The sequence below is a fragment of the Marinobacter sp. DSM 26671 genome (assembly GCF_900112835.1).
GTDB lineage: Bacteria > Pseudomonadota > Gammaproteobacteria > Pseudomonadales > Oleiphilaceae > Marinobacter > Marinobacter flavimaris.
Window position 1 is genome coordinate 1 of the sequence record NZ_FONF01000011.1, and the last position, 115,343, is coordinate 115,343.

Sequence of the window (115,343 nt, forward strand, 5' to 3'; positions counted from 1 at the left end):
AAGCTGAGCGCAGAGAATCGGCGAGACTTGCTGGAGGTCCTGGAAGACCGGCATGGCAGGCGCTCCACCATCGCCACCAGCCAATTACCCATCGAAGAATGGCATGGCGTAATCGGTGACGCCACTCTGGCCGACGCCATCCTGGACCGGCTCGTACACAACGCCTACAAGATCAATCTGCGAGGGGAATCCATGCGAAAACAGCAGGCAAGGTTGACGGGCACTGAGACTTCGGAGTAAGAAGAGAAACCCCGCGTCGCTACGCTCCGATGGGTGGCAGTCTTGCTCCGGTCCGGGTGGCAGGCTTCACGTGGAATGGGTGGCAACCTTCAGCGGTTTATGCAAGGACGTAATGAAAAATAAGAAAGCGTAAAATTTCCCGACGTATATTGTAAGCTTTGCTTTACGAAATGCCGAATCATTCGTAGCAGTGTTCGTACTGTTCCACCATCTGTTTGGCCGAAAATCGTTCCTCAAAACGCCTTCTAGCGTGTTGCGACATTCTGGAAAGGGCGTTTGGGTCTTGCAGCAACTCCTGGATGGCCCGTGTAAAGGCGGGAAGATCGTCGCTCTCAACCAGTTTTCCTGTTTCGCCATCGGCGACGATTTCGGGTGTTCCGCCAACACGAGTGGCGACTGTCGGAATTCCCAGGCTCATGGCTTCCAGAAGCGTCATGGATGTGCCTTCGGTAAAGGAGGGCAGCAGGAATATATCCATCAGGCTCAGGTAGTCAGCCGGCTCTGATTGAAAGCCTGTAAAAATAACTGACTCTCCCAGGTTTAATTCAGCTGCAAGCTTTTCCAGGTTGTCGCGTTCCGGGCCGTCGCCCACCAGGAGCAGCCTTACAGGGACGTCTTGATCGAGCAGAGTTCGCGTCGCCTTCAGCATCAGTGCCTGGTTTTTCACCGCGTCCAGTCGGGCAACGGTACCAATGACAGTTTCTTCTGCTTTTATTCCCAACTGATCTTTCAATGCAGAGCGTTTTTTCTCGGTAACTTCTAGTGGTGCAATGCCGTTATAGATGACGCTGATTCTGTCTCTGGGGAAGTATTCGTATTCCACCAGAGCGTCGCGCGTCGCGGAGGAGATTGCGACAAGTTTGTGGGAGGTCCGGGCTATGAAAGGATTGATGAACCTTGCTTTTTTTCGGTGGTGGTCCGGATGAAAGCGCCCATGCTCTGTGAAAACCACCTTTGCTCCCGTGCCCCAGTGTGCAAACCAGCCATAGGCGTAAGGTGAGTATTGGTGGCAATGGACAATATCGAATTTGCCGGACTTGATCAGTTGCCTCAGCCAGAGAATGGTTTTTATATCAAAGCCGGAGGCTCGTTGGCGCGCGTGGTGTTTTATACCGCACTCGGTTTCCAGTGCCTGGCCAATGGCGCCAACTTCCCCATCAATACAGGCAATTTCGTTGTGGAACCGGTCTTTGTCCAGGTTGGTGACTAATTGCCGGATGACTTGTTCGGTGCCGCCGAAGCCCATGTTGAAGGTGACATGGAGAATGCGAACGGGTGTTTTCGTTATTTCCATGGGGTAGGAGCCGATAATTTTGGGGTCGTGAGGCCTGAGTATATCGGGTTCTTGTTCACACAGTGAATGATGTCTGGAACAAAGAAAAGCCAGCTATCTAGCTGGCTTTCGTTGGTAACTGGGCTGAAATCAGGAGAGCTTTTTGCGGCGAACTGCCACAAGGCTCAGAATGCCCAGGCCAAACAGGGCCAGAGTACCCGGTTCTGGCACGAGCGATACGTTGTCCAGCATGATGCCAATGTTGTCGCCACCGCGATGTTCGAAAATGAGCTTGCTGGTGGTCTGGCTGGTCAGGGTGATATCGCGCACGATGGTCTGCCAGGGATCGTTTGCAGACAAAGTGAAAGTTTCGCTCAGGAACCCGTCCAGACCAACGACTACGGAGTCGCTGGTGCTGTTTCTTTGATTACCGGAAATATCAAAGCTCAGCGTGTAGGTGCCTGGGTCCAGTGTCAGCGAAATGCTTTCGAGAGTGCCGGCGTTTCGATTGGAGCCATCCAGGTCCACACACTTACCAGTGCCACCGGCACAGGTAAGGCCCCATTTATTCGGGGTGGAAATAAGATCGACAGTGCCATCGGTGACGTCCCAATTCTGGAAGTCATCATAGTTCGTTTGCGATCCGCCGTTCGGAAGCTCCGAGTCAAAATCGTCTTGAAAAATTACGCCTGCGTTGACAGACAGACTGAAAAGTGTGGCGGAGAGGAGTGCGGCTAACCGTTTATACATCATATTGGTACTTCCCAAATTAAACCAATGCGTTAATGCAGCCTACGTTTTAATCAGCAGGATTGGTGCCAATAATTAAGCATTTGATTTAATGAGCTTTTATCGTTGGTAGGTTAGGAGAGTGTAAAGAAAGTCGACGGGAATTCTGATCCATGTGTCAATTAATTTACAGCTGGGCTTCCACCATGGTTTTGGTGCGCTCGAGTCGGGATAATTCGTCACTGCAATCCCTGTCTTTGCAGGGCACCTGAATGGTAACGAGAGCGAACCGGCTCTCACCGGACAGAGTGGCGGGGATCTGAAGAAGTTTGGCCTGGCGGTAGTTCAGGCTAGTTCTGCTTCCCACCTGATACCACTGGGCCATAATGACACGGTCCCGGGTGAGGATGTTTCGATAGAGCAAAACGCCCGGTGCAAGTCGCTCTTCTATTTGCCAGGAGGACTTGTCGAACATCTGCGGCAGGTAGGGCACAAGTTTTTCGTCGGATTTGGTTTTCTGGCTTTGGGCCAGAGATACCCAGCTATTCCTGGTGCTTAGAATCGTTTGGTCGAGCGCCGAAGGCAGGCTGATTGGCAATGGCAGCTCAGCGCTTGCCTGCCTTGGCTGGAAGCCTTCAAGCTGTAATGCCCAGGGGGGCTGCTGGCCTGCGCTTGTTTGTGCCAGCGTCAGTGCAACCGGTCCCAAAAGCACCGCAACGATGATCGCTGGAATGCCGCCTTTAGTGATTTTCAGCTTGCCTGTCTCGGGATCGTCGTTGGATGTGCTTCTCTTGCGAACGGGAGAGAAGTACAGAGCTGGAAGAATAAAGGCCCCAAAAACAATCCAGCCCATGGTTTCGTGGTCGGTGAGCAGATCGCTCTCCATGTTGGTTTCATAGGCAACGAACACCAGGATGGTAATGCGAACCCAGTTTGCGACCAGGCCGATCAACATGGCTACAACTACGGTGATCAACCAGCCTTTCCAGCGGTAATCATTGAGAATGGAGGTCATCATGGCCAGCAGAATGGAAATGGCAAAATAACGAATGCCGGAACAGCCATCGGCAATCAGGAGTCGGCCGTACGGCAGGGTAATGCTGTTTCCCTCAATCAAAGCTGTCATCCCGAACAATCGAACCCAGCTGCCCACAACAACACTGGCAAGTGATACCAGCGGCGGCACCAGATCTGCCCAGAACGGCAGTGAGAGTGAGAGCAGGGCAAGGTAGGGCAGAAAGCAGAGCGACCTTTGCAGGCCGAGGAGTGTCCACGATACAGCCATTACACCCGCTGGCAGCATCAGGTAGGCGAGGGTATCAATGCGCACCAGCTCTAGCAGGAGCCACACGAGAGTAACACCGATGAGCGCGATGCCGCCGAGCAAGTGGTATGGCTTTTGGCTCAAGCTACTCGTGCTGCTCGCGGGTTTGGGCGGATGAATCAGGACCAGGCCCAGAAAGATGATGGCGGTAGCAAGGCCATGTGCAAGAACTTGTTCAAATTCCAGCCAGATTCCAGTGAGCCGGTACCAGGTAGGGAAGAAGATGACAAGAGCGACGCCTGTCACCATTAGGTAAGGCAGGGCGTGGGGGAAATTGTCTAATGTCTTCCTTAACATTTTGATCCGCCTGACTTCTCTTTACCAGGAAGCTTATAGTGTCTCTCGTTTACCGAAAATACAAACCTGCACCCATAAAAAAAGCCAGCCGAAGCTGGCTTTCTTTAAAACCCTGCCGAAAATCAGGCTTTCTGACGACGGCGGGCTGCACCAAGGCCGGCGAGTCCAAGACCGAGAAGGGCGAGAGTGCCCGGCTCAGGAACTGGTGTGACAGATTCAACCATCACTACGAAGTCCGTGTAGTCAAAGTCGGAAAGCTGGCCGTTTTCGCTCTTAAATACCAAGTCTTCCCACGCCAGGATAAATTCATTAGCACCAAACGGTGCACCGCTGCCGCCAAGGCCGAAGGTGTCAATATTTTTTGTGCCATCTCCTTCGTATGCGACCATGTGGTCGTCTGCAATGCCGTCGCCGTCGGTATCGCCATTTCTCGAGGACTCAGAGAAAAATACGCCGCCACGATCATAGTACGAAGAGTCTAGATAGTACCCGAAGGTTGTGCTGGCAAATGTCTGTTGAAAGCTGCTCACCTCTACACCAAATTGATTTTCAGTCTTCGCTTGGAAAGTGGTAGGTGAGATAAAAGGGAGGAGCTTTAGCGTACTGGTATAGCCTGTGTCGGCGCTGCCATCGAACAGCTCTAGCCTTTTGGAGGAGTCTGTGATGTCGTAAATACCAAAGGTCGTATTAGGTTTGAAGCCGGCAAAGCGGAACATCAGGCTGTTTGCTGATTGCGTTGAAGCGTTTATTTGCCATTGCTCATCGGGACTGTATTGGTCGTTGTTGACGTCATAAAAGTCGCCATTAGTCGTTCTTGCGTCTAGCTCGTTTTGAAGTGCGTTGCCTTGAATCGCAGTAGCACTTGCAGTGCTGGCAAAGACAATAAGGCTAGAAGCCAAAATGCTATGCTTAAGTTTCATGGGTATTCTCCGGTTGTTTAGCTCTAAATCCCTGTAGTCTGCTTTGCAACCAGGCTGTCTCTTATTGTTCTAGAGATCCTTGGCTTTCCGTCCCATCCTCGCGAATGGTTTGGCTTCCGACCGGGTACTACCCCGATCCTCACCCTAGAACAAGCGAGAAGCGTGCCATTAATCTATAGTTCTGAAATCCTTGAAAAAAATCCCGGTATTTAAATAAGGGCTGTAAAAAAATTCGACATTGAAACGAAGAAGGCCGGAGATACGGTAGTCTCCGGCCTCACTGTCTGGCTTGATTTGCGGGCTTTGTCGATCTTCTTTACATGGCCTGCTTAACGGTTTCGAGGTGAGCGCGGATTTCAGCGTTATCCGGAGCAAGAGCCACGGCCCTTTCAATCACTTCTTTCGCTTCGGCATGTTTGCCCGCGAGGTGCAGGATCCAGCCATAGGTATCCAGTACGGCCGCATTGTCGGGGGCAAGGTCCCGGGCGCGACCAGCCAGTTCCATGGCACGGGCAGAGTCATCTTCGCGCAACAGCCAGGCCAGGTTGTTCAGGGCAGCAATGTTGTTGGGTTGGCGGGAAATAACCTGCTCATAGTGGTTGGCGGCCACAATTTCCTGCTTGTTGGCCATCAGCCAATCTGCTCTAGCCATGTGGGCGGTACTGCTGTTTGGCGCAACACTGAGCCAACTGTCCGTCAGTTCGTCCTCTGCCTCGGGCGCTTCTGTTTTTGCCAGGCCAAGAAGAGAGGGCATCAGGCCGACATCCTGTGATGTCTGCCATTGCTCAAGAAGGTAGTTGAAGGCCGGCTTGTTACCTTCTTTTTGCCTGAGCAGTGCTGCACGCGAAAGAACCACGGGTCGCTCCGTGCCAAACGTGTCTTCAACGGCATCCAATGCATTCAGCGCCTCGTTCAATTTGCCTTCCATCTGGTAAATACCCACGGGGAGAAGCGCGTATCCCAGGTTTTCCGGCTCTAGGGCGATGGCTTCGGCGGCTTTTGCGCGGGCAGTGGCGTAATCCTCGTTGGCTGCTGCTGTCTGGGCCTCGGCTCGCAACAGTTGTCCGGTCGCACGGTTGACGGCCTCGGAGTCGGAGGTCTGCCATTCATCGAGTAGTGCCCGTGCCTCGGCCAGCCTGCCCTGGCGAATGTTGATCAGGGCCGCCAGGGTGTCGGCATTCATTTGGAGCTCGGGATGTTCCTTGCCAACGTTACCAAGCCATTGTTGAACCTCCTCTGGTGAATGGTTCTGGGCGTAGACCTGTCCGGCTCGCTGGAGCGGTTGAATCGCATCGGGCGTTATCTTTGCGGCATCTATAAACGTCCGCACAGCATCTGCCGGCTGACCTGTCTGGTTATAGAGCATAGCCAGGGCAACCTTCGGAGCTTGTAGCTGAGGGCTTTCCTTAACCAGGGTTTCCAGTCTGGTTTTGGCAGCCTCGGTATTGCCCAGTTGGGCATCTGCCATGCTTGCGAGCAATACGGCTGAAGGTTGGTCACCGTAACCATTCAGTAGTGAATCACGGATTTCCGTTGCTTCTTCGGTTTCGCCTTGCTGGATGAGCAGGTTTAGGTAGGTGGCGGTGGTATTCCACTCGGATGGATTTGAGGTGAATGCCATCCTTAGCTGGCCCAGGGCCTGCTCGGGTTGATCATTGCGAATGTGGTATTGAGCAAGGGCCAGCCTGAGCCGAACACGGTTCGGCTCGTTGCTGATGGCCTTGCTCAGGCTGGCGACGCCGGCGTCCTGGTACTCAGGCAGGCTGAGGGCGAGGATTCCGTGCATTGCCAGCAGTTCGTTATCGTTAGGGCGCGCCTTTATAGCGCGGTCGAGAGTTTTTAACGCTTCTTCCCTGTCACCGGCATCAATCTGAGCCATGGTGGCGGCGCGTATGTACTGGGTAGGCGTGGTTTCCGGATCGAGGTTTTCCGTTAGTAGGCGGGTGCCTTCGTCCAGTTCGCCGGTTCCTGCAGATAAAGCCCCAAGCATCAGGGCGACTTGTTCGTTATCCGGGTCGAGCTTGAGCATATCTCGCAGGATGGTTTTGGCCTCGTCAATGTTGCCATCTTTGATGGCTGCGATGGCTGCTTCGCCCTGTTCTCGGGCTCCGGTGTTGAGGTTTTCTGCGAGAATTCGGTTGTAAACCTGGGCTTCCGTGATCCTGCCTTGTTCAGTGAGTACTCGGGAGAGGGAAGAGAGAATGTCCCGGCGGATGGGCAGGAACACATCGGAAGTGGGCAGCACCCCTACAGCATCAGTTAGGGTCGCAGACGCTGCTTCGAGCTGGTTCTCACGATATTGCGCAACGCCTTTCCAATAGAGCACTTCTGGCTCCTGTCCGTTGCGATTTGTCCACTCTTCAAGCGCCTGAATGGCCTGTGAAGACTGATTGAGGTCTAGGTGGCTCCTGGCCACCCCAACGATTGCGTTGATGTTTGCGGCGTTGCTGGCTGTCAGGTTCTGAAAAAGTGCCAGCGCCTCAGTTTTTTCGCCGGCCAGCCTAAGGGCTTCTGCGCGAATCAGCGATGCCTGCAGCTGGGCTTCCGGCGAATCTGCTGAAAAGGCTTCCAGGGTTTCCAGGGCCGAGAGTTGCTTGCCCTGCTCCACATAGGCCCGCGCGAGTGGCAGTGCCACATCGCTCGCATGGTTGCTCAGCCATGGCTCCAGCAGGTCAGATGCCTGTTCATAGGCGCCTATGGATTGGTAAATCTCGGCCAGGCGCACGATATGAGACACATTGTTTGGGTCTGCCTGGATGGCATTTCTTACTTCGACAAGCGCAGAGCGGTATTGGCCCTGTTCGGCATAGGTGTCCGCCCGCGAAATGTGTGACATGGCTTCAGAGCTGTCTGGTTGATTATTGCAGCCAACCAGAAGCGGCAGTGGGCTCAGCAAGGCGCTGACCAAGAACAGGCGTGGCAGAGCTCGCAATGTCTGGTTCCTTGTTTTCATTTTTTTACTCCTTGAATCAGGCCCGGATTAAAAACCAGAGCCTGATAAATCATACTTCAGAGATTTCCGCGGATGTGTCTATTTTGTATTTGTCGGTCAGGTTATAGAGAGTAGGCCGGGTAACGCCCAGCAACCTCGCTGCCTGAGCCATGTTGTAGCCAGTGGTCTGCAGAGCCTGGCAAATCGCCTGCCGTTCTGCCTGTTCCCGCACTTGCCGCAAATTAATATGGCTCGGTGTGGCTGAGTCACTCACATTGAGTTCAAGATCCTCCGCAGTAACACGTTTGCCATCGGCCATGATGATTGCCCGTTTAATCTTGTTGATCATCTCTCGCACGTTGCCGGGCCACGGATAACTGTTAATCCCACTTATGGCATCTTCGGTAAAAGCCAGATTGGGGCGGTCCATCTGTTTGCCCAGTGATTTGAGGAGCGATTGGGCAATAACCAGGGCATCACCATCACGCTCGCGTACGGGTGGTACGTCCAGCGTAATTTCACTGATGCGGTAGTAAAGGTCTTCCCGAAATTCTCCGTTATCGATGAGTTGCCTTACATCACGGTGGGTGGCGCAAACAACTCGTACATCAACTGGAATCGGGTTGACAGACCCGACCCGGTCAACAACCCGTTCCTGAAGAAACCGGAGAAGCTTGGCCTGTAAAGCCATCGGCATGTCTCCAATCTCATCGAGGAATAAAGTCCCGCCGTTGGCATTTTCAATTTTGCCCTTTTTGGTTTGATTGGCGCCGGTAAACGACCCCTTTTCAAACCCGAACAGTTCGCTTTCAAGAAGGTTTTCCGGAATGGCAGCGCAGTTGATTGCTGCAAATGGTTTGCAAGAACGCGGGCTAAGGTCGTGGATTGCCCTTGCCAGAAGTTCCTTACCCGTGCCCGTTTCACCTGTGATCAGTGTCGTTACATCGGTAGGAGCGACTTTTTCCAGGGTACGGCATATGGCAAGCATTTGCGGGCTCGCCGCCACAATACCCTTGATATTGGTCCCGTTTCGCTGGCGAGCCAGGTCGCGGTTCTCGCGCTCAAGCTCAGCAAGTCGGAACGCGCGATTGACAACAAACGTCAGGATGTCTGCATCGAGAGGCTTCTGGTAAAAATCGGAGGCACCCATGCCAATTGCTTTGACCGAATTTTCCTTGTCTTCCCGTCCGGTAACCACAATCACCTTGGTCATCGGCGCAAGGCGTAGAATTTCCTCCAGAAGACCAAAGCCTTCTGTTGCTCCGCCAGGGTCGGGGGGGAGGCCAAGATCCAGTGTGATTACGTCGGGTTCTTCACGCCTTAAAGCGGCAAGCGCCGATTCGCGGTCAGAGGCAACAGCCACCTCCAGATCCTCGCTGAAACACCAGCGCATCTGGCTCTGGAGTCCCGGATCATCCTCAACTATCAGGAGTCGTCTAGTCACAACAGCACTAAGTCCTTTTTTTACGGAGTTTCCTTAACCTGATTCTTAACTGAACATTGACACTTTGCAATGATGGTTTGAAGTGATGTTTGGTTTCGGCAATTAATTGGCGCTTTGGGTCGTTTCATAGCTGTCGGAAATTAGTCGCTCTGTTTGTTCGGTCTCGCTCCTCTGATCTGTATCAGCTACCGGAATTCTCACCGAGAAACAGGAGCCGAGACCTGGTTCGCTGGTTACATCAATATTGCCGCCCAGTTTTTGAATGTATTCTCTGGCCTGGTAGGCACCGATTCCCATGCCGGTAAGGCCCTTCGTGCTGGCAAAGGGCTTGAAGAGTTGGCCGCTGATAAACTCCTCTGTCATACCAGAGCCTGTATCCTGGATAAAAAGCACGACGTTGCCTCTGGCAATTTTGAGGGTAAGGGTAATTTCGCCGTCGGGAGGAGTGGCATCCTGGGCGTTTTGAATCAGGTGGCCAAGAACGCTGCGGAGTTGTTCTTTGTCTGCTTTGACCATGGCGTCCAGCGGCTCTCCGTCAAGATGTGGAGCGGGTAGGCGGTGCTGGTGATGGTTAATCAATTGCTGAACCAACTGGGTAAGGTTGATGGAGGTAAGATTGCTGTCCTCTTCTGTCGCAGGTTTGCGGATGTGATCAACCAGGTTCGACATTTTGCGAACGGCATGCTCAGTGGTATTGATCATGTCATCAATGAAAGCCGGGTTGTTACGGTGTTTCGGAGCATTTTTTACAAGCAGCGACAGCTGGGCGATGACGGTTTTCAGGTCATGAACCATAAATGCCGAGGCTTTACTGACCGCCTCGAACTGCATGGCACGTGATAGGCGATTCTGGGCATCAGCCTGGGCCAGAAGGTTGGTGGATTGCCGAGCAACCACCTTAATCAGGTCGAAATTCTCCCAATTCAACTCCACCCGGGCATAGGGGGTACCTACCAGAGCCATACCATAGAGCTCGTTGCCCAGGTAAAGTGGAATAATCAGCCAGCCCTCAGGCGTTTTGGCGATTGCGTCCGGTATTTCAAGCAGGTTGTAGCTGACGGGATCTGCCTTGTACTCATGAAGATCGACAATCCACTCGCGATCCTTAAAAAAGCGCACCAGTTCGGAATCACTGTCAATCATGGTGTGCTTGGGCGTTGTGAGGTTTACAGCCGCCTTGAGGATGTAAGCATCCTGTTCACCTATCAGCCAGATGGCACCTGCATTACTCTCAACCAGACCACCCAGCATACGGATCACCCTTTCCGGCAGCGGTGGGTCGTCACTGAGGTCTGCCAGTTCCCGGGTCATGTTCAGCCACTCTTCCCGGTAATCGTATTTGTAGTCGAAGAAATTCTGGCTGATCAGTACCATCAGCTTCGAGCGGATGCGCCGGGAAAGCAGGAGTGTTGCGAGAAACACTAGCGAGATTGTAAAGAACAGAACTTGTAGGGCATCTCCCCAATCACCCCCAACGACTCGAACGTAGTAACCGCCAAGTGCGAGGAACAGGAGATAACCCCCGGCAAATACAAGCGTGCCGGCGTGAAACACCGCTGATCGGGATAACTGGAAGTCCACCGGTTGTTTACGGGTGTTAATAACGTTGACGGCGAACAGCGGGGTGAGCAGGGCGTTGACAAACCCGCGGGCGTTCCAGAATGAATCGGCGACCTGGCCAAACAACAGGGCATCGGCGTACATAAAGAAATCAAAGGCAAAGATGGTCGCAACGCCGATGCAGATATACTTGATGCTTGAGCGTCCGAAGCTGGGTGAGTTGCGCCAGATTTGCTCCACCAGCGACAATCCCAACAGGGAGAGACCGATCTGGCCAAGGAGTTTGACTTTGCCGGTCGCTACGTTGAGGTCGGCAAAATGTTCCGCAAGGCCTATGCCCAGAAGAACAACAAGCAAGGTCGCTGCGCTTGCACCAAGAACCTGCTTCACCTTGCCCGTCAGCTTGTTTTCGCTGAGGCCGTCCTTGAGTAGTGCAAACAGAAGGTAAATCCAGGCTGCGTCCCGCAGAAGTTCAATAAGATAACGGAGGTTGAACCTGGGAAAGCCCCACAGGCTTTGGCTGACAAGTGAAGCTGCCCAGATTGCTGTTACAGTGGCTGCCAGCGCGAGCGCCCGATCGACACCACGGCGCAAATAGCGAGTGGCCACCAGCACCGCTAGTAGTCCGAACGTAATCGCTGCCAGCGAGTAGCTGAGTACGTCCATGTTGCTAAACATGCCTTGGCACCCCGAAAGAAGTAATCCCTGCCTACAGAATAGTCTTGTTTACACTTCAGCGTAACTTATGTAGCCGCCGGGGACCTAAACCGGCCTCTTATTCTCCCGATAAAACCGGAAAATCTCCTTCAGCGGCCGCTTCGGCTCAAACCCGAACTCGTTAGCAAACGCCCGCCCGTCAATCACCACCGGATACTTGAAGAATGCCATCAGGTAGGACGGAAAGCTCTTCAACTTCAGGGTGCCGAGTATGATCTTCGGAACCATCGGTGGGATGGAGGGCACCTGAATCCGTTTGCAGCCACAGAGCTTCAGGGCGTGCTGGTAGGCCACCCAGTCCTGCGGCGCCACGTTGTACACGCCACGTGTCGGTTTTTTATACGCCAGTACAATGGCATCGGCCATGTCGTCGATATGGATAAACTGCATCATCGGCGAAAAGCCCGCCAGCACCGGCGCGCGTTCGCTGGCCAGCAGAGTACTGATGGTGTTGCGCACGCCCGGGCCCACGATGTTGCAGGGGCGCAGGATGGTGATGTTCAGCTCCGGGTAGCGCCACAGGTAGATGTTGGCGAGATTCTCAAGCTCCACGGAATCAATCAGATCGGCGCTGAGCCCAGCGCTCTTGAGCGGTGCTGCTTCATCAATGAGTGCGGGGTTATAGGCCACGGCTCCGTATACGTGGAACGTGGAGAGCACCACCACCCGCTTGATGCCGTATTTGTGGCTCAGGTCCAGCAGTTTCTGGGTGCCCAGCACATTGGCGTTGTAGCGCCGCATGCGGGTTAGCTGGCTGGACATGATCCGGCCCATGTGGATTACGCCATCAAACTGGTAGCGCCGGAACAGATCTTCGAACACCCGCTTGTTGAAATCGATGCAGTAGCTTGGGATGTCGTCGCCCAGGTAGACCTGTTCCCGGAAATCCACGGCGACCAGGTCGCAGGTATCCCGGAGTTGTTCGATGACCTGTTGGGCGAGGGCGCCGGCGGCGCCGGTAATCAGAATGTGCGGTCTGCGTTGTTCGGTCATCAGAAAAGCCTTTTTCTTTCGCTCAGTCCCTTGTCGATCAGCCGGCTGATTTCGGCTTTCACCTTCTCCACGCGTTCGGTGACCTGTTCTTCGGGGATTTCCAGATCGTCAAAGTACATCGGGGCTCCGAAGTTCAGGTGTACCTTTGCCGGCAACACCACGGGCATGGCGACCGGAGCGTAGGGGATGCCCAGGGCCTTTGCCAGGGGCTTGATGTTGGCGATGGCCGGGATGGTCTCCTCGCAGCCCACCACGCCGACGGGCACGATCGGCGCCTTGTACTTCATAGCCAGGTGCATGAAGCCATTGCCAAAACGTTTGAGCTGGTAGCGGTCCTGGTAGAGTTTTCCGGAGCCGCGCACACCCTCGGGGAACACAATGACGGCTTCGTTGTTGGCGAGCATTTTGGCGCAGTTTACCGGGTCGCCCAGCACAGCCCCGACTTCATTGAGCAGGTTCCCCAGCCAGGGCACGGTCGGAAAAAAGCGCTCAATCATTGCCCTTGGAATGCGGGGATCTTTTTCCCGGGAGGCGAGGGCGTAGCCAATCAGCAGGCCGTCGATAGGAAGCTGGCCACTGTGATTGGCAATAATGAGCACTGGCCCCTCGGCGGGAATGTTTTCCACCCCGTGCGCTTGTACCCGGAAGTACTTTTCGTAAATCTGTTTGGTGAGCGAAAGCCCGTACTTCATGGCTTCGTTGTTATAGCCCCAGGGGTCGTAGCCCAGGCTCCCGATGGGTTTGCGGATGCGGTTGATATGTTGATCCAGTTCCGCGGGAACGAGTCGGGATTTCAGAAACGATGCCAGGCTCATGATTTCCTTCCAATGAATACGCCTAATGTGTGGCTTTGCCCGTTATTAAGCACCCGATAATCGCTGGCTGCATTGGCGGTTTCGACGCACAGCATGGACTGCCAGGCCGACTCGGGAAAATCCGATAGCTTGGCCGCCTTGGCCGGACCGGGGTTCCAGACCACAGTTGAGTCACTGCCTACGGCCGAGAGCTTGCGGCCAGTTCGGGGTGTCACGATCGTCAGGGTTTCGCCGCTCTCGTAGATGCGGTCCGTTTCGCCGTCGAAATACACAGGGCCTTCCTGGTTGCGGTATTCCCAGTTATCCAGGGTGTCGATGTACTGGCTGTTTCCGAGGCCCAGCACTCGAGTGCGGGTTATGTCGCTGGTCGGCAAATAAGTATGGAGCGCCTGGGTAAAGGCCAGCGGATCGTTACCCAGGTTTGTGGTTGTCAAAGCCAGTTGGCATCCGCGGATGGAGAAACTGAAGGTGAGCAGGGCGAGCGCATGCCCGATCCAGACATCACTGAAATCTTCATTGGCATCCAGGGACAGGCTGATTTCCACTTCGTGGGCGTTCTCCCGGACATCTTCCAGTTTCCAGAGCGCGGTACGGGCAAACCCGTGGGCTTGGTCGGTCTGGATGCGTTTCCGCACTTCCGGCGCGTTGCGGGCCGGATCGCCAAACCAGGGCCAGCACACGGGGATGCCGCCGCGGATGGCTCGACCGGGTTCGTACCGGGCCGCTGGGCTCATCCAGAGCCAGTCAGATTCATCCTGAGGTTTGAAGCTTGCCAGGTGAGCGCCCTGAATAAACACAGTGGCCTGGAACAAAGGATGGTGGACCTCAAGAGCTTCCAGTTGCCCGATTGTTTTCCAGCGCGTGAAGGACCACTGGCCCGGCGAAAGTGAGAGCGGTGGCCTGTTACTGCTTTCTGACATGGTTAGCTACTGAGTGAAACCGGTTAAGTGTATTTGCCTACACAGAGAGTAAATTAAAACTGCCGCTGCGGCGAGAATTGCGCCTAAAATACGCTCAAATTCAGTACGAGGCCTGCCGATGGAAACGCCGGTAATCATTCCGATCCATGATCCCCTTATCACACCTTTGCATAGCGCCGAGGATGCGGTGGCAGGTAGTGATGTCCAGCTGATGGGCCTTGCGCCGGATCAACGAGAGGCCTTGTCTGAGGACTGGCTGGATGAGCTGGCTTCGGGGCTGAGCGAGCACGGCTGGATGTCGGTCGACGCGCGGTCATGGCTTGGAACCAACCTGTTGGCTGCATTGAAACAGGAAGTGCAGATTCTCGACCGTACCGATGCCATGAAAAAAGCCGGCATCGGGCGCGGGAGTGATCTGGTGCGAGACCGGTCGGTGCGGCGCGACAAGATTGCCTGGCTGCAAGGCATTACAGCTCCTCAGGCCGCGCTGTTCGAGTTTTTCGAGTCCATTCGCCAGGGTCTGAATCAAAGGTTGTTTCTCGGGCTGAAGCGTTTCGAGACCCATTACGCTACCTACCACTCCGGTGATTTCTACAAGCAGCACCTGGACAGTTTTAAGGGCAGGGCGTCTCGAGTGGTGAGCCTGGTGCTTTACCTCAATGAAGAGTGGCAGGCAGCCGACGGTGGGGCCCTTCAGGTGTTCAATCGGGACAACGACAATGAAGTGTGCGGAACCGTGTTGCCCGAGGCAGGGCGCATGGCGTTGTTCATGAGCGAAGAAATTCCTCACGAGGTGTTGCCGGCAAACCGCACCCGTTACAGCCTGGCCTGCTGGTTCCGCCAGGATGAGGTGCCGCTGCCTTTATAGCGCCGATGCCGGCGGCGTGCGGATTTGTCATTGTAGTGTGCAAACCCTTTTGCTAATATGCGCGCCGCTTTCAGGGAATTGTCCCGGAACGCCGTTATGGTGGCTCCATTGGTGCCTCCGCAACATGAAACCGTGAACCCGGTCAGGCCCGGAAGGGAGCAGCCGCAGCGGTGGAATTGTGTGCCGGGGTGTCGCTGATGGAGTCACCCCCAGTTTTCTCCCCTCGCTTGTTTTTTCCTTCTGATTATCCTTGATAGCCATGAACTTATGTGCGGCACTGGTGTGTGCGTTTCCGGGATCAAGTCTGCTTCTTATAGATCTTTGTCCGTGCTAAGGTTAGAGCCGTTTTTAACTGCAGTTGGCGGAACATGAGCTACCAGGTACTTGCCCGTAAATGGCGCCCACGCACCTTCGAGGATATGGTGGGCCAGGAACACGTGCTCCAGGCGTTGATTCACGCCCTGGAAAGCCAGCGTCTTCATCACGCCTATCTGTTCACGGGGACCCGTGGGGTAGGCAAGACCACCATTGGCCGGCTTCTCGCCCGCTGCCTGAACTGCGAAACCGGCGTTACGCCCAACCCCTGCGGCGAATGCTCCAGCTGCCAGGAGATCCAGGAAGGCCGGTTTGTGGATCTGATTGAGATTGACGCCGCGTCCAGGACGGGCGTCGATGATATGCGTGAACTGACCGATAACGTCCAGTATTCGCCCACCCGTGGCCGCTACAAGGTGTACCTCATTGACGAGGTGCATATGCTGACCAATCAGTCGTTCAATGCCTTCCTGAAGACTCTTGAAGAGCCGCCGGAACACGTCAAGTTCCTGCTGGCCACCACCGACCCCCAGAAGTTGCCGGTCACCGTGCTGTCACGATGCCTGCAGTTTAACCTCAAACGGATGACTCCTGAGCACATCGCTGGTCACCTGCGGCACGTGCTGGGTGCGGAGGAGATTCCGTTCGAGGAACCGGCCCTGTGGCTTCTGGCCCGGGCTGCCGACGGCAGTATGCGCGATGCCCTGAGCCTGACCGATCAGGCCATCGCCTTTGGCAACCAGAAGCTCTCCGCCAGTGATGTCAGCAATATGCTGGGCACTATTGATCAGCGGGATATTGAACGCATCGTGAATGCACTCGTTGAAGGTGACGGCCCGGCCTTGCTGGCGGAAATCAGCCGGATTTCGGACTTTGCGCCGGATTACAGTGTGATCCTTGCCGATCTGCTGTCGCTCTTTCACCGGGTAACCATGGAGCAGGTGGTTCCGGGCAGTGCCGACAACGCTCTTGGTGATGCCGAGCAGGTCCAGGCCCTGGCCCGCAAGCTCAGTGCCGAAGACGCCCAGCTTTTCTATCAGTCTGCGCTGATCGGCCGGAAAGACCTTACTATTACGCCTGATGCCCGGATGGGGTTCGAAATGACCCTGCTCCGGATGCTTGCTTTTCGCCCCGGGGCTGACCGGCGGGAGCCGCCCGCCATAAGTTCCGGCGGTCAGTCTGCGGCCTCCGAGCCACGGGATGAGCCCGACCCGGCGCCGACTCCGCCACAGGAGCGGGCTCCGCAAGTAGAGCCGAAACAGCCCGAACCCCAGCCGCAACGCTTTGAGCCGGCACCGGACGTAGTTGTGGAGCAGGCTCAAGGAGCCAGCGAAGTTCCCGTACAGCCACAACCGGAACCTCAGCCTGAGCCTCAGGAAGCTCCGCCGGTGGCGGAAGAAGATGCATCCTGGTTGGCCAGTCTGGATGCCCAGGCTGAGGCGACTGGAGAGTATGAAGAAAGCTATCCTCTAAGTGATGAAGCTCCTGTTACAGAAGAGCCAGCACTTGAGGTTGCCGCCGAGCCAGCTGTTCAGCCTGCGCCGGCTCCGGAACCCGCTTTCGCAGAGCCTGAGCCTGAGTCAGCGGCCGAAGCTGCCCCTGAGCGTGAGGGCGAGTTCGTTTGGCACCGCGATTTCCGGAGTCTTGGCATTGTTGGTATGCCCGGTAACCTCGCCAGTCACGGCGCCATGTCGCGGGATGGCGATGTGATTATCCTGACCATTGATGAGGGCCACGCCAGGCTGTTGAACAGCCGGCATGAGGAAAAAATTTTGACTGCCTTGAGAAACCGCTTTGGCGACTCCATTCAGTTACGTACAGAGCAGGGCGATCCGGGGCCTCATACCCCGGCGGCTTATGAGGAACGCCAGCGAAAGGCGCGTCAGAAAGCGGCGGAGGCGTCCATTCACCAGGATCCGGTCGTAAAGTCTATCGTTGAACGATTCGAGGCGCGGGTAGTGGAAGACAGTATCCGGCCGGCCGAGACAAGCAGGAGATAAGATATGATGAACAATATGGGCGACATGATGAAAAAAGCCCAGAAAATGCAGGAAGAGATGCAGAAGGCCCAGGAAGAGATCGCCAAGGCAGAAGTGACTGGCGAAGCCGGTGCCGGACTGGTCAAAGTCACCATGAATGGCCGCCACGATGTTCGCAAAGTGGACATCGACTCATCTCTGATGTCTGAGGAAAAGGACATCCTGGAAGACCTTCTTGCCGCTGCGGTAAACGATGCCGTTCGGCGTGTTGAGGAAAATCAGAAGGAGAAGATGTCCGGTATGATGTCGGGCATGGGTCTGCCGCCCGGTTTCAAGATGCCGTTCTGAATTTCATCCTGCAGTCGTTTGAGGACCTTTCATGGCGTTCAGCCCGCTGGTTGATGAGCTTGTAGAATCCCTTCGTTGCCTGCCTGGAGTTGGTCAGAAAACTGCCCAGCGCATGGCTTTCCATTTGCTGGAACGTGGCCGTTCCGGCGGCACCCGGCTTTCCGAGGCGCTGAGCCAGGCCATGAACGGTGTCCGTCGCTGCGAAAGCTGCCAGAACTTTGCCGACACCGAAATCTGCGGCATCTGTGACAATCCCCAGAGGCGTACCGGTACCCTGTGCGTGGTGGAAAGTCCCTCGGATCTTCTGGCCATTGAGCAGGCTGGTGACTACCGTGGCGATTATTTCGTCCTGATGGGGCACCTGTCACCCATTGATGGCGTGGGGCCGGAAGAAATTGGCATTGAACGCCTGCTGAAGCGGATCCGCGATGAAGGCGTCACGGAACTGATCCTGGCGACCAACCCGACCGTGGAAGGCGAGGCTACCGCCCACTACATAGCCGACCGTCTTGATGGCCAGGGGATCCTGATTACCCGGCTGGCCCATGGCATTCCGGTTGGTGGCGAGCTGGGCTATGTTGATGGGTTTACCCTGACTCACGCATTCCGCGGCCGCAAGCCGCTCTCCGATTGAACCAGACCGAATAACCCTACCAGGCACATTTATGGATATTTCTGCCCAGGCCGCTGCGGCTGTTGACGTTCCCCCGGCTCCGGCCAGCATTCATTGGGTCCGGGAGCCGGAGGCGCTGGACCAATGGCTGGACCGCGCACCGGGCAAGCCTCTGGCGCTGGACACGGAATTCGAGCGGGTTAACACCTTTTATCCCATACCGGGTCTGGTTCAGCTGGGTCTCGACGGCGAGTTCTGCCTGGTGGATCCTTCCGTTGCCGAACAATCCCGACGTTTTCGAGAAATGCTGGCGGATCCCAATACCCCAAAACTCCTGTACGCCATGAGCGAAGACCTGGAACTGTTTCGTCAGTGGCTCAATATTCAGCCTGCCGGTGTGATTGACCTTCAAATCGGTGCCGCGATGGCTGGCGCCGGATTTTCCCTGGGTTACGCGAGGCTGGTGGAAACTCTGTTCGGCGAAACCCTGGACAAGTCCGCCACCCGCTCTGACTGGCTTGCAAGACCGCTAAGCGAAGCCCAGCAACGCTACGCGATTGACGATATCCGTTTTCTGGAGCCGATGTACCAGTGGGTCAGCACGTTATTGCGCGATCGTGGACTGGAGGCGGCCCTGGTTGAGGAATCGGCTCGCTTTGCCGATGAGCTGGCGGGGCAGGAAGATCCGGATAACCATTATTTGAAACTGCGAGGTGGCTGGACGCTTTCGGCTCAGCAACAGGGGGTGCTCAGGGAACTGGTTCGTTGGCGTGAACTGGAATGTCAGCGGCGGGACCGGCCCAGGAACCGAGTGTTGGCGGATGCGTTATTGATTGCCATTGCGGAAAGGCTGCCAGGCTCCCTGAAGGAGCTCTCCAATATTCAGGGTGTACCCTCCGGCGCAGTCCGTCGGTATGGCGATATCCTTATTGAACTTGTTAGCCGGGGATCGACCGCGGATAATTCGTCCCTTGAGAGGATCGCGCCACCCTTGTCGCGGGATCAGCAGGGATTCTTCAAGCAGTTAAAGCGCCTTTTCAGAAAAGCGGCGGAAGATTCTGATATTCCAATGGAATTGCTGGCGCCCAGAAAGCGTCTTGAGAAGGTGGTGCAGCACCCCGATCTGGCGCAACACGAATTTTTTCAGGGTTGGCGGGCGCAGATTCTCGCGCCGGTTCGCGCTGATATCGAGGAATTACTGAAGTCATGAAAGAGCGTGAATTTGTCTCTGTTTTCCGGAGCAGCAAGAAGAACGACACCTATCTTTTTGTTCGCCGCGGACAGAAATGGGAAGAACTCCCCGAGAGCCTCCGGGGTATCTTCGGGCAGCCGGTCCATTCCATGGATCTGGTGCTGACACCGGACCGCAAGCTGGCAAGAACCACCGGCAAGCAGGTTCTGGACGCGATCGGCGAGAAGGACTTCTTTCTCCAGATGCCGGAAGAACAGGAGGGCTACGTGGTGGACTTCAAACGTAAGCTGGACCAGCGCAATCCATGATTGCCCAGGTGCCGTTCTGGCAGCGTAAACGCCTGCACGAGATGACGCCTGAGGAATGGGAGTCTCTCTGCGACGGTTGCGGTAAATGTTGCCTGAACAAACTGGAAGACGAAGACACTGGTGAGGTTTACCACACCGACCTGGTGTGTCGCTATATGGACGAGGAAACCTGCCAATGCACCGTCTATGAAGAACGGCTGAAAAAAGTGCCGGGCTGCACAGTGCTGACACCGGATACCGTCAGCGACTACCATTGGTTGCCGTATACCTGCGCCTACCGGACGTTGGCTGAAGACCGGCCATTGGCCGACTGGCATCCTCTTCGAAGTGGGGATCCGGGTTCGGTGCACGAGGCCGGCGTTTCGATCCGTCACAAGGTGATGTCAGAGGACCGCGTGCCGGAAGAAGACTGGGAAGAACACATCATTCACTGGATCCTGTAATGATTGATACTGATGCACAACTGGCCTACGGGATTTTCTGGGCCGCCTACGCCATCGCCTTTGTCGTGTTTTTTTACATGATGAAGAGCCTGGTCCGTTTCCTTCCATTTTACGGGGTGCGTACGCTGATTCTTGCAGCCCTGGTGGCTTTGCTTCTTACCCCGGTTGAATCGCCGGATCTGGCCGGTTGGTGGATTCCGGCCTGGCTGTTTGGCGGTTATGAAATGATTCTCGGCGACGCCGATGCTTCAGGCCGGGCCCTGTTCAATCTTGGTCTGGCCGGATTGGTGATGCTGCTGGTCTGGGTCCTGGATCTGGTTCGCTACCGTCTTGTCCGCAAGTAACGCAGAAAAACAAAAGAAGAAAAGGATGGATGCCTTGAGAGAGATGACATCGAGATGGCTTGGTCTGTTTGCGGTTTTCCTCGCGCTCAGCCTGCCTGCCGGGCTTAACGCCCAGGAAAGTGATGACGTTCAACTGCCAGAGCAGTCGGACGTGCGGATCATTGTCGACATCTCGGGGTCCATGAAAGACACCGATCCGGAAAACCTGCGTCAGCCTGCCGTTCGACTGCTCGCCCGGCTGTTGCCGGAGGGTGCCACCGCCGGTGTCTGGACCTTCGGGCAATACGTCAACATGCTGGTGCCGCATCGTGAAGTGACCGACGCGTGGCGCGACATGGCCATTCAGCGCTCTGCGCAGATCAATTCGGTCGCCCTCAGGACCAACCTTGGAGCGGCGATCGAGACGGCAAGCGATGACTATTTCACTGACGGCGATCTGAGCCGTACCCACTTTATCCTGCTGACTGACGGCAAGGTCGATATCTCCGACGATCCGGCGGCCAATACAGCAGAGGAAAACCGGATATTGGACACAATTGTTGCGGACCTCATAGAGCGGGGCGCCACGTTTCATCCGGTCGCCCTTTCAGAGGCTGCCGATACCGACTTTCTGAAAGCCCTGGCGACGGAATCCGGCGGCCGGTTCCAGGTGGCCGATACCGCGGATGCGCTGAACCTGGCGTTCCTGCAGGCCCTGAATACGGCGGTCCCTCAGGAGCAGATTCCGATTGAGGGCAACGGTTTCACCGTGGATGAGGGCGTTCGTGAATTTACCGCCCTGATTTTCTGGGGAGAGTCCGAGACCCCGGCAACACGGGAGCTTGCACTGGTTCGCCCGGACGAACAGACCGTGAATCTCTCCGAATTCCCCGATAATGTCCGTTGGGCAAGGGAAGCCGGCTATGACCTGATCACGGTCAATGAGCCGTTGGCCGGGCAGTGGCGTATCAATGGCGAGCTGGGCGAGGGTAGCCGGGTAACCGTGGTCAGCGACCTCAGGATGGTCGTTAATCCACTTCCACCGTCGTTTACAGCGGACGACCCACTCAACATCCGGGTTGGCTTTTTCGAAGAAGGGGCAAAAATCACCAATCCTGATTTTCTGGGTGTGATTGAAGTCAGCCTCAGTATCACTTCGGAAGATGGCAGAAGCGGAACCAAGGTATTAAGCGGTGAGCAGCCGCCGGAAGACGGCACCTATCGGGATACCGTGAGTCGATTGCCAGCTGCGGGCCTCTACACCTTTGATGTGGTCGCCGACGGCCAGACCTTCAGCCGCAAGTTCAGTGCTACCGTCGGGTTCACGGTGCCTGAAGGGGCAGAGCCTGCCGATCAGCCAGTTGAGCAGGTGGAGCCTGAGGTGTCAGAACCGGCGCCCGCCACCGAGCAGCCTGAGCCGGAGCCGCCAGTAGCCGAGCCGGAGCAACCCGAGCCTGAACCAGCGATTGCTTCGCCCATCGACGTTAGCCAGGCAGAGGAGCCGATAACGCCGGCGGCCCAGGAGCCTGAACCAGCACCCGTGCAGCCGGAAGAAAAGGAAACCGCCTTTGCCATACCTTTGTGGATGGTTGGTGCAGCAGCCGGTGGCCTGGTAGTGATTGGCGGCCTGGTGTGGTTTGCACTTCGCCGGCGGAAACAACGCCAGCAGGAGCAGGCTGAGGCGGCCGCTGAGCGCGAAACGCTTGAGGATCTTCAGGAGGAGCCGGAACCAGAGCCGGCCACGGCGCCTGTCGTAGAATCAGACGAAACTGCGGAGCCCGAACCGGATGAGATTCCGGAGGTCACAGAGGAAGCGCCAGAGGATGATATGTCCGAACTGGAAGCCGTGATCGATGAGCATGAGGCCACTCTGAAGGCGGAAGATGAAGCGCTTTCGGAACCCGAAGTGGAACCGGCCGATGAGCTGGAAGAGGACATCCCGGTGGCCGATACGCCGGTGGAGGAAGAGCCTGCGGATATGGACGAGGATATCCCGGAGCTGGAAGATGTCGCCGATGCTTCCGACGCCGATACGCCGGAAGAAGATGACGAGGAAGAGTTCGGGCTGGAGGATTTCGATCTGTCCGAATTTGACGATTTACCCGATTATGATCAGGACGAGTCCGGATTACCCGAAGATGATCCGAAAAAGAAGCCTGATCAGAAAGACCAGAAAAAGTAACCAACAGGAACCAGAGCATGAAGTTTACCGGCACCGAGAAGTACGTAGCCACCGATGACCTGCAAATGGCCGTCAACGCAGCAATTGCGCTTCAGCGCCCGCTGTTGATCAAGGGCGAGCCGGGCACCGGGAAAACCCTGCTGGCGGAGGAAATGGCCGCTGGTCTGGGTATGAGGCTGATTCCGTGGCACATCAAATCCACCACCAAGGCCCAGCAGGGGCTTTATGAATACGATGCGGTTTCCCGTCTGAGGGACTCCCAGTTAGGTGATGAGAAGGTCAAGGACATCAGCAACTATATCGTCAAGGGCAAGCTTTGGGAGGCCTTCGAGGCGGACGAGCAGGTGGTTCTGCTGATCGATGAGATCGACAAGGCGGATATCGAATTCCCCAACGACCTTTTGCTGGAACTCGACCGGATGGAGTTCTTTGTCTACGAGACCCAGAAGTTGGTTAAGGCAAAGAAACGCCCGATCGTGGTGATCACCAGTAACAACGAGAAGGAACTGCCGGATGCGTTCCTGCGTCGCTGTTTCTTCCACTACATCAGCTTCCCGGATCATGACACCATGCAGAATATCGTGGATGTGCATTTCCCGGGCCTGCAGCAGCAAATCGTTCGCGATGCCCTGGAAGTCTTCTTCGATGTGCGCAAGGTCCCGGGGCTGAAGAAGAAGCCCTCTACCTCGGAGCTGATTGACTGGCTGAAACTGCTGATGGCCGACGAGCTGTCGGCAAAAATGTTGCAGGAGAAGGATACCAGCTCGGCGTTGCCGCCTCTGTACGGTGCCCTGGTGAAGAACGAGCAGGATGTGCACCTGTTGCAGAAGCTCGCCTTCATGGCCCGTCGCCGCAGCTGATTCTCGGCAAGATCATTGGCAAGAGTCACGTTTTATGTTGATTGAATTTTTTCTTGAAGTCCGGCGCGCACGGGTGCCTGCCAGTCTGAGGGAATTTCTGGACCTTCTGGAAGCCCTGCAGAAGCGGCTCGCCTTTGCGGACATGGAGGAATTCTATTACCTGTCCCGTCTTTGCCTGGTGAAGGACGAGCGCCACTTCGACAAGTTTGACCGTGCCTTCCAGGCCTATTTTGAAGGTATCGAGAATCTCGACGACCTGCTGGAAGCCCTGATTCCGGACGACTGGTTGCGGGCAGAATTCGAGAAGCACCTGTCGGAGGAAGAGAAGGCGAAGATCGATTCTCTGGGCGGCCTGGAGGAGCTGATCGAAACCTTCAAGAAACGGATGGAAGAGCAGGAGGAGCGCCACGCCGGCGGCAACAAGTGGATCGGCACTGGGGGCACCTCGCCATTCGGGGCAAACGGCTACAACCCGGAAGGCTTCCGGATTGGCCAGAAAAAAGGCCGCCACGGCAGGGCCGTGAAAGTCTGGGAAAAGCGCGAGTTCAAGGATCTGGACGACAGCGTGACCCTCGGCATCCGCAACATCAAGGTGGCGCTGCGCCGCCTGCGGAAGTTTGCCCGCCAGGGCGCGGCGGACCAACTGGACATGGACGACACGATCCGTTCCACGGCTCGCAATGCCGGATACCTGGACCTGAAGATGGTGCCCGAACGGCATAACGCGGTAAAAGTGCTGATCTTCTTCGATGTTGGCGGGTCCATGGACCCTCACGTTCGTGTCTGCGAGGAGCTGTTCTCGGCCGCGCGGCTTGAGTTCAAGCACATGGAATATTTTTACTTCCACAATTTCATCTATGAGAGTGTCTGGAAGAACAATATCCGCCGGATGAACGAAACCACCAGCACCTGGGACATTCTTCACAAGTACACGCCCGACTACAAAGTGATCTTTGTCGGCGACGCGACCATGGCACCCTATGAAATTTCCCATCCCGGTGGCTCGATTGAGCACTGGAACGAGGAAGCCGGCGCCACCTGGTTCCAGCGAATTACCGAGCACTTCCGTAAGGTCGTCTGGATCAATCCGCTCCCGGAGAGTTACTGGGGTAGCGGTGGTTCGTTGGGTATGACCAGGCAACTCGTTAACGATCACATGTACCCGTTAACCGTTGAAGGCCTTGAATCGGCCATGAAGCAGCTGAGTAAATAAAAAAAGCCGATGCGGTTGAGGGCATCGGCAAAACTCGGCATATCAAGCGGGGTTGCCTGAAGGCACTCCCGCCGCTTTCCAGTGAGCAAATACAGGGCCACTTGACTTAAAAGCTGCTAAAACAGTTGTTTAAAATTCAACTTATCCGCTGAATCTTCCCGGCCCCCCGATATCCCTCCTGACTCTGTCAAATAACTCGACACTCTTCCCACTCTTCCGACCGCTTAAGCTTTCGCTGTGCGTTTTCCATTTGGTGATCTGTATACCGTTCTTGGCGGTTACCAAGTGTTACGCTTCCTGCCGATCTGTTACAGAAGTTTGCATGAGTTACAGAGGCTACAAAGGCGGGAGGCTTATGTTCGGCTCACAACAATCACAAAGGCGCCGGATAGAACACCAAAGGTTAGTCCGCATCGGGGCACTGGTTCTGGCATTGCTGGCTGCCTCGGCTGCAGCCGCCGACGGGCTTGACGAGGAACTCGAACGCCTGAATGCTGAAATCGCCAGCCATTCCGAGCGCGTCTTCGCCCTTGAGCAGAAGGTCCTGCATCCGGCCAATACCCGACTGGCAGTTTTTCTGACACTTCAGAGCCGGGATGCCCTCGATCTTGATTCCGTCGAACTCTTCGTGAATGGCCAACCTGTCGCTTCCCACCTGTATTCCGATAGAGAGCGGACATCGCTTGAACGCGGCGGAATCCAGCAGTTGTTTACCGGGAACCTGGAAAACGGCGAGCATGAGTTGAAAACGGTGATTACCGCTCGCTCCGCCGATGATGATTTCGTGCGGCGGGAATCCATCCATAGGTTCAGAAAACGCCCCGGCGTGCTTCGTTTGCAGATTAGTCTGGAAGCCCGGGCGCCCGATTACGAACCTCGGGTTTCTTTCCTAGAGTGGGAGTAGGGCGCCATGATGCTCCGGGTCCTCCTGTTTGTGTTACCTCTGACTGTTTCCAACTTTTCCGGGGCGGCCACGCCGGCAATGCCGGATGATGTCCTTTCTGGTCTCAAGCAATTCCGGCAGGCGGGAGAAGTCGGCGTGGATCTTGGGGACAGACGACAGCAAGCGCTCTATGAAGACGCTGAGAAGGCACGAGCCGAAGGCCGCACAGATGAGGCCGGGCGCATCCTGGCCGGTATGAAAGAGGGCTACTGGGCGGCTCTGGGATACCTCAATCTTGCCAGTGATTACGCGAAATCCGATCTTAACCCGGCCAGAGCGCTGGTTGCTCTGCGGGTTGCGTTAGCCATGTCCGATGGTGACGCCGATTCCGAGCGTAGCCAGCATCTGGAGAATAATCTGTTGGTACGTGCGGGCTACCTTGCCTACCAGCACGGCGAATTCGATAAAGCGATCGGCTTTCTGGAGAAGGTCGATCTCGACAGTTTCAACACGCCGTGGGCCCTTTACCTTCACGGCTTGGCGCTGACAGAAAAAGGCAATCACCGGGCCGCTATGCAGAGCTGGCATCGAGCCAGGAAATATCCTTTGGCCTACCCGGGAGTTGCCGACGCATGGATAGGGATGGGGCGCGGCTACGATCTCTCCGGCTATCTCGGGCAGGCTGGAGAAGCCTACCTTGCGGCCAACGCTGCGTTCGAGAGTGAACGGGTCACGCTTCGTAAACTTGCCGGCAAGATTCGCGAACAGGGCGCCTACAAAACCCTGGTGGAAGATGCCAGGGAGACCGGAGTTGACTGGTTTCTTGCCGACAGCCGCACCTTGACTCAACCGCGAATGGCCTATCTGTTGGGCTTCATGGAGGGTCCGGAGGCGCAGAGGGCGGCGGGGCGAGTCGTGGCCCTTCGCACCATGGCGGCAAAGCTGGATCGCCACGGTCATGATCTGCAGGTGTTCGGGGGAGCGCTTGAAGACAAACTCGCCGGCATGCAGAACCCGTTCGCCGATCAAAGCAAAATGGATCTCTCCGCGCGGGGCAAGGATCTGAGTGCCAGCCTGGAGAGTTTGGCCAATCAAGCCGATCCCGACCAGCAAGCCCGTATTCGCTCCCTTCATAAAACGCTGGCCGACACACAGGCCAGACTGGAACAGGTCCAGGCCAGGGGATCCCGGCAGCCGGAAACGCTGGATCGATTGCGTCGTGAAGCCCTTGCGCTGGAAAGGCGAAACGAGGTGTTGTTATCGGCTGTTCGTCAGTTGCTTGATAGGTGCGAGTCGGCGCTGGACAAACTGGCACTTGAGTATGTCGAAGCCAGAGATCAGCAGATGGCCTTTGCGCTGGACAAAACCGAACAGCAAATTGCGCATCTTTACGAATATCTCGCCCTTCAGAGCCTGGAGGAGACGCAGCCATGATGAAACCAGTTGCGGGCTTGTTCCTCTGCTTGATATTGGTGGTGCCGGCTGCAGCCCAGGAAGCCTTTCGTGTAGAGCTTGGGCGGGACGGAGAGACGATCGGGGACATGCGACCGGTGTTTCTTACTTTTGAAAGCAGGCCGATGCCGGCGATCTCGCCTTCGGAAGTGGCCCGGCGCTACCATCGCCTGTTCAGGACATCGGACGAGCCTGAGGTTCGGATCGATGCCCTCAACCGGCTGAGCAACATCAGGGATCGGTCAGGATCAGACGTTGGCTTGTCGGCGTCTGAAGAAGAACAGGTCTACAGCGAGGCCATCAGCAGCTATGAGTCTATTCTCGAGCGAGGTTCCTATGGCGGGAGGCTTGACGAGCTGCTGTACCAGATGGCCAAGGCCCATGCTCTGACGGGGCAGCAGGATGCTTCAATCCAGAGGTTGAAACAGCTGGTCGGGTTATATCCGAAATCCCCTCTTGTGCCAGAGGCCAGGTTCCGATTGGCTGAATCCGCCTTCGCAGCCGGACGCTACACAGAAGCGGAAACCGGCTATCTGCACCTCGTTAATTCAGACGCTGGTGGAGAGCTGGGCATCAAGGCCAGATACATGCTCGGTTGGAGCCAGTTCAAACAGGGGCCGTCTGCGTGGAGCAGGGCCGCAGCGACCTTTATCAGAGTTCTGGATGAGTTCCTGCCGAGCGCACAGAGCCTGGGGTCAGTCAGCGATTCGAGCGTTGATACCATCGATGACACGTTTCGGGTGCTTGCCCTGATGGCTGCCCGAAACAGCGGTACGGACACCCTTATTGCCTGGCTGGATGGGAGCCGGCCCCACCACTGGGAACATCTCCTGTTCGATCGGCTGGCCGATTACTACGCGGTGAAGGGCGAGACCATCGCAAGTGTTGCTGCCAATCAGGCCTTTATTGACTATTCGCCCAGTCACCGTGCTGTGCCTGCCTTCCGGTTACAGATAGTGGATGTGTGGCAAGCGGCTGGTGATCCGGAGCAGGTTCGCAATGCCCGTGCGGAGTTCGTCGCCAGCTACAGCCAGGATTCCGCTTACGCCGCTCTGACTGGTGAACAGAAGAATAAATGGCTGAGTTTCAGCAAACGGTTGGCGGATTACCACTATGACCTGGCCACACGATTGGTGGAACAGGGCCGGGTGGCGAAGGCTGAATCCACTTTTGCTGAGGCAGCGGTTTATTACGCACACCTGGCTCCGAGGATTGATCAGAGCGGCGAAATGCTTCGCCTTGCTGGTGATGCCTGGTTGCAGGCGAGGGATTTTCCGAAAGCGTTGACGAATTTTCGCAGAGCAGCCTATGAGTCGCCCGGTTACAGCGAGGCTGCCGATGCTGCCTGGGCCGCTGTTGCTCTGTTGAGAAACAGTCTTGACCAGCCGACCACTGTGTCTGCCTTTCAACCCGAACTGAAGGATGTTTCCAATGAGGCCAACCGCTTTAGTGGACGTTTCGAAGGGGATAGCCGGATTTCCGGCCTGATGGCAGATCTCGCCGCCCGGTGGCTGGCCGCCGGCGACCATCAGCTGGCGTTGGATTATGGTTCGCGAGTATTGACTGCGCCCACTGCGTCTCCGGCAGAGCGATACGCAGCATGGCAGGTTATGGCCCGGATACGCCAGGAAGAGGGCGACTATGGTCTGGCGGAGCGTGCCTGGGGCCAGGCGCTGAATCTTGCCGAAAGTGAACGGCTCGCAAACGTGACCGAAGAGCAGGTCTCAGCCATTCGGAAGCAACTGGCGACGTCCGTCTATCGCCAGGCAGAGCTCGCGGTATCCAGTGGCAGGCTCGGAGAGGCCGTTGGGCACTTCCGACGGGTTGATTCGGTTCTACCAGGTTCGGACGTTGCCATCCGTGCGCGCTACGACGCGGCAAACACCTTGCTCAAAGCATCAGAGTGGAGCGCTGCCGTCGGCGACCTGCAGAGTTTTCGCGCCGATTTTCCCCAGCACGAGCTTACTGCCGGCATCAGCGAAAAGCTGGTACATGCCTGGATTCAGTCTGATGAACCCACCCGCGCGGCGTCAGAATTATTGCAGGCCGCCGACAATCACGCTAACCCATGGAGCCTGAAGTTGCGGGCTGCGGAATTGTTGAATCAAGCCGGGAATGTAGCGGAACGAAATGCCCTTTACAGGGATTACCTTGCAACGGCTCCGAAGGCAGAGAGCGGGGCCGAATATGAACAGCTCCAGACATTCCGGCATCGCCTGGTAGAAACCGGCGACAATCCCGATGCCTGGAGGGAAGTACTGGTCCAGTCAGAGCTGGACAGCACCTGGCACACCGCCGACACCCTTGAGTGGGCCTCCCGGGCGTCACTGGTGCTCGGTGCCCGTGCGGCTGCAGTGTTTACCAGCATCAGACTGAGCCAGCCGCTGGAACAATCTCTGGCGCGCAAGCAAAAGGCGCTGGAATCGGCTCGACAGAGATTCCTGGATGCCGAAGCTCTGGGCGGCGAGCGAGTTCTGTCTGAATCGCTGTTCCGACGGGCCGAACTCTATCGTGGTCTGGCCAAAGACCTGATGGCATCCACGGTTCCAGCGGATTTGAATGAACTGGAGGCGATGCAGTATCAGATGTTACTGGAGGAAGAAGCTTTCCCATTCGAAGACAAAGCCATTCAACTGCATACGGAGAACCATCGCCGGATTACGGCCGAGGGGTATGACCCCTGGATAGGACGCAGCCTTGGCGTTCTTGCGGAGCTGCACCCGGGACGTTACGAGCGGAGCGTTAAGTGGCTTGGCTGGACTATGGAGATCAGGGATGGCGTGTAATTCAACGGGGAAAACGGGCCTGCCACTGGCGGCGCTTCTGGTGTTGCTCGTCGGCTGCGCCGGGCAGGAAGTCCGGCAGCCGGAGAAGCCCATCGGAAAGGATCCGGAACTGGCAGCAAGTTATGAACAGGAGGGGCGGGTGGCCTTCGAAGAAGGTCGCAAAGGCGCGGCTGTGGATGCATGGCAAAAAGCCGTGGAGCTGGATCCGACCAGGGCGGTGACAGTCAACAACCTGGCGCTCGTTCTAAAGGACCAGTACCGATTCGCCGAAGCGGCCAGGCTACTGGAACTGGGCATCAGCCATTCGCCGGATGTGGCCGAGCTGCATTTTAATCTGGCGGTGATTGCCGAGCTCTATTTGCTGGATCTTCAGACTGCCCTTGAGCATTACAACCGCTACCGGCAGCTGACGGATAAAGAAGACCAGCAGGTGGCTGGCTGGATAGCAGATCTGGAACGGAGGCTGCAATAAATGGCTGATATCCGCAAAACTGCCAAAGTCGTCTTACGCTTACTTGCGCTGGTTGGCCTGCAGTTAATGCTCCTCATCCCGGCGCAGGCGGATCAGGAAGAAGCGAACCGGCTGGCTGTTGAAGGTATATCCGCCAGCCTGGGCGAAGATGAGCCACGTGTACTCTACATACTGCCCTGGCAAGCCCCAAGCCTGCCAAAACGACCAAGGGCGGACCTGAATGACGAGGCGCCGGAACTGGTCCGGCCGGTAGATCCAGTCGTCCTGGAGCGTCACCGTCTGTTTCGTGAAAACCTTAATCCTCTCATCCTGAGCCCAGTTGGAGACTCAGGCCTGGCCGAGCAATAACCGGAGAACAATCATGCTGGACACGATCGTACGTTTTTTCCAGGAAGGTGGACCCTTCATGTACCCCATCGCCACTGTCCTGGCATTGGGGTTGGCGATTACTCTGGAGCGGTTCTTCTATCTCTCTGCGGTGCGGCGGCGAAACCGGATTGCCTTTGAGCGGGGCATCCTGCCGCTGCTGCGGAAGCGGGACTATCAGCGGGCCATGAAAGCTGCCACAAACTCAGACAGTGCGATTGCCTCAATCATGGGGGCAGGCATCGGCCGTCTGCTGAGCAACAGCCGTAGGGAGGATATTGAGTACGCCATGGAAGAAGGCTTGATGGAAGTGCTGCCGCGCCTCGAAAAGCGTACCCAATATCTGGCAACCCTGGCCAACATCGCCACGTTGCTCGGCCTGCTGGGAACCATTATTGGTCTGATTGCTGCGTTTACTGCGGTGGCGGCGGCAGATCCTTCCCAGAAGGCCAGTCTGTTGTCCGAAAGTATTTCCGTGGCCATGAATACCACGGCTTTCGGCCTGATGTCGGCCATTCCGTTGCTCATGTTTCATGCGGTACTACAGACCCGAACCAATGAGATTGTCGACAGCTTTGAAATGGCCGGCGTGAAGTTGCTGAACATTGTGTCTGAAGCATGAGACGCCGTCATCGCAGGTTAAGCATATTGCCGGAGCTGGATATTACCGCCTTTCTCAATCTGATGATTGTGCTGGTACCTGTCTTGTTGCTGGGCATGGTATTCAGTCAGGTTCGAATGATCGAGCTGAATTTTCCGGGTATGGACGCCGGGGAAGCGCCGGCGCCCGAAGAGATCCGTCTCGTGGTTACTTTGATTCCGGAGGGTATTGAAATCGCCGACAGTGATCGCGGCTTGATCCGTGTGTTGCCGGCAGAGGAGGCAGCTCAAGACTTCGAAGGCCTGCGTCAGGTACTTCGGCAGATAAAAAACCGGGTTCCGGAGAAGACCGATGTGGTTCTGGAAGTCGGGCCAGACATTGATTACCAGACACTGATCACGGCCATGGATACGGTCCGTTCTTATCCGGCTGTGGTTGCGGCCAGCCTGGTTGAGGGAGAGCTGTTTCCTGATGTCTCACTGATGGATGCGCCCGCAGACCGAAAGCTTGCGGCGAATGCCAGGCTTGAATCCGGGGAGGGCGTATGAAGACCTCGCGTAAGGCCAAAAGAATTCGTCGACATTACGGCCGTATGAAGAAGCCTGGGGGCCTGAACCTGGTGTCCCTGATGGACATCTTCACGATCCTGGTTTTCTTCCTGATGGTGAATTCGTCGGATGTGAAAGTGATGCAGAACACCGCGGACGTGCCACTGCCAAAGTCCACGGCGCAACAGGAGGCCGTTGAGAGCCTGACAGTCCAGATAACGGGCAATGCCATTCTCGTTCAGGGCAGCGAAGTTGCAAGACTGGAGGGTATCGAGATTGGTGATACCTATATCGCTGGGCTTTCGGAAGAGCTTTCCTGGCGTCGCAGTCGCTGGTCTGAAATTCCCGAGGGGGGGCTTGACGTAACCATCATGGCGGGTCGCGACACCGACTACCGATTGCTTCGCAAGGTCATGCAGACCTGTGTTGATGAGCAGTACCGGCAGGTGCGGCTCGCTGTGGAACGGGAGGTCCGAAATGGCTGACAGCGGATGGTCTCGAATGGGCGATTCAGGGCTGCCATGGAGTCGTGATCAGGCCGAGAGTCGACGATTTACGGGCATCGTCTTGTTGGTGACGGCGCTGTTTTTGCCGCCCGCGTTGCTAATTCCCATTCAGGATGTGCCGGAGATCGAGCGCAGCGAAGCCGAGACGATTCCCCCAAGGCTGGCTCGCCTGGTGGAGAAGCCGCAACCGGTGGTGACACCGGAGCCGGTGAAGCCCGAGGCGGAACCCGAGCCCGAGCCGAAACCAGAAGTGCAGCCTGAAAAGCCTGAAAAGCCGGAGCCGGAAGTTGCCGAGGTTGAACCTGCTCCGGAACCAGAGGTAAAACCTCAGGTAGCCTCGGAGCCAAAGCCGAAGCCAACGCAGACCAACGAGCAGGCGAGGGAGAAAGCGTCGAGATCGGGGCTGCTGTCGATGAGGGATAAGTTGGCTTCCCTAAGGTCCCCCGAACCAGCGCCGGCTCGCAAATTTTCGGTCAACACGGAAGGCAGCGCCCCGGGTCGAACCCGAGAGAATGAGGCATCGACGGAAGTCCTCGCTGGCAGTGGCGGAGTTGAAGATACGGTTGCTCCTGAAACAACCGTCGCTGTGGCTGAGCACGAGGTCAAAACAGTTGCGGCCCCCGTTGAAGAAACCAGGCAAGTGGTTGCTAAACCTGCCGAGACAGCCCCGTCCGCTGGTGAGCGGGCAATGAGCAATATTCGGAAAGTCTTCGATGCCCAGAAAACGGCACTCTATTCCATGTATCGGAGGGAACTCCGCCAGGACCCGACCCTGGAGGGCAAAGTCTTGCTGGAGCTGGTCATAGAGCCGGATGGTTCGGTTTCCGCCTGCGAGGTAGTCAGTTCGGAGCTTGGGCATGCCACCCTTGAGCAACGGATTGCCATGCGGGTACGGCTCTTCAATTTCGGGGCCGACAATGTTGAGCCCCGCAAGGTCAGGTTCCCGATTGATTTCCTGCCCGGGTGAATCTTGCGATCGGGCGGCCATAAAAATGGCTGCCCGATTTCGAGTTCTCAGTGTTCGATGGCGATTTTCGGCAGTCGCGGTTTGTGCAGAGACACCTTTTCCGTCGGGGCGATCACCTTCGCTTCACCGATGACCACCTTCTGTTCGTTCTGATTGCGCACGTCGCACTCCACCACAACCCGGCCTTTCGGCTCCTTGCGAAGGACTTTGAGATGAACGGTCAGGGTGTCGTCCAGTTTAACCGGCCGCTTGAACGAAAGACTCTGCTCCAGGTAAATGGTCCCAGGGCCTGGCATCACTGTTGCCAGGGCCGCCGAAATCAGCGAGCCGCTCCACATACCGTGGGCGATGCGTTCCTTGAACATGGAGCCTGCGGCAAATTCAGAGTCCAGGTGTACCGGGTTTACATCGCCGGAGACCGCTGCAAACAGCACGAGTTCGTCCTCGGTAAGGGTGCGCGTGAAGGTCGCGGTATCGCCCTCGTTCAGCTCGTCGTAGGTGATATTTTCCAGGGTATCAAGGGTATCGCTCATCGCGTGCTCCGCACTGTTGTCATTTGAGTACAGGTGTTCTGGTTGGTGTTCGGGTAAGAGTTTCGAAAACTACCTCATCGGTTACAAAACTGCTATTCTCTCCCCACTTTTTTGAGGCTGATACTTTTGTAGGGTTGATTTTTTGAGCAACCTGACATCGGTAAATCATTACAATCAAAAGCGCCAAACAGGAGATGGTGATGGATTTTGAGCAGTTCTATCAGGATAAATACCCCGCCGGCGTACCCCGCGAGGTGGACCTGAACAAGTACAAAAGCATGGTGGATGTGTTCGAACAGTCGGTCAAAAAATTTGCCGACCGTCCAGCTTTCAGTGCTGTTGGTGCAACTCTCACTTACCGTGACCTCGACACCCAGAGCCGCAACTTTGCAGCCTGGCTGCAAAACAAGACAGATCTGAAACCTGGCGACCGCATCGCGGTGCAGATGCCAAACGTCAGCCAGTACCCGGTCGTTGTGTTTGGCGCAATGCGAGCTGGCCTGATTGTAGTGAATACCAACCCGCTTTATACCACGCGGGAAATGGAACATCAGTTCAACGATTCCGGAGCCAAGGCGCTGGTGGTTCTGGCGAACATGGCCGAGAATGCCGAGAAGGTGTTGCCGCACACTGGCATTGAGCACGTGATTGTTACCGAAATCGCGGATATGCACTCGCCAATCAAGCGCACGCTGATGAATGCCGTGGTCAAGCATGTCAAAAAGATGGTGCCGCCGTTCAATCTGCCTCAGGCCCACAAGCTGCCTGCTGTTCTGAGTGCCGGCGCCCGTGAAAAATTCACCCCGGTAGAGTGCAAGCAGGACGACATTGCCGTGCTTCAGTACACCGGCGGAACGACCGGTGTGGCGAAAGGCGCGATGCTGACTCACGGCAACCTGGTAGCCAATCTGCTGCAGACCCGTCCTATGATGGAAGACATGGTGGTTGAAGGTCAGGAGGTTGTTATCGCGCCGCTGCCGCTCTACCACATTTATTCCTTTACCCTGAACTGCGGCATCATGCTTGAGGCCGGCGCGCACAACGTGCTGATTCCGAACCCGCGTGATATCCCGGGCTTTGTGAAAGAGCTGAAGAACCACAAGTTCACCGCTTTTCTGGGACTGAACACGCTCTTTGTCGCGCTTTGCAACAACGAAGACTTTCAGGATCTGGACTTCAGCAGCCTGAAGCTGACGTCCTCGGGCGGCATGGCGCTGACAAGCGACACTGCCAAGATGTGGGAACGGGTCACCGGATGTGAGATCTGCGAAGGGTTCGGTATGACCGAAACCTCCCCGGTTGTGACCTTCAACCCCCACAGCGCCATTCAGATCGGCACCATCGGCCTTCCGATTCCGTCTACAGTGGTTAAAACCCTGGATGAAGAAGGCAATGAAACGCCTCTTGGCGAGCCAGGCGAGCTGTGCGTGAAGGGCCCGCAGGTTATGCGCGGTTACTGGCAGCGCCCTGAGGATACCCAGAAGTCCTTCACCGATGATGGCTATCTGCGCACCGGGGACATTGCCCTGATTCAGGAAGACGGCTATATCCGTATTGTCGATCGCAAGAAAGACATGATCATTGTCTCTGGCTTCAACGTGTTCCCGAATGAGATCGAAGATGTGGTCAGCAGCCATCCGAAAGTGGTCGAGTGCGCTGCGGTTGGCGTTCCCGATGCCAAGAGTGGTGAGGCGGTCAAGGTTTACCTGGTGCCGACGGCTGAAGGCGTCACGGAAAACGAGCTCAAGGAGTTTTGTCGCGAGCGGCTAACCGCCTACAAGGTTCCCAAGCAATTCGAGTTCCGGGACGAGCTGCCCAAGACAAATGTGGGCAAGATCCTGCGCCGTGAACTGCGGGACGAGGCGAACAATAAGTAAGCCTTCCTGGCAGTGGATCAAGGAAAACCCCGCTTCGGCGGGGTTTTTCCGTTTTTAAGACACCGACTTTCCCGATAGACTGTCGCCCAATCGAATCCGAGTGAGCGCTATTCCGGCAATTCAATGACAGACACCCGTTCCGATACTCCGAGCACACCGAAACCCAAGCCCGATGGCGAAGCCGCCGTTAAAGCGATGATGGAGCAGCTGGACGCCTGCAATCAGCAGGAAGCCGCCCGCATTGTGAAAACGGTTGCCCGTACCAAGGGCAAACCGGGCCAGAAAGACCTGGAGAAAATGGCCAACTGGCTGGAGCGCGGGCTTGAAAAGGTTCAGCAACGCCATGCCCTGCACAAGCCGGCCAGCTTCCCCGAGGGCCTTCCGGTCTCCGAGCGTGTGGATGATATTCGTGAGGCCATCGAAAACCATCAGGTGGTAATCATTGCGGGTGAAACCGGTTCTGGCAAAACCACCCAGATACCCAAAATCTGCATGAATAGTGGTCGTGGTATTCGTGGCCTGATTGGTCATACCCAGCCCCGGCGGATCGCCGCCCGCAGTGTGGCTGCCCGCATTGCCGAGGAGATAGGTGAGCAGACCGGTCAGCAGATCGGGTATCAGGTTCGTTTTACCGATAACACCTCCGAGCAATCCCGTGTAAAGGTGATGACCGACGGCATCCTGCTGGCGGAGGTTCAGCACGACCGGTTTCTGGACCGCTACGATACGATCATCATCGACGAAGCCCACGAGCGCAGTCTCAACATCGATTTTCTGCTGGGCTACCTGCGCCAGCTTTTGCCCAAACGCCCGGATCTGAAGGTCATCATCACGTCGGCCACCATTGAGGTCGACCGCTTCAGCGAGTTCTTCGACAAGGCGCCCGTGATCGAGGTGAGCGGGCGAACCTATCCGGTGGACGTGCGCTATCGGCCACTGACCGGAGATGAAGACGACCGGGATCAGGGTTGGACGGATGGCGTGCTGGGTGCCCTGGATGAAATCGAGCAGCACGAGCGCAGCCAGAAACAGCCGCCGGGAGATATTCTGGTTTTTCTGCCCGGCGAGCGCGAGATCCGCAACCTCAGCAAGGTTCTTCGCCACGTCGACCTGCGCCATACCGAAGTGCTTCCGCTGTATTCCCGATTGAGCAACGCCGAGCAGAATCGGGTTTTCCAATCCCACAAGGGGCGACGGATCGTGTTATCCACCAACGTGGCGGAGACCTCGCTGACGGTGCCGGGTATACGGTACGTGATCGATACCGGTGTTGCCCGGATCAGTCGTTACAGCGTGCGCTCGAAGATCCAGCGCCTGCCGGTGGAACCTATTTCCCAGGCGAGCGCCAACCAGAGGGCAGGGCGTTGCGGTCGTGTTGCCCCGGGCATCTGTTTCCGCCTGTACGATGAGACGGACTTCATCAACCGCCCGGAATACACCGATCCGGAAATACTGCGCACCAACCTGGCGTCGGTCATTCTGCAAATGGCGACGTCGGGCCTTGGGGAAATTCGGCAGTTCCCGTTCCTGGAGGCACCGGATAAGCGTCAGGTCAACGACGGCTACAAGCTGCTGGAAGAATTGGGTGCAGTGGATGACAAGCGCCGGGTTACCCGGCTTGGTCGAACCATGTCTCGGCTGCCCCTCGATCCACGCCTGGCCAGGATGCTGGTCACAGCGGCGGAGCTTGGCAGTCTGGCGGAAACCTTGGTCATCATTGCCGGGTTGAGTATTCAGGACCCCCGGGAGCGGCCCCAGGACAAACAGCAGGCGGCGGATCAGGCCCACGCACCGTTCAATGACAAGGAATCGGATTTCGTCACCCTGCTGAACGTGTGGAATTTCTATGAAGAGCAACGCCAGGAGCTGTCCCAGAATCAGCTCAAGAAGGTTTGCCAGAAGAACTTCCTGAGCTGGATGCGAATGCGGGAATGGCGGGATATCCATCGCCAGCTGACGCTGATCTGTCGTGAACAGAAGCTGGCGGTCAACAAGGATGCCGCCAGTTACGAAGCGCTGCACAAGGCGATACTGGCGGGTCTTCTGGGCCAGGTAGCGGTGAAGGTGGAAAAGAAAGAATACCTGGCGACCCGGAACCGGAAGGTGCTGATCTTTCCCGGTTCGAAGGTCGCCAAGACTGGCCCGAAATGGATTGTGGCCACCGAGATCGTGGAGACCAGTCGGGTGTTCGCCCGGGTGGTGGCCTCCATTCAACCGGAGTGGATTGAGCCCCTGGCCGGACATATCGTCAAGCACCACTACTTTGAGCCCCACTGGGAGCAGAGGCGGGCCCAGGTGATGGGCTATGAAAAGGTGACGCTGTACGGCCTCGATATCGTGGCCAAGCGCCGCATTCCTTACGCCAAGGTGGATCCGGCGGAATGCCGAAATCTGTTTATCCGGCGAGCCCTGGTGGAGGGGGATTACCGATCAAAGGCGCCCTTTATCGCCCGTAATAGGGAAATGCTCGACACGGTTGAGAATCTGGAGAAGAAGACCCGGCGGCGTGACCTGCTCGTTGACGATGAAGTGCTGGTGGCCTTCTATGATGAACGCCTGCCGTCAGACATCATCAGTGGCCGGCACTTCGAGACCTGGTGGAAAGGGCTACCGGCGGAACAGTTGAAAGAACTGGAGCTCACCGAAACCGACATTCTTCAGCGACCGGTTGATGCCAAGGCCGCTGACCTGTACCCGGACTATCTGGAGTGGGAGGGTGTTCGTTACCCGCTGAGCTATGAGTTCGAACCCACCAGTGAAAAGGACGGCGTTACGCTTCAGGTGCCCTTGATGGCGCTCAAGCAGATACCGTCCCGTCGCCTGGAATGGCTGGTGCCGGGACTGTTGAGAGAAAAGTGCATTGCCCTGGTGAAATCGTTGCCCAAGGCATTGCGCCGGAATTTCGTTCCGGTGCCGGATTTCGTGGATGCCGCTCTCGAAAATCTTCAGCCTTCCAACGAACCGCTGACGCTTCAGCTTGGCGAGCAGTTGCGGCGCATGACCGGCGTGCAGATTGATCCTGATGCCTGGACCGACAGCGAATTGCCAAAACACTTGCGGATGAACCTTCGCGTTATGGGTGACGGCGGTCGCGCCATTGCAGAGAGCCGAGAAACGGCAGATCTTCAGCACCAACTTGAGGGTCAGGCCGAGCAGGCGCTGGCCTCGGCGACTCAGGATGATGCGGCAACGGAACCGAGTGGCGAGTACACGGAATGGCAGTTCGGCGCATTGCCTGAACAGGTACAGACAGAAAAAGGCGGTATGCAGGTTACTGTGTATCCCGCCCTTGAGGACCTGGGTAAGCAGGTACGCCAGATCCGTTGTCTTGACCGGCTGACCGCTGAAGATACGACTCGGAAGGCTATCGCCCGCTTGATCATTAATCGGTTTGGCCGAACCCTTGATGATCTGGAGCGCAAGCTTCCCCGGTTTAAACAATCTGCGCTGATGTTTGCTCCGGTGGGTCAGTCGAAAGTGTTGTTGGACGATCTGCTGTTGGCGACCGCCATGCAGCACTTTCTTACGGACGAAATTCCGAGGACAGCAGAGGGCTTCGACAGGGTGTTTGATGCTCACCGAGGGGATTTCATTCCTGCACTGGAGCAGGCAGACGAACGGTTGTATCAGGCCATGTCCGGTTACCAGAAAGTGGCGAAACAGTTAAAAGGTAAGATCAATCTGGCCATGGCCAACAGCATGGCGGATCTCAAGTTTCAGCTGCAGAACCTGGTATATCCGGGATTCCTGGTTGAGACGCCGCCTGAGTGGCTGGCGGAATTCGGGCGCTATTTTGAGTCGGCTCTGGTTCGGTTGGAGAAGATGCCCCGGGAAATGGGCCGGGAACGGGAATTTCTCCACACCATTGAGCCGCTCTGGTCCCGGTATGCTGTCAAGCGGGACGAACAGCAGCGGCAGGGCGTTCGAGACCCCGAGCTGGTGCTGTACCGCTGGATGCTGGAAGAATTCCGGGTGTCGTTTTTTGCACAGCAACTGGGCACTGTGATGACTGTGTCCGTAAAACGATTGGACCGGCAGTGGGAGAAAACGAAGGTCTGAGGCAGTAACGGGCGCACCAATCCGGTGCCCATGACTGATACCCGACGGGCAAAACCCCGATACTGTGTTAGTATTTCCGGCAGTAGGTCAACGAATTAACAAAACGGGATGTCTGGTGTCCCGTTTTCACAATTATGACGTGGGGTTAGCGTGATTAAAGCCGTTATTAGCGGGACCGGTCTCTACACACCGCCAGCAACCATTAGTAATGACGAACTGGTCGAAGCCTTTAACCAGTATGTTGAACTTTTCAACGCCGAGAACGCAGACGCCATCGCCAGCGGCGATGTAACGCCACTGCAGCCTTCCTCCTCTTCGTTCATCGAAAAAGCGTCGGGAATCAAGCGTCGCCATGTCATCGACAAGGATGGCATTCTCGATCCCAACCGGATGAAACCCTACATCCCGGATCGCAGCAACGAAGAGCCCTCGGTTCAATGCGACATGGCCGTGACGGCGTGCCGTGAGGCGCTGGAACAAGCGGGCAAGTCGGCTGAGGATGTTGATGCGGTGATTGTTGCCTGCTCTAATCTGCAGCGAGCCTACCCAGCCGTTTCTATCGAGGTCCAGGAGGCGTTGGGTATCGACGGGTTTGCCTACGATATGAACGTAGCCTGCAGCTCCGCTACGTTCGGGCTCCAGGCCGCCGTTAATTCTGTCGAGAATGGCAGTGCCCGTGCCGTTCTGGTGGTCAGCCCGGAGATCTGTTCGGGCCACCTGAACTTCCGCGATCGGGACAGTCACTTTATTTTCGGTGACGCCTGTACGGCTATTCTGGTTGAGCGTGAAGAAGATACTCGTAAAGGCCAGGGCTTCGAGATCCTCGGTACCAGTCTGAAAACCAAATTCTCGAATAACATCCGGAACAATTTCGGGTTTCTGAACCGCGCCGACGAATCCGGTGTCGGCAAACCGGACAAGCTCTTCGTTCAGCAAGGCCGTAAGGTATTCAAAGAAGTGTCGCCACTGGTTGCCGAGACAATCCAGAAACAGCTGCAAAGCCTTTCGCTGGCCCCGGATGATCTCCGTCGTATGTGGCTGCACCAGGCCAACCTGAACATGAACCAGCTCATAGCGCGCAAGGTACTGGGTCGGGATGCCACCGAAGAAGAGGCCCCGGTCATCCTGGATGAGTACGCAAACACCAGCTCTGCCGGTTCGATCATCGCCTTCCACAAAAACAAGGATGACCTTGTCAGTGGTGATCTGGGGGTAATCTGTTCTTTCGGGGCAGGTTATTCCATCGGCAGCGTGGTGGTTCGCCGCCGATAGGTGTGAGCTGGGTCAAGACGTTGCCAGTGTCCTGAGGGTGTCTGGCAGCGGAGCCGAAGAGCGCGTCTTTCGGTCGAACCAGACGATTTTTGCATAGCCTTCCGCATAGACGGCGCCGGTGTCGACATCTGTCAGCAAATGGTAGGTGTCGAGACTGGTGTTACCTGCCTTGTCAGCGTATGTTTTCACCTCAACCGTTGCCGGGTGGTTCAATTCCTTTAGAAAGGTAGCGCTGGTCTTTATAATAACGGGGCCGGTCGGCTCGTCAGGCCCGCCCAGCTCCAGTGAAGCCAGCCACACAATGCGCGCTTCCTCAAAGAATCGGAAGTAGACTGTATTATTGGCGTGGCCGTATGCATCCATGTCTCCCCACCGGAGGGGCATAGTGATTGTGTTTACAAGATTTCCCGGTACTGACATCGGTTTCTCCGGAACAACGGTTTAATAATAAAAAGTAGCGCCGGTATTTTCGACGAATTGAAACGAATTAAACAACCCAAGAGCAGATGATGAACTACTTTTTTATCCGGCGCCGGCTTATTACCCTGGCCATGTTGTTTTCCCTGTCTGCGCTTCTGCCAGCGGGCCAGGCTATTGCCCAGAACATGCAGGAACCCGCTCCAGAGGGATCTGTTCCGGTTGATCCCGCAGATCCCTGGGAGAACTGGAACCGCAAGGTGTACACCTTCAACGAGACCATCGACCGCTGGTTCCTGAAACCGGTAGCACAGGCCTATCGAACCTTCACTCCGCAAATTGTCGACCGCGGCGTTACCAATTTTTTCAACAATCTGACAGAACTGAGGAACTTCATCAACAGTGTCCTTCAACTGAAAGGGGAGTCTGCGGTGGTTGCCGTGGGGCGCTTCACCTACAACACCACCTTTGGGCTGGGTGGTTTGTTCGATGTCGCAACCGCCTTTGACCTGCCGGAACGGCCCGAGGATTTTGGTCAGACCCTGGGATACTGGGGCGCGGGTTCAGGGCCCTATCTGATGCTTCCTTTTCTCGGCCCTTCCACACCCCGGCACTTTACCGGGTTTGTGACGGACGGCTTCGCGTTGCCTTCGGCGTGGGATGAAGTGGAAAGCCCTGAAGTTTACTATGCAAGGGCTCTGCAAATCGTCGACCGCCGGGCGGATTTGATCCCTGCTGAAAGTTTCATCTCTGGCGACAGTTACGTGTTTGTGCGGAATGCCTTTCTGCAACGTCGCGAATTCCTGATTAACGACGGTAAGGTGGTTAACGATCCGTTTGCCAGCGATGATGATGAGGACTTGATGCTTGATGATTTCTAAGCGTCAGCCGGATTGAAAGGAGATCAACGGTGCTCAAGGATCCAAGAATAGCCAAGTTCCGGAAAATGCTGGCCGACGCGCCCAACTACGAGGTATGGAAAGCAGCGGCTCTGGAACTGGACTTTTTGGAGGGCAACGCCGAGTGGAAAGAGGATTTTGCCTCCGACCTTTATCATTATGAAGTCATCTACGACCGGCTGAGCAACCTCAAGCAGTATCGCCAGCAAAATGACGTGGAACGCCTCAAACGCGCTCTCCGCGAAGGCTTGCACCATGACCTGGGCAATATGGGCAATCCCGCGCTTTATACCCGGTCGCGCGTCGGCACCAAGCATCTGATCGAGGAGTACATCACGCAGGTCTGTGAAGCGCTGTGCTATCTTTGTGATCAACCGGTTCCGGGTTTTCCAGTTGCAGATAAGCTCCAGTTCTTCCGCGACACCCTCACAAGTTACGGTCGCCCGGCACTTTTGCTCAGTGGCGGCGCCACCCTCGGTGTGTTCCATTTCGGCGTGATCAAGGCGCTCTGGGAAAAGGGGCTTCTGCCGCAGGTTATTGCGGGCTCAAGTATCGGGGCCATCATCGCGGGCATTCTTGGTGTGCATACGGATGCCGAAATTCCGGAAATGCTGATCCCCGAGAACCACAACCTGAGAGCCTGGAAATGGCGAGGTCTTCTAAGCGCAGTCCGTGGCGACGGGCTCATGGATCAGGAGGAGCTTCGGAACTGTCTGCGGGGCAATATCGGTGAGTACACCTTCGAGGAGGCGTATCAGCGTACCGGACGTTCAATCAACGTTAGCGTGTCCCCAGTGCAGGCGCACCAGAAGGCCCGGTTGCTTTGCGGATACACCTCGCCCTATTTGATGGTGTGGAGCGCGGTGCTGGCCAGCGCCGCGGTTCCCGGTATTTTCCCGCCGGTTACCCTGATGAAAAAAGACATTCAGGGTAATACGCTACCGTATATGCCGCGCCTGAAGTTTGTGGATGGCTCGGTCGTCAGTGATTTGCCAATCGAGCGGTTGATGCACCTGTACGATGTCAATTACACCATCGTGAGCCAGACCAATCCCCACGTAGTCCCTTTCCTGAGCCAGCGGGGGCTGGATGAAAAACTGTCCCTCGGAAATCTGCCCATGCATCTGTTGAAATCCGAGATACAGTTTCATGGCCAGGGCGTGTTCGATTACCTGCGAAAACGGGTAAGGCCGGAACTTCTGCGGCAGATGTCCGGTCAGTTGTACACCATTATGGCTCAGCGTTACTCGGGAGACGTGACCATAGCTCCGTCGTATTCCTTCAAGGATTACAGCAGGATGCTGGCGAATCCGGATCCTGCTTACGTGCGGCAGATGATTCTGGCTGGCGAGCGAGCGACCTGGCCGAAGATCTCCATGATTCGCTCCCACGCCCGTATATCGAAAACCCTGGAGCGCTGCGTGCGAAGGCTGAAGCAACAGAACCGGCGCACGGCCGAGCTCAGGCTGATCAGCAACGCGGATTCCGGTACGTCCTGATATGTATTACGACTTTTTCGGCTTTCGCGAACCGCCGTTTTCCATTGCCCCGGACCCTCGTTATCTATATCTCAGCGATCGCCACAAGGAGGCCCTGGCGCACCTGATGTACGGAGTCCAGGGGCAGGGCGGTTTCATCGTAATCACTGGTGAGGTGGGAACAGGAAAAACAACGGTTTCCCGGTGTTTTATCGAGAATGTTCCCGATCATGTGGATATCGCGCTGATCCTCAACCCGAGGCTCTCTGCGCGGGAGTTACTGTCCTCCATCTGCGATGAGCTGGAAATCCCCCACGATATCAGTGCCACCATCAAGGAACTGGTTGATCTGATTAACCGGGACTTGCTCAAGGCCCATGCAGCCGGGCGACACAAGGTTCTGATGATTGATGAGGCCCAGAACCTTTCGGCCGAGGTGCTGGAACAGTTAAGGCTGTTGACCAATCTCGAGACGGCAGAGAAGAAGCTGCTGCAGATTGTCCTGCTTGGCCAGCCTGAACTGCAGGAAATGCTGGCACTTCCGGAATTGAGACAGCTGAATCAGCGGGTCACAGCACGCTATCACCTGGACGCCATCGGTCGGGATGAGCTGGCGGCCTACTTGAAATACCGCCTCAGTGTTGCCGGCATGCGGGGTGATATCTTTTCGCAGCGGGCGGTGAATCGCCTCTATCGCGAGAGCCAGGGCATACCCCGCCTGATCAACCTGATCAGTGACCGCGCATTGTTGGGCGCCTATGCCGAGGGTGAGCATGAGATTACGCCCGAGCATATCCGCCAGGCGGCAAAAGAAGTACGTGGACAATCCCTCGGCCCCACGCCCTCACGGGCTCACCAGTCACCAGACAGATCCCAGTACCTTATCGTTGCGGCTTCGATTCTGGTGGCCATCATCGGCACCGCCTGGCTTATTGAGCGTTGGTCACCGGGTGGATCGTTTCTCACCGATCCCTCCTCAGCAGAACCTTTGCAGGGAGCTGTTGAGCGAGTCGAGGAGCAGGAACAGAAACCATTGCAAGAGATCCAGGAAACCGGGTCTGGAGAGCCGTCAGCACCCGTTGAACTTGCCGTGCCGGGTCAGCTTCTGGATTCCGTGGAGGCTTTTCAGGTACTTTTCGGGATCTGGGGGCGTGAATATGAACCTTCGGAAGCGCCCGTTGCCTGCGACTGGGCCAACGAGGAGGGTCTTGGATGCCTGAGTCGTCAGGGTAGCCGCCGAAGCCTCGAGTTTCTGGATCGCCCGGCGATGCTTCAGTTGCAGGATGAGGCGGGTAACCGGGGGTTTGTCGTGCTCCGCCATCTGGATGGCGATACCGCAGACATCGCCTTGCCCTCCGGCAATCAGACTGTATTGTTTGCCAGTATCGAGCGCTATTGGTTCGGGGAGTATCGGGTTCTGTGGCGCCTTCCGGAATACCTGACGGGCGACGGCTTTTACAGCAATGGCGGGGGCGAGCAACTCTGGATTGGTGCGCGAGTGATGGATCTGGCGGACCGTTTCAGTAATTCCCGTGCTGAAAGTGACCGGGTGAAACGGCTGGATTCCGAAGAGCAGGTTCGCTGGTATCAGTCATTGCGAGGGCTTACCGTCGATGGGATCGCCGGAGCCATGACGATTATCCAGATCAATAACGACCTGGAAGCTAACATTCCCCGTCTCAAGCCTCTGCAGTCCGAAGGTCGCCGGCAAGTTGAAGGTCGAGAGTAATTATGTCGTACATTCTTGACGCATTGCGGAAATCCGAAACTGAACGGAGGCAAGGGCGCGTACCGGACCTTGGTCAGCAGGTACAGCTGATCCATCGCCCGAAGAAAAAGCGGTGGTCGCCGGCTGTCTGGGTGTCTCTTGCACTCATGCTCAATGCCGGCGTCCTGGCCTTTGTCTTCTGGCCGGGAGCGCCGTTGCCCTGGGTTTCCGAGTCGCAATCCGAGACATCTGCGGCCTCGGCCAGAACGACAGCTCCTGAACCTGATGCGGTGGCGCCTGCGACAGAGCCAGCACCGACATTGGAAGATCCCGTTGCACAAACGGGGACCATCCCTGAGCCCGATGCGGGCGAGGCGACTCCAGCGCCGATCGCTTCGGAACCTTCCCCATCACAAAGCCGGGAGCGAGCGACCGTTATCGTTCCCTCATCCGCAAATTCCGAAACTGCTGCACCAATGGTGCAGCCCGAGCAGGCAGGCAGAGTGCCACATCTGGTAGAGTTGCCGCTCTCGTTTCAGAAGAGCGTTCCCGATTTGACCTTTAACAGCCATATCTACTCGTCATCCCCTGCATCGCGCCGGGTCATGATTAACAACACCTACCTGCGAGTGGGCGACGTCTTCGATGGCCTGCGGGTAGACGACATAACAGAAGAAGGGGTGGTTCTGAGTCGTGACGGGCGGCGTTTTCGGGTTGGCGTTGTTCGGGACTGGGTGAGTCCTCGCTGATGGCGCTGACCGACGAAATCAAGCAATCGATCCAGCAGGGATATCGGGATGTGCTGGCAGGCAAGGATATTCGGGCGCGCTATGGGCAGCGCCTGATGATTGCGGAAATCGCCCGATACATGGGCGATATCACCGAGAACGATGGCCAGCGAACGTCCCCGGCCTCTGCCTGTGTGGTCGAAGCCGGGACCGGGACAGGCAAAACCCTGGCCTATCTGATCGCTGCCATCCCGGTGGCCAAAGCCCTCGGCAAAACCCTGGTTATCTCCACCGCAACCGTGGCCCTTCAGGACCAGATTGTGCTCAAAGATCTCCCGGACCTGAAAAAGCACAGCAAGATGGATTTCAACTGGACTCTGGCCAAAGGGCGGGGGCGCTACCTCTGCATGTCACGGTTGGAAGCCCGACTGCACGATGAAGGCAATACCGACAGCGACACCATGCCCCTGTTCCTTTTGGATGGGCCGAAAAATGAAGAACCGGGCACCCGGGCCTTTTTCGAGGAAATGCTCGCCAGTTATGGCTCCCGCGAGTGGGACGGTGACCGGGACCACTGGCCGGAACAGATACCGGACGACGTCTGGCGACAGGTAACAACCGACCACCGGCAGTGCACCAACCGCCACTGCAGCTATTTCGACAGTTGCGCGTTTTTTGATGCCCGTAAAGACCTTGATGATGCCGATATCGTGGTGGCTAACCATGATCTGGTTCTGGCCGACCTTGCCCTGGGCGGCGGCGCCATTCTGCCGGAGCCGGAGAACGCCCTTTATATTTTCGACGAGGCTCATCACCTTCCGGACAAGGCCCTGAATCACTTTGCCGCGTCGCTGCCACTCAATGCTACCCGGCAATGGCTGAAGCAGCTTTCCCAGGCGCTTGTTAAAATGCAGCCTTATCTGGCAGCCGGCACTCAGGCCGCCAAGTCCCTGGATCGCATCAGTTCTGCGTCGAGAGAGGTAGACCTGGTCCTCAACCGGGTTTACGAAGAAGCCGAGCAGAATACCGGCTGGGAGTTCAACGAAGAGCGCCGGACGGCGCAGTGGCGTTATCCGGAAGGTGAGTTGCCGGAGGCGATGGCCGAGCTTGCAGCCGAAAGCCGGATTGCTACCGCTAACATGGTCCGGCAACTGGGCGTTCTGGCGGACGAGTTGCAGGGCGCCTTTGATGAGCGCAAGGAGCATGAGATCGACCGGGAAACCGCCGAAGCCTGGTATCCGGTGATAGGCTCCTTTCACGCCCGGGCAGAGGACCAGTTGCGGCTCTGGACAGCCTGGTGCGACCCGGGCAATGCCAGTCCCCCCGTGGAAGCTGAAACCAACAGCGAGACAGGTGATGAGCCAGAAGCCAGGCCGAAAACGCAGAGAAGCCCGCCCCCAGCCCGATGGTCAGTACGCCAGCGCTGGGATCACGCCGAAGACATCACTCTTTACAGTTCACCGGTACTGGCAGACAACCTGTTGTATTCCAGGCTTTGGTCTCGCGCTTACGGCGCCGTGCTCACCAGTGCGACCCTGACTGCACTTGGTCGGTTCGATCGCCTGAACGCGCGGGCTGGATTGCCCCAGGGCAGCCGCTTCCTCGTGGTTCCCAGCTCTTTCCGTTACGGCGAAATGGCAACGGTGGAGGTGCCTGCGATGTCTGCCATGCCAACGGATGACGGCTTCGCCGATGAGCTTGTAAAACGACTACCGGACCTCTGGGCAGGCGAGAAGGCGACTCTGGTGTTGTTTACGTCCCGTCGTCAAATGCAGCAAGTGCGAGACGCGTTGGCCCCGGATTACCCGGACCTCATTATTACCCAGGACGATATGGCCAAGGGCGAAGTGCTGAGGCAGCATTGCAGCAGGGTGGATGAAGGCCGGCCGAGTGTCCTGTTCGGCGTTGCCAGTTTTGCAGAGGGTATCGACCTTCCAGGCAAGTACTTGCACCACGTCGTGATTACCCGTTTGCCATTTTCGGTGCCGGATGATCCCATTGAGGCGAGCCTGGCCGAGTGGGTGACGCAGCGGGGCGGCAATCCGTTTATGGAAATCACCGTTCCGGACGCGTCCATCAAACTCGTCCAGGCGGTTGGTCGGCTGCTGCGGACCGAGCAGGATACTGGAAGAGTGACGATCCTGGATCGCCGCATTATTGCCCGCCGGTATGGTCAGCTGTTGCTGGATGCATTGCCACCCTTCCGCCGGATCATCGAACACTGAATCCCACCAGAACCGTTCAGCCATAAAAAAAGAGCCAGCCCCTTTGGGGTTGGCTCTCATCAAGGGGTTCTTTCGAACCCGGGCGTCGAAACAACGCGGAACAAGAAATCTGAAGGCCTGAAGTTTCAGAATTCCTGGTGAGGTTTCCCTCACCGTTGAAAATATAATAGGGGATTAGAGGGCGTAGCCGGATCGTCCAAAGGGCGTAGCGGGTTTAAGTTGTTGGTGCAAAGTGGGAGGTGCATCACGTTTTTGGGCTCGAAATCAGCCTTGCAGCAACCCCAGTTCCCGGGCCCTGGCCAGAGCCTCGGTTCTGCGGCCAACGCCGAGCTTTCCATAAAGGTTGCGAATGTGGGCCTTCACCGTAGCCGGGGCAACGTCCATTTTTGCGGCAATTTCCTTGTTGGCGTGGCCCGCATGAATGAGCGCAAGCACTTCAAGTTCTCGCTGGCTGAGAGGTTCAGGCAGTGTTTCGGCGTTGAGTGTCGTACGACCGTGCTCACCAGAAATAGCACTGGCTTTTGTTTCAGAATGGCCCTCGCCAGACCGGCGCTGATCGAGAAGCATTTTCCTGACGCTGGCGTTCCAGCTTCCCGGTTCATCCAGTGCTGGCAAACCAAGGAGCAGGGCACGCAGATCGGGGCTTTCCTCCGCAAAGAGCCTCAGGAATCCGGCCTCGCCGGCGAGTTCTATCGCGCGGGTCAGCATTTGCTCCGATTCATCGGTCCGTTTCTGCTTCGCCAGGGCCTCGCCATAGACCAGCAGAATTTCCACCAGGTGTCGGTTGTGGGCGTTGCGTTCAGCCGGTTGCAAAAGAGCGCTGAGTATCTCCTGGGCCCGCTCGGGCTGATCCAGTGCCACCAGCACTCGCGCCTCGCTAATACGGCTTTGTTCAAGATGAAGCGGATTGGTGAACTCGGTATCGGCTCGGGAACCCAGGCAGGCCCGGGCTTTTTCCGGATGGCCTGAAGCCAGGTAGCAACGTGCCAGAAGGGCAGTGCTTGCGGGTGGCTCGAACACGATTTGCTCTCGCCGCTTGCGGGCGGTCTGGGATGCGTCTTCGAGCGCGTCAATCGCCTCCTGGAGCCTGCCCTCGCTGAAAGCCAGGTGACCACGCACGTACTGAATGATCACGTGCTGGCCCGGTTCGGTGCCCCGCTCAACATGTTCGAGCAACGGTTTCAGGTGCGTGGCTGCTAGCTGGGGGTGATTTCGTTCGCGATGAATCTCGCAGAGTGTACTGTTCTGCCAGCATGAGATGAGTCTTGGCTGGGTTGGGTCCGCATAGTGTTTGTCCACCCATTGCCTTATCTCGGTGCAGGTTTCCAAAGCCAGATCGATATCGCCGCGATTGTACTGAATCCACGCCAGCAGGCCGCCACTGGAAAGAACCGTACTGGGTTTATGTTCGACCTGTCCGTAGCGGACTGCCGATTGGAGCGCGTCTTCGGCTTCGGTGAGTTCACCCTTGCCGTAGTAATCCAGGCCCAGGCCGTAATAGGTCACCGACTTTAGCGGTATGCGAGTGTGATCAATCTCCCTGAGCACCTGTCTTGTGAGATCTGCGGCGCTCTTGTCGTCACTCCGGGTGCGAGCCAGATAGGAGCGCATCAGCGAGATCTCACTTTGCAGCCCGAGGGCCCCTTCGGCATCCGGATGGGAGTCCGCCACCTGCCGGTCCAGAAGATCCTCCAGGCCGGACAGCAGCGGCTCCAGACTATCCATTCGGTTGGCAAAGAACAGCCCCCAGATCCGGAGCATCTGGAGTTGCGGATTGTCGATGACAAGGTCCTGTGGCAGGGCATCAATCCAGTCCAGCACGGGGAGGTGATATCCGCCATGGATCAGGTTGTTGCCGTGCTCGGCGAGCACCCGGGCAAGCCGGGACCAGTCCTCCTGTCGGACGATCTGGGCAATGGCTTCCTGCACGTGGCCATGGGCCAATAACCAGTCCACCGTCCGGTGCCAGAGTCGCGCGGCCGAGTCAGGGTCTTGGTGACTTACCCTGAGTTGCAGTGCATCCCGAAACAGGTCGTGATAGCGGAACCACTCGTTCCGGGTATCCAGCGGGATCAGAAACAGATTCTGGCTGAGAAGTTTTTCAAGCAGCTCTTGGCTGTTATCGGACCCACGGATCGAATCACAGAGGGATGCACATAGCCGTGGACAGCAGGCCGTTTCAAGCAGAAAGTCCGAAAGCTCCCGGGGTTGCTGCTCAAGTACTTCGCTCAGCACATAATCGCTGATGTGGCGCTCATCCAGATTTATCTGGTTTCCACTCGTGCTGGCGTCCTTTCCGGACAATGCGGACAGCTGCATGGCGGCGACCCAGCCTTCGGTTTTGCGGTAAATCGCGTGGACATCCTCGTCGGCGATATCAAGGCCCATGGTGTCGTGAAAGAACTGACGGCATTCGTCTTCAGAAAAGGCCAACAGGCCAGGGTGTATGTCCTGGATCCACCGACGGACGCGCCAGCGGGCCAGGGGCAGTGGCGGTTCGGTTCTGGACGCCAGGGTTATCAGAACACCCGGCGGAAGATAATTAATGAAATAGGCGAACTGCCTGTGGATGGCCGGGTTGCCAATGAAGTGGAAATCGTCCAGCACCAGCGACCACGGGCTGTCATCATGAGCCAACGTGTTGATCAGGCCGGTAATGGCTTCGGTAAACGTGTCATCTGAATGGTGAGCCAGTTGTTTGCGCAAATCGGACGCGCCGGTCAGGCCGGCTTGCTCAAAAGCACCTATCAGGTACTGCCAGAATCGCCGGGGCTCATCATCGTGTTCGTCCAGAGAGAGCCAGGCGGTAGGGGAGGAAACCCTTGAACACCATTGCGCAACCAGAGTGGTCTTGCCAAACCCGGCCGGCGCAATCACCAGATTCAGTCTTTTCGGAGCCCGGGACTCAAGCAAGGCACTCAGCCGCTCACGTTTAACCGCGCGCGAGTCTGTCGTTGGCCGAAGAAACTTTGTGGTGAGCAGCATGGGTTCCCTGAGAACTGGAGTGTTGATGTGCCCAGACAGGGCATTACGGATTGTGTCCTTTGTATTGGCCAAGTCAAGGGTTGGAGGGGCTTTTCATAGCCTCAGGGTTTTATCAGGGGCTGCGCAAATGCGATTTTGGTCTAAACTGTGTAAAAGCAGTTGCCTATATTAAAAAAGAATGAAAATCTGTATTTTTATGCGTATTCTTCAACAAGGTCCTTCGATCTCCAGGGAGCAGCAGATTCAATGAAACTACAACAGTTGCGCTATATCTGGGAAGTTGCGCATCACGACCTGAATGTCTCAGCAACCGCCCAGAGTCTGTTCACGTCCCAGCCGGGTATCTCCAAACAGATCCGCCTGCTGGAGGACGAGCTGGGGCTTGAAGTATTTGCCCGCAGCGGCAAGCATCTCACCAGAATCACACCGGGCGGCGAGATCATTATTCGCGAAGCTGGCGAAATCCTGCGACGGGTTGAGGGCATCAAGAAGATTGCCCAGGAATTCAGTAACCAGCGAAAGGGTGATCTCAGCATCGCCACCACTCATACCCAGGCCCGTTATGCACTGCCCCCGATTATCAGTGGTTTTATAGAGGAGTACCCGGACGTCTCCCTGCATATGCATCAGGGGACGCCAATGCAGATCTCCGAAATGGCAGCCAGCGGGGCGGTCGATTTTGCCATTGCCACCGAGGGCATGGAGCTGTTTAACGACCTGATCATGATGCCATGCTACAAATGGAACAGAAGCGTCATCGTGCCGAAGGATCATCCACTGGCGAAACTGCCGGAACTGACACTTCCAGAGCTGGCAGAATACCCGCTCGTGACTTACGTGTTCGGCTTTACGGGGCGCTCGAAACTGGATGAGGCGTTCCAGTCCCAGGGACTGACACCGAAAGTGGTATTTACGGCAGCAGATGCAGACGTGATCAAGACCTACGTCAGGTTGGGGCTCGGTGTTGGAATTGTCGCGAGCATGGCATTCGATCCAAAAACGGACACCGACCTGGTTGCGCTCGACGCCCGCAAGCTTTTCCGTCCCAGCGTCACACGACTCGGGTTCCGAAAGGGGACTTTCCTGCGGGGCTATATGTATGACTTCATTCACCGTTTCGCGCCCCATCTCACCAAAGAAAAGGTGGACGAGGCGGTTTCCCATCAGGGCAGCCGGTCTGAAATCGAAGAACTGTTCAAAGATGTCGAGCTGCCCACTCACTAAAAGATGAATGGGCAAGAGGCGCCCGGGTTATTCCCGGGCGATCAGGTTGCCAGCATGGAGGCCGCATTCTTTCTGGGTGGCTTCTTCCCACCACCAGCGGCCTTCACGTTCATGTTGACCAGGCAGGACAGGACGGGTGCAGGGCTGGCAGCCGATGCTGACAAAGCCTTTCTCATGCAGTTTGTTGTACGGCGCCTCGGACATACGGATGTAATCCCACACCTCTTTTGATGTCCAGTTTGCAAGTGGGTTGAACTTTACCAGTGTCTTTTCATTGGTCGAGAAGGCGGTATCTTCCTGGATAACCGGGACGTCATTGCGAGTTCCGGGGCTCTGGTCTTTCCGCTGTCCAGTGATCCAGGCGTCCACGGTCGCCAGCTTGCGGCGAAGGGGGTTGACCTTGCGAATGCCGCAACACTCACTGTGCCCATCTTCATAGAAGCTGAACAGGCCCTTTTTGTTCACCAGATCCTGAACTTCGTGAGCATCCGGAAACAGAACTTCGATCTCGATGCCGTAATGCTTGCGAACCCGCTCTACAAAATCGTAGGTTTCCGGATGCAGACGGCCTGTATCCAGAGTGAAAACCTTCAGGTTGTCGGTCAGCTTGTGTGCCATTTCAATCAACACGACATCTTCTGCGCCACTGAAAGAGATGGCGATATTATCGTATTGTTGCAGCGCAGCTTTGAGAATCGAACGGGGGCTCTGGCCTTCGAGCTCTTCCCGCAGGGTTTGAATATCGGTCATGGCCCGGCATTGCCTTCTATGGATGTGCAAGGGTATCTAACTGACCGAAAAGGCTACCATTAAATGCCTCATACCCTGAAGGAATGACGATCTATATGGTTATTCCGCGCTTAAAAGTCAGGGGTTACACTTCTACGATGCAATCCCGCCCGGTTTTTCTTATCATACGCTCCGAATAGCGGCACAGACGGACAAACCGACGTTGCCCTTAACCAATTGAAGCAGGAGATCGTTGTGGAACTGGCATGCCTTGACCTTGAAGGAGTATTGATCCCGGAAATCTGGATCGCGTTCGCCGAAAAGACCGGCATTGAAGAGCTCAAGGCCACCACCCGCGATATTCCGGATTACGATGTGCTGATGAAGCAGCGCCTGAAGCTGCTGGACCAGCACGGTTACGGGTTGCCCCAGATCCAGGAAGTGATCGGCGAGCTGGACCCGCTCCCCGGCGCCCGGGAGTTCCTGGACTGGCTGCGCGAGCGTTTTCAGGTGGTGATTCTATCCGACACCTTCTACGAATTCGCCATGCCCCTGATGAAGAAACTGGGTTACCCGGCGTTGCTTTGTCACAAGCTGGAAGTGGCAGACGACGGCCAGATCACCAATTACCTGCTGCGCCAGCGCGATCCCAAACGCCAGTCCGTAAGGGCGTTTCAGCTTTTGAATTACCGGGTGATTGCGGCGGGTGATTCCTACAACGACACCACCATGCTGACTCAGGCCGAGGCTGGGATTCTGTTCCATGCTCCGCAGAACGTGATTGACGAGTTCCCGCAGTTCCCGGCAGTACACAATTTTGACGATCTGAAGCAGCAGTTCCTCAAGGCGAGTGCTATTCACAACACCTGAGCCGAGAGCTAAAAGCGGGGTCAGAAGAAACCCTTCTTCTGACCCCATGCTCACCTGACCTCAAAGTTCACTCAATCACCAACTCTTCCAGAAACCGCATCAAAGGCCCGACCTTCGCCAGAGTCTCCTGATACTCCGCCTCGGGATCTGAGTCCGCAACAATACCGCCACCACCCCAGCACCGAATGGTGCCCTGGCCGTCACATAGCATGGTTCGAATTGCAATGTTGCTGTCCAGCGTGCCATCCAGTCCGCGATAGAAAATCGAGCCGCAGTAGGGGCCGCGCCAGTGGGGCTCAAGTTCCCGGATGATTTCCATTGCCCGGATCTTGGGCGCACCCGTAATGGAACCACCCGGGAATGCGTCAAACAGGGCCTTCATCGGCGTGACACCCTCGGCAAGTTCCGCGCGAATGTGGCTGACGAGGTGATGAACGTTCCTGTAGGACTCAAGAGCAAAGAGTTTGTCGACTTTCACACTACCGGGTTTCGCGTTCAGGCCCAGATCATTGCGGAGAAGATCGACGATCATCAGGTTTTCGGCAAGGTCCTTTTCGGAGCCTTCCAGTTCAGAGGCATAGGCCAGATCGGTTTCCGGTGTTCTGCCTCTCGGCCTGGTGCCCTTAATTGGGCTGGTGGTAACGGTGCGACCGTGTATCTCGAGAAAGCGTTCGGGGGAGACCGAGATGATCGATGCTTCGCCTGTTCGGATAAAACCGCTGTAGGGAGTGGGGTTAGCGTCCGAAAGCGCCTGGAATGCTCGCCAGGGATCCCCTACGAAACGGCCTGAGAATTCCTGGGACAGATTCGCCTGATAACAATCACCGGCTTCGATGTATTGGCGGACCCTTTCGACGCTCGTCCTGAAAGCAACCGGTGTTTGCCTGGGCTGAAAGCCGCAAACCATAGACCATCCAGTGGTGGCGGCGGGTTCGTCCGTGGCCAGCCACTGGTCCAGTAATTCACGTGTCCCATCAGGACAATCCGGATGAATCCAAAGCCAATACTGATCTGTTTTGCGATTATGACTGGCAGTCCAAAGATAGAATCCTGCAGACATCAGGGGGACATCCAGAGATGGGCAGAGCTCTCTGAGACGGTTTTCCCTGACATACCCGAGCTCATAGCCCAGGAAGCCAATCCACCCTCCGGACAGGCATTCCGGATTGGGTTCCTGTTCGATCTGGAACTGGTGGACGAGGCTTTCCATGTTCTGGGTAAGCTGATCGGAGCAGAAATTCTCAGGCACAGGGTGTTGGAGTATTTCGGTGGCAAGAGCTCTGGCAGAAAATCCGCTGAAAGCTCCCCGGGCCGGGCCGTTTCCGACGCTTCCGATATAGGCGAAATCCGCTTCCCGGCAGGCATGGCTTAGCAGGCGATGGTAGCCCTCATCGGTGAGTTCACGCATGTTTGCCGGGTTCAAGTCGCCTCCGGGATATTCAAGAAATGATAAGCAGCACACAAAACGGGCGTTGTAGGCTGCGTGCGGCCCTTGATCTAATAAAAATTCAAAGAGGGGCAGTCAATTACGTTTGGGCATTTTACTGTAGTTGCGTCTGACCTTCCTTAATAAAAACGACCGAATATAAGGACAAGAACGATTATGGGGCCTGTAAAAAGAATTCTGCTTTCCGCTCTCTTTATCCTGCTTTTCGCTACTCCCGCTGTCCAGGCTCAAAGTGAGACCAGCGAAATCATACCGAACCGCAATGCGTTATCGGATGGGAAGCTGAGCGAGGATGAAATCAAGAAATATGCCGCATTGGCGGCCAAGCACATTCAGGAACTAACGGCCGTGGCACGCGAAGAGGTCGGTAATGAGCTCGAGCAGAGTGGCGTAGTCATTCCGGCAGCGTGGATGATGATGAACGACGGAGAAGTAAAGCGGGTTCGGCTCGGCGAAAGCGGCGAGCAAGCTGCGGCAACGATGAAGGTGCTTATGTTCAGGGCCGCATTAAAGTCGCTCGCTCGTCATGGGAAAATCCTGGCCACCGCAATCGTTTATGCGGGGACCGTAGAGGGTGAAAAGGACACTCGGGTATTGGCGATTGAGCATGAGCATCGTTTAGGGCTCTCGGGTCTGCAGGTTGTCCCGTATCAGTTTGATCAGGGCGCCTTGAGCCTTGGCAAACCCAGCACCGAGAAAAAGCCTTACGAACTGTTCTACGAAGGTCGGGAAAAAGAAGGGCAAGGTGAACAGGGGTAGAAAAACGTGACCTGAATCCGCTTTGTAACGGTTTGTTTCAGTGTGGGTGAGAATTGTGAGTGCAATCACGGATTCGGAGTGTAAAACAATCTTAAATGGATTTGTGGGATCACAGATCCTGCTTCTAAAAATACAAAACTCACACAAGAACAACGATGAGTTTATAAGGAGATAAGAATGAAAGGCCTGAAAAAAATTGCACTTGCTACAGCGGTAGCCGCCGCCCCGTTCGCCGCCCAGGCAGAACTGACGGCCATGAATGATTCTGCGATGGGTAACGTAACCGGCCAGGCCGGTGTGACCATCGAACTGGAAACCCAGGTCAGCATTGGTCAGTTCAAGTACACCGACACGAACGGTGGTGCTGCTGGTGAAATCGGTGGCGGTTCATTCACCGTTAATGACATCGAACTTGGTGGTGCTGGTCTCATCACAGGTGCCAACCCGATCTTCGATACTAACAGTGACGGTACTCCTGACACTGCGGCTAGCCAGCTCCTAGACGATCTGTCTATCGACATCGACCTGGCGGACGACGGCGACGCTGTGATTTCCGTTCACACGATCAGTGGCCTGCCAATTGACTGGGGCTTCACGGCCTCCTCAATGAACCTGGAAGGTACCGACAGCACCACGCTGATCTCTGGCCTCAGTGCCTGGGGTATGCTGGCCAAGCTGGATATCCGGGTTGACACTGAAGATGCGTCCACCAGCCTCGGTGGCACTGGCGACGGTTCTCTGAACATCGACACTGCTTTCACCGTAAATAACATGGAATTCGACGTTCCCTTCCTGGCGGTTGGCGTGCGCGGTATGTCCATCACCGGCGCCGGAGCGAACTTCGACTACAACGGTGATGGTGTTGTTGATAGCGCCGATACTGACCTTGATGGCAGTGGCACCGTCGGAGACACCAAGGCGGAACGCATCAATGTCGGCTTCGCCAAGGTGAACCTCGATGTTTACAAGGGCAATGGCCTCGGCCAGTCGACTGCAACCGACGTGCTGCGGGTCGATGTCAACGATGTCGTAATGGACGTAAATGTTGGCGGTGTTCTCATCGGCGGAACCAGCATTGGTACTGTCGCTCTGGACAACCTGCATATTCAGAACACCCGCCTGGCTGTCTATGGTCACTAATCTGACCTGACACCAGAGTTGGTGAAACGCCCCGCCTTGCGGGGCGTTTTTATTTGGTCAGATGAAAAACAGAGACAATAAAAAACGGCAGCCAATCCTGGCTGCCGTTTTCGCAACTGATTTAAAAGTCAGCGCTACTGATCCGGCACCGCAATAGAAAGATCAAACCCACCACCGGGCCTCGGTGTCAAAGTAATCGGTCCTTCATTAATGGCCTGCGGAACCTGTATCTGATCAATCCCCGGCGGATTGCCGATGCTGAAATTCAGGTTCTGCCCGTCAAACCCTATCCCCAGTTGATCATTAAGAAAGGTTTGCGTAAAAGGCTCTTCTGGAATCTGTGCCTGCTGCCCAAAGATGATTGGTGGAATCGTTGGGGTAAACTCTGCTGGCGGCTGCGCCCGGGCGATTTCTTCCTGGGGCAGCAGCAGGGCGCGACGGAGGAATTCATCTTCTGCGTTTTCCAGAGCATCGGTCTTGCCCTCATCAACGTATCGTTGCAACGCTTCCCGGTAAGCTTCCTCTTCGGCTTCGGTCAGTACCGGTTCGCCGGGCGATATGGTGAGGGAGCGCAGGATACGTTGGCGGTCGGCTTCTGATTTCTTCCGTTCTTTGGGGACAACGATTACGGCGGAATCTTTCACATAGGTTTCCACCATCTCGTCCGAGGTCATGGTCTGAACGCCACCGAAGGCAGGTAAGGCAACAACCAGGCCGCTGATGGCGGTGGTGAGCAGATGTCGGCGTTTCATAATCTGGCCTCTTTTGTTAAAAAAATACGCTCCCTTGCACGAGTATTCGGTTTGTCAGACAGGAATTCAAGCCAGATGATCCGGGATTGTGATCAGAATCTTTGATTTTCGGTACTGTTACTAATCAACGCAAAATCGTGGTCGAATACCATGAACTTTTTGGGCATCGCAGGGCCTCAGTTCTACTATGAAAAATCCGTTCAGAAATCGCTTTCGTCGCTGGATTAACCGACGGATTCCGCGGTCCGATGTCCAGAGCTTCAGTCAGAAGAACATATTCATCCTGCCTACTGGTGCGGGACTCGTGTTCGGGCTGTTGCTCGTCATCATGCTTCTCACCGGCATCAATTATCAGAACAGCCTGATTTATCTGAGTACCTTTCTGCTTGGGGCGGTCTTTGTTGGCGCGATGCATCAGACCCATCGAAATCTGTCCGGCATGGAACTCACGCTGGTTCAGCCAGGAGAGGGCTTTGCCGGTGATGATATTCCGTTTCGATTCCGCCTGAAGGCAGGGCGGGATGACGCCATTGCCATCCTGCTGTCCTGCGAAGAGTCCGGCCTGGCCCCGGTTCACGTTCACTCGGGTCGTTCCCAGGATGTCACGCTTCCGGTTCATTCCGCTCATCGGGGGTATTTGCGGCCCGATCGGGTACGGATTGAAACGCGTTTTCCGTTTGGCCTCCTCAAGGCCTGGTCGTGGGTTCGGCCGGTATCCGCCGGTTTGGTATTTCCAAGGCCGGTTCCAGCACCTGAGGCGTTCAGCACGGTAGAGGATGGTGAAGAGTCAGCAGAAGCACGATCCGTTGAAGGCAATGATCATGCGGATATCCGACCCTGGCGGGAAGGTGATCTCAGCCAGCGGGTACTTTGGAAACGGTTCGCACGAACCGGGCAAATGGTGGTCGCAGACTGGGAGGGTGAGCAGGGCAGTCCCTACTGGCTGGATTTCAACGCCTACCCCGGCGCAGACCATGAGTTGCGGTTGAGTTACCTGGCGTTTCTGGTTAACGAACGGGGTAAAAGCGGTGTGCGCTTCGGGTTGAATCTTCCCGGGCAGATCATCGAGCCTGATTCGGGGCCAGCGCACGCAATGCGGTGCCTGCGAGCATTGGCGACCTGGGGTGAGGAACGGCCCCGGGAGGCCATGGCCGAGCCCCATGGAACGCGCAGGCAGCCGATAGGAAACTCACCGCTGTATGCAGGGGAGGGGCAGGCTTGAGTTTCCTGGACCGTCTTAGAGGCACCCAATCGGAAGAAGCGACAGCGACCAATCTGCCATCAAGGGCCCTGCTCTGGCTTATTGCCAGTTTTGCGTTGCTGTTGTCGCCCCAGTGGGACCGTTTACCGCTTTGGCTGATTGCAGCATGTGCGGTATTGGCGGCCTGGCGCTGGTTGGCGCAATACGGGAAGGTAAGGCTCCCTGGCCGCCTGTTGCGCACGGGCATTATGCTGGTGCTTATCGGCGTCTATGTTGCAACAGTACAGGGGCGGTTCACGGTAGATACCGCAGCTTCGTTCTTCGTGCTGGCGGTGGGTCTCAAGTGGCTGGAGACCCGATCGGTCAGGGACTTCTACGTTCTTTTCTTCATTCTTGTCTATCTGGCCTCGGTAAATTTTCTGTTCCACCAGGAGATTCTGTGGGCACTGGTGAACTTCACCGGCATAGCGCTGCTGTTGGTTGGGTTGCAGGTACTGAACGCCCCGGAACTGCCCGGTGGCATGACTTCAGGCTGGCGCAGGCTGGGTGGAATGTTCCTCAAGACGCTGCCGATTGTCGTTCTGTTATTCGTGTTTTTCCCCCGGATGTCGCCGCTGTGGAGTGTGCCGCTGGTTTCCGGTGAGGCTCGCACCGGAATCAGCGATACCATGAGGCCAGGCGATATTTCCAACCTTGCCCAGAGCAGTGAGAGGGCGTTCCGGGTAACCTTTGGCGGCGAGATGCCCGCCTACAGGGACAGGTACTGGCGAGGGCTTATTCTCGACTATCTGGATGGAGAAACCTGGCGCCAGGGTCAACAAGAACCGTTTCGGGCGCTTGGCCGCGTAGCGGTTGATGGTGGCATAGGAGAGCTTGAGCCAAACCAGTATGACGTGTTGCTGGAACCGACGGATCAGCGCTGGGCATTTGCCCTGGAAGGTTCCCGTGCGGTATCGGATAACGTGTTCGAAGACACCGCGGATCTTTTCCGTTTCCGGCGACCGGCTGACAGCCCGGTACGTTACAGGCTAGCACTGGAGAGCGAAGCCCCTGTTCCCGAAAAACAAAGCGCTGCGGAACTGCGCCGCTATCTTCAGTTGCCGCAGGAAGGCAATCCCAGAGCGCGAGAATTTGCGCGGGAACTTCGTCGTACGATGGGCGACGAGCAGGTCGTTCGTACCCTGTTGCAGCGTTTTCGAGAACAGGAATACTTTTACACGCTCAGACCTCCTGCCATGCCTGAAGACGGCATTGATTCCCTGCTTTTCGACGAGAAGCGAGGGTTTTGCGCCCACTATGCGGGCGCAACCACCTTCGTGCTGCGCGCTGCCGGTATTCCCTCGCGCGTTGTCGTCGGCTACCAGGGGGGCGAAAACGGGGCGGGAGGCGATTACCTGATTGTGCGTCAGTACGATGCCCATGCCTGGGTTGAGGCCTACGTCGACGGCCGCGGATGGGTGAGAATTGATCCGACGGCCGCCATTGCACCGGATAGGATTGAGTCAGGCCTGAGAGATGCGGTGGCAGAGGAGGGATCCTTCCTTGAAAACAACTGGGCCTCGCCCCAGCGTTATGCGGACGTTGCCCTGGTGCAATGGGCGAGTCTTCAGATGGATCGCATCAACTACCAGTGGCAGCGCTGGGTCGTCGGCTATCAGGGCCAGAGCCAGATGGATCTGATGTCCAGGTTGCCCGGTGGTTTCGGCATGCGCGAATTGGGATACATGACGGCGGGTATCGTTGGTGCCGGCTTGCTAATTGCTGGACTCATTTCCGCGTTGCAAATGCGCCGTGGAGAAAGGCGGGACGCGTTCCGGAGGGTGGTGGATACGTGGCACCGTCTGTGCGCGACTGCAGGCGTGCCTGTCCGTCATGGTGAAACGCCGTCGGTTCTTGCATCAAGGCTGGCAAAAGCTGAACCGGCTGCAGGGGATTCTGCCAGGCTTTTTGCCCGGATGGTGAACAGCCATTACTATAGCGCTGGTAAAGACGACGAGGGCGTTGAGCAGTTGAAGCGAATGCGCCGCTTGCTTGCGACCATGAAGCGCCAACTGCGCAGATCCGGAACCCGCACAGGAAAATCCAGTGACTGATATTGCCCAAGACATGCCCTGGCTGCACCGTGCCTGGCAAACGGTTCAGAGCCGGGTCGCAGAAGACCGACTACCACACGCTCTTATACTCGTTGGTGAGCGTGGTGTGGGTAAGCGGGCCTGGGCAGAGGCTGTCGGCGGGCTGCTGCTGTGCGATCAGCCATTGGGCCGGGAAGCGGGCCAGGCAATTGCCTGTGGCCGCTGTAAACAATGTGAACTTCTGGCCGCCGCCAGCCACCCGGATATCCGGATTTATGCGCCGGAAAAGTCCCGTATGGTCAAGGTGGATCAGGTCAGGGCTCTTTCGTCGTTCGCGGTGGCGTCTCCGCAGGTTGCCCACCATAAGGTGGCGATTATTGACCGGGCGGATCAGTTGAACATCAATGCGGCGAACGCATTGCTCAAGACCCTTGAAGAGCCGCTGCCCGACGTGACCTTGATTCTGTTGCAGGAGAGCGGTCGTCCGGTGTTGCCTACCATCCGGTCCCGATGCCAGACATTGACGGTTCCGGTGCCCGGCAACAGCGAAGCCAACCACTGGCTCGCCAGTAGTGTAAAGAATCTTCCCGAAGATGCACAACCGTCTGCAGATGTTCTGGCCAAAGCTTTGATGCTGGCGGGTAATGCACCCAGATTGGCACTGGACTATGCAACAGGAGATTTCACCGGTTTGCGGGACACGGCCCTAGACCGCTTCAAGGATTTCATGAAGTCCAGGATTCCGGTCGGTGAGGCCGCCAGGGCGTTCAAGTCCATGGGCCTGGAAGATACGCTTTGGTTGTTCGAAACCTGGGCGGCTGATCTGGCACGCTTGATAGTGGGGGGCAGTGCTCGGGACGCCGATGCCGCCGATATGCTCGGATTTCTGGCCAAAACGACGCCCGGCTGGCGGGCCCATGAGTTGCTCGATATGGTAAAGGAATCACGCGCAGCGGGTGTCTACAACGCCAGCCCCGAGCTGGAAGCCAGTCGTCTTCTGATCGCCTGGCAAAAGCTCATGCCGGTGAAACGACCGGCGGCCTAGCGGATATCCCGGCAGAATTGCGTCTTTGGGGGCAACAACTGCTATGATTCCGGAATGAAAGGGATTTTCGGATCCCGATAACCGTTCAAAACGATCTAAGAGAAAGGTGTCAGTTATGGGGCCAGGTTTTGGTGCGCGCAGTGGCATACTCACCCTGACAATCAAGGATAAAGCAGTGCTCTACGCGGCATACATGCCGTATATCCGCCAGGGTGGTCTGTTCATCCCGACCCAGAAACAGTATCAGCTGGGCGACGAAGTCTTTCTGCTTCTCAACCTCATGGACGAGCCTGAAAAAATTCCGGTCGCCGGCAAGGTAATCTGGATAACGCCCAAAGGTGCCCAGGGCAACCGCGCGGCGGGTATCGGTGTCCAGTTCAACGGCGATGATGAAGCCGCCCGAACCAAGATTGAGTCCTACCTGGCAGGCTCGCTGAGCTCCGATCGCCCCACCCATACAATGTGAAGGCGGAGCCTGGATGAGCGACATGTCGTTTCCCACGAACACCCCCGGAAACCAGGTGAAGGACGGGAGCATTGAAAACCCCGCCCGGTCGTTCCGCGAGTCCGATTGGAAACTCCGGCACATCACCCTGGCCGGTCTTAGCTGGCCTGCCGCTACTGATGCCCACGATACTACACCGATCATAATGCTGCATGGCTGGCTCGATAACAGCCTCACCTTTGTGAAGCTCGCACCGGAGCTGGCGCGATTCGGGCCCGTCTACGCGCTGGACTTCGCCGGGCATGGCCATTCCGGGCACCGCCCAGAGGGGCAGAGTTACCTCTTGATGGACTATGTGGCGGATCTTGCCGAGCTGGTTGAACGTTATTTCCAGGAAACACCGGATGGCAGGATCAACCTGGTCGGGCACTCGCTTGGGGGGATTGTCGGAGCGCTCTACGCGGCTGCCTTTCCGGAGCGAATTCGAAACCTGGTGATGATCGACAGCCTTGGCGCACTGAGCCGTCCGGTTAAGGAAACCATTCCCCAGCTCCGAAAAGCTGTGAAAAAACGCATTGCCGGCTCTGGCCGCCAGGTTGTCTATCCGGATATCGCCACGGCCGCCAAAGCACGGGAGGGCGGGCTGAGCCCGCTCAGCCCCGAGGCCGCGCTGACGCTCATTCCGCGCAATATGAAACCCGAGGGAGAGGGCTACGTCTGGCAGACCGACCCAAGGTTACGGCACCCGTCTCCATTGATGATGACCGAAGAGCAGGTGCTGGCTTCGCTGTCTGCTATTGAAACCCGTGTGCTTTTTGTCAGAGCCGATGCAGGACTTCTTTCGTACAGAAAGGATCTGGATAAACGCGCTGACGCTATCGCCAACCTCCAGATCGTTAACGTGCCGGGAGGTCACCATTGCCATCTGGATGGCGAGACCGGGCCGGCTGCAACAGCCATCAGACAATTCCTGGAAAATGAGTAATCGCTTGCTGAAATTACTGTTCACACGTTTCTTGGTTCCGATCCTCGGATTATTGGCTCTGTCTTCCGGTGTGCAGTCTGCTCCGGAGGATATGCCCGAGGCCTATCAACAGTCGACGCTTGAAGATACGGTCTCGATTCAGTCGTCGGGACACCTGGTATTGTTCAGCCCCGTGCGGGAAGTCAATAACGAGATTCGCTCCGAAACCCTGGCCCGCTTGCCCGTGACTGGGGAAGGGCGCCTGTACCGGATTGCCCGAGACTCAAGTCGCGAGGAAGCGCGGGACCACTACCTCGCTCTATTGCGCGAGAGAAACGCCCAGATTCTGTTCGAGTGCTCCAGTATCCGTTGTGGAAGAAGCAACGTATGGGCGAACCAGATCTTTAATCAGGCGGTTCTCTATGGCCGTGATGCAACCCAGGATTATCTGGTGGCGGGCACCGTTGCCGAGGACGGCGCCCGTTGGCTGACCCTCATTTACACGGTGACTCGCGGCAACCTTCGGGAGTATGTGTGGGTGGAGCACCTGCGGGTCGAATCCGGCGCGACCATTCCCGGCTTTGGCACCATGGCCAACCGCGTTGAAGGGCCGATTATTGTTCCCTGGCAAGGCGGTGTAACCTACCGGTTCGACTGGCAGGCAACGGATCGTAGGCGGGTGAATGATCTGGCCCGTGAAGATGGTACGGTGGTTGCACTGGTGGGCTATTCTGTATTGGAGACTGATGAGTCCTTCAGTGATGCGATGGAGCGTGCCCGCCTGGCTACCGAATCGTTGTCGGAGGTCCTGTCCAAAACGGGTGTCTCCCGGGCTCAACAGGAGATAATCGTTGTGGGGCCGGCAGGTGTCTTCAGTGATCCAGACAGGCAGGGCGACCGGGTAGAAGTGGTGGTGATCTCGAGGTAATGATTATGGGCACATCAAAGGATGACGATCAGGATCCAAAGGACAAGCCCTCAGAGAAAGATCCGCAGGACAACGTCTCGAAGGTCCTGAGCAGCTCTGATGTCTCCGCTACCCGTGCTCCGGCAAACCCGGAAAAAGGCAAAGACCGGAACAAACCGCGCAAGACTGTGGCTCTGACGCTGGGAAGTGGTGGTGCCAGAGGGTATGCCCACATCGGCGCCATCGAAGTTCTGGTGGAGCGTGGCTACGACATCGTTGCTATCTCCGGCTGTTCCATGGGGGCCCTGATCGGCGGTATGTTCGGAGCCGGCAAGATGCAGGACTACAAGGACTGGGTTACCGGTCTGGGCCAGTTCGATGTCCTCAAGCTCCTGGATGTAACGTTCAATTCCGTGGGCGCTATTCGAGGCGAGAAGATTTTTTCGGTTGTAAGGGAAATGCTGGGAGATACCCGGATCGAAAACCTGCCCATTGCCTTTACGGCCGTGGCGACAGATCTGCTCGCCCACAAGGAAATCTGGTTTCAGGAAGGGCCTCTGGATCAGGCTATCCGCGCTTCGGTGGCGATTCCAAGTGTTGTCACACCTCTCGTTCTCAATGGCAGAGTCCTCGTGGACGGTGCCTTGCTCAATCCTTTGCCAATCATCCCGACCATTTCCTCCCACGCTGACATCATCGTTGCGGTCAATCTCAGTGGCGAGGATGACCGCCGTCGACGGATTCCGGACGCTGCGTTTACTCCGGGCGAGGCTGAAAACACGGATATGGACGAGTGGGTGGATACCATCCGTGAGAAGGCCTCGCGCTGGTTTGACTGGGATGCCCTGAAATCCCTGACTGCCCGGAAGCCGGACAACGGTGACAGCCCGGAAGAAAAGATCAGCCGGGCAGTGCACAAGAAAGAGCATCAAAAGCAGACGGAGAAGAAGCCGGCTTACAAGAAGAGCCAGGAAGAGCACGAAACCATCGACTGGGACAAGCTCGGGATCGGCAAATTCGATGTGATGAACCTCACCATCGAGACCATGCAGAGTGCGCTTGTGCAGTACAAGATCGCGGGCTACCCGCCGGATTTGCTGGTGAATATCCCGAAGAATGCCTGTCGGAGCTACGATTATCACAAGGCCCCGGAATTGATTCAGCTGGGCCGTGAGCGGATGGCTGCTGCGCTGGATCGCTTTGAAGAAAGCCGGAACAGCTCCGGGCCTCTGGCTATCTGAACAATTTGTTGGCGGGGGCGGGCTGCAGTCGAGCGGGTAAACAGCGTATAATCCCGCGCTAACACGCTCTTGCACAGGATGTACGTTAGTGACCAGCCCTATTGACGACCTTCACAGCGTTCGGGATTACCTCCGCTACGCCTCCTCTCGGTTTGCTGCTTCGCCGCTGTTTTTCGGGCATGGCACGGACAATGTCTGGGATGAAGCTGTTCAGCTGGTTATGCGTAGCCTGCACCTTCCCCTTGAAAACAACACTCTGTTCCTGGATGCCCGTCTAACGCGGGAAGAGCGGGAGCTGGTACTGGAAAGAATCGCCCGGCGCGTGGATGAGCGCGTACCTCTGGCGTATCTGCTCGGTGAAGCCTGGTTTATGGGCATGCCCTTTCATGTTGACGAACGGGTGTTGGTACCGCGCTCCCCCATTGGTGAATTGATCGAGAATGGCTTTCAGCCGTGGCTCGGAGACAAGCCGGTGGAACGCATCCTTGATCTTTGCACCGGGAGCGGGTGTATTGGCATTGGTGCGGCATCTGTTTTCGGCGAGGCGGAAGTCGATCTGTCGGACATTTCTCCGGATGCACTTGAAGTGGCTGAATCCAATATCGACCTGCACGGAGTCCGCGAGCGGGTCCGTACCGTACAATCCGATGTCTTTGACAATATTGAAGGTCGCTACGACGTGATCGTTAGCAACCCGCCCTATGTGGATGCAGACGATCTCTCCAGCATGCCGGATGAGTACCGCCACGAACCTGAGCTGGGCCTTGCCGCCGGTAAAGACGGGCTCGACATCGCTCACAGAATCATTGCCAAAGCGGCCGAACATCTTACTCCTCGTGGACTACTGGTCGTGGAAGTCGGTAACAGCTGGGTTGCAATGGATGAGGCGTATCCGGATCTGCCACTGACCTGGCTGGAGTTCGAGAATGGGGGCGATGGCGTCTTTCTGATCACCGAGACGGACCTGCGTCAGTGGCAGGCTTCCAGTTAAACTGAATTCTCATAAAAGCTGAACAAGATACTGAATTATGTCGGGAAACTCTTTCGGAAAACTGTTTACGGTTACCTCATTCGGCGAGAGCCACGGGCCTGCGCTGGGGTGCATCATTGATGGCTGCCCTCCGGGACTTGAGCTTTCGGAAGCGGACATGCAGCGGGACCTGGATCGCCGAAAGCCAGGAACATCCCGGCACACAACCCAGCGTCGTGAAGCCGACGAGGTGAGAATTCTGTCAGGCGTTTTCGAGGGTAAGACCACCGGAACGCCGATTGGCCTGCTGATTGAAAACACCGATCAGCGGTCCAAGGATTACTCAAAGATCTCCGAGCAGTTTCGGCCGGCTCACGCTGATTACACCTACATGCACAAGTATGGTGTTCGCGACTATCGCGGCGGTGGTCGTTCGTCTGCCCGTGAGACCGCTATGCGGGTTGCTGCGGGTGCTGTTGCGAGAAAATTCCTTGAGCAGCGCCTGGGTATCCGGATTCGCGGCTATCTGTCGCAGCTGGGGCCCATCAAGGCCGAGAAACTGGATTGGGATCAGGTTCACCAGAACCCGTTCTTCTGCCCGGATGCGGACAAGGTTCCCGAGATGGAAGCTTATATGGATGCCCTGCGCAAGGAGGGGGATTCCATCGGTGCCCGGATCAACGTGGTTGCCGACGGTGTGCCACCGGGTCTCGGCGAGCCGATCTTTGACCGCCTGGATGCGGACCTTGCCCATGCACTGATGAGCATCAATGCGGTGAAGGGCGTCGAGATTGGCGCCGGTTTCGACTGCATTGACCAGAAGGGTACCGAGCATCGTGACGAGATGACGCCGGAAGGGTTCCTTTCTAATAATGCCGGTGGTGTGCTTGGAGGTATTTCCTCAGGGCAACCGATCGTGGCCAGTATCGCATTGAAGCCCACGTCGAGTTTGCGTTTGTCGGGCCGGAGCATTGATGTGAACGGCGATCCCTGTGAGGTGATTACCACCGGCCGTCACGATCCATGTGTCGGCATCCGGGCGACACCTATTGCTGAGGCGATGATGGCCATTGTGTTGATGGACCATTACCTGCGGCATCGTGGGCAGAATGCGGATGTTTCTGTTTCTACGCCGGTGATTGGGCAGCTCTGATTTTGTTTGTCAGGCTTGGTGAAGCTGCTTTGGCGGCACTCACTGCCCAAAAAACGCCCGTGAATACTTCCCTGTAGGGCTTGGTCGCGCCATCCTTGGCGCTCCACATTTTTGGGCAGTGAGTGCCGCCAAAACAGCCGGACTTGCGGGGTATTTCTATCTACTGGCGCCTCTCTAACCTCTATTTCTGGTTCTTCGCCCTCCTTGGCGGGCTCTTGCCGTATTGGTCCCTCTACCTTGCGGGCCAGGGCTTTTCCTACCTCCAGATCGCCACCCTCATGGCGACGATCCAGCTCACCAAAATCATTGCGCCCAGCGTCTGGGGTTGGCTCGGCGACAAGACCGGCCAACGGGTTCGTCTGGTCCGGTTCGGCGCCATCATCGGCTCGCTGTTCTTCGCCGGTGTGTTCATGGAACCGGGGTTCTATGGCCTGCTGCTGGTCATGCTGGCGTTCACGTTTTTCTGGAATGCGATCTTGCCGCTGTATGAGGTGATCACGCTTCGAACCCTGGGCGAGCAGAAAGAGAAATACGGGCGGGTTCGGCTCTGGGGCTCGGTGGGGTTCATCGGAGCGGTTGCGCTGGTTGGCGGTTTGCTGGAACTGGTGCCGATTCAGAATCTCCCGTGGTTGTTGCTTCCGGTGTTTGCGGGCATTGCCGTATCCGCATTTTTGGTGCCTGCGGAGCGAGGTGAGCGAAAGCCGCCGGCTCCGAAAGGCAGTTTAAAGGCCATCGTCACGCACCCGGCAGTGGTGACGTTTTTTCTGATGAATTTCCTGCTGCAGGTTTCGCACGGAGCTTATTACACGTTCTTCAGTATCCATCTGGAGCAGCACGGCTACGGCAAGCTGTCGATTGGTTTGCTTTGGTCGCTGGGTGTGTTTGCGGAGATCGCACTGTTTCTGGTGATGCACCGGTTAACGCGCAATTTCACGGTTCGTCAGATTGCGATCGGCGCGCTTACGCTCACCATGATTCGATGGGTACTGATCGCAGAGCTGACGGATGTTGTCCTCGTCCTGCTGTTCGCCCAGCTGCTTCATGCAGCATCTTACGGTGCGCTGCACGCTATCTCTGTCCAATACATCCAGGGCTTTTTTGGCAAGTACCATCACGGGCAAGGGCAGGCCCTCTACAGCGGCCTCACGTTCGGTGCTGGCGGTGCGCTTGGGGCCTGGTTGTCGGGCTTCCTGGTGGATGGGTTCAGTACCTCGGCGGCTTTCTGGGGTGGTGCGGCCGCCATGGCCCTCGCAATCGTGATCACCTGGCGAGGCCTTCGGCCGCCGCCAGCCCATGGCGAGGGGTAAAACTCAGGCGCTTTCTTCTTCCTGCACGATGGTGAGTAACGCTTTGGCCGCGTTGCTGAGCTGCCGCCCGGATAACCCGATCCCCCCGAGGACACGAGAAACCGGCTTGCCCACGTCCAGTACCGTAAGGCTGTCGTCAATCATGCGCAGGGGCAGCACACTCCAGCCCAGGCCCACACTGGTCATCATCTTGATGGTTTCCAGGTAGTTGGTTGGCATTTGCGGATTCAGGTGCAGATTCGCCTCCAGAAACAACCGGCTCACAACCCGATAGGTTGCGGTGCTGGTGTCGGGCAATAGTGCCGGGTGGTCTGCTAAGTCTGTAAGCCTCGGATTTTCGAGTGACGCCAGGGGGTGCTCAGCGCCCGCCACAAACACCATCTGGTCCGGCCATTGAGCAAACACATGAAAGCTCGGTTCCATGCTGTCACTCAGCGTCACGAATGCCAGCTCCGCATTACGTTTACGCATCTGCTCGTAGGCGGCATCGGATTCCATGAACTGTAGGTTGATGGACACCTGAGGGTATTCCCGTTTGAACCGTCGCAGCCAATTCGGCAAATGATGCAGACCGATGTGATGGCTGGCGATGATTTGCAGCTCGCCCTCGACTTGCCCAGAGTCCGGCGACAACGCCACCCGGGCGTTGTGAATTTCATCGAGGATCCGACGTGCATGGGGAAGCAAACGACTGCCGGCATTGGTCAGACGAATCTGGCGGTGGCTCCGATCGATCAGGCTGGTGCCAAGCTGGTTTTCCAAGGCGGCCAGGCGTTTCGAGATGGCCGGCTGTGTCAGGTGCAGGATTTCCGCGGCTTCTGAGAAGGAGCCCTGATCGACAATGGTCAGAAAAGCTTTTAATGCGTTTGAATCCATGCATTCGTTCCTGATTTTCAATTTGGCCGAAGGTCCCGAGTTGGAACAGCGTTTTCAAAACACGCCGACAAGCACGTCCATGTGGGCTCGAATCGGGCCATCCCTGGCCCTCTACGGTTTTGAAAACGCTGCTCCAACCCGCTCCCCAGAGTGTGGCCAATATCCGCAGCGCATGGGGAGTATGGAGGGATGAGCCTCCCAAAACCGTGGAGCGCCAGGGATGGCGCGACCGAGCCCTACATGGATGTATTTACGGGCGTGTTTTGGGAGGCTTATCCCTTCATGCGACCTTCTCAGAATCTTAAAGTATTACCATAAGGCATGCGATAGATAAAAAACATGAATTGAGGTTATCCGGTCGCAGGCGGTAAGATACCGTTATCAAACGTCAGAACCAAAAACCCCCAGAGAGTGAGAGAGAACCATGGCGGGCAAAACCTTATACGACAAATTGTGGGACGATCATCTCGTCAAACAGCGCGATGACGGCTCCGCGTTGATTTATATCGATCGTCAGTTACTGCACGAAGTGACATCACCCCAGGCATTTGAAGGCCTGCGTCTGGCGGGGCGGAAGCCGTGGCGGATTGATGCCAACATTGCGACGCCGGACCACAACGTGCCTACCACGGATCGTGATCGTGGTGTCGAAGGTATTGTTGACCCGGTTTCCCGGATCCAGGTGGAAACACTGGACAAGAACTGCGACGAGTTCGGGATTCTAGAGTTCAAGATCAAGGATCAACGCCAGGGCATCGTGCACGTTATCGGGCCCGAGCAGGGCGCAACGTTGCCGGGCATGAGTATTGTTTGTGGGGATTCCCATACATCTACCCACGGTGCTTTCGGTTGCCTGGCTCATGGTATTGGCACCAGTGAAGTTGAGCATGTGCTGGCTACCCAGTGCCTGGTGCAGCAGAAAATGAAAAACATGCTGGTGAAGGTCAATGGCAAGCTGGGTCCGGGCGTTACCGGCAAGGATGTTGTGCTGGCCATCATTGGCAAAATCGGGACTGCCGGTGGTACCGGGCACGCCATTGAGTTTGGCGGCGAAGCCATCCGGGGCCTGAGCATGGAAGGGCGGATGACCATCTGCAACATGTCCATCGAAGCCGGTGCGCGGGTTGGTATGGTAGCGGTTGATGACACCACCATCGAATACGTTCGCAATCGTCCGTTTGGGCCCAAGGGCGGGCAGTGGGATGCTGCAGTTGAATACTGGCGCACCTTGCATAGCGATAGCGATGCAGTCTTCGACAAGGTTGTTGAGCTCGAAGGCTCGGAAATCCAGCCGCAGGTGAGCTGGGGTACGTCGCCTGAAATGGTGGCCGGAATTGATGGCAAGGTGCCCGATCCGGAACAGGAAGCCGATCCGATCAAGCGTGAAGGCATTGTTCGCGCTCTCAAGTACATGGGTTTGCAGCCCAATATGGCGATTACCGATATCAAGCTGGATCGTGTGTTCATTGGCTCCTGTACCAACAGCCGGATTGAGGATCTGCGCGAGGCCGCGGCCGTGGTGAAAGGGCGGAAGGTGTCGCCGATTCTGAAGCAGGCCATGGTGGTTCCCGGTTCCGGTCTGGTGAAAGCCCAGGCGGAGCAGGAAGGTCTGGACAAGATCTTTATCGAAGCCGGTCTTGAGTGGCGCGACCCGGGCTGTTCGATGTGTCTGGCCATGAACGCCGACAAGCTGGGGCAGGGGGAGCATTGTGCTTCCACGTCGAACCGGAACTTCGAGGGCCGTCAGGGCTTTGGCGGGCGTACCCATCTGGTGAGCCCGGCCATGGCTGCTGCTGCCGCAGTAACCGGTCATTTCGTTGATGTCCGTGAGCTGATGAACTGATCCACAGGAGAGAACCATGCGCGCATTGAAGCAACACCAGGGCGTTGTCGCCCCCATGGACCGTTCCAACGTGGATACGGACATGATTATTCCCAAGCAGTTTCTGAAGTCCATCAAGCGCACGGGCTTCGGCCCGAACCTGTTTGATGAGTTGCGGTATATGGATGAAGGCAAACCGGATCAGGATTGTTCCACCCGTCCGATTAATCCGGATTTTGTCCTGAATCAGGACCGCTACAAGAACGCCAGTGTATTGTTGGCGCGACGTAACTTTGGCTGTGGTTCAAGCCGGGAGCACGCACCCTGGGCTCTGGAGGATTTCGGGTTCCGGGTGATTATTGCTCCGAGTTTTGCCGATATTTTCTATAATAACTGCTTTAAGAATGGGTTGTTACCCATTGTTCTTCCTGAGGAAATTGTCGATCGTTTATTCCGGGAAGTGGAGCAGAGTGAAGGCTATCAGTTGGCAGTCGACCTGGAAGCCAGGACTGTAACTACCCCATCCGGCGAAACCTTTACCTTTGAGGTGGATGATTTCCGTCGTCATTGCCTGCTGAACGGGCTCGATGATATTGGCGTGACGCTGGAAGACGCTGAGCTGATCCGGTCTTACGAAGAAAGCCGCCGTAAAACTGCGCCCTGGCTGTTTGGTGCTGGGGGGCAATAGGCAGTCCGATTACGCTGGCTCTAATTCGACCTGAAGGAATGGAACAAGGAAAAAACATGCCCAGAACTATCCTGATGCTTCCCGGCGACGGTATCGGTCCGGAAATTGTCGCTGAAGCGGAAAAAGTGCTCAACAAGATCAATGATCAGTTCAATCTCGGCCTGAGCTTCGAGTCCGGCCTCGTGGGCGGTGCGGCGATTGATGAAACCGACACACCGCTGCCGGATGAAACCCTCGAAAAGGCCACCAGAGCCGACGCGATCCTTCTGGGTGCCGTGGGCGGTCCTCAGTGGGACAGTCTGCCGATGGCCAAGCGTCCGGAGAAGGGGTTGCTGGGGTTGCGCTCTAACCTGGAGCTGTTTGCAAACCTGCGCCCGGCAATTCTTTATCCGCAACTGGCGTCCGCCTCTTCTCTGAAGCCGGAAGTTGTTTCCGGGCTGGATATAATGATTGTCCGTGAACTGACTGGCGGAATCTATTTTGGTCAGCCGCGCGGTGTGCGCGAACTGGAGAGCGGAGAGCGCCAGGGTTACAACACCTACGCCTATACAGAATCGGAAATTCGTCGTATCGGGCGGGTCGCTTTTGAAGCCGCGCAGCAGCGGGGCAAGAAGCTGTGCTCCGTGGACAAGGCCAACGTGCTGGAAGTGACTGTTCTATGGCGGGAAATCATGAACGATCTCCGCCGGGAATATCCGGACGTGGAGCTATCTCATATGTACGTGGACAATGCTGCTATGCAGCTGGTCCGTGCCCCCAAGCAGTTTGACGTGATTGTGACTGGCAACATGTTTGGTGATATTCTTTCGGACGAAGCGGCTATGCTCACCGGCTCGATCGGCATGTTGCCATCGGCGTCGCTGAACTCCGAAAAGCAGGGCATGTATGAGCCCTGCCACGGGTCTGCGCCGGATATTGCCGGGCAGGGCATTGCCAATCCGCTGGCCACCATTCTCAGTGCTGCCATGATGCTGCGGTACAGTCTGAATGAGGAAAAAGCTGCTGAAGCCATTGAAGCGGCGGTCAGCAAGGTCCTGGATCAGGGTCTGCGAACAGCGGACATCATGTCTGAGGGCGCAAAGAAAGTGTCCACCCGGGAAATGGGGGAGGCGGTTCTGGCTGCGCTGTAAAGAGGCCAGGCCCTGACAGGCGTATTTGAGACCCGACGGCAACGCGATGCAGTTGCCGCGGGATCATCCATCCTGTCCCTGCCAGCGATAAAGGCATGGGGCGGGCATAAAACGAGGTCTGAAGATCGCACATGAAGCGAGTTGGACTTGTAGGTTGGCGTGGCATGGTGGGCTCGGTCCTCATGCAACGCATGCGTGAAGAAAACGATTTCGCCGATATCGAACCGGTGTTTTTCACCACATCCCAGGCTGGCAAGCCTGCGCCGGACGTGGGAAAAGACGACGTTCCTCCTCTGCAGGACGCGTTTGACGTCGAGATTCTGAAAACCATGGATGTCATCGTGACCTGTCAGGGTGGCGACTACACCGGTGCGGTTTATCAGAAGCTCCGTGACGCGGGCTGGGAAGGTTACTGGATTGATGCGGCCTCCACGCTGCGGATGGTCGACCACTCTGTGATTGTTCTGGATCCGGTCAACCGAAACGTGATTGATGCTGCGCTTGAGAAAGGCGTCAAGGACTACATCGGTGGTAACTGCACCGTGAGCCTTATGATGCTGGCTTTGGGTGGCCTGCTTGAACAGGATCTGATCGAGTGGGTGTCGCCCATGACTTATCAGGCGGCTTCCGGTTCTGGCGCTCAGAACATGCGCGAGCTGTTGAACCAGATGGGCGAGCTCAACAAAAGCGTCAAGTCCGAGCTGGATGATCCTTCCTCCGCCATTCTGGAGATTGACCGCAAGGTAACCGAAACCATGCGTTCGGACGGCTTCCCGACCGAGCACTTCCAGGTGCCCCTGGCCGGCAGTCTTATCCCGTTCATCGACAAGCAGCTCGACAACGGCATGAGCAAGGAAGAGTGGAAGGCGGGGGTCGAGACCAACAAAATTCTCGGGCGCTCCGATAACCCGATTCCCATCGACGGCATCTGTGTGCGGATTGGCGCAATGCGCTCCCACAGTCAGGCGCTGACTATAAAGCTGAAGAAGGATCTCCCGGTTTCTGAAATCGAGTCGATCCTTGCGAAAGCGAATGACTGGGTGGAAGTGATTCCCAATGATCGTGATGCGACCATTGAGGAACTTACTCCAGCGAAGGTGACCGGTACCTTGAGCGTTCCTGTCGGCCGTATCCGCAAGCTGACCATGGGGCCGGAATACATTTCCGCGTTTACGGTGGGTGATCAGCTCCTGTGGGGTGCCGCTGAGCCGCTGCGCCGTATGCTCCGGATCCTTCAGGAGCGTTAAAAATTGTTACACAGAGGCAATAAATGCCAACTGTGTCCGGTTTCGATAAACCGGTGAGGGGGCGGAGGCTGATTTCAGCCTCCGCCCCTGTTATTTTCAAGAGCGCTAGGTAGTTCCGCGTGATTGATAAAAAAATGGTACAAGGATTGCGGCTGATTGATTGATAAAAGAGGTTTTATCAACAATACTTGCCGGACTGAAAATTAAAAAGAACACATAATAACGAGAATTATCAAGACGAAAGTCATCCAACCTCGTCCGATTCTGTTTGAAAAAGAGCAGTAACGAATAACGGAGACTGGAAAGGAAAAAGCATGAAGGTACGCAAGCTTGCGGTTGCCCTGGCTCTGGCGGGAGGGCTCGGATCCGGCGTCGCACAGGCCCTGGGGCTGGGTGAAATAGAACTTCAGTCCTATCTGAACGAGCCACTGGACGCAGAGATTGTTCTGCCCCAAAGCCGTGGCGTCAATCCAGCGGACGTGTTCGTCAATATTGCCTCGGAACAGGCATATGAGCGGGTGGGGCTGGATCGCAACCAGTTTCTCAGTAAGCTCAGGTTCCAGGTGGTCACCGGCAATGATGGCAGTCTCATTGTCAATGTGTCCTCCCGTGAACCTCTGAGGGAACCGTACCTCAACTTCCTGCTTGAGTTGACCTGGCCAAACGGCCGGTTAATGCGGGAATACGCCGTTCTGGTGGATCCACCTGTATACGCGGAAGAGTCCGGCGTGCAGGAACAGGTCAGCACTCCAACAGTCTCTGCGTCCCAGACAACCAGCCAGCCGACGACCACTCGCAGTGCAGAATCAGTTCGTCGCCAGGCTCAGGCCGAGCGGTCGCTGGGTTCCGGATATCAGGCTGATACATTCGGGCCCACCGGCGCTTCAGACACGTTGTGGACCATCGCGTCTCAGGTGCGTCCAGACAACAGTGTCTCTATGCAGCAGGTCATGCTGGCAATCCAGGACCTGAACCCGAACGCATTCATTGGCAATAACATCAATCGCCTGAAGCGTGGTGAAGTGCTGCGTGTCCCGTCTTTGGACCAGATCCAGAGTCGAACTCGCGCTGAAGCTACTCGCGTGGTTGCCCAGCAGAATCAGGAATTCCAGACTCCCCAGCGCACAGTCGATGCAACCGCCGAGCAGCAGGCAGCATCGGCTCCTCAGCAGCAGGCTGGCGCCGGAGGTGATGAGCTCAAACTCGTAGTATCCGATGACGCCGGCACTGAGGCCAGCGACAGTGGCTCCGCTGGCGGTGACAGCGAACTGCCGGGCGGTGTTGATGCCGGCACAGCGGTCGCGATGGAAGAGCTTGAAAGCGCTCGCCGTGAGAACGATGAGCTGAACAGTCGTGTTGAGGACCTGCAGGACCAGGTGCAGACTCTGCAGCGCCTGCTTGAGCTCAAGAATACCCAGCTTGCTGAAATGCAACAGACTGCCGGTGATGAAACGGCAGAGCAGACCGCACCCGTTGAAAGTCCGGCTGCCGATGACGGAGCAGAGGCATCTGTCGCCATGGACGAGGCCGTTGAAGGTGATACGGCACCCGTCGATGCGGACATGATGGACAGTGAAGCTGAGGATGCAGAAGCTGCGGGTGAATCAGGCGACATGGCCGAGTCCGAGGCTATGGTCGATGAAACTGACGAAATGGCCGGTTCCGATCGGGCAACCGATGATCAGATGGGTGCCGATGCTGGTGACGCATCAGAACAGGCGGAAATGTCTGGAGCGGATGAGCCGGCGGTTGCGGCTACCGATGATGCGGTTGAAGAAACTGCGGCGGCGGAGCAAGCCCCGACACAAGCAGAGCAATCTGCAGAGCCTGCGCCCAAGCCTGCTCAACAAGCTCCGGCTGCCGATAAAGGTTTCCCCGGTAACGTTATTGATGCCATAACTGGTAATCCGATGTATCAGATTGCCCTTGGTGGCGGTCTGATCGTTCTGCTGTTGCTTCTCCTGCTGCTTGCCCGTCGCAATGCAAACCGGGAAAAGGCGTTTTACGAACAGCTGAACAACGAAACCGACGAAGAAACGGATTCCTTCGATCTGAGCCTGGATGAAGAGGATCAGCAATCTGCGGCGGGCGACGCCCTGGCCGAGGCTGACTCTTACATTGCCTATGGCCAGCATGATCGGGCTGCCCAAGCTCTGGAAACCGCAATTTCCCGTGAGCCCAGTCGCACCGATCTGCGCCTGAAGCTGCTGGGTGTTTACGCCGATACCCAGGATCGCGACTCATTCGAAAAACAATTCGGTGAGGTCGAGGCTCTGGACGATGAAGAAGCGCTGACCACTGCGAACGAGCTGCGCGCGCGGCTGGAAGAGGCGGAGTCGATGCCCAGCATCGATGACCTTGAGTCTCAGTTACGTTCCGACTCGTTTGCCACATCTTATGATTCGGAAGAAACCGGTGATGAGTCCACTGAAAAACAGGACAAGCCGGAATCTGATGAACTTCTCGCCGATCAGTTTGATTCCGAAAAAGAAGAGCCGGTCGAGAACGAGTTTGGCGACTTTGATTCGGACCTTTCTGAGACTGACCTGTCTGATTTCGAGCTTGATGAGCTTGACGAATCCGAGGCCAGCAAGGAGGACGCATCCGGCGAGGGCAAAGAAGAAAGCCGTGACGATATGATCGAATACGATCTGTCGGGCCTGGAGCTGGAATCGGACGAAGAAAAGCCTTCGACCGAAGACACCTCCGAGCTTGAGGAGTCCACAGACTGGGATCTGTCTTCGGAATTCGAAGAGGACTCTGACAAGCCATCGGGCGCAGAGCAGGGGCTCGACGATTCTGATGACGACCTGAGCCTTGATCTGGAAGAGGGTGATCTGGACGAAGGAGACCTGACGGAGGAGCGGCCAGACGAAAAGCCTAAAACCACATCCGAGGAAGGCACTGAGCAGAGTGCTGATACTGACGGCGAATCGGATATTGATTCGCTGGACGAGTCATTCCTGGATGAGCTCGATGCTGAACTGGACAAGGTAGCCGGTGAAGAAGACGAGCTTGGTGGCAGTGAGATGGAAGAATCTTCGCTGGACGACCTGGAACTGGACGTCTCCGATGAAGACCTGGCCCTGATGGAAGAGTTTTCCGATTCTGCCGATTCAGCCAACCCCGAGGAGAGCGAAGAGGCGTCACTTGATGAAGAGCTTGGTCTTGAGGACACACTCGGTGAGGGCGATGCAGAGGAAGCGGATCCTGAACAGACGGTTGAAGATGCCGAGGATCTCGAGCAACTGGGTGTAACTGATGAGCTCGAAGACTCGGAGACACCTGAAAGTGATCTTGATCTCCCGGTTGCGTCTGATGAGGTTTCCGATGAGTCGCGCAAATCGCAGGTTGCGGACATTGATGAAAGCGAACTCGGTGACGAGGACGATTTCGACTTCCTGGCCGGAACCGATGAGGCCGCTACCAAACTGGATCTCGCGCGGGCCTACATCGAGATGGGTGATGCCGACGGAGCTCGCGACATCCTGGAAGAAGTCTCCCTTGAAGGAAACGAAGACCAGAAAGCAGAGGCGCAAGACCTCCTTAAAAATCTGTCCTGATCCGTTATAATCGGGTCTGACAGGTAGCAAGCGCCGGCCGCCGGGTATCTTCCCGGCAATAAGGTCGGCGCTTTGTTTTTATAGAACCATTCTCTTCGGATTCGCACTTGTTTCTCGAGACTCAGCAGCTCTCCACCGATAACGCCGTAGGCGCGGGCCGCGTCGCACTTGCCTTCGAATATGATGGGCGTGGGTTTCATGGCTGGCAGCTCCAGAAATCCGGTGTCCGATCTGTAGAAGCGGAACTGACGGCTGCGGTGGCAAAGGTTGCGAACCATCCAGTTGATCTGGTGTGTGCGGGCCGTACCGATGCCGGCGTACACGCCAGCTATCAAATTGCTCATTTTGACACTCCGTCTGTCCGTAACCTGCGCTCCTGGGTTATGGGTATAAACACGGTGCTGCCCGATGACATTTCCGTGCACTGGGCCGGAAACGGAGTCGGTGATTTCCACGCTCGATTTTCCGCGACCTATCGGCGTTACCGTTACATCATATACAACCATCCAGTGCGTCCGGGTATACAGCGGGGCCAGGTAAGCTGGACCTTCCGCCCACTGGACGCAGATCGCATGCACAAAGCCGCCCAGGCATTGGCCGGAGAACATGACTTTTCCTCTTTCCGTGCGGCCGGGTGCCAGTCTCGAACACCGATTCGGTTTCTGGAACGTATTTCGGTAACCCGGAAACGGGATTTTGTCGTAATAGACGTGCAGGCCAACGCGTTTTTGCACCATATGGTCCGGAATATCGCCGGTGCCCTGATGGCGGTTGGTTCGGGAAAGCAGCGACCGGAGTGGATTCATGAGATACTGGTCGCCAGAGATCGGACAGCTGCAGGTGTAACAGCGCCTCCCCATGGTCTGTATCTGGTCGATGTGGGGTACCCCGACGAATTCGGGATTCCCGCTGTCGAGTGCGGCCCGGGCTTTCTGCGGCCCTGGTTCACCCGGGAAGAGAACAGTCCGTTCACCCCAACACACATCCATGTCAAACAGCGGGTTCCGAGCCAATGAGCGCAAGGGTCAAAATTTGCGGCCTTACCCGCCCCGAGGATATCGACGGGGCTGTTCAATTCGGCGCCGACGCCCTGGGTCTGGTTTTTTATGAGCCGAGTCCCCGGTCAGTGTCGTTGGACCAGGCCGCCGAGTTGGCAAAGCGTGTTCCGGCGTTCATGTCGGTGGTCGGATTATTTGTTAATCCATCCAGGCAGGAAGTCGAGGCGGTTCTCGAGCGGGTTCCACTGGATTTGCTGCAGTTTCATGGCGACGAATCGGCGGATTTCTGTGCCAGTTTTGGTCGACGCTGGATCAAGGCCATCCGGGTCCGAAAGGCAGGGCAGATTGAAGCCGCCTTCGAGGAGTTTCACAACGCTTCCGGCCTGCTGGTCGATGCCTGGGATCCAGACCGGTACGGAGGCACAGGAAAATCGTTTAACTGGGACCTGATCCCTGACTACCGGCCGCTTCCGATCATATTGGCCGGGGGTTTGTCATCTGATAACGTATTTGCCGCTGTGAAACAGGTGAAACCCTGGGCTGTAGATGTCAGTGGCGGTGTTGAACAGGACAAAGGCATCAAGGATATCCAGAAAATTTCTCATTTTATTAAAGAGGTTCACCGTGTCTGTAAAACTGACTGAAGAAATGCTGAGCGCACTGCCGGACGCGCGGGGTCACTTCGGCGCCTTTGGTGGGCGATTTGTTTCCGAGACTCTGATGGATTCCCTGATGACGCTCGAGAAAGAATACGCCCGCCTGAAGAAGGATCCGGAATTCCAGGCGCGGTTCGACAAGGAACTGGCGGATTATGTTGGCCGGCCAACCCCGCTGTATTTCGCCGAGCGTCTCAGCCGTGAAACCGGCGGCGCCCAGATCTGGCTCAAGCGTGAAGATCTTTGTCACACCGGTGCCCATAAGGTGAACAACACGATCGGCCAGGCGCTGCTTGCCAGTTTCCTCGGTAAAAAGCGGATCATTGCCGAAACCGGTGCGGGTCAGCACGGTGTTGCCACTGCCACTGTTTGCGCGCGTCTGGGTCTTGAATGCCATGTGTTCATGGGCGCGGAGGATGTCCAGCGACAGTCTCTGAACGTGTTCCGGATGAAGCTTCTGGGCGCGACGGTACATGCCGTTCAGGGTGGCACCAAAACCCTAAAGGATGCCATGAACGATGCGATGCGTGACTGGGTGGCTCACGTGGACGACACTTTCTATATCATTGGTACCGTTGCGGGGCCGCATCCATATCCGCTGCTGGTCCGGGATTTCCAGTCGGTAATCGGTCGGGAAACCCGTCGTCAGGCGCTGGAGAAAACCGGCAAGTTGCCGGATGCCCTGGTCGCTTGTGTGGGTGGTGGTTCCAACGCCATTGGCATGTTCTATCCGTTCCTTTCTGACGAATCGGTACAGCTTTACGGTGTCGAGGCTGGCGGCCTGGGCATTGATACTGGCAAACACGCGGCACCACTCTGTGCCGGTCGTCCTGGCGTGCTTCACGGTAACCGCACCTACCTGATGGAGGACGAAAATGGCCAGATCGCAGGTACGCATTCGGTGAGTGCCGGCCTGGACTATCCAGGGGTGGGTCCAGAGCACAGCTGGTTGAAGGACATTGGCCGTGCCAATTATGTGTCCGTTACCGATGACGAAGCGATGGAAGGGTTCCGGAAATTGACCCGCGTCGAGGGCATTATGCCCGCGCTGGAAACGGCTCACGCTGTCGCTTATGCCATCAAACTGGCGGCGACCATGGACAAAGACCAGACCGTTGTCATTAACGTTTCCGGGCGTGGCGACAAGGACATTAACACGGTTGCCAAGCTTGAAGGCATCGAGATCTGAAGAATTAACAGGAGCAGGCATGAGCCGAATTGAAGGGGTCCTCAAGGCCCTGAAAGGACAAGGTCGTAAGGCACTTATTCCCTATATTACTGCCGGTGACCCGCATCCCGATGTCACGGTAGATCTGATGCACACGCTGGTTGAGGCAGGGGCAGATATTATCGAGCTGGGGGTGCCGTTCTCTGACCCCATGGCAGACGGCCCGGTAATCCAGCTTGCCTGTGAGCGGGCCCTGGTGCACGGTACCTCGCTGAGGCAGGTGATTGCCATGGTCAAGGAGTTCCGGAAGTCAGACGACGCAACTCCGGTGGTTTTGATGGGCTACCTGAACCCGATGGAAGCCATGGGCTACGAGCGTTTTGCGGATGCTGCCAAGGATGCTGGCGTCGACGGCATTCTGACCGTTGACTTGCCACCGGAAGAGGCCGACGAGGTTGCTCCGCTGTTCACCCAGCGAAATCTCGACGCCATCTTCCTGCTTTCACCAACCACGACCGATGACCGGATCCGGGCAATCAGTGAGCACTCCTCCGGTTATGTGTACTATGTTTCTATCAAGGGTGTGACGGGATCGGCCACCATCAACGTGGAAGAGGTAGCTGCCAAGGTGAATCATATTCACGAACTGACAGCTCTCCCGGTGGGTGTTGGTTTCGGTATTCGTGATGCGGAAACTGCCGCGGCGGTCGGTCGGGTATCCGATGGTGTAATTGTTGGCAGCGTCCTGGTCGATACAATAGCCAGAAATCAGGCAGATACCGACCAGCTCAAGCGGGCATTGACGGATCTGCTCCACCCGATGCGTGAAGCACTGGACAGTCTCGCCTCCTGAATGAAGGGGAGGAGGGCAAACAGGCGTCAAAGGACAGGATGAGACCATGAGTAACTGGCTGGACAAGATAATGCCGAGCAAGATTCGCTCGGAGTCGAAACAGAGAACGGGCGTTCCGGAGGGGTTGTGGAAGAAATGCCCCAAATGCGGTGCCTTTCTCTACAAGCCGGAACTTGAGAAAAACCTGGATGTTTGCCCCAAATGCAACCACCACCTGAGGGTGACTGCGCGTCGGCGCCTCGAAATTTTTCTTGATCCAGAGGGTCGTGAAGAAGTTGCCGCTGAGCTTGAGCCTTGGGACCGATTGAAGTTCAAGGATAGTAAGCGGTACAAAGATCGTTTGTCCCAGGCGCAGAAAGCCACTGGGGAAAAGGATGCCCTCGTAGCAATGAAAGGCACGACGCTCGGGGTTCCTTTAGTTGCCTGCGCGTTCGAATTTGGATTCCTTGGTGGCTCTATGGGGCAAGTGGTCGGGGAGAAGTTTGTCCAGGCCGCAAATGTTGCTCTCAAGGAGCGTATCCCGTTGGTCTGCTTCTCAGCCAGCGGCGGCGCCCGCATGCAGGAAGCGATCCTGTCATTGATGCAGATGTCGAAGACAGCCGCTGTGCTTGAGAGGATGAAAGTTGAGGGTATTCCCTATATCTCTGTGATGACGGACCCTGTCTTCGGTGGCGTGTCCGCCAGTCTGGCCATGCTGGGGGATCTCAATATTGCAGAGCCAAACGCATTGATCGGCTTCGCCGGCCCCCGGGTTATCGAACAGACGGTTCGTGAAAAACTGCCGGAAGGTTTCCAGCGTAGTGAGTTCCTGCTTGAGCACGGCGCGATTGACATGATTCTCCATCGCCACCAGATGCGCGAACGCATTGCTCATGTGCTGGCCAAGTTTACCGGCCAGGAGCGCCCGGGAACCGAAGACCCGATCGAGTTTGAAGTCTCGGAGAAGCCCGAAACCGATGCCCCTGCCGAGTAACCCTGCAGACCAGCCCCCGGCATCGCCGGGGGCTGGTGCCACCGTCGATCAGTGGCTTACCTACCTGGAAGCGATACACCCTACAGAGATTGATCTTGGCCTGGACCGGGTCCTCGTGGTCCTGCGGCGGTTGTTCCGACAAAAGCCGTCCGCCCGGATCATCACTGTGGCTGGCACTAACGGCAAAGGCAGCGCGGTTGCTACTGTTGAGGCGCTTTTGCGCGCGGCTGGCCGCCGGACTGGCGCCTACACCTCGCCCCATCTACAACGCTATAACGAACGTGTGCGTCTTAATGGTGAGGATATCTCCGACGACGCGCTCGTCAGTGCATTCGAAGCCGTCGAAGAAGCACGCGGCAATGTCTCTCTTACCTATTTTGAATTCGGAACCCTTGCCGCTTTCGTGGCCTTTGCCGATGCGGGCCTCGACGACTGGGTGCTGGAGGTTGGCCTGGGTGGGCGGCTCGATGCTGTCAATGTCCTGGACGCGGATTTTGCCATCCTGACATCGGTGGACATCGACCATGTTGCCTTCCTTGGCGACAATCGCGAAGTCATCGGGTTTGAAAAGGCCGGTGTCCTTAGGCCGGGCATCCCCTCGGTCTATGCCGACTCTGATCCGCCACGCTCGGTGCTTCAGCAGGCCACTGCGCAGAAGGTCGAACTGGCTCTGCTGGGGCGTGATTATGAGCTGGTGACCGAGCAGCAAAAAGGCGATGATGCTCCGGCGGTAGAGCTTCGCCATAAAGGCCAGGCGATTCGTCTGCCCGCCGGCCCATTGCCGATCAAAAGCGTGGCAGCCGCCGTGGTTGCCATACGCGAGCTTGAACCGAACCTGCCGGTACCAGTCATTGAGCAGGTGCTTTCAGGTCTGAGTGTACCCGGGCGTTTCGAGCGTGTTGGTTCCGCACCGGATATCTTCCTGGATGTTGGCCATAACCCCCATGCTGCCGGTTGGTTGTCTGGTCAGCTGAGTCAGCTAAAATCCCCGGGCAGACGGGTGCATGGTGTTTATGGCGCCCTGACGGACAAGGACGTGGCAGGTGTGGGCAGAGGCATGGTTGATGTGGTCGATGCCTGGTATCTGGCCGGCCTCAGGGTACCAAGAGGCCTGTCCGGTCAAGACCTGCAAGCAAGACTGGCCGATTTGCGGATCCAGGCGCGGGATTTTGAATCCGTGCGGGAGGCGTTGGTTTCAGCATTGGCCGTGGCTGACCCGAACGATCTCGTGGTTGTGTTCGGTTCTTTCTTCACGGTCGCTGAAGGACGCGAGATTCTGCTCGCTGGAAAGGTCGCCGGAAGCTAGGCAGGCCGCCTTAAACTTTGTCCATGGCCGGGCCTGACACTTTGAGTTCCGGTTGCCGGCCAGTTAGTATCTGCGCATGGGTGCCCGTCGGGGCGCAGTCATAACAGTTGGGAGCCTAGCAACGTGGATGGACTGAAACAGAGAATAATCGGGGCGCTGGTACTTGTTTCCCTGGCGGTTATCTTTGTTCCCATGCTTTTTGATGAGCCTCATTCCGAGCGCACGTCCACAACCATCAAGATTCCGGAAGAGCCGCCTTTCCCTGAAGTGGAAGCGCCCGAATCGGAATTGGCGCCGGCGCCGTCTTACGGTCTTGAATCCAGCGATAGCGGCCTGGCAGCACCCTCAAGCGCGCAAGAAGCAGGGGATTCCCCAGGTTATCGTATCCTCGAAGAGGCGCCTGGCCAGGATGAGGTGCAGGACGTAACCGATTCGTCCGATGCTGGCCAGCCCGAGAGCGACAACGCCCAGGAATCCGCCAATGAGCCGGCTCAGACATCTGAACAAACCTCGGAGAACACTGCCACAGAAGCTGCAGAGTATGAGCGGTCGCTGGATGGCGCCTGGGTGGTGCAGTTGGGCAGCTTTGGCAATGCCGACAACGCCCGACGCTTGAGAGATCAGGTCCGGGAAAAGGGCTATGGCTCGCATCTTCAGGAGGTTGTCCGCGGCGACACAACGCTGACAAGGGTTTTCAGCGGCCCCTTCGCGTCAAAAACCGAGGCCGAATCCGCCAAAAGGGCTCTGGACGATGCCTTTGGTCTTAACAGCCTGGTGACCTCCGGCGAAAAATAACGCCCGGGGTCCGGTTTATGTGTGTCTTGCGGTTTGGCGAACCGGGGTTTCCTGATAGAATTCGCGCTTCCTTTTCTCCACCGGGTTTTCAATGGAAGCGCTGATCTGGATTGACTGGGTCATTATCGCCCTGATTACAGTTTCCACCCTCATCAGTCTGAAACGGGGTTTTGTACGGGAAGCCCTCTCGCTGGTGACCTGGGTGGGCGCGTTTATCCTGGCCAGAACCTTCCACCCCCAGATGCAGTCCCTGCTGGAGAGCACGGTTGAAACACCGCTTGTCCGGCTGATTGCTGCTTTTGCCATACTTTTCTTTGGAACGCTCATCGTCGGTGCCATCATCAACAACATGATCGGTCATCTGATTCGAGCTACCGGCTTGTCGGCCACCGATCGGGTGCTTGGAATGGGTTTTGGCCTTTTGCGGGGCGTGGTGGTGGTGATCGTTGCGATTGCATTTACCCGTTACACACCGCTGGCCCAGGATACCTGGTGGCGAACCTCGATCATTATCGATCGCCTGGCGGTGGTTGAAGACTGGTCCAGACGGACCCTGGGCGATGAATTTGCGCGCTTTCTTGGGCCTGCGCCTGAAAACGCGCCGGAACCGGATTCCGTTACAGAGCAGGAAGGCGTGGAACCCGCGTCCGTGTCCCGCTAACATTCAGTTTTAACACTCGGAGATACACTTATCCATGTGTGGCATTGTCGGCATCGTCAGTACTTCCAACGTCAATCAGTCGCTCTATGATGCGCTGACTGTACTTCAGCACCGGGGCCAGGACGCGGCGGGCATTGTGACATTTCAGGATGAACGGTTTTTCCTCCGCAAGGACAATGGCCTGGTACGGGATGTTTTCCATACCCGTCATATGCGTCGTCTGGTGGGCAACGTGGGTATAGGCCACGTGCGCTATCCGACTGCTGGCAGTTCCAGCTCCGCCGAAGCCCAGCCGTTCTATGTGAACAGCCCGTATGGCATTACCCTGGCTCACAACGGCAACCTGACCAATGCTGATGATCTCAGCAAGGACCTGTTCCGGACCGATCTGCGCCACATCAACACGAACTCCGACTCGGAAGTGCTGTTGAACGTGTTCGCCCATGAATTGCAGAAGCTTGGCAAGCTGGACCCGACCAAGGATGAGATCTTTTCTGCGGTCAGCGCGGTTCATAAACGCTGCCGGGGTGCCTACGCCGTCATTGCAATGATTACCGGCTATGGCATTGTTGGCTTCCGGGACCCGAATGGTATCCGGCCTGCCTGCTACGGCGAACGCACCGACGAGAATGGCCGCAAGGAATACATGATTGCCTCTGAAAGCGTTGCCCTGAACGCAGCGGGCTACACCCTCGTGCGCGATATTGCCCCGGGCGAGGCGGTCTATATCGAAACTGACGGTACCCTCTACACCCGCCAGTGCGCCGAGCAGCCGCATCTGTACCCGTGCATTTTCGAACATGTGTATTTCGCCCGGCCTGACTCCATCATAGACAAGGTGTCCGTTTACAAGGCTCGCCTGCGCATGGGCGAAACCCTCGCGGAGAAAGTGCTCCGCGAGACACCGGATCACGATATCGACGTTGTCATGCCGATTCCGGACACCAGCCGAACGTCGGCCATGCAGATGGCGCATCGTCTGGGGGTGAAATTCCGGGAAGGCTTTATCAAAAACCGCTACATCGGCCGGACATTTATCATGCCGGGCCAGAAAATGCGCAAGAAATCGGTCCGACAGAAGCTTAACCCGATCGATCTGGAGTTTCGTGGCAAAAACGTGATGCTGGTGGATGATTCCATCGTTCGCGGTACAACCTGCAAGGAAATCGTCCAGATGGCTCGGGATGCCGGTGCCTGTAAGGTCTATTTTGCGTCTGCGGCGCCTCCAGTTCGCTACCCGAACGTGTATGGTATCGACATGCCCTCCGCCAGTGAGCTGATTGCCCACGGGCGCACCGTAGAGCAAATCCGGGAACTGATTGGTGCCGACTGGCTGCTCTATCAGGATCTGGAGGACCTTATAACCTGCGTCAGTGAAGTGAACGATGACATTGAGGGATGGGAGTGCTCGGTATTCACTGGCGATTATGTGACCGGTGATGTCGATGAAGCGTATCTGAGCCGCATTGACGGCTTGCGCAATGACGAAAAGCGATCCGAAAGTGCCGGTGGTGCTGACGGGGACAATGGCATTATCGACTTGCATAACGACGAAGACTGAACGCCGCTTTCAGGCAGGAGATGTAGATGACTTTTCGCCGCGAAGAAACTGTCTGGATCCCGGAGTCCGACCTGGACGGGATGTCCGTGGACACCCTGGCCGTGAGGGCAGGGCAGATCCGCACCGGGCAGCTTGAGCACAGCGACGCGATATTCCCCACGTCCAGCTTCGTTTATGGCAGCGCGGCCCAGGCGGCGGCGCGATTTGGCGGCGAAGAGCCCGGAAACATCTACTCCAGGTTTACCAACCCTACGGTCCAGGCGTTTGAAGGTCGGATCGCGGCCATGGAAGGCGGTGAACGTGCCGTCGCCACCGCATCCGGTATGTCTGCGATCCTGAGCACCTGCATGGCGCTACTGAAGAGCGGCGATCATGTGATCTGCTCCCGGGGTGTGTTCGGCACCACCAACGTGTTGTTCCAGAAATACATGGCACGTTTCGGGGTGGAAACCACGTTTGTCAGTCTGACGGATATGGAAGAGTGGCAGGCTTCGATCCGTCCCGAAACCCGGATGCTGTTTATTGAAACGCCGTCCAATCCGCTGTGCGAAGTGGCCGATATGGAGATCCTGGGGCAGCTGGCAAGAGACAACGACGCCCTGTTCGTAGTCGATAACTGCTTCTGCACGCCGGTGCTCCAGCGCCCGCTGGAGCAGGGCGCAGACATCGTGATTCACTCGGCGACCAAATATCTGGATGGTCAGGGTCGCTGCGTGGGAGGCGTCGTGGTCGGATCAGAGAAGATGATGGAAGAGGTCTATGGCTTCCTTCGTTCTGCCGGCCCCACCATGAGCCCCTTCAACGCCTGGGTGTTTCAGAAGGGCCTGGAAACCTTACCAATTCGTATGCGCGCCCACTGTGACAATGCGTTAGAGTTGGCCCTGTGGCTGGAGCAACAGCCGGCAGTTGAACGTGTTTTCTATGCCGGGCTCCAGAGTCATCCGCAACATGAGCTGGCGAAAAAGCAGCAGACCGGATTTGGTGGTGTGCTGTCGTTCCAGCTCAAGGGTGCGCGGGAGGAGGCATGGCGCTTCATCGATGGCACCCGGATGATCTCCATCACCGCAAACCTCGGTGACGTCAAGACCACGATCACCCACCCGGCCACAACCACTCACGGGCGACTATCCCCGGAGGATAAGGCGCGGGCCGGGATCACGGAGAATCTGGTACGGATTTCCGTGGGGATCGAAGCCGTAGAAGACCTGAAAACCGATCTTGAACGCGGCTTTCAGGCGCTTCGGAACGAAAGCACCGATAACGTCTGAGCATTCATGGCCGAATCTGCAAAAGCGAAGAAAGCACCACAGGAACTGACAGAGAAGCAGCAGCGCTTTCGCCGGCTGGCCGCCCAGGGCGCTCGCGAAGGCGCCGTCATCGCGCTTATTGCCCTTTGCATCTACCTTTCCATGGCACTGGTTACCTTTAGCCCGTCAGATCCGGGCTGGGCCAGTATCGGTCATGACACCAGCGTGCAGAATTATGCGGGCCGCACTGGTGCCTGGCTCGCCAGCCTTTTCATGGATTTCTTCGGCCACGTTGCCTATCTGTTCCCGGTCATGATTGCGGGATACGCGTTGATGCTCATCCGTCGGCGTAACGATTCCCTGGATCTGCACTGGCCACTCTTCATGATGCGCTTCGGTGGCTTCTTGCTGATTCTTCTCTCGGCAACCAGTCTGTTGTCACTGTATTCCGTGTTTGGTCTGGGGGCGTCCTCGGGCGGAGTCCTTGGAACGGCTGTTGCCGACGCTATGGTGCGGTTTTTCAACCTGCCGGCAACAACCCTGCTGCTGATTGCCATTTTCCTGTTCGCGTTAACGGTTACTACCGGTCTCTCCTGGTTCTGGCTGATGGATCAGGTGGGCGGTTTGACTCTCAGAACGGGCCTTGCCATCAAAGGCCTTTTCAAAGGCAAGCCCAAGTCGGAAAAGCCAGAGCCCAAAGCAGAACCGAAAGCTGAGCCACCTGTGGTCAAGGACCGTGTGCCGGCCATGGACAGCAAACGGCAAAAAGCAGATGCCGACAAACCATGCTGGTGGCAACGGATTCCAGGCTTTGGGCCGAAGAAGCCAAAAGCCCCGAAGCCCGAGTCGAAGCCAGAAACCGGTCGAAAAGAGCCCGCGTTGGATGGTCTCTCTGCCGAAGTTGACCCGGAACCTGCAAGGCTCGAAAGCTTCAGTTCACGGGATGAGGCTCCTGTCGCTAACGGGAAACCCGCCAAACCCGAGGCATCTCCTCAGTCTGCCGGACGGTCGCTGAAGATTTCGCCCTTCAAGAAGGACGAACAGCCGACCCAGTCCAAAGACAAGGGCAACAAGCAGCCTTCATTGCTGGAAGATATTGAAAGCCCGATTCCACCGATTTCTCTTCTGGACCCGCCGGAGGAGCATAAGGAAAGAGGCTACTCCGAAGAATCCCTGGAACATATGTCACGGCTGCTAGAGGAAAAGCTGGGGGATTTCGGGGTATCCGTTGAAGTAGTCGAGGTCAATCCCGGCCCGGTCATTACCCGGTTTGAGATCAAGCCGGCTCCAGGTGTGAAGGTCAGCAAGATTTCCAACCTCGCAAAGGACCTGGCCCGCTCACTGGCGGTACTGAGCGTTCGGGTAGTCGAGGTGATTCCTGGAAAGTCTGTGGTCGGTATCGAGATTCCCAACGAAGAACGGGAAATGGTCCGGCTCAGTGAAGTGCTTGGCGCGCGGGTGTTTCAGGAGTCGAACTCACCGCTGACCCTGGCACTGGGTAACGACATTGGCGGCAACCCGATGGTTGCCAATCTCTCCAAAATGCCGCACCTGCTGGTGGCGGGCACCACCGGTTCCGGTAAATCGGTCGGCGTCAATGCCATGCTGCTCAGCATGCTGCTGAAGGCAGGCCCGGAAGAGGTCCGCTTTATCATGGTGGACCCCAAGATGCTTGAACTGAGCATCTACGACGGCATTCCGCACCTGCTGGCGCCGGTGGTCACCGACATGAAGGAGGCGGCCAACGCACTACGCTGGTGTGTCGCTGAAATGGAGCGCCGGTACAAGCTCATGGCCAGCCTCGGGGTCCGTAACCTGGCGGGCTACAACCGCAAGATCAAAGACGCCAGGGCCGCCGGTGAACCATTGCTGGACCCGTTCTGGAAGCCGGACGAATACCTTGCCAACGACGAGCAGGAGCGCCCCGAGCTGGACACTCTTCCCTTCATCGTCGTGGTGATTGATGAATTCGCCGACATGATGATGATCGTCGGCAAGAAAGTTGAGGAACTGATTGCCCGGATCGCGCAAAAGGCGCGGGCGGCCGGTATTCACTTGATCCTTGCCACCCAGCGGCCATCGGTGGATGTAATCACCGGCCTGATCAAGGCCAACATTCCGACCCGGATGTCGTTCCAGGTCTCGTCCAAGATCGATTCGCGTACGGTGCTGGATCAGGGTGGTGCCGAGCAGCTCCTGGGGCATGGTGACATGCTTTACCTGCCACCGGGTTCGGGCCTGCCGGTTCGGGTGCATGGGGCTTTTGTGGATGACGACGAAGTCCATCGCGTGGTCAGTGCCTGGAAAGCCCGGGGCGAGCCCGTGTATGTAGACGATGTTCTCAATGGCGCCGAAGGCGAGAGCCTGCCGGGCGTTCCCAACCTCTCGGAAGGAGGCGGGGATAGTGAAGTGGATGCCCTTTACGACGAGGCCGTTGCCTTCGTCACGGAAGGGCGCCGTGTTTCGATTTCCTCGGTACAGCGAAAATTCAAGATCGGGTACAACCGGGCAGCGAACCTGGTTGATGCCATGGAAGCATCCGGCGTGGTAAGCGCCGCAGGCCACAACGGGGCACGTGAAGTTCTGGCTCCGCCGCCACCCAGAGATTAGGAGTAACAAGCAATGGGACGATCTTTTGTGAAATGCCTGGCCACCCTGGTCATGGCGGTGTTTATTGCCGGCCCTCTGAGTGCGAGTGAGGGCAGCGACAGCGCGAACGAGTTGGCCTCGTTGCTGAAGGGCTACGAGTCCTACCAGGCGGATTTTATCCAGATTGTTGTTAACGAGAATGGCAACAAGGTTCAGGAAACCCGTGGCTCCCTGAAGGCCAAGCGCCCCGGGCTGTTCTACTGGGAGACCAGTGCGCCTTTGTCGCAGTTTATTGTCAGTAATGGCGAAACCGTGGAGGTTTACGATCCGGACCTGGAACAGGTCACGATCCACAATCTCGACGATCGAGTGCAATCCACACCCGCGCTTTTACTGAGCGGTGAGGTGGATAATCTGGAGGATACCTACAGGGTGTCCGGTCGCCAGATAGGCGACAACACCCGTGAATTTACTCTGGAGCCAAGAAGCCCGGACTCCCTCTTTACGTCCCTCAGGCTGACGTTCTTCAAGGGTGAGCTCCAGGAGATGCGTATGCAGGATTCCCTGGCACAGCTCAGCGTACTGAGTTTCGACCGGATCAGGCTGAACGAACCGGTTGAAGCGGGTGCGTTCACCCTCGACTATCCGGAGGGTGTGGATATTATCCGGGACGGGGCCTGATGCAGGACAGTCTGTTCGCGGAATCCGCGGGTTTTCGGCCGCTGGCCGCGAGAATGCGGCCGGCAAGCCTGAATGACTATGTGGGCCAGGCTCATCTGGTCGGGCCCGGCAAACCGCTGCGGCGCGCTGTTGAGCAGGGCCAGCTTCACTCGATGATCCTCTGGGGCCCTCCCGGAGTCGGTAAAACCACCTTCGCCCAACTACTGGCCAATGTCAGCGATCTCAGTTTCGAGACGGTTTCGGCCGTACTGAGCGGTGTGAAAGAGATCCGGGCCGTTGTTGAGCGGGCACGTAATCGCAAGCAGTCACAGGGTCGGGACACTCTGTTGTTCGTGGATGAGGTTCACCGCTTCAACAAAAGCCAGCAGGACGCGTTTCTCCCCCACATTGAAGACGGTACCTTCATCTTCGTAGGTGCGACCACTGAGAATCCCTCTTTTGAGCTGAACAGTGCGTTGCTTTCCAGAACACGTGTCTACGTGCTCAAGAACCTTGAGGAAGAGGACATCCTTCAGCTGCTACGCCGCGCGCTGACAGTTGATGAGGGATTTGGCGGACGCCTGCGAGTTGATGAAGACGTGCTGACCCTGATGGCGGCAGCCTCTGGTGGCGATGCCCGCCGTGCTCTCAATATCCTGGAAGTGGCGGCTGACCTGTCAGAGCCGGATGAGGCCGGCACGGATCGGGTAACGGCGGATCAGCTTGAGCAGGTCATGCAGACCAGCCTCCGCCGGTTCGACAAGGGCGGTGACGTATTCTACGACCAGATCTCAGCGTTGCATAAATCCGTTCGCGGATCAGATCCGGACGGCTCGCTGTATTGGCTGTGCCGGATGCTCGATGGCGGCTGTGATCCTCTTTATGTCGCCCGGCGTCTAGTGCGAATTGCCAGTGAAGACATTGGTAACGCCGATCCCCGTGCTCTGCAACTCAGCATGGAAGCCTGGGACGCTCAGGAGCGGTTGGGATCTCCGGAAGGGGAGCTGGCACTGGCCCAGGCAGTGACCTACCTGGCCATGGCGCCCAAGAGCAATGCGGTTTACAACGCCTTCAACAGGTGCATGGCGGACATCCGCCAGGATCCGGACTACGAAGTCCCGGTGCACCTGCGCAATGCGCCCACCAAGCTGATGAAGAGCATGGGCCATGGGGATACTTATCGGTACGCTCATGATGAACCCGAAGCCTTCGCCGCCGGGGAGTCCTACCTGCCCGAGGCCATTCATGAGCGCCGCTACTACGAGCCCGTAAACCGCGGTCTCGAGATAAAACTGGCTGAAAAACGCCAGCGTCTGGATTCCCGCAACGCCGAAAGCCCCCGCAAACGCTACACCTGAGCCTTTTTTCGGCGGTAGCCACGAGCGCCAGTGCAGGTATAATGGCCAGTCATTCAAAACATCGCTAACCGGAAGATTCAGGATAATCATGCTCGATCCCAAACGTGTCCGCACCCAGACAGAAGATATCGCCCGTCGGCTGACCATCAAGAATTTCGAATTCGATACCGCCACCTTCGAGCAGCTTGAGGAACGCCGCCGTGCCCTTCAGGTGAGCACGGAAAACCTGCAGAGCGAGCAGAACAAGCGGTCGAAGTCGATCGGCAAGGCCAAGGCAGCCGGCGAGGACATCCAACCGCTGCTGGATGAGGTGGAAGATCTGAAGAAAAAGAGATCCGAAGCTGAAGACGAGCTCCGTTCGTTGCAGGAGGAGCTCAACGGCTTTCTGGCCGGAATCCCGAACCTTCCGGACGAAGATGTGCCTGCTGGTGAGAGCGAAGACGACAACGTCGAGATTCGAACCTGGGGCACGCCCAAGACCTTTGATTTCGAGCCCAAAGATCACGTTGCCCTTGGGGAGGCTCTGAAAGGCCTGGACTTCGAGACCGCGACCCGCCTGGCCCACTCGCGGTTTGCTGTCATGCGAGGGCCGGTCGCACGGCTGCACAGGGCCCTGGCCCAGTTCATGCTGGATTTGCACACTCGCGAACATGGCTACCTGGAGACCTACGTACCTTACCTCGTGAATGCTGATAGCCTCTATGGCACGGGCCAGTTGCCCAAGTTTGAGGAGGATCTGTTCAAAACCGAGGGCGAACACCCGCTTTATCTGATTCCAACCGCGGAAGTACCTGCCACCAATCTGGTCTCAGATTCCATCCTTGATGCCGCAGAGTTGCCACTGCAGATGGTCTGTCATACGCCGTGTTTCCGCAGCGAGGCCGGCTCCTACGGCCGGGATACCCGCGGCATGATCCGTCAGCATCAGTTCGATAAGGTTGAACTCGTGCATGTCGTTCGTCCCGCCGATTCCGACGCCGCCCTGGAGGCTCTCACCGGGCACGCGGAAAAGGTTCTGCAAATGCTGGAGCTGCCGTATCGCGTCGTTGTACTGTGTGGTGGCGACATGGGCTTTTCGGCGGCCAAGACCTACGATCTGGAAGTCTGGTTGCCGGGACAGGACAAGTTCCGCGAAATTTCATCCTGCTCCAACACACGTGATTTCCAGGCACGCCGCATGCATGCGCGTTGGCGTAACCCGGAAACCGGTAAGCCGGAACCCGTGCATACGCTGAACGGTTCAGGTCTTGCGGTTGGCCGCGCACTGATTGCGGTTATGGAGAATTACCAGCAGGCAGACGGCAGCATTGTGGTTCCGGAGGTTCTCAGGCCGTACATGGGAGGCGTCGACATAATCCAATGAGTGATCAGCAACAAAGTGCGCCAGGGAAGGGCGTTGGTGCAACCCCTGCACCGGTAAGGTACAGGGTAAACCCGGTGACCTCGAACCCGAACACATCAGCGGGCGAAGTGGCCCTCGTCGGGGCCGGGCCGGGCGACCCTGAACTGCTGACACTCAAAGCCTGGAGGCTGATTACGTCCGCCGAAGTCGTGCTTTACGATCGCCTGGTGTCGCCGGAAATACTGGCCATGATTCCAGACACTGCCGAGATGATTCATGTTGGCAAGCAGCGGGCCAACCACACCTTGCCTCAGGACCAGATCAATCAACGATTGGTGGATCTGGCCAGGCAGGGCCGGAAGGTGGTCCGTCTCAAGGGCGGAGACCCGTTTATCTTCGGGCGCGGTGGCGAAGAAATTGAAACTCTGGCCGACGCCGGCGTACGCTTTCAGGTGGTGCCGGGTATAACCGCCGCTTCCGGCTGCGCGGCCTACGCCGGAATCCCGCTCACACATCGGGATTATGCCCAGTCAGTCCGGTTCGTGACTGGCCATCTCAAGAACGATACCTGCGATCTTCCCTGGCGAGACTTTGTCCAGAACAACCAGACCCTGGTGTTCTACATGGGGCTGGTTGGCCTGCCGATTATCTGCCGGCAGTTGGTCGCCCACGGTATGTCCCAGGAAATGCCCGTGGCGTTGGTCTCGAAGGGGACAACGAGGGATCAGCGCGTGGTTACAGGGAATCTCTGCAACATCGTTGAAAGAGTAGAGGCGGAAGCGGTCCAGCCGCCAACACTGGTTATTATCGGCCAAGTAGTCGCGCTGAGAGAAAGGCTGGACTGGATAGGTGGGGTTATGACAACGGGGAGCTGAGGCTCCCCGTTTTATATCATGCTTTGATCAGCCGATCTTGCGCTTGGGCAAGACATCCTTCAACTTATCGCGCATATCCCGAATGGCCTTTTCGGTGGTTGGCCAGTCGATACAGGCATCGGTCACCGATACGCCGTACTTGAGATCTGCCAGATTCTCGGGAATGGACTGGTTACCCCAGTTGATGTTGCTTTCCACCATCAGGCTCTGGATCGAGGTGTTACCTTCCAGGATCTGGTGGGTGACATCCTGCATGACCAGCGGCTGAATGGCCGGATCCTTGCTGGAGTTGGCATGGCTGCAGTCAATCATCATCGACTTGCGCAGGCCTGCTTTATCCAGCGCCTGTTCGCAGAGGGCGACGCTCACCGAATCGTAGTTGGGTTTGCCACCGCCACCGCGCAGAACAACGTGGCCGTAGTTATTGCCCTTGGTGCGGATAATCGCCACCTGCCCCTGCTGGTCGATGCCCAGGAAACTGTGCGGGTGAGACACGGACTTCATGGCGTTCACCGCAACGTCCAGGCTGCCGTCGGTTCCGTTCTTGAAACCGATCGCCATGGACAGGCCGCTGCTCATCTCGCGGTGAGTCTGCGACTCGGTAGTACGGGCGCCGATGGCGGACCAGGCAATGGTGTCCTGCAGGTACTGCGGGGAGATCGGATCCAGCGCTTCGGTGGCTGCGGGCAGGCCAAGCTCGTTGATATCCAGCAGCAGACGACGACCGATGTGAAGGCCCTGCTCAATATCAAAGGTGTCGTTCAGGTGCGGATCGTTGATGAGGCCTTTCCAGCCAACTGTTGTGCGAGGCTTCTCGAAATAGACACGCATAACGATCAGCAGCGTGTCGCTGACTTCATCGGCAAGCTTCTTCAGGCGCGCGGCGTAATCTCTCGCAGCTTCAACATCGTGAATGGAGCAGGGGCCCACCACGACGAATAGCCGGTGGTCCTTGCCATCCATGATGTCATAGATCGCCTGGCGGCCCTTTGAGACGGTTTCTGCGGCCTTGTCGGAGAGCGGCATCTCCTTCTTCAGCGCTTCAGGAGTGATCAGTGCTTCCTGGCTCGCCACATTCAGATTCTCTAGTTTGTTGCCCGACATGTTGTTCTGCTTCCCCGATTCTGATCGTTGCAGCCCTGGTGGACGATAGAATATGCCAACAGGGTTGCAGATTAACGCGAATAGCGCCGGTGCACGGTTGCGGTAAACCCCGGCGAGTTGGTTATACTGCGTTATTTACAGGGCCTTTTCAACGCTTCTTAAGTACGGGGAACGGATGTCGCAAAACAGGCAGAGACCGAAGGATGTGCCTTCCGTTGCAGCGGTTTCAGGCAAGATTGACGATGTCCTGGCCGGCATTCGTGTTCCTGACCTTCCATACCCGGCTGGCAAGCTCGAACCAGACGCCGTCAGCGACTGGCGCCCACTGCTGGTTTCCTGCTGGTCCGAACAGCGTGACGAACGGGTTACCCATGTTATCCGATCTGTTCATCTGGAGTGGTCAGCCCGACAGGTGAACGCCGCCTATGTGGCTGACCGCATCATGGACGTGTTCCTGAAGACGAGCGGCCTGCATCCGAGCCTCGCCCGCCGGGTGGCAAGGCTGCGCTTCTATCTTGCCTGGCGCATGAATCTGGAGGGCAAGAAAGCCTTCAGCAAGGCGCTACTGGAGTGGCTGGACAGCCTTCAGGAGTGGCGCGGCTGGAGTGATTCCGGAGGCCGTTCCGCCAAGGTTCTGATGGATCAGCTGGATTCGCTGGTTATCGCCGTTTCCGCGAGTTTTGAATCCGGCAAGACGGAGCCGGTTAACGAATTCTGTCATCGCTGGCAGGAAGACGCCGGGAAGAGGAATGCCCAGGTTGGAAAGCTCCGCCAACGGCTGCTGGAAACCGAGCAGGGCGCTGCAAAGCAGCGCAAGGCAGAGCAGTCTTCCCGGGCATTAATCGGTCGGGCTCTCCAGGGGCGCAAGCTGCCGCTTCCGATCGTCCGCTTTATACTTGATCACTGGCAGGGTCTGCTGAAACAGTCGATCTGGGATTCCGGTCTCGACGGAGAGAACCTGCGACATGGCAGCAAGTTGCTGGAATGGCTGGTCTGGATTGGTGATCCGTCGCTTTCCGACAAGGACCGTAATCGGCTCTATCACGTGGGCGAACAGATCGGTGATCGGATCCTTGATGTCTGGAAACGGGTTTTTAATGAATCACTGCCTGCGGAGTCCCTGTCCGGGATCGAATCCGCTATGGTTTCCAGGCTGAGAGGGGAGGCGCCGGATCTTGTGGAGGCTCTGCCGGCGGCGGGGAGCTTCCACTGGGACAGCACCTGGCTCAGCTTCGAAGTGCCCGCGGCAGAAGCTTTTGAACCGTATGAGGGGCAATGGTTTGTCGAGGGCGAGGGTGTCGGAGAGCAGCGCCGTTACTTCTATGCGTTCTTGCCGGAATCGGCAGAAATCCTCTGGACGAACGGCGCCGGCGTGAAACTGGGGCTGCAGACCTGGGGCGAGTTTCAGAGGGCCCTTGAGCAGGAGCAGATCCGGCCATTGCCGCAGCTCACGCCGTTCGGAACGGTGCTGGCAGAAACCGTGGAACTGCTTGCCCGTGTCTGCGAGAAGCAGCGTCGGCAGAGGGAGCAGGCGGCGGAAGCTGCCAGGCTGCGCGCAGAGGAATTGAGGCGGGAAAAAGAAGTCGCGGAAGAACGGCGAAGGGCGGAGGAAGCGGAACGTGAAGCCGAGCTTGAGCGCCAGCGGCAAGCCGATGAAGAGCAACGACTCGCCGATGAACAGGCTGAAAAGGAACGGATCCGGAAGGAAAGGACGCTGCTGGCCGAGAAACAGGTGGATGCTATCAAGCTTGGTGGCTGGATTGCCGTTGAACCCGATGAAACGTCTGATGAACCTGCCCGTCTGAAACTGGCCGTGCGCATCAATGCGTCGAGAAAGCTCGTGTTTGTGGACCGTCTGGGCCTGAACAGGCGTGAATTTCTCGAGGACGCCCTGGTTGAAAGGATTGTCGAAGGACGGATCCGGGTTCTGGGAACCTCCGCGGAATTCGACGACACCCTTAGCAGGGTAGTCGGGCGGATTCGCGTTGGCCGCAACTGATATTGCCGAAGCAGGAAAAACAATAATGACAGATAATGACTATAGCTTTGGAACCCGGAATGAGCCGCCCGTTGATCAGGACAATCGGGCAGATTACCGTCTTACGGCGCGAGCCAGGGCAATACTCGAGCTTGAGTCCGGCTTGCCGGAAGAAACCGGAGCCGAGGAGCGGGACCTTGTCTGCGGTATTCGTGATATTTCGGCCAGTGGCCTTTGCCTGACAGCTGACGAACCCCTTTCCCTGGGGGCCCTGCTGCCGGCGAGCGTATTTCTTGGTAACCATGCCCAGCCTTTCGGTCTGATGGTCGAAGTGGTCTGGTGTCGACCCAACGAGTCGAGCTTTCTGGTGGGGGCGCGAATCATTGAGTCTGACGAAACCGCATACGTCGAGTGGGTGGAGGCCGTGGCCTCGGCGATGGCCCAGGATTGACTCTTGTCCGTGCAATCCAACGAAAAGAGCCGGCATAACGCCGGCTCTTTTACGTTCGGGGAGGGTGAGACTTACTCTTCAAGTTCACCCATTCCGGTAATGTTGAAGCCGCCGTCCACGTACATGATCTCGCCGGTAATACCGGAGGACATATCAGAGCCGAGGAATGCAGCAGCATTACCCACTTCGTCGATGGTGACGTTTCGCCGCAGCGGCGCACGTCTGGCATTTTCGGCCAGCATCTTACGGAAGCTCTTGATGCCAGAGGCGGCCAGGGTCTTGATCGGACCCGCGGAAATGCCATTCACACGAATGCCGTCCCGGCCCAGGCTGGCGGCCATGTAGCGAACATTGGCTTCCAGGGAAGCCTTGGCCAAGCCCATCACATTGTAGTTCTGCAGAACCTTCTCAGCGCCCAGGTAGCTCAGGGTAATCAGCGAGCTGCCTTCATGCATCATGCCGCGGGCACCCTTGGCCAGCGCGACAAAGCTGTAGGAGCTGATATCGTGGGCAATGCGGAAGCCATCACGGGTGGTCACGTCGACGTAGTTGCCGTCCAGCTCGTGTCCAGGCGCATAGCCGACAGCATGCACAATGATGTCGATGTTGTCCCAGTGCTTGCCCAGCTCTTTGAAGACGTTTTCAATTTCTTCGTCGCTTGCGACATCGCAGGGGAAAGTCAGCTTGCTTCCCCACTGTTCGGCGAACTTCTCAACCCGTGGCTGAAGTTTTTCATTCTGGTAGGTAAACGCCAGTTCGGCACCCTCGCGGGCGAAGGCCTCGGCGATACCGTAAGCAATGGACAGTTTGCTGGCTACGCCAACGATCAGTGCTTTCTTGCCACTGAGGATTCCCATGGGTCGTTCTCCCTGTGTTCCTGATTTGCGAGCATTATCCCTGAGTGCTCTGGTCGGGGTAACGCTCAAATAGTCGTAGTTGGTTTCTGGTAAAAGAACGCGGCGTTCAGCAGTTCACGGGTGTACTCCGCCTGCGGTGCATCGAAAATCCTGGCCGCGTCACCATATTCCACGATCCGGCCATGCTGCAGCACCAGCAGCTTATGGCTCAGGGCGCGCACCACAGCCAGGTCATGGCTGATAAAGATATAGCTTAGACCATAACGGGTCTGGATAGCCCTCAACAGTTCAATGACCTGCTTCTGCACGGTGCGGTCCAGGGCGGATGTGGGTTCGTCCAGAATGATCAGGTCGGGCTGCAGCACCAGAGCCCGGGCGATGGCAATGCGTTGGCGCTGGCCGCCAGAGAATTCGTGTGGATAACGATGCCGTGCCTCCGGATCAAGGCCAACGTCGGTGAGCGCGCGAATCACTTTGCTGTCGTGTTCGGCTGCGTTTTCCGCGTCGTGGATCTCCAGCCCTTCGCGGACAATTTCGGCAATGGACATTCTGGGACTGAGGCTGCCAAACGGATCCTGAAAGACAATCTGCACGCGCCTTCGCCAGGGCCTGAAATCCTTCTGGTTAAGAAACGCCAGCTCCTCGCCCGCGAGGCGGATACTTCCGGTACTGGCGGTAAGCTTCAGCAGCGCATGGCCGATGGTGGTTTTGCCGCTGCCACTTTCCCCGACGATTCCGAGCGTTTCGCCGCGATTGAGCTGGAAATCGGCGCCCTGCACAGCGTGAAAGGATTCCTTCACCTTGCCCAAAAGGCTCTTTCGTATCGGGAAACGCACGTCCAGTCGCTCAACAGCCAGCAACGGTTCTGCACGTTTATCGAGGGGTAGGGGCGCCTCCGGGGGCTCGGCATCCAGAAGCTTTCGTGTATAGGGGTGTTGTGGGCTGGCAAACAGGGCATCGGTATCGGCCTCTTCCACGAGTTTGCCATGTTCCATGACGGCCACCCGGTCGGCGTACCGGCGAACGATGGTCAGGTCATGGGTAATCAGAAGAATGGCCATACCCAGTTTCTTCTGAAGGTCCCTGAGCAATTCGAGAACCTGTTTCTGGACGGTTACATCCAATGCCGTCGTGGGTTCGTCCGCGATAAGGAGATCGGGTTCATTGGCCAGTGCCATGGCGATCATCACCCGCTGTTTTTGCCCCCCCGACAACTGGTGGGGATAAGCGCCAAGCTTGCTTTCCGGGTTCTGTATCCCCACGAGTTGTAGCAGTTCCAGGCAGCGCTGTTTTGCCTGTGGCCCGCGCATTCCCTTGTGCAGTTCCAGGGTTTCGCCAATCTGCTTTTCCACGGTATGTAGCGGGTTAAGGGATGTCATGGGCTCCTGGAATATCATCCCGATCTCCCGGCCGCGGATCTGGCGCATGCGCTTCTCGGTGGCGGGCAGAAGATCTTCATCGCGGTACCGGATCTGCCCGCTGGGGTAGCTGGTGTGCCGCGCATCAAGGAGGCGAAGAATTGACAGTGCCGAAATGGATTTTCCGGAGCCGCTTTCGCCCACCAGTGCGAGGGTCTCGCCTTCACGGATTGCCAGTGACAGGGATTCGACGGCTGGAAGCCCGTGATCAAAACAGATGGAAAGATCGGAAATCTGAAGTAACTGGCTCATATCAGCTCTTCCTCGGATCGAAGGCATCGCGTACGGCTTCACCCACGAACACCAGCAAGGTGAGCATCAGCGACAGCGATACGAAGGCGGATATGCCCAGCCAGGGCGCATGCAGGTTGGCCTTGCCCTGGGCAATCAGTTCCCCCAACGAGGGTGAACCGGAGGGCAGACCAAAGCCCAGGAAATCCAGGGAGGTCAGGCCGGTAATTGCCCCCGTCAGAATGAACGGGAGGAAGGTCAGTGTGGCTACCATGGCATTGGGGAGTATATGCCGGAACATGATTTTGCGGTTGTCCAGACCCAGTGCACGGGCAGCTTTGACGTATTCGAAGTTACGGGCACGCAGGAATTCCGCACGGACCACATCCACCAGCCCCATCCAGCTGAACAGCAGCATGATGCCCAGCAGCCACCAGAAGTTTGGCTGCACAATGCTCGAGAGAATGATCAGCAGATACAGTACCGGCAGGCCGGACCAGACCTCGATAAAGCGCTGGCCCAGTAGATCAATTTTGCCGCCGTAAAAGCCCTGGATGGCGCCGACCACTACGCCGACAATGCAACTGGCGATGGTCAGGGTAAGGCCGAACAGAACCGAAATGCGGAAGCCATAGATCACCCGGGCTGCAACATCCCGGCCCTGATCGTCGGTCCCCAGCCAGTTCTCTGCACTCGGCGGCGCCGGTGACGGAACCTCGAGATCGTAATTGATGGTGTTGTAGCTGAACCGGATCGGTGGCCAGACCATCCACCCGTTGGCGCTTATCTCATCGGCGATAAAGGGATCGCGATAATCGGCTTCCGTGGGCAGGAAACCTCCAAAGGTTTCTTCCGGCACGGATTGGACCACCGGGAAGTAGAGGTCGCCTTTGTACGACACGACCAGCGGTGAGTCGTTGGCAATGAGCTCGGCGACCAGTGACAGGCCGAACAGGGCGAGAAAAATCCACAAAGACCAGAAACCCCGGCGGTTTTTCCGGAAGTTCCGCAGGCGCCGCTGTTGGATCGGAGTCAGAGACCGGAAACTCACGCACCCTCCCGGCTTTCAAAATCGATCCGCGGATCGACCAGGACGTAGGTAATGTCGCTGATCAGCTTCAGGATCAGGCCCATCAGGGTGAAGATATACAGGGTGCCGAAGATCACGGGATAGTCGCGGTTCAGGGCCGCCTCGAAACCGAGCAGCCCGAGCCCGTCGAGGGAGAAGATCACTTCAATCAGCAGGGAGCCCGTAAAGAACAGAGCGACAAGGACGCCTGGCAGGCTGGCAATCACGATCAGCATGGCATTGCGAAATACGTGGCCATACAGCACTTCTTTCTGGTCCAGACCCTTGGCGCGGGCGGTTACCACGTACTGCTTTCCGATCTCATCCAGGAAGGAATTCTTGGTAAGCAGGGTCAGGGTGGCAAAACCGCCGATCACATTTGCGGTGACGGGCAACGCCAGGTGCCAGAAGTAATCCCCGATTTTCTGGTACCAGGTAAGCTCGTCGAAATTCGAAGAGGTCAGGCCCCGGAGCGGAAACCAGTCGAAATAACTGCCCCCGGCAAACAACACGATGAGCAGTATCGCGAAGAGGAAGCCCGGAATGGCGTAGCCCACCACAATGGCTGAGCTGGTCCAGACATCGAACCTGGAGCCGTCTGTAACGGCTTTCCGGATGCCCAGGGGGATGGAAATAAAATAGATGATCAGCGTCGACCACAGCCCCAGGGAGATCGAAACGGGCATTTTATCGATTATCAGGTCGATGACGCTTTTTTCCCGGAAGAAGGAATCACCGAAGTTGAAGGTGGCGTAATCGCCAAGCATCTTGAAGAAGCGTTCGTGAGCAGGCTTGTCGAAGCCATACATCACTTCGATTTCTTTCAGAAGCTCATCGGGTATGCCGCGGGAACCACGCGTGTCGCCGGAAGAGTCGGCTACCTCGCCACCTGTTCCACCACCGGAAGCCCGGGCCAGCGCGCTGCCGCCGTGGCCTTCCATCTCAGCGATAAGCTGCTCAACGGGACCACCGGGGGCCGCCTGCACAATGACAAAGTTGAGCAGCATGATTCCGATCAGCGTGGGGATGATCAGCGCCAGACGCCTGAGTATGTAGATGCCCATTTGGCGGCGTTTTCCTCAGGGCTTCGCCCACCAGTTGTCCAGATCAATGCCGTTTTTCGGCGTCTCGGCTGGACGTTGCAGATGGTTCCAGTAGGCGACACGGTCGCTTCTCAGGTGCCAGTGAGGAATCACATAATAGTGGTGCAGCAGAACCCGGTCCAAGGCGCGAACCCGGTAAACCAGTTCCTCTCGGTTTGGCGCCTGAATGACCATGTTCACAAGCTCGTCGATCACCGGATCGCTCACGCCCATGTAATTCCGTGAGCCTTTGGCATCCACGGTGGATGAATGCCAGTATTCCCGCTGTTCATTGCCCGGGGAATCCGATTGGCCGAACACCTGGGTGATCATATCGAAATCGAATTCCCGCAGGCGCTGGATGTACTGGTTGCTGTCCACGAGGCGTACGGTCACATCGATACCGAGACGGCCGAGGTTGTTCTTGAAAGGCAGAACCACCCGCTCGAAGCTTTTCTGGAACAGCAGGATTTCGAACGCCAGTGGTTCGCCGGTTTCGCCGTGTACCATCTTGCCATCGCGGATGATATACCCGGCGGACTTGAGCAGACCCAGAGCCGTCCTCAGATTCTCGCGGAGGCCCTGCTGGCCTTCGGTGGTGGGTGGCTGGTACTCCTCGGTAAACACATCATCGGGCAACTGATCCCGGTAAGGTTCGAGTATTTCCAGTTCACGGCCGGTGGGGAGACCCGAGGAAGCGAGATCGCTGTTTTCAAAGTAGCTGTCAGTACGGGTGTACTGGTCGAAGAAGAGGTTCTTGTTGGCCCACTGGAAGTCGAAACCATAGGCCAGCGCTTCACGAACCAGCGGGTCGGAAAACACCTTTCTGCGGGTGTTGAAGGCAAAACCCTGCATGCCTGAAGGCCGGTGATGCTCGATGGCTTCCTTGATGATCATGCCGTTTTCGAAACGCTCCCCGGTGTAGGCTGTGGCCCAGTTCTTGGCAGAAGACTCCAACCGGAAATCGAAACTGCCGGCCTTGAACGCCTCCAGCGCCACGGTGTCATCGGTGTAGTAGTCGTAGGTGATCTGATCGAAGTTGAAGCGGCCATTCCGGACGCCAAGATCCTGTGCCCAGTAATCGTCAACCCGTTCGTAAGTAATCGACCGGCCTGCTTCGAAGTCACCAATCCGGTAGGGGCCACTGCCCAACGGCGGGTTGAGGCCATTCTTGCCAAATTCGCGATCGGCCCAGTAGTGTTGGGGCAGAATGGGCATCTGGCCGAGGATCAGCGGCAGCTCCCGATTGCTGGTTTCCTTGAAGTCAAAACGTACTCGCTGAGGGCTTTCTATCGTGACTGTTTCTACGTCAGCGTAGTAGTTCCGGAAGAAGGGATGCCCCTGGGTAGTAAGCGTGTCGAAGGAGAATTTCACATCCTCAGCGGTAATGGCTTCGCCATCGTGGAACCGCGCCTGTTCACGGATATTGAAAACCACATAGCTCCGGTCTTCGGGTGTCTCCAGGGATTCGGCAATCAGGCCGTAGGCCGAAAAGGGCTCATCGTCGGACGACTCAAGGAGTGTGTCATACAGATAGTTGCTGATGCCCGCGGCGGCAACACCCCGTATATCAAAAGGATTGAATGAGTCGAAGCCGTTGGCAACAACCGCCATTTTCAGGGTGCCGCCTTTCGGGGCTTCCGGATTCACGTAATCGAAGTGGCTGAACCCGGAAGGGTATTTGGTGTCCCCGTGCATGGCAATGCCATGTGCTGGCATTGCCTCGTCGGCGACGGAAAAGGGTGAGATAAGCGGTGTGGCAATAAGTGCCAGGGCTGATAAAAACGACGTAAGGGATGAGGCTTTCCGTGTTCTTGTCATAAGTCTCGCACGTCAGGGACTGTTTCGGATATCAACGTAGAGTACCAGACTTTGCCCGGGTTGCAGATAACGGGCGGTATTCAGATCGTTCCAGCTTGCGATGTCCCGCACATTCACGGAAAACCTGCTGGCAATCCGGGCAAGGGAGTCGCCTTTGCGCACCCGGTAGCCTACTTTCCGAACCATAGCCTTACCACGGCCACTGTTGGCTGCCACAACCGTCGGCTGACTGGTTTTGGACCAGATGACCAGTTCCTTGCCGGGTATCAGCGGATCGCCCGGCGCCATACCGTTCCAGGCAGCAACTTCACGTACGGACACCCGGTGCTCGCGGGCAATGTCCCAGAAGGTGTCGCCCTTGCGCACCGTGTAACGAACCTTGTTACCGTCCCGCTTACGCTCCTGTTTGCGCTCAAGGCGCTGGGAGGCGCTCAGGGCGTAAGCATCGCTGCCCTTGGAAGCAAAGGGAATCATCAGGCGCTGGCCAATTCGTATCAGGTCGCTGTCCAGATTGTTGACCTGCTGCAGCACTGACGGCGTTGTGGAGAACTTGCGGGAGATCGAATTGAGACTGTCTCCGGATTTGACTTCGTAGTTGCGCCAGGACACCCGTTGATTGGCTGGAATTTCAGCCAGGGCGGCACGGAACGTCTCCGCATTCCCAACCGGAACGAGCAACCGGTGAGGTCCATCCGGCGAAGTTGCCCAGCGATTGTAGGAGGGGTTCAGGAGGTAGATCTCGTCGACATCTACTCCGGCCAGTTCTGCCGCCTGGGCAAGGTCGAGCTGGGAGCCGGTATCAACAACTTCGAAGTAGGGTTCGTCTTTCAGCGATGGCAGTTCAATGCCATAGGCCTCGGGATTGTCGAATATTTTCGCCAGAGCAATCAGTTTGGGGACGTAGTGTCTGGTCTCCCGGGGCAGGTGAAGAGACCAGAAGTCTGTCGGCTTGTTGGCGTTCCGGTTGCGGCGCATGGCGCTGGAAACCGTGCCGCCGCCGCTGTTGTAGGCGGCAAGGGCGAGCGTGTGGTCGCCATCAAACCGGTTTGCGAGGCGCTCGAGATAGGTCAGGGCAGCGTCGGTTGCGGCGATGACGTCACGACGGTCATCGTGCCACCAGCTCTGTGTCAGGCCAAAGTATTTGCCCGTGGAGGGAATGAATTGCCAGAGACCGGCCGCGCGCCCATGGGAGTACGCAAACGGATCGAACGCGCTTTCAACAACGGGGAGCAGAGCATATTCGGCAGGCAAGCCCCGCTTTTCGGTCTCGTTGACGATATAGTGAAGGTAGCGACTGCCGCGTTCCACAACCCGGTCAATGTAGCCGGGATGTCGGGCATACCAGTTCAACTGGTCCCGAACCCGTTCATTGTCGATATCGTGATCCAGAACAAATCCTGAGCGCAGTCTTGCCCACAGATCTTGCTCAACTGCCTCCGCCTCAGCGGTTTTCTGAACCGGATTGTCGAGCTTCTCCCGGGCATCCCTGGCAGCATCCTTCAATTCCGGAGCAATAGCTTCGTCCAGCGGCTCGTCGCGGGCAGCGTCACGGTTTTCTCCGGTCTCGACAGCTTTCTTGAGCCCTTCATCGCCCGCGGCGACCGTGACTTCCTGTGTGTTCAGCGGGCTTTGCTCTCCCTGGCTGATCAGGCTGGTGCAGCCACTTGCGAGGGCTCCGGCGAAAAACAAAAACGACAATCGTCTGGCCGACATAACAGCATCCGGGTTCAGGTTGAGGCCGGATTCAGCATCTGAAACTCCGGCATATTGAACAATTTACGGTCACAATTTTGAAATGATTCTATGGGACCGATTAAAAAGGGGTCAAGAAACCTCTCGTTACGGCTCTGAGAGGATTTGTTAAGTGCGTATCACCAGGCGTCAGAAATTATCCTTGCCGTGGCGAATGGCCGCAAAAATAGCGTTATCGGAATCGGCGGGCAGGCCGCGGCTTGAGCAATAGGCCCGGGCGGAGTCCACTACCGCCGGATCATCCCACCGCAGAAACGGATTGAGCCGTTTCTCGTTCTCGAGGATTGAAGGAACCGTCGGTTCTCCTGCATCGCGGGCGGCCTGACACTCCTGCTCGAACGTCCGGAGACCTTCGTCTTCCGGCAACCAGCTGCGGGCAAAGCGCAGGTTCGCGAGGGTGTACTCGTGGGCGCAGTAAACGGCGGTCTTGCCAGGCAGCGCCCGGAGGGTCTGAAGAGACTGACGCATCTGCTCCGGTGAGCCCTCGAACAGACGTCCGCATCCACAGACAAAAAGGGTATCGCCACAGAAGAGAACCGGCCGACCATTTACCTCGACGTCGGTGAAGTAGGCAATATGATCGAGAGTATGGCCGGGAACGCCCAGGACCTGGAAGGTGATATCTTCCCAGATCACCTCGTCACCGGGATGAACCAGGTTGGTACTGCCTTTGTAGGGCGAATCCGCGGGGCCCGTTACCCTGCAATCCGGAAAACGGGAGAGCAATTCTTTGACACCGCCGACATGGTCCGGATGATGGTGGGTCACCAGAATGGTATCCAGGGTCAGTCCGTTCTCGGCCAGATGGTCCAGGACCGGTTGGGCCTGGCCCGGGTCCACGATCAGCGCCTTGTCGCTGGCGGTGTCGGAAAGGCACCAGATATAGTTGTCACTGAAGGCGGGTATGGCGGAAATGGTCAGCATAGGGCCCCACATGTGCTTATCGAATGTGACTGATATGATAGAGCATTAAATACAAGGCCCCAACCATGGGAAAGGGCTTCCTGGAGTGGCGCATTGGTGAGTGAATCCGAGGCAGTTGATTATTCCGCCAGACATGAGAGCTTTGAGCGCTGGTTCCAGACCCCGCTTGGTCGGGCACTGTTGGCCGACCAGAGACGCTTTGTCGACGCCGAGCTACAGCGTCTGACAGGCGCCAGGCAGTTGCAGGTGGGGATCAGCCATCGGCTGCCATTGGCTACCGGCACGGATTTTTCCCAGAAGATCATGACAGCGCCAAGATGGTATCCCCATATTCCGGATGGAGTCGCAATCTGCGATGCCGACGAGCTGGCCTTTCCCGGTGACTCGATGGATCTTGTCGTGCTGCATCACACGGCCGATTTCTCTCCTTACCCTCACCAGGTGATTCGCGAGGCGGCGCGCGTGCTCCGGGGAGAGGGCACGATGGCCCTGTTTGGTTTTAATCCTCTGAGCCTCTGGGGTGCGCGCAAACTGATCTCCAGGAGTAGCGAGGGCCCGTGGGGCGGTCGTTTCCTCTTGCGTGGACGCATGGAAGACTGGCTGCACTTGCTGGGCTTCAATGTTGAAGCGTCGATTACCCGGTTTTTCAGGCCACCACTGCAGCGCAGTGGTCGCAAGCCGACGAGCCGGATTGACAACCGTTTGTCCGGAAATCGACTCCTGCCAGTAGGCGCCTATTACTGTATCCTTGCCAAAAAACGCGTCCACGCCCGGTTGCCGAGGCGCCCCGTCTGGCGCCAAAGCAAGGTGATTGCTCTGCCGGGCACCGGTACCGTTGGCGCCTCCCGAGGTTGCAGCCGCAGTGGCTCGCCGATTAACAGACCGAAGTGAATCACCGAAAATTAAATCAGGAGGCTGAATGACCGGCAAGGTAACCCTCTATACGGATGGCGCCTGCAAAGGCAACCCCGGGCCCGGCGGCTGGGGCGTGGTTTTGCGCTATGGCGACAATCGAAAGACCCTGCACGGCGGGGAGACGAATACCACGAACAACCGCATGGAATTAATGGCAGCCATCCGTGGTCTGGAGGCCCTGAAGCGCCCGTGCGAGGTGGAGCTGTTTACGGATTCGCAGTACGTGCGCAAAGGCATTACGGAATGGATGGCAGGCTGGAAGCGGAACGGCTGGAAGACCTCCGCGAAAAAGCCCGTGAAGAACGAAGATCTCTGGCGCGAGCTGGATGCCGAAGTGGCCCGGCACCAGATTAACTGGCACTGGGTAAAAGGGCACTCTGGTGTTCCTGACAATGAGCTGGCGGATGAACTGGCCAATCGCGGTGTCGACGAGCTTTCCGGCGCATAGATTCAGAGCGCATAAATACAGTTAACCAGGTACAGGCAATGAGACAGATCGTACTGGATACAGAAACCACGGGTATCGACCCGGCAGAAGGTCACCGGATCATCGAGATCGGTTGTGTTGAATTGATGGAGCGCCAGCTCACCGGCCGCAACTACCATGTCTATATCAACCCGGACCGGGAAGTAGAGGCTGAGGCGATCACTGTTCACGGCATCACCAACGAGTTCCTTGCCGACAAACCCCGTTTCGCGGAAATCGCCGATGAGTTCTTCGAGTTCATCAAGGGCGCCGAGCTGGTTATCCATAACGCTGCGTTCGACGTCGGCTTCATGGACTCGGAATTCGCCCGTCTCAAGCCGGTACGGAAAACCGCGGACCACTGCGGAATCGTGGACTCGCTCGCTATCGCAAGGGCCCGTCACCCGGGGCAGAAGAACAACCTTGATGCGCTCTGCAAGCGCTACGGTGTGGACAACAGCAACCGTGACCTCCACGGCGCGTTGCTGGATGCGGAGATCCTGGCCGATGTTTACCTCCTGCTTACCGGTGGCCAGACCGCGCTGTCACTGGATGCCGGATCCGAGAACGGCGGCGGTAACGGCGGAATTCGAAGGCTGCCTGCTGACAGAGCGCCCCTGTCGGTGGTTCGTGCCTCCAGTTCAGAGGCCGAAGCCCACAAAGAGTTCATGTCCCTGCTCGAAAAACAGGCGGGCGAAACTGTGTGGGGTAAACTCCAGAGCCCGGAATGAGAACTGGGTCGGGCTGTACCAAATGTTACATTCCGCCTTTCTTGAGGTACTTGAGTTTTATGTTATAAGTAATGATAAGTTCGCCAGTTTTTTGCGAACTGGCTTTGGCCGGAAAAGGGGTTAGCCGGCCCAGAACAAAAAGGCCTGGTACGCGACAGCCGGACCAGTGACCACCAAAGAGGATGCGGTAGTCTCCGCAACATTAACGGGAAGCGTTTATGGTTCAGTCGTCTCTCGCGACGAAATCGCAGTCGTTTGATCTGGTCAAAAGTGAAATAGAGCAGACCATCAAGCAGGCAGAATCCAGCCTTGAACGCTTTCAGGAAAACCGCGAAAGGGGTGAGGATCTCCAGAACTGTGTTGATTTCATCAACCAGTTGCGGGGCATTTTTATTCTGGTGGAGCTGCGGGGCGGAACCCTGCTGTGCCAGGAAGCAGTAACTATGGCCAACGACGTTCCCGTTGGCGCTAATGACGACAAAAACATCCTCCTTACTACCCTCAATAGCGCTCTGTTCATTCTTCGGCGCTATGTCGAGTACTATCATCAGCAGCGCGAAGACCATCCCGAGCTGTTGCTTCCCGTGATCAATGACCTCCGAGAGGCCCGCCGGGAAAAACCCTATCCCGAATCCTGTTTTTTTGATGTCGATGTCAAAGAGAGGCCGGATTTTTGTGCCGGTTTGTCATTGCAGCCGTTTGAAGGCAATGAGGCGGATTACGAAGTCATGGCGCGTCGCATGCGCCTGACCTTCCAGGTTGCGCTTTTGGGAATTCTTCGCGACCGGAACGATGTGGTAAACAAGAAATTGATTGGCCGCGCTTCGAGAGGACTTGCCCGCCTTTGCCAGGGCGCACCTATGGGGCAGATGTGGTGCCTTGTCGGCATTGTTGCGGACACCATGCTTGATCGCGCTATGGTCTTTAACAAGGCCCGCAAGCGCATGTTCATGCGGATCGAGAAGTACGCCCGGGAAGTGGTGTACGTGGGCAAGGTTGCCACGGGTAAAGACGCGCCGGATTCGCTGATTCGGGATCTGGTCTATCTGCTGTACCGCAGCGGGTCTGCTAACCCTGAAGTTACCGAGGTGTTATCCGCTTACCATCTCGCGCCGGCGGATTTTCCGGATTCTATGCTGGAAGCCCATGCGCGCAGGTTGTACGGTCCTGGCAGTGATGTCCTTAAATCCCTGTCAGAAGCGCTGCAGGATGAACTGAACCAGTTGAAGGACAAGCTGGACATCATTGAACGCGGTATCGAGCCGGATCTGGCGGAGCTGTCTTCGATTGCCGATGCCCTCGAACGACTGGCCAACACTTTGGTGATGCTTGACCTGAACAAGCTGGCGGGCGTTTCAAGAGAAGAGGCGAGCAAGCTTCGGGGTTGGGAAGCAGAATCTCGCTTGCCAGGTGATGATGAACTGTATCGACTCGCCGATTCCGTCCTGGGAATCGAAGACGCCGTCATGCAGATCGTGACCCGCGGCATCACGTCGGAAACCGACGCGTTGGCCGGTGGTGAACGCAAGCGGGAGGAGTCTGTCTACCTCCGTGAGGCGCTCTATGTCGTGGCTGACGAAGCCCGTGGGGCATTGACCCTGGCAAAGCGTGCAATCACCGCTTTTATCGAATCCGACTACGACAAACTGCATCTTGCCAATCTGCCAGCAACCCTGCACAGCATCTGGGGTGGCCTGCAAATGGTGAATGATCCTGGAGCCGCCGGGGTTCTCGAGCGGGTTGCGGCTTCAATCCAGGAGCGCTTGCTGGATGCGAAGGAAGCGCCAGCCGCCCAGGTGCTCGAGGCGCTGGCGGACGCTCTGACTTCGCTGGAGTACTGCATCGAGAGTATTGGCAAAAGCGAAGACCGCAACGTAGATCTACTGAAACTGGCTGAATCGTCGCTGGACGATGTAGGTTTGTAGTTCCATGTCCCACACGCTCGCTATCATTGTACTGGCCGCTGCCGGCGCTGTGATGGTTATAGCGGGCCTGCTGTTTTTCAGGCACCCCCGATGGTTGCTCACCTGGATTAAAGGAACAGCGGTTTTCGGTGTCATTCTGGCCGGTTTATATGTCCTCGTGATTGCGGTAAATCTGAGCAGCTATCATTCACTGGTAGGCTTGCAGACCGCGGCAAGCATCTCCACCCAGAGACAGGCCGAACAGATCTGGCAGGTTTCCCTTCAGAGTCAGGATGGGTTGTCTGTGGTGAGAACGCTGCAGGGCGATCAATGGCAGATTGACGCCAGGATTCTCCGTTTTACCGGCCCCTTCCGTTGGCTTGATATCGCTCCCGGTTACCGGCTCGAGCAATTGAGTGGGCGTTACACGTCGCTTGAGCAGGAGAGGTCGGCTCCGAGGACTTCCATAGGCCTCGCTGAAGGCATCTGGCCTGATCTCTGGCAGTGGGACCGTCAATTCAACTTGCCGTTTGTGGAGGCCGTGGACGGAAGCATGACGTTCATGCCAATGCGGGATGGGGCTGTTTTCGAGGTAAAGCTATCCTCTTCGGGTCTGGTTGCTGTTCCGGTAAACGAGCAGGCGAGGGAAGCCGTGCAGTTCTGGAATCAATAGATTCTCGGGCATAAAAAAAGCCTGCGTCGAGACGCAGGCTTTTTTGTGCTTGACGGGGGGCAATCAGCCCATCTTGAACAGTTCGCCCAATTTGGTTGCCAGCATCATATCGCCTTCGGCGCGCAGTTGACCTGCCATGAATGCCTGCATGCCGTCGGTCTCGCCTGAAACGATGCCCTGCAGGGTTTCGGAGTTCATGATCAGGGTAACGGATGGATCGTCATGGGCGCCTTCGTGCATTTTGCAGGTGCCGTCATTAATAACGAGGTGGTAGGTCTTGTCGTCCTCGATGTCGAACTGGAATACCAGGTCCAGGCCTTGAGCTGCGTCTGCGTTGAAATTCTGTTCGAGTTGTTCAAATACCTGAGCTACAGACATTGTTTTACCCTTTTGATGGTTGTCTAGTCATGATCACGACGGCTTGATGTCCCTGGCTGCACGAGCCTGATCGGGTGCCCGGGTAGAGCCGACCTCGCAATCCGACTTTATGGTGAGTGGTCGGCCCTGTCAAGATCGATCGAACGCTTGTTTTAATTTTTTTGCTCTCCTTATCACCATAAATTCGGTAAGTTACACTCTTGTTCCCGCACACTGAGTTGGAGAAGCACTTTGGAGTTCCTGACAGAATACGGTTTGTTTTTGGCCAAGATCGTTACTTTCGTGGTGGCGGCCCTGGTAGTGATCTCTGTCATCATGTCCGCGGCCCAGAAGGATCGGGGCGATCATGAGGGCGAGGGAGAACTCAAGATCCGGAAACTCAACGAGAAATACGAAAAGCTGCGTGAATCGATTCAGTCACGGCTGATGTCTGATCACCAAAGAAAGGTGTTCCAGAAGGCCCGGAAAAAGGCTCAGAAGGCGGAGAAGAAAGCGGCCAAGGCCGCGAAGAATACCGATGAGCAGGATGACAGTCGTGGTCGCGTCTATGTTCTGGATTTCGACGGCGATATCAAAGCCAGCGACACAGATCCGCTTCGCAGGGCAATTACTGCGGTGCTGAGTATTGCCGATCCGGAAAAAGACGAAGTGGTTATCCGCCTCGAAAGCGGTGGTGGGCTGGTTCATTCCTATGGCCTTGCGGCCGCCCAGCTGGACCGGATTCGCAGCAAGGGTCTTCGCCTCACCGCCTGCGTTGACAAGGTGGCGGCCAGTGGAGGCTACATGATGGCCTGCGTCGCAGACAGGATCGTTGCTTCGCCCTTTGCCATCCTGGGCTCGATCGGTGTGGTTGCCCAGCTTCCGAATTTCCATCGTTTCCTCAAGAAGAACGACGTGGACTTCGAGGTGCTCACCGCTGGAGAGCACAAACGCACCATGACTATATTTGGTGAAAACACCGATAAAGGCCGACAGAAATTTCTGGAAGATCTTGAAGACACTCACGGTCTTTTCAAAGAGTATGTCAGCGAACGCCGGCCGGACCTGGACATTGCAGCCGTTGCCAATGGAGATATCTGGTTCGGCAAGCGAGCGCTCGAAGTGAAACTGATCGACGAGATCAAGACCTCCGACGAATATCTCATTGAAGCCTGCGACCGGGCAGACGTAGTCTCAGTGGCATATCAGCGCAAGCGGACCCTTCCGGAAAAACTCGGATTGGCCACCAGTTCGGCGCTTGAACACACTGTCTGGAAAGTCCTGGGCGCCTTCCGCAACCAGAAGTTCCAGTAGACCACCGAAAGCGGAGAAGAATGATGACCACCAATTCCGAATTCAAGGCCTGGCGCGTTGAAGAGCAGAACGGCGAGTATGTCGGTGCGGAGAAATCTTTGAGTACTGCCGACCTTCCTGATGGTGACGTCC

The 115,343-nt window shown here is 56.8% G+C and carries 96 protein-coding genes, 1 other RNA gene, 2 pseudogenes and 1 riboswitch (1 of these 100 running past the window's edge); of the genes and pseudogenes, 73 read left to right on the forward strand and 26 right to left on the reverse strand.

Annotation, left to right across the window (positions count from 1 at the left end; genetic code table 11):
- A pseudogene (istB, locus tag BM035_RS13075) lies at positions 1 to 240 on the forward strand (IS21-like element ISSpu5 family helper ATPase IstB); the annotation flags it as partial.
- A 178-nt stretch (positions 241 to 418) separates the two neighbouring features.
- Here istB and BM035_RS13080 read toward each other — a convergent pair.
- The 10 genes from BM035_RS13080 to BM035_RS13125 form a co-directional block, all read right to left on the reverse strand.
- Positions 419 to 1,534 (reverse strand): glycosyltransferase, encoded by a 1,116-nt coding sequence (locus tag BM035_RS13080; protein ID WP_092032364.1) that lies wholly within the window; start codon positions 1,532 to 1,534, stop codon positions 419 to 421.
- Positions 1,535 to 1,663: 129 nt separating this feature from the next.
- Positions 1,664 to 2,266 (reverse strand): PEP-CTERM sorting domain-containing protein, encoded by a 603-nt coding sequence (locus BM035_RS13085; protein WP_092032366.1) that lies wholly within the window; start codon positions 2,264 to 2,266, stop codon positions 1,664 to 1,666.
- 163 nt (positions 2,267 to 2,429) lie between these two features.
- Complete coding sequence (locus tag BM035_RS13090; RefSeq protein WP_092032369.1) at positions 2,430 to 3,863, reverse strand: exosortase/archaeosortase family protein; 1,434 nt, start codon at positions 3,861 to 3,863, stop codon at positions 2,430 to 2,432.
- 122 nt (positions 3,864 to 3,985) lie between these two features.
- Positions 3,986 to 4,783 (reverse strand): PEP-CTERM sorting domain-containing protein, encoded by a 798-nt coding sequence (locus BM035_RS22975; protein ID WP_092032371.1) that lies wholly within the window; start codon positions 4,781 to 4,783, stop codon positions 3,986 to 3,988.
- Between the two features lie 41 nt (positions 4,784 to 4,824).
- Positions 4,825 to 4,907: riboswitch (cyclic di-GMP riboswitch) on the reverse strand.
- A gap of 192 nt (positions 4,908 to 5,099) precedes the next feature.
- Positions 5,100 to 7,736 (reverse strand): tetratricopeptide repeat protein, encoded by a 2,637-nt coding sequence (locus tag BM035_RS13100; RefSeq protein ID WP_139216047.1) that lies wholly within the window; start codon positions 7,734 to 7,736, stop codon positions 5,100 to 5,102.
- A gap of 49 nt (positions 7,737 to 7,785) precedes the next feature.
- Entirely contained in the window at positions 7,786 to 9,159 is a 1,374-nt protein-coding gene (prsR, locus tag BM035_RS13105) for a PEP-CTERM-box response regulator transcription factor (RefSeq protein WP_092032374.1), read from the reverse strand.
- Between the two features lie 102 nt (positions 9,160 to 9,261).
- Positions 9,262 to 11,397, reverse strand: a complete 2,136-nt coding sequence (gene prsK / locus BM035_RS13110; RefSeq protein ID WP_092032377.1) for an XrtA/PEP-CTERM system histidine kinase PrsK — start codon at positions 11,395 to 11,397, stop codon at positions 9,262 to 9,264.
- Positions 11,398 to 11,481: 84 nt separating this feature from the next.
- Entirely contained in the window at positions 11,482 to 12,429 is a 948-nt protein-coding gene (locus BM035_RS13115) for an SDR family oxidoreductase (RefSeq protein ID WP_092032380.1), read from the reverse strand.
- A complete protein-coding gene (locus tag BM035_RS13120; RefSeq protein WP_092032382.1) occupies positions 12,429 to 13,244 on the reverse strand; it encodes a lysophospholipid acyltransferase family protein in 816 nt (271 codons plus the stop codon). The genes BM035_RS13115 and BM035_RS13120 overlap by 1 nt, the downstream gene beginning before the upstream one ends.
- Positions 13,241 to 14,164 carry a D-hexose-6-phosphate mutarotase gene (locus BM035_RS13125; protein ID WP_092032385.1) on the reverse strand — a complete coding sequence of 308 codons (924 nt, stop codon included), beginning with the start codon at positions 14,162 to 14,164 and terminating at the stop codon, positions 13,241 to 13,243. Before BM035_RS13125 ends, BM035_RS13120 begins: the two co-directional genes overlap by 4 nt.
- Positions 14,165 to 14,282: 118 nt before the next feature.
- On the opposite strand from BM035_RS13125, the gene BM035_RS13130 reads away from it, so the two are divergent.
- The 21 genes from BM035_RS13130 (at position 14,283) to BM035_RS13230 (ending at position 33,389) form a co-directional block, all read left to right on the forward strand.
- Complete coding sequence (locus BM035_RS13130; protein ID WP_092032387.1) at positions 14,283 to 15,032, forward strand: 2OG-Fe(II) oxygenase; 750 nt, start codon at positions 14,283 to 14,285, stop codon at positions 15,030 to 15,032.
- Positions 15,033 to 15,138: 106 nt separating this feature from the next.
- Positions 15,139 to 15,235: signal recognition particle sRNA small type (gene ffs, locus BM035_RS13135), an RNA gene on the forward strand.
- A gap of 165 nt (positions 15,236 to 15,400) precedes the next feature.
- On the forward strand, positions 15,401 to 17,347 hold the full coding sequence (gene dnaX, locus BM035_RS13140; RefSeq protein WP_092032390.1) for a DNA polymerase III subunit gamma/tau: 1,947 nt from the start codon (positions 15,401 to 15,403) through the stop codon (positions 17,345 to 17,347).
- Between the two features lie 3 nt (positions 17,348 to 17,350).
- A complete protein-coding gene (locus BM035_RS13145; RefSeq protein ID WP_053115401.1) occupies positions 17,351 to 17,674 on the forward strand; it encodes a YbaB/EbfC family nucleoid-associated protein in 324 nt (107 codons plus the stop codon).
- 31 nt (positions 17,675 to 17,705) lie between these two features.
- Positions 17,706 to 18,308 carry a recombination mediator RecR gene (gene recR / locus BM035_RS13150; protein ID WP_092032393.1) on the forward strand — a complete coding sequence of 201 codons (603 nt, stop codon included), beginning with the start codon at positions 17,706 to 17,708 and terminating at the stop codon, positions 18,306 to 18,308.
- 31 nt (positions 18,309 to 18,339) lie between these two features.
- Positions 18,340 to 19,497, forward strand: coding sequence for a ribonuclease D (locus BM035_RS13155; protein ID WP_092032395.1), 1,158 nt, complete (start codon positions 18,340 to 18,342; stop codon positions 19,495 to 19,497).
- A complete protein-coding gene (locus tag BM035_RS13160) occupies positions 19,494 to 19,787 on the forward strand; it encodes a YcgL domain-containing protein (protein ID WP_088557151.1) in 294 nt (97 codons plus the stop codon). The genes BM035_RS13155 and BM035_RS13160 overlap by 4 nt, the downstream gene beginning before the upstream one ends.
- On the forward strand, positions 19,784 to 20,230 hold the full coding sequence (locus BM035_RS13165; RefSeq protein ID WP_092032398.1) for a YcgN family cysteine cluster protein: 447 nt from the start codon (positions 19,784 to 19,786) through the stop codon (positions 20,228 to 20,230). The genes BM035_RS13160 and BM035_RS13165 overlap by 4 nt, the downstream gene beginning before the upstream one ends.
- Positions 20,230 to 20,574, forward strand: a complete 345-nt coding sequence (locus tag BM035_RS13170) for a hypothetical protein (protein WP_064226965.1) — start codon at positions 20,230 to 20,232, stop codon at positions 20,572 to 20,574. The genes BM035_RS13165 and BM035_RS13170 overlap by 1 nt, the downstream gene beginning before the upstream one ends.
- Positions 20,575 to 20,617: 43 nt before the next feature.
- A complete protein-coding gene (locus BM035_RS13175; RefSeq protein WP_254775500.1) occupies positions 20,618 to 22,735 on the forward strand; it encodes a VWA domain-containing protein in 2,118 nt (705 codons plus the stop codon).
- Between the two features lie 17 nt (positions 22,736 to 22,752).
- The gene (locus tag BM035_RS13180; protein WP_092032403.1) at positions 22,753 to 23,595 is read left to right on the forward strand and encodes an AAA family ATPase; all 843 of its coding nucleotides are present in this window, start codon (positions 22,753 to 22,755) and stop codon (positions 23,593 to 23,595) included.
- Between the two features lie 34 nt (positions 23,596 to 23,629).
- Positions 23,630 to 24,808, forward strand: a complete 1,179-nt coding sequence (locus BM035_RS13185) for a vWA domain-containing protein (RefSeq protein WP_092032405.1) — start codon at positions 23,630 to 23,632, stop codon at positions 24,806 to 24,808.
- Between the two features lie 355 nt (positions 24,809 to 25,163).
- Positions 25,164 to 25,712: an AraC family transcriptional regulator gene (locus tag BM035_RS13190; protein ID WP_254775502.1), complete on the forward strand. Its 549-nt coding sequence runs from the start codon at positions 25,164 to 25,166 to the stop codon at positions 25,710 to 25,712.
- Positions 25,713 to 25,718: 6 nt separating this feature from the next.
- The gene (locus tag BM035_RS13195; RefSeq protein ID WP_092032407.1) at positions 25,719 to 27,125 is read left to right on the forward strand and encodes a tetratricopeptide repeat protein; all 1,407 of its coding nucleotides are present in this window, start codon (positions 25,719 to 25,721) and stop codon (positions 27,123 to 27,125) included.
- Entirely contained in the window at positions 27,122 to 29,929 is a 2,808-nt protein-coding gene (locus BM035_RS13200; RefSeq protein ID WP_254775503.1) for a tetratricopeptide repeat protein, read from the forward strand. The genes BM035_RS13195 and BM035_RS13200 overlap by 4 nt, the downstream gene beginning before the upstream one ends.
- A complete protein-coding gene (locus tag BM035_RS13205; RefSeq protein ID WP_088557159.1) occupies positions 29,919 to 30,401 on the forward strand; it encodes a hypothetical protein in 483 nt (160 codons plus the stop codon). Before BM035_RS13200 ends, BM035_RS13205 begins: the two co-directional genes overlap by 11 nt.
- The gene (locus BM035_RS13210) at positions 30,402 to 30,749 is read left to right on the forward strand and encodes a hypothetical protein (RefSeq protein ID WP_092032409.1); all 348 of its coding nucleotides are present in this window, start codon (positions 30,402 to 30,404) and stop codon (positions 30,747 to 30,749) included.
- Between the two features lie 13 nt (positions 30,750 to 30,762).
- Positions 30,763 to 31,389, forward strand: coding sequence for a MotA/TolQ/ExbB proton channel family protein (locus BM035_RS13215; RefSeq protein WP_092032412.1), 627 nt, complete (start codon positions 30,763 to 30,765; stop codon positions 31,387 to 31,389).
- Positions 31,386 to 31,916, forward strand: a complete 531-nt coding sequence (locus tag BM035_RS13220) for an ExbD/TolR family protein (RefSeq protein WP_092032414.1) — start codon at positions 31,386 to 31,388, stop codon at positions 31,914 to 31,916. The genes BM035_RS13215 and BM035_RS13220 overlap by 4 nt, the downstream gene beginning before the upstream one ends.
- Positions 31,913 to 32,401: an ExbD/TolR family protein gene (locus BM035_RS13225; protein ID WP_092032417.1), complete on the forward strand. Its 489-nt coding sequence runs from the start codon at positions 31,913 to 31,915 to the stop codon at positions 32,399 to 32,401. Before BM035_RS13220 ends, BM035_RS13225 begins: the two co-directional genes overlap by 4 nt.
- Positions 32,394 to 33,389, forward strand: a complete 996-nt coding sequence (locus BM035_RS13230; RefSeq protein ID WP_254775505.1) for an AgmX/PglI C-terminal domain-containing protein — start codon at positions 32,394 to 32,396, stop codon at positions 33,387 to 33,389. The genes BM035_RS13225 and BM035_RS13230 overlap by 8 nt, the downstream gene beginning before the upstream one ends.
- 47 nt (positions 33,390 to 33,436) lie before the next feature.
- On the opposite strand, the gene BM035_RS13235 is transcribed toward BM035_RS13230, so the two are convergent.
- A complete protein-coding gene (locus tag BM035_RS13235; RefSeq protein WP_014577221.1) occupies positions 33,437 to 33,922 on the reverse strand; it encodes a MaoC/PaaZ C-terminal domain-containing protein in 486 nt (161 codons plus the stop codon).
- A gap of 200 nt (positions 33,923 to 34,122) precedes the next feature.
- Here BM035_RS13235 and BM035_RS13240 point away from each other — a divergent pair, with 200 nt between their 5' ends.
- The 3 genes from BM035_RS13240 (at position 34,123) to BM035_RS13250 (ending at position 41,130) form a co-directional block, all read left to right on the forward strand.
- Positions 34,123 to 35,799, forward strand: a complete 1,677-nt coding sequence (locus tag BM035_RS13240) for a long-chain fatty acid--CoA ligase (RefSeq protein WP_092032420.1) — start codon at positions 34,123 to 34,125, stop codon at positions 35,797 to 35,799.
- Between the two features lie 123 nt (positions 35,800 to 35,922).
- The gene (hrpA, locus tag BM035_RS13245) at positions 35,923 to 39,858 is read left to right on the forward strand and encodes an ATP-dependent RNA helicase HrpA (protein WP_175497397.1); all 3,936 of its coding nucleotides are present in this window, start codon (positions 35,923 to 35,925) and stop codon (positions 39,856 to 39,858) included.
- A gap of 150 nt (positions 39,859 to 40,008) precedes the next feature.
- Complete coding sequence (locus BM035_RS13250) at positions 40,009 to 41,130, forward strand: beta-ketoacyl-ACP synthase III (RefSeq protein WP_092032422.1); 1,122 nt, start codon at positions 40,009 to 40,011, stop codon at positions 41,128 to 41,130.
- Positions 41,131 to 41,142: 12 nt separating this feature from the next.
- On the opposite strand, the gene BM035_RS13255 is transcribed toward BM035_RS13250, so the two are convergent.
- Positions 41,143 to 41,550 (reverse strand): acyl-CoA thioesterase, encoded by a 408-nt coding sequence (locus BM035_RS13255; RefSeq protein WP_092032425.1) that lies wholly within the window; start codon positions 41,548 to 41,550, stop codon positions 41,143 to 41,145.
- 89 nt (positions 41,551 to 41,639) lie between these two features.
- Between BM035_RS13255 and BM035_RS13260 the strand changes: the two genes are divergently transcribed.
- The 5 genes from BM035_RS13260 to dinG are packed head-to-tail and all read left to right on the forward strand — an operon-like array spanning position 41,640 to position 48,585.
- Complete coding sequence (locus tag BM035_RS13260) at positions 41,640 to 42,428, forward strand: MlaA family lipoprotein (protein ID WP_053115383.1); 789 nt, start codon at positions 41,640 to 41,642, stop codon at positions 42,426 to 42,428.
- A 29-nt stretch (positions 42,429 to 42,457) separates the two neighbouring features.
- On the forward strand, positions 42,458 to 43,945 hold the full coding sequence (locus BM035_RS13265) for a DUF3336 domain-containing protein (RefSeq protein ID WP_092032428.1): 1,488 nt from the start codon (positions 42,458 to 42,460) through the stop codon (positions 43,943 to 43,945).
- A gap of 1 nt (position 43,946) precedes the next feature.
- Positions 43,947 to 45,653, forward strand: coding sequence for an AAA family ATPase (locus tag BM035_RS13270; RefSeq protein WP_092032430.1), 1,707 nt, complete (start codon positions 43,947 to 43,949; stop codon positions 45,651 to 45,653).
- 2 nt (positions 45,654 to 45,655) lie between these two features.
- Positions 45,656 to 46,381 (forward strand): general secretion pathway protein GspB, encoded by a 726-nt coding sequence (locus BM035_RS13275; RefSeq protein ID WP_092032433.1) that lies wholly within the window; start codon positions 45,656 to 45,658, stop codon positions 46,379 to 46,381.
- Positions 46,381 to 48,585, forward strand: coding sequence for an ATP-dependent DNA helicase DinG (dinG, locus tag BM035_RS13280; protein WP_053115381.1), 2,205 nt, complete (start codon positions 46,381 to 46,383; stop codon positions 48,583 to 48,585). The genes BM035_RS13275 and dinG overlap by 1 nt, the downstream gene beginning before the upstream one ends.
- Positions 48,586 to 48,849: 264 nt before the next feature.
- Here dinG and BM035_RS13285 read toward each other — a convergent pair whose 3' ends face one another.
- Entirely contained in the window at positions 48,850 to 51,570 is a 2,721-nt protein-coding gene (locus BM035_RS13285) for a LuxR C-terminal-related transcriptional regulator (protein ID WP_092032435.1), read from the reverse strand.
- A 246-nt stretch (positions 51,571 to 51,816) separates the two neighbouring features.
- Here BM035_RS13285 and cysB point away from each other — a divergent pair, with 246 nt between their 5' ends.
- The gene (gene cysB / locus BM035_RS13290; RefSeq protein ID WP_008171800.1) at positions 51,817 to 52,794 is read left to right on the forward strand and encodes an HTH-type transcriptional regulator CysB; all 978 of its coding nucleotides are present in this window, start codon (positions 51,817 to 51,819) and stop codon (positions 52,792 to 52,794) included.
- A 27-nt stretch (positions 52,795 to 52,821) separates the two neighbouring features.
- Here cysB and BM035_RS13295 read toward each other — a convergent pair whose 3' ends face one another.
- Entirely contained in the window at positions 52,822 to 53,544 is a 723-nt protein-coding gene (locus BM035_RS13295; protein WP_092032438.1) for a phosphoadenylyl-sulfate reductase, read from the reverse strand.
- Between the two features lie 234 nt (positions 53,545 to 53,778).
- Between BM035_RS13295 and thrH the strand changes: the two genes are divergently transcribed.
- The gene (gene thrH, locus BM035_RS13300; protein WP_053115593.1) at positions 53,779 to 54,393 is read left to right on the forward strand and encodes a bifunctional phosphoserine phosphatase/homoserine phosphotransferase ThrH; all 615 of its coding nucleotides are present in this window, start codon (positions 53,779 to 53,781) and stop codon (positions 54,391 to 54,393) included.
- Between the two features lie 67 nt (positions 54,394 to 54,460).
- On the opposite strand, the gene pabB is transcribed toward thrH, so the two are convergent.
- The gene (gene pabB / locus BM035_RS13305; protein ID WP_092032439.1) at positions 54,461 to 55,801 is read right to left on the reverse strand and encodes an aminodeoxychorismate synthase component I; all 1,341 of its coding nucleotides are present in this window, start codon (positions 55,799 to 55,801) and stop codon (positions 54,461 to 54,463) included.
- 195 nt (positions 55,802 to 55,996) lie between these two features.
- Here pabB and BM035_RS13310 point away from each other — a divergent pair, with 195 nt between their 5' ends.
- Both BM035_RS13310 and BM035_RS13315 read left to right on the forward strand, forming a co-directional pair.
- Complete coding sequence (locus tag BM035_RS13310) at positions 55,997 to 56,599, forward strand: hypothetical protein (RefSeq protein ID WP_092032441.1); 603 nt, start codon at positions 55,997 to 55,999, stop codon at positions 56,597 to 56,599.
- Positions 56,600 to 56,776: 177 nt separating this feature from the next.
- The gene (locus BM035_RS13315) at positions 56,777 to 57,739 is read left to right on the forward strand and encodes a DUF6160 family protein (RefSeq protein WP_092032442.1); all 963 of its coding nucleotides are present in this window, start codon (positions 56,777 to 56,779) and stop codon (positions 57,737 to 57,739) included.
- Positions 57,740 to 57,873: 134 nt separating this feature from the next.
- Here the strand turns inward: BM035_RS13315 and BM035_RS13320 are convergent, their stop codons facing one another.
- Positions 57,874 to 58,491, reverse strand: coding sequence for a hypothetical protein (locus tag BM035_RS13320; RefSeq protein ID WP_092032445.1), 618 nt, complete (start codon positions 58,489 to 58,491; stop codon positions 57,874 to 57,876).
- Positions 58,492 to 58,678: 187 nt separating this feature from the next.
- On the opposite strand from BM035_RS13320, the gene BM035_RS13325 reads away from it, so the two are divergent.
- The 10 genes from BM035_RS13325 to BM035_RS13370 all read left to right on the forward strand — a co-directional run bounded on the left by BM035_RS13325 (position 58,679) and on the right by BM035_RS13370 (position 69,796).
- Positions 58,679 to 59,713 (forward strand): DUF58 domain-containing protein, encoded by a 1,035-nt coding sequence (locus tag BM035_RS13325; RefSeq protein WP_092032448.1) that lies wholly within the window; start codon positions 58,679 to 58,681, stop codon positions 59,711 to 59,713.
- Between the two features lie 5 nt (positions 59,714 to 59,718).
- Complete coding sequence (locus BM035_RS13330; RefSeq protein ID WP_254775510.1) at positions 59,719 to 61,785, forward strand: transglutaminase TgpA family protein; 2,067 nt, start codon at positions 59,719 to 59,721, stop codon at positions 61,783 to 61,785.
- Positions 61,778 to 62,809, forward strand: coding sequence for a DNA polymerase III subunit delta' (locus BM035_RS13335; RefSeq protein WP_092032452.1), 1,032 nt, complete (start codon positions 61,778 to 61,780; stop codon positions 62,807 to 62,809). Before BM035_RS13330 ends, BM035_RS13335 begins: the two co-directional genes overlap by 8 nt.
- 115 nt (positions 62,810 to 62,924) lie before the next feature.
- Entirely contained in the window at positions 62,925 to 63,275 is a 351-nt protein-coding gene (locus BM035_RS13340; protein WP_092032454.1) for a PilZ domain-containing protein, read from the forward strand.
- 13 nt (positions 63,276 to 63,288) lie between these two features.
- Positions 63,289 to 64,239 (forward strand): alpha/beta fold hydrolase, encoded by a 951-nt coding sequence (locus tag BM035_RS13345; RefSeq protein WP_092032457.1) that lies wholly within the window; start codon positions 63,289 to 63,291, stop codon positions 64,237 to 64,239.
- Positions 64,232 to 65,146 (forward strand): DUF4892 domain-containing protein, encoded by a 915-nt coding sequence (locus BM035_RS13350; RefSeq protein ID WP_092032460.1) that lies wholly within the window; start codon positions 64,232 to 64,234, stop codon positions 65,144 to 65,146. The genes BM035_RS13345 and BM035_RS13350 overlap by 8 nt, the downstream gene beginning before the upstream one ends.
- Before the next feature lie 5 nt (positions 65,147 to 65,151).
- Complete coding sequence (locus tag BM035_RS13355) at positions 65,152 to 66,366, forward strand: patatin-like phospholipase family protein (RefSeq protein WP_039881905.1); 1,215 nt, start codon at positions 65,152 to 65,154, stop codon at positions 66,364 to 66,366.
- An 88-nt stretch (positions 66,367 to 66,454) separates the two neighbouring features.
- On the forward strand, positions 66,455 to 67,357 hold the full coding sequence (prmB, locus tag BM035_RS13360; RefSeq protein ID WP_008171767.1) for a 50S ribosomal protein L3 N(5)-glutamine methyltransferase: 903 nt from the start codon (positions 66,455 to 66,457) through the stop codon (positions 67,355 to 67,357).
- A 37-nt stretch (positions 67,358 to 67,394) separates the two neighbouring features.
- Complete coding sequence (gene aroC / locus BM035_RS13365) at positions 67,395 to 68,489, forward strand: chorismate synthase (protein WP_014577195.1); 1,095 nt, start codon at positions 67,395 to 67,397, stop codon at positions 68,487 to 68,489.
- A gap of 122 nt (positions 68,490 to 68,611) precedes the next feature.
- Positions 68,612 to 69,796 (forward strand): MFS transporter, encoded by a 1,185-nt coding sequence (locus BM035_RS13370; RefSeq protein WP_254775507.1) that lies wholly within the window; start codon positions 68,612 to 68,614, stop codon positions 69,794 to 69,796.
- A gap of 3 nt (positions 69,797 to 69,799) precedes the next feature.
- Here BM035_RS13370 and BM035_RS13375 read toward each other — a convergent pair whose 3' ends face one another.
- Positions 69,800 to 70,672, reverse strand: a complete 873-nt coding sequence (locus BM035_RS13375; protein WP_092032463.1) for a LysR family transcriptional regulator — start codon at positions 70,670 to 70,672, stop codon at positions 69,800 to 69,802.
- A 424-nt stretch (positions 70,673 to 71,096) separates the two neighbouring features.
- Here BM035_RS13375 and leuC point away from each other — a divergent pair, with 424 nt between their 5' ends.
- From leuC to cobA, 20 genes and pseudogenes are all read left to right on the forward strand, one after another.
- The gene (gene leuC / locus BM035_RS13380; protein WP_008171760.1) at positions 71,097 to 72,515 is read left to right on the forward strand and encodes a 3-isopropylmalate dehydratase large subunit; all 1,419 of its coding nucleotides are present in this window, start codon (positions 71,097 to 71,099) and stop codon (positions 72,513 to 72,515) included.
- A gap of 16 nt (positions 72,516 to 72,531) precedes the next feature.
- A complete protein-coding gene (leuD, locus tag BM035_RS13385; RefSeq protein ID WP_092032466.1) occupies positions 72,532 to 73,182 on the forward strand; it encodes a 3-isopropylmalate dehydratase small subunit in 651 nt (216 codons plus the stop codon).
- Positions 73,183 to 73,238: 56 nt separating this feature from the next.
- On the forward strand, positions 73,239 to 74,312 hold the full coding sequence (gene leuB / locus BM035_RS13390; RefSeq protein WP_041645234.1) for a 3-isopropylmalate dehydrogenase: 1,074 nt from the start codon (positions 73,239 to 73,241) through the stop codon (positions 74,310 to 74,312).
- 131 nt (positions 74,313 to 74,443) lie between these two features.
- The gene (asd, locus tag BM035_RS13395) at positions 74,444 to 75,559 is read left to right on the forward strand and encodes an aspartate-semialdehyde dehydrogenase (RefSeq protein WP_092032469.1); all 1,116 of its coding nucleotides are present in this window, start codon (positions 74,444 to 74,446) and stop codon (positions 75,557 to 75,559) included.
- A 314-nt stretch (positions 75,560 to 75,873) separates the two neighbouring features.
- Positions 75,874 to 79,122, forward strand: coding sequence for a FimV/HubP family polar landmark protein (locus tag BM035_RS13400; RefSeq protein WP_092032471.1), 3,249 nt, complete (start codon positions 75,874 to 75,876; stop codon positions 79,120 to 79,122).
- 107 nt (positions 79,123 to 79,229) lie between these two features.
- A complete protein-coding gene (gene truA / locus BM035_RS13405) occupies positions 79,230 to 80,138 on the forward strand; it encodes a tRNA pseudouridine(38-40) synthase TruA (RefSeq protein ID WP_092032474.1) in 909 nt (302 codons plus the stop codon).
- Positions 80,135 to 80,764: a phosphoribosylanthranilate isomerase gene (locus BM035_RS13410; protein ID WP_092032476.1), complete on the forward strand. Its 630-nt coding sequence runs from the start codon at positions 80,135 to 80,137 to the stop codon at positions 80,762 to 80,764. Before truA ends, BM035_RS13410 begins: the two co-directional genes overlap by 4 nt.
- Entirely contained in the window at positions 80,757 to 81,965 is a 1,209-nt protein-coding gene (gene trpB / locus BM035_RS13415) for a tryptophan synthase subunit beta (protein ID WP_373274847.1), read from the forward strand. Before BM035_RS13410 ends, trpB begins: the two co-directional genes overlap by 8 nt.
- 19 nt (positions 81,966 to 81,984) lie before the next feature.
- On the forward strand, positions 81,985 to 82,797 hold the full coding sequence (gene trpA / locus BM035_RS13420; protein ID WP_008171746.1) for a tryptophan synthase subunit alpha: 813 nt from the start codon (positions 81,985 to 81,987) through the stop codon (positions 82,795 to 82,797).
- Between the two features lie 46 nt (positions 82,798 to 82,843).
- Complete coding sequence (gene accD, locus BM035_RS13425) at positions 82,844 to 83,770, forward strand: acetyl-CoA carboxylase, carboxyltransferase subunit beta (protein WP_008171745.1); 927 nt, start codon at positions 82,844 to 82,846, stop codon at positions 83,768 to 83,770.
- Entirely contained in the window at positions 83,754 to 85,076 is a 1,323-nt protein-coding gene (gene folC, locus BM035_RS13430; RefSeq protein WP_092032479.1) for a bifunctional tetrahydrofolate synthase/dihydrofolate synthase, read from the forward strand. The genes accD and folC overlap by 17 nt, the downstream gene beginning before the upstream one ends.
- Before the next feature lie 123 nt (positions 85,077 to 85,199).
- Positions 85,200 to 85,871 carry an SPOR domain-containing protein gene (locus BM035_RS13435; protein ID WP_092032481.1) on the forward strand — a complete coding sequence of 224 codons (672 nt, stop codon included), beginning with the start codon at positions 85,200 to 85,202 and terminating at the stop codon, positions 85,869 to 85,871.
- A gap of 91 nt (positions 85,872 to 85,962) precedes the next feature.
- Positions 85,963 to 86,532 (forward strand): CvpA family protein, encoded by a 570-nt coding sequence (locus BM035_RS13440; RefSeq protein ID WP_008171742.1) that lies wholly within the window; start codon positions 85,963 to 85,965, stop codon positions 86,530 to 86,532.
- A 34-nt stretch (positions 86,533 to 86,566) separates the two neighbouring features.
- Positions 86,567 to 88,093 (forward strand): amidophosphoribosyltransferase, encoded by a 1,527-nt coding sequence (gene purF / locus BM035_RS13445; RefSeq protein ID WP_092032484.1) that lies wholly within the window; start codon positions 86,567 to 86,569, stop codon positions 88,091 to 88,093.
- Between the two features lie 26 nt (positions 88,094 to 88,119).
- On the forward strand, positions 88,120 to 89,361 hold the full coding sequence (locus tag BM035_RS13450; protein WP_008171739.1) for an O-succinylhomoserine sulfhydrylase: 1,242 nt from the start codon (positions 88,120 to 88,122) through the stop codon (positions 89,359 to 89,361).
- Between the two features lie 6 nt (positions 89,362 to 89,367).
- Positions 89,368 to 91,950 (forward strand): DNA translocase FtsK, encoded by a 2,583-nt coding sequence (locus BM035_RS13455; protein ID WP_053115365.1) that lies wholly within the window; start codon positions 89,368 to 89,370, stop codon positions 91,948 to 91,950.
- Positions 91,951 to 91,962: 12 nt separating this feature from the next.
- Positions 91,963 to 92,610, forward strand: coding sequence for an outer membrane lipoprotein chaperone LolA (lolA, locus tag BM035_RS13460; RefSeq protein WP_008171735.1), 648 nt, complete (start codon positions 91,963 to 91,965; stop codon positions 92,608 to 92,610).
- Entirely contained in the window at positions 92,610 to 93,947 is a 1,338-nt protein-coding gene (locus BM035_RS13465) for a replication-associated recombination protein A (protein WP_053115364.1), read from the forward strand. The genes lolA and BM035_RS13465 overlap by 1 nt, the downstream gene beginning before the upstream one ends.
- A gap of 88 nt (positions 93,948 to 94,035) precedes the next feature.
- Positions 94,036 to 95,310 carry a serine--tRNA ligase gene (gene serS / locus BM035_RS13470; protein ID WP_092032487.1) on the forward strand — a complete coding sequence of 425 codons (1,275 nt, stop codon included), beginning with the start codon at positions 94,036 to 94,038 and terminating at the stop codon, positions 95,308 to 95,310.
- Positions 95,223 to 96,164, forward strand: a pseudogene (gene cobA, locus BM035_RS13475) (uroporphyrinogen-III C-methyltransferase); the annotation flags it as partial. The gene serS and the pseudogene cobA, both read left to right, overlap by 88 nt.
- 27 nt (positions 96,165 to 96,191) lie before the next feature.
- Here cobA and BM035_RS13480 read toward each other — a convergent pair.
- Complete coding sequence (locus BM035_RS13480; protein WP_008171726.1) at positions 96,192 to 97,268, reverse strand: 3-deoxy-7-phosphoheptulonate synthase; 1,077 nt, start codon at positions 97,266 to 97,268, stop codon at positions 96,192 to 96,194.
- Positions 97,269 to 97,443: 175 nt separating this feature from the next.
- Here BM035_RS13480 and BM035_RS13485 point away from each other — a divergent pair, with 175 nt between their 5' ends.
- Positions 97,444 to 99,267, forward strand: coding sequence for a DUF1631 family protein (locus tag BM035_RS13485; protein WP_092032493.1), 1,824 nt, complete (start codon positions 97,444 to 97,446; stop codon positions 99,265 to 99,267).
- 25 nt (positions 99,268 to 99,292) lie between these two features.
- Positions 99,293 to 99,697, forward strand: a complete 405-nt coding sequence (locus BM035_RS13490; RefSeq protein ID WP_008171722.1) for a PilZ domain-containing protein — start codon at positions 99,293 to 99,295, stop codon at positions 99,695 to 99,697.
- Positions 99,698 to 99,768: 71 nt separating this feature from the next.
- On the opposite strand, the gene BM035_RS13495 is transcribed toward BM035_RS13490, so the two are convergent.
- The 7 genes from BM035_RS13495 to gloB all read right to left on the reverse strand — a co-directional run bounded on the left by BM035_RS13495 (position 99,769) and on the right by gloB (position 108,851).
- A complete protein-coding gene (locus BM035_RS13495; RefSeq protein ID WP_008171720.1) occupies positions 99,769 to 100,554 on the reverse strand; it encodes an enoyl-ACP reductase FabI in 786 nt (261 codons plus the stop codon).
- Positions 100,555 to 100,619: 65 nt separating this feature from the next.
- On the reverse strand, positions 100,620 to 102,224 hold the full coding sequence (locus BM035_RS13500; RefSeq protein WP_008171718.1) for an ABC transporter ATP-binding protein: 1,605 nt from the start codon (positions 102,222 to 102,224) through the stop codon (positions 100,620 to 100,622).
- 1 nt (position 102,225) lies between these two features.
- The gene (locus BM035_RS13505) at positions 102,226 to 103,254 is read right to left on the reverse strand and encodes an ABC transporter permease (RefSeq protein WP_008171717.1); all 1,029 of its coding nucleotides are present in this window, start codon (positions 103,252 to 103,254) and stop codon (positions 102,226 to 102,228) included.
- A complete protein-coding gene (locus BM035_RS13510; protein ID WP_008171714.1) occupies positions 103,251 to 104,336 on the reverse strand; it encodes a microcin C ABC transporter permease YejB in 1,086 nt (361 codons plus the stop codon). The genes BM035_RS13505 and BM035_RS13510 overlap by 4 nt, the downstream gene beginning before the upstream one ends.
- A gap of 15 nt (positions 104,337 to 104,351) precedes the next feature.
- Positions 104,352 to 106,175: an extracellular solute-binding protein gene (locus BM035_RS13515; RefSeq protein ID WP_092032496.1), complete on the reverse strand. Its 1,824-nt coding sequence runs from the start codon at positions 106,173 to 106,175 to the stop codon at positions 104,352 to 104,354.
- 12 nt (positions 106,176 to 106,187) lie between these two features.
- Positions 106,188 to 107,888 (reverse strand): LysM peptidoglycan-binding domain-containing protein, encoded by a 1,701-nt coding sequence (locus BM035_RS13520; protein WP_008171711.1) that lies wholly within the window; start codon positions 107,886 to 107,888, stop codon positions 106,188 to 106,190.
- A gap of 168 nt (positions 107,889 to 108,056) precedes the next feature.
- Positions 108,057 to 108,851 carry a hydroxyacylglutathione hydrolase gene (gene gloB / locus BM035_RS13525; protein WP_008171709.1) on the reverse strand — a complete coding sequence of 265 codons (795 nt, stop codon included), beginning with the start codon at positions 108,849 to 108,851 and terminating at the stop codon, positions 108,057 to 108,059.
- Positions 108,852 to 108,947: 96 nt separating this feature from the next.
- On the opposite strand from gloB, the gene BM035_RS13530 reads away from it, so the two are divergent.
- The 5 genes from BM035_RS13530 to BM035_RS13550 all read left to right on the forward strand — a co-directional run bounded on the left by BM035_RS13530 (position 108,948) and on the right by BM035_RS13550 (position 113,540).
- Positions 108,948 to 109,742: a class I SAM-dependent methyltransferase gene (locus BM035_RS13530; protein WP_014577168.1), complete on the forward strand. Its 795-nt coding sequence runs from the start codon at positions 108,948 to 108,950 to the stop codon at positions 109,740 to 109,742.
- 28 nt (positions 109,743 to 109,770) lie between these two features.
- Positions 109,771 to 110,214: a ribonuclease HI gene (gene rnhA, locus BM035_RS13535; RefSeq protein WP_014577167.1), complete on the forward strand. Its 444-nt coding sequence runs from the start codon at positions 109,771 to 109,773 to the stop codon at positions 110,212 to 110,214.
- Positions 110,215 to 110,252: 38 nt separating this feature from the next.
- Positions 110,253 to 110,963 (forward strand): DNA polymerase III subunit epsilon, encoded by a 711-nt coding sequence (gene dnaQ / locus BM035_RS13540; RefSeq protein ID WP_092032498.1) that lies wholly within the window; start codon positions 110,253 to 110,255, stop codon positions 110,961 to 110,963.
- A 218-nt stretch (positions 110,964 to 111,181) separates the two neighbouring features.
- Positions 111,182 to 112,888: a chemotaxis protein gene (locus tag BM035_RS13545; RefSeq protein WP_092032501.1), complete on the forward strand. Its 1,707-nt coding sequence runs from the start codon at positions 111,182 to 111,184 to the stop codon at positions 112,886 to 112,888.
- Positions 112,889 to 112,892: 4 nt separating this feature from the next.
- Complete coding sequence (locus BM035_RS13550; RefSeq protein ID WP_008171698.1) at positions 112,893 to 113,540, forward strand: hypothetical protein; 648 nt, start codon at positions 112,893 to 112,895, stop codon at positions 113,538 to 113,540.
- Between the two features lie 63 nt (positions 113,541 to 113,603).
- Here the strand turns inward: BM035_RS13550 and BM035_RS13555 are convergent, their stop codons facing one another.
- Positions 113,604 to 113,918, reverse strand: a complete 315-nt coding sequence (locus tag BM035_RS13555; protein WP_008171697.1) for an SCP2 sterol-binding domain-containing protein — start codon at positions 113,916 to 113,918, stop codon at positions 113,604 to 113,606.
- A 231-nt stretch (positions 113,919 to 114,149) separates the two neighbouring features.
- Here BM035_RS13555 and sohB point away from each other — a divergent pair, with 231 nt between their 5' ends.
- Both sohB and BM035_RS13565 read left to right on the forward strand, forming a co-directional pair.
- A complete protein-coding gene (gene sohB / locus BM035_RS13560; RefSeq protein WP_008171694.1) occupies positions 114,150 to 115,211 on the forward strand; it encodes a protease SohB in 1,062 nt (353 codons plus the stop codon).
- A 23-nt stretch (positions 115,212 to 115,234) separates the two neighbouring features.
- Positions 115,235 to 115,343, forward strand: the 5' end (the start) of a protein-coding gene (locus BM035_RS13565) for a YhdH/YhfP family quinone oxidoreductase (RefSeq protein WP_092032504.1). The gene runs 890 nt beyond the window's last position; 109 of the gene's 999 nt are visible here — the first part of the coding sequence; its start codon is at positions 115,235 to 115,237; its stop codon lies beyond the right edge, outside the window.

Coding starts and splice junctions, on each gene's coding strand:
- BM035_RS13080 (WP_092032364.1), bottom strand. CDS start 1,534: ATGGAAATAACGAAAACACCCGTTCGCATTCTCCATGTCACCTTCAAC.
- BM035_RS13085 (WP_092032366.1), bottom strand. CDS start 2,266: ATGATGTATAAACGGTTAGCCGCACTCCTCTCCGCCACACTTTTCAGT.
- BM035_RS13090 (WP_092032369.1), bottom strand. CDS start 3,863: ATGTTAAGGAAGACATTAGACAATTTCCCCCACGCCCTGCCTTACCTA.
- BM035_RS22975 (WP_092032371.1), bottom strand. CDS start 4,783: ATGAAACTTAAGCATAGCATTTTGGCTTCTAGCCTTATTGTCTTTGCC.
- BM035_RS13100 (WP_139216047.1), bottom strand. CDS start 7,736: ATGAAAACAAGGAACCAGACATTGCGAGCTCTGCCACGCCTGTTCTTG.
- prsK (WP_092032377.1), bottom strand. CDS start 11,397: ATGTTTAGCAACATGGACGTACTCAGCTACTCGCTGGCAGCGATTACG.
- BM035_RS13115 (WP_092032380.1), bottom strand. CDS start 12,429: ATGACCGAACAACGCAGACCGCACATTCTGATTACCGGCGCCGCCGGC.
- BM035_RS13120 (WP_092032382.1), bottom strand. CDS start 13,244: ATGAGCCTGGCATCGTTTCTGAAATCCCGACTCGTTCCCGCGGAACTG.
- BM035_RS13125 (WP_092032385.1), bottom strand. CDS start 14,164: ATGTCAGAAAGCAGTAACAGGCCACCGCTCTCACTTTCGCCGGGCCAG.
- BM035_RS13130 (WP_092032387.1), top strand. CDS start 14,283: ATGGAAACGCCGGTAATCATTCCGATCCATGATCCCCTTATCACACCT.
- dnaX (WP_092032390.1), top strand. CDS start 15,401: ATGAGCTACCAGGTACTTGCCCGTAAATGGCGCCCACGCACCTTCGAG.
- BM035_RS13145 (WP_053115401.1), top strand. CDS start 17,351: ATGATGAACAATATGGGCGACATGATGAAAAAAGCCCAGAAAATGCAG.
- recR (WP_092032393.1), top strand. CDS start 17,706: ATGGCGTTCAGCCCGCTGGTTGATGAGCTTGTAGAATCCCTTCGTTGC.
- BM035_RS13155 (WP_092032395.1), top strand. CDS start 18,340: ATGGATATTTCTGCCCAGGCCGCTGCGGCTGTTGACGTTCCCCCGGCT.
- BM035_RS13160 (WP_088557151.1), top strand. CDS start 19,494: ATGAAAGAGCGTGAATTTGTCTCTGTTTTCCGGAGCAGCAAGAAGAAC.
- BM035_RS13165 (WP_092032398.1), top strand. CDS start 19,784: ATGATTGCCCAGGTGCCGTTCTGGCAGCGTAAACGCCTGCACGAGATG.
- BM035_RS13170 (WP_064226965.1), top strand. CDS start 20,230: ATGATTGATACTGATGCACAACTGGCCTACGGGATTTTCTGGGCCGCC.
- BM035_RS13175 (WP_254775500.1), top strand. CDS start 20,618: ATGACATCGAGATGGCTTGGTCTGTTTGCGGTTTTCCTCGCGCTCAGC.
- BM035_RS13180 (WP_092032403.1), top strand. CDS start 22,753: ATGAAGTTTACCGGCACCGAGAAGTACGTAGCCACCGATGACCTGCAA.
- BM035_RS13185 (WP_092032405.1), top strand. CDS start 23,630: ATGTTGATTGAATTTTTTCTTGAAGTCCGGCGCGCACGGGTGCCTGCC.
- BM035_RS13190 (WP_254775502.1), top strand. CDS start 25,164: ATGTTCGGCTCACAACAATCACAAAGGCGCCGGATAGAACACCAAAGG.
- BM035_RS13195 (WP_092032407.1), top strand. CDS start 25,719: ATGATGCTCCGGGTCCTCCTGTTTGTGTTACCTCTGACTGTTTCCAAC.
- BM035_RS13200 (WP_254775503.1), top strand. CDS start 27,122: ATGATGAAACCAGTTGCGGGCTTGTTCCTCTGCTTGATATTGGTGGTG.
- BM035_RS13205 (WP_088557159.1), top strand. CDS start 29,919: ATGGCGTGTAATTCAACGGGGAAAACGGGCCTGCCACTGGCGGCGCTT.
- BM035_RS13210 (WP_092032409.1), top strand. CDS start 30,402: ATGGCTGATATCCGCAAAACTGCCAAAGTCGTCTTACGCTTACTTGCG.
- BM035_RS13215 (WP_092032412.1), top strand. CDS start 30,763: ATGCTGGACACGATCGTACGTTTTTTCCAGGAAGGTGGACCCTTCATG.
- BM035_RS13220 (WP_092032414.1), top strand. CDS start 31,386: ATGAGACGCCGTCATCGCAGGTTAAGCATATTGCCGGAGCTGGATATT.
- BM035_RS13225 (WP_092032417.1), top strand. CDS start 31,913: ATGAAGACCTCGCGTAAGGCCAAAAGAATTCGTCGACATTACGGCCGT.
- BM035_RS13230 (WP_254775505.1), top strand. CDS start 32,394: ATGGCTGACAGCGGATGGTCTCGAATGGGCGATTCAGGGCTGCCATGG.
- BM035_RS13235 (WP_014577221.1), bottom strand. CDS start 33,922: ATGAGCGATACCCTTGATACCCTGGAAAATATCACCTACGACGAGCTG.
- BM035_RS13240 (WP_092032420.1), top strand. CDS start 34,123: ATGGATTTTGAGCAGTTCTATCAGGATAAATACCCCGCCGGCGTACCC.
- hrpA (WP_175497397.1), top strand. CDS start 35,923: ATGACAGACACCCGTTCCGATACTCCGAGCACACCGAAACCCAAGCCC.
- BM035_RS13255 (WP_092032425.1), bottom strand. CDS start 41,550: ATGTCAGTACCGGGAAATCTTGTAAACACAATCACTATGCCCCTCCGG.
- BM035_RS13260 (WP_053115383.1), top strand. CDS start 41,640: ATGAACTACTTTTTTATCCGGCGCCGGCTTATTACCCTGGCCATGTTG.
- BM035_RS13270 (WP_092032430.1), top strand. CDS start 43,947: ATGTATTACGACTTTTTCGGCTTTCGCGAACCGCCGTTTTCCATTGCC.
- BM035_RS13275 (WP_092032433.1), top strand. CDS start 45,656: ATGTCGTACATTCTTGACGCATTGCGGAAATCCGAAACTGAACGGAGG.
- dinG (WP_053115381.1), top strand. CDS start 46,381: ATGGCGCTGACCGACGAAATCAAGCAATCGATCCAGCAGGGATATCGG.
- BM035_RS13285 (WP_092032435.1), bottom strand. CDS start 51,570: ATGCTGCTCACCACAAAGTTTCTTCGGCCAACGACAGACTCGCGCGCG.
- cysB (WP_008171800.1), top strand. CDS start 51,817: ATGAAACTACAACAGTTGCGCTATATCTGGGAAGTTGCGCATCACGAC.
- BM035_RS13295 (WP_092032438.1), bottom strand. CDS start 53,544: ATGACCGATATTCAAACCCTGCGGGAAGAGCTCGAAGGCCAGAGCCCC.
- pabB (WP_092032439.1), bottom strand. CDS start 55,801: ATGCGTGAACTCACCGATGAGGGCTACCATCGCCTGCTAAGCCATGCC.
- BM035_RS13310 (WP_092032441.1), top strand. CDS start 55,997: ATGGGGCCTGTAAAAAGAATTCTGCTTTCCGCTCTCTTTATCCTGCTT.
- BM035_RS13315 (WP_092032442.1), top strand. CDS start 56,777: ATGAAAGGCCTGAAAAAAATTGCACTTGCTACAGCGGTAGCCGCCGCC.
- BM035_RS13320 (WP_092032445.1), bottom strand. CDS start 58,491: ATGAAACGCCGACATCTGCTCACCACCGCCATCAGCGGCCTGGTTGTT.
- BM035_RS13325 (WP_092032448.1), top strand. CDS start 58,679: ATGAAAAATCCGTTCAGAAATCGCTTTCGTCGCTGGATTAACCGACGG.
- BM035_RS13340 (WP_092032454.1), top strand. CDS start 62,925: ATGGGGCCAGGTTTTGGTGCGCGCAGTGGCATACTCACCCTGACAATC.
- BM035_RS13345 (WP_092032457.1), top strand. CDS start 63,289: ATGAGCGACATGTCGTTTCCCACGAACACCCCCGGAAACCAGGTGAAG.
- BM035_RS13350 (WP_092032460.1), top strand. CDS start 64,232: ATGAGTAATCGCTTGCTGAAATTACTGTTCACACGTTTCTTGGTTCCG.
- BM035_RS13355 (WP_039881905.1), top strand. CDS start 65,152: ATGGGCACATCAAAGGATGACGATCAGGATCCAAAGGACAAGCCCTCA.
- aroC (WP_014577195.1), top strand. CDS start 67,395: ATGTCGGGAAACTCTTTCGGAAAACTGTTTACGGTTACCTCATTCGGC.
- BM035_RS13375 (WP_092032463.1), bottom strand. CDS start 70,672: ATGGATTCAAACGCATTAAAAGCTTTTCTGACCATTGTCGATCAGGGC.
- leuC (WP_008171760.1), top strand. CDS start 71,097: ATGGCGGGCAAAACCTTATACGACAAATTGTGGGACGATCATCTCGTC.
- leuD (WP_092032466.1), top strand. CDS start 72,532: ATGCGCGCATTGAAGCAACACCAGGGCGTTGTCGCCCCCATGGACCGT.
- leuB (WP_041645234.1), top strand. CDS start 73,239: ATGCCCAGAACTATCCTGATGCTTCCCGGCGACGGTATCGGTCCGGAA.
- asd (WP_092032469.1), top strand. CDS start 74,444: ATGAAGCGAGTTGGACTTGTAGGTTGGCGTGGCATGGTGGGCTCGGTC.
- BM035_RS13400 (WP_092032471.1), top strand. CDS start 75,874: ATGAAGGTACGCAAGCTTGCGGTTGCCCTGGCTCTGGCGGGAGGGCTC.
- BM035_RS13410 (WP_092032476.1), top strand. CDS start 80,135: ATGAGCGCAAGGGTCAAAATTTGCGGCCTTACCCGCCCCGAGGATATC.
- trpA (WP_008171746.1), top strand. CDS start 81,985: ATGAGCCGAATTGAAGGGGTCCTCAAGGCCCTGAAAGGACAAGGTCGT.
- accD (WP_008171745.1), top strand. CDS start 82,844: ATGAGTAACTGGCTGGACAAGATAATGCCGAGCAAGATTCGCTCGGAG.
- folC (WP_092032479.1), top strand. CDS start 83,754: ATGCCCCTGCCGAGTAACCCTGCAGACCAGCCCCCGGCATCGCCGGGG.
- BM035_RS13440 (WP_008171742.1), top strand. CDS start 85,963: ATGGAAGCGCTGATCTGGATTGACTGGGTCATTATCGCCCTGATTACA.
- purF (WP_092032484.1), top strand. CDS start 86,567: ATGTGTGGCATTGTCGGCATCGTCAGTACTTCCAACGTCAATCAGTCG.
- BM035_RS13450 (WP_008171739.1), top strand. CDS start 88,120: ATGACTTTTCGCCGCGAAGAAACTGTCTGGATCCCGGAGTCCGACCTG.
- BM035_RS13455 (WP_053115365.1), top strand. CDS start 89,368: ATGGCCGAATCTGCAAAAGCGAAGAAAGCACCACAGGAACTGACAGAG.
- lolA (WP_008171735.1), top strand. CDS start 91,963: ATGGGACGATCTTTTGTGAAATGCCTGGCCACCCTGGTCATGGCGGTG.
- BM035_RS13465 (WP_053115364.1), top strand. CDS start 92,610: ATGCAGGACAGTCTGTTCGCGGAATCCGCGGGTTTTCGGCCGCTGGCC.
- serS (WP_092032487.1), top strand. CDS start 94,036: ATGCTCGATCCCAAACGTGTCCGCACCCAGACAGAAGATATCGCCCGT.
- BM035_RS13480 (WP_008171726.1), bottom strand. CDS start 97,268: ATGTCGGGCAACAAACTAGAGAATCTGAATGTGGCGAGCCAGGAAGCA.
- BM035_RS13485 (WP_092032493.1), top strand. CDS start 97,444: ATGTCGCAAAACAGGCAGAGACCGAAGGATGTGCCTTCCGTTGCAGCG.
- BM035_RS13490 (WP_008171722.1), top strand. CDS start 99,293: ATGACAGATAATGACTATAGCTTTGGAACCCGGAATGAGCCGCCCGTT.
- BM035_RS13495 (WP_008171720.1), bottom strand. CDS start 100,554: ATGGGAATCCTCAGTGGCAAGAAAGCACTGATCGTTGGCGTAGCCAGC.
- BM035_RS13500 (WP_008171718.1), bottom strand. CDS start 102,224: ATGAGCCAGTTACTTCAGATTTCCGATCTTTCCATCTGTTTTGATCAC.
- BM035_RS13510 (WP_008171714.1), bottom strand. CDS start 104,336: ATGGGCATCTACATACTCAGGCGTCTGGCGCTGATCATCCCCACGCTG.
- BM035_RS13515 (WP_092032496.1), bottom strand. CDS start 106,175: ATGACAAGAACACGGAAAGCCTCATCCCTTACGTCGTTTTTATCAGCC.
- BM035_RS13520 (WP_008171711.1), bottom strand. CDS start 107,888: ATGTCGGCCAGACGATTGTCGTTTTTGTTTTTCGCCGGAGCCCTCGCA.
- gloB (WP_008171709.1), bottom strand. CDS start 108,851: ATGCTGACCATTTCCGCCATACCCGCCTTCAGTGACAACTATATCTGG.
- rnhA (WP_014577167.1), top strand. CDS start 109,771: ATGACCGGCAAGGTAACCCTCTATACGGATGGCGCCTGCAAAGGCAAC.
- dnaQ (WP_092032498.1), top strand. CDS start 110,253: ATGAGACAGATCGTACTGGATACAGAAACCACGGGTATCGACCCGGCA.
- BM035_RS13545 (WP_092032501.1), top strand. CDS start 111,182: ATGGTTCAGTCGTCTCTCGCGACGAAATCGCAGTCGTTTGATCTGGTC.
- BM035_RS13550 (WP_008171698.1), top strand. CDS start 112,893: ATGTCCCACACGCTCGCTATCATTGTACTGGCCGCTGCCGGCGCTGTG.
- BM035_RS13555 (WP_008171697.1), bottom strand. CDS start 113,918: ATGTCTGTAGCTCAGGTATTTGAACAACTCGAACAGAATTTCAACGCA.